At 69.8% G+C, this 108,506-nt stretch carries 92 protein-coding genes (1 of these 92 cut by a window edge); 40 read left to right on the plus strand and 52 right to left on the minus strand.

The window, feature by feature from the left end; genetic code table 11:
* The 5 genes from deoC to DNK54_RS07680 form a co-directional block, all read left to right on the plus strand.
* Positions 1–951 carry the 3' portion of a deoxyribose-phosphate aldolase gene (gene deoC, locus DNK54_RS07660; RefSeq protein WP_239459975.1) on the plus strand. Its footprint begins 48 nt before the window's first position, so only the last 951 of its 999 coding nucleotides appear in the window; its start codon lies beyond the left edge, outside the window; its stop codon occupies positions 949–951.
* 92 nt (positions 952–1,043) lie between these two features.
* Entirely contained in the window at positions 1,044–2,450 is a 1,407-nt protein-coding gene (locus DNK54_RS07665; RefSeq protein WP_239459976.1) for an aldehyde dehydrogenase family protein, read from the plus strand.
* Positions 2,450–3,319, plus strand: a complete 870-nt coding sequence (locus DNK54_RS07670; RefSeq protein WP_110206342.1) for an aldehyde dehydrogenase family protein — start codon at positions 2,450–2,452, stop codon at positions 3,317–3,319. Before DNK54_RS07665 ends, DNK54_RS07670 begins: the two co-directional genes overlap by 1 nt.
* Before the next feature lie 56 nt (positions 3,320–3,375).
* A complete protein-coding gene (locus DNK54_RS07675) occupies positions 3,376–3,816 on the plus strand; it encodes a hypothetical protein (protein ID WP_110206343.1) in 441 nt (146 codons plus the stop codon).
* A 142-nt stretch (positions 3,817–3,958) separates the two neighbouring features.
* The gene (locus tag DNK54_RS07680) at positions 3,959–4,558 is read left to right on the plus strand and encodes an ATP-binding protein (RefSeq protein ID WP_110206344.1); all 600 of its coding nucleotides are present in this window, start codon (positions 3,959–3,961) and stop codon (positions 4,556–4,558) included.
* Here the strand turns inward: DNK54_RS07680 and DNK54_RS07685 are convergent.
* Positions 4,548–5,618, minus strand: coding sequence for an adenosine deaminase (locus tag DNK54_RS07685; protein ID WP_110206345.1), 1,071 nt, complete (start codon positions 5,616–5,618; stop codon positions 4,548–4,550). The genes DNK54_RS07680 and DNK54_RS07685 overlap by 11 nt on opposite strands.
* A 130-nt stretch (positions 5,619–5,748) precedes the next feature.
* On the opposite strand from DNK54_RS07685, the gene DNK54_RS07690 reads away from it, so the two are divergent.
* On the plus strand, positions 5,749–6,201 hold the full coding sequence (locus tag DNK54_RS07690; RefSeq protein WP_110206346.1) for a MaoC family dehydratase: 453 nt from the start codon (positions 5,749–5,751) through the stop codon (positions 6,199–6,201).
* A gap of 5 nt (positions 6,202–6,206) precedes the next feature.
* Here the strand turns inward: DNK54_RS07690 and DNK54_RS07695 are convergent, their stop codons facing one another.
* From DNK54_RS07695 to DNK54_RS07745, 11 genes are all read right to left on the minus strand, one after another.
* Positions 6,207–7,493: a thymidine phosphorylase gene (locus tag DNK54_RS07695; protein WP_110206347.1), complete on the minus strand. Its 1,287-nt coding sequence runs from the start codon at positions 7,491–7,493 to the stop codon at positions 6,207–6,209.
* A 1-nt stretch (position 7,494) separates the two neighbouring features.
* Positions 7,495–7,926 (minus strand): cytidine deaminase, encoded by a 432-nt coding sequence (locus tag DNK54_RS07700; RefSeq protein WP_110206348.1) that lies wholly within the window; start codon positions 7,924–7,926, stop codon positions 7,495–7,497.
* 1 nt (position 7,927) lies between these two features.
* Positions 7,928–9,226: an ABC transporter permease gene (locus tag DNK54_RS07705; RefSeq protein ID WP_239459977.1), complete on the minus strand. Its 1,299-nt coding sequence runs from the start codon at positions 9,224–9,226 to the stop codon at positions 7,928–7,930.
* Positions 9,223–10,416: an ABC transporter permease gene (locus DNK54_RS07710; RefSeq protein ID WP_110206349.1), complete on the minus strand. Its 1,194-nt coding sequence runs from the start codon at positions 10,414–10,416 to the stop codon at positions 9,223–9,225. Before DNK54_RS07710 ends, DNK54_RS07705 begins: the two co-directional genes overlap by 4 nt.
* On the minus strand, positions 10,409–11,947 hold the full coding sequence (locus tag DNK54_RS07715) for an ABC transporter ATP-binding protein (RefSeq protein ID WP_110206350.1): 1,539 nt from the start codon (positions 11,945–11,947) through the stop codon (positions 10,409–10,411). The genes DNK54_RS07710 and DNK54_RS07715 overlap by 8 nt, the downstream gene beginning before the upstream one ends.
* 78 nt (positions 11,948–12,025) lie before the next feature.
* The gene (locus tag DNK54_RS07720; RefSeq protein WP_162602343.1) at positions 12,026–13,144 is read right to left on the minus strand and encodes a BMP family lipoprotein; all 1,119 of its coding nucleotides are present in this window, start codon (positions 13,142–13,144) and stop codon (positions 12,026–12,028) included.
* Positions 13,145–13,277: 133 nt separating this feature from the next.
* Positions 13,278–14,486, minus strand: coding sequence for an amidohydrolase (locus tag DNK54_RS07725; protein WP_110206351.1), 1,209 nt, complete (start codon positions 14,484–14,486; stop codon positions 13,278–13,280).
* Positions 14,487–14,506: 20 nt separating this feature from the next.
* A complete protein-coding gene (gene meaB / locus DNK54_RS07730; protein WP_110206352.1) occupies positions 14,507–15,508 on the minus strand; it encodes a methylmalonyl Co-A mutase-associated GTPase MeaB in 1,002 nt (333 codons plus the stop codon).
* Between the two features lie 2 nt (positions 15,509–15,510).
* Positions 15,511–17,673 carry a methylmalonyl-CoA mutase gene (gene scpA / locus DNK54_RS07735; protein ID WP_110206353.1) on the minus strand — a complete coding sequence of 721 codons (2,163 nt, stop codon included), beginning with the start codon at positions 17,671–17,673 and terminating at the stop codon, positions 15,511–15,513.
* Positions 17,670–19,490 (minus strand): methylmalonyl-CoA mutase family protein, encoded by a 1,821-nt coding sequence (locus DNK54_RS07740; protein WP_110206354.1) that lies wholly within the window; start codon positions 19,488–19,490, stop codon positions 17,670–17,672. Before DNK54_RS07740 ends, scpA begins: the two co-directional genes overlap by 4 nt.
* A 110-nt stretch (positions 19,491–19,600) precedes the next feature.
* Positions 19,601–21,682 (minus strand): serine/threonine-protein kinase, encoded by a 2,082-nt coding sequence (locus tag DNK54_RS07745; RefSeq protein ID WP_162602344.1) that lies wholly within the window; start codon positions 21,680–21,682, stop codon positions 19,601–19,603.
* A 106-nt stretch (positions 21,683–21,788) separates the two neighbouring features.
* On the opposite strand from DNK54_RS07745, the gene DNK54_RS07750 reads away from it, so the two are divergent.
* The 5 genes from DNK54_RS07750 to DNK54_RS07770 all read left to right on the plus strand — a co-directional run bounded on the left by DNK54_RS07750 (position 21,789) and on the right by DNK54_RS07770 (position 27,604).
* On the plus strand, positions 21,789–22,844 hold the full coding sequence (locus DNK54_RS07750; protein WP_110206356.1) for a glycosyltransferase: 1,056 nt from the start codon (positions 21,789–21,791) through the stop codon (positions 22,842–22,844).
* A 118-nt stretch (positions 22,845–22,962) separates the two neighbouring features.
* Complete coding sequence (locus tag DNK54_RS07755) at positions 22,963–23,664, plus strand: succinate dehydrogenase cytochrome b subunit (protein WP_110206357.1); 702 nt, start codon at positions 22,963–22,965, stop codon at positions 23,662–23,664.
* 15 nt (positions 23,665–23,679) lie between these two features.
* Positions 23,680–25,662 (plus strand): fumarate reductase/succinate dehydrogenase flavoprotein subunit, encoded by a 1,983-nt coding sequence (locus DNK54_RS07760; RefSeq protein WP_110206358.1) that lies wholly within the window; start codon positions 23,680–23,682, stop codon positions 25,660–25,662.
* On the plus strand, positions 25,659–26,402 hold the full coding sequence (locus DNK54_RS07765) for a succinate dehydrogenase/fumarate reductase iron-sulfur subunit (protein WP_110206359.1): 744 nt from the start codon (positions 25,659–25,661) through the stop codon (positions 26,400–26,402). The genes DNK54_RS07760 and DNK54_RS07765 overlap by 4 nt, the downstream gene beginning before the upstream one ends.
* Before the next feature lie 260 nt (positions 26,403–26,662).
* Positions 26,663–27,604, plus strand: coding sequence for a PDDEXK family nuclease (locus tag DNK54_RS07770; protein ID WP_110206360.1), 942 nt, complete (start codon positions 26,663–26,665; stop codon positions 27,602–27,604).
* A 120-nt stretch (positions 27,605–27,724) separates the two neighbouring features.
* Here the strand turns inward: DNK54_RS07770 and DNK54_RS07775 are convergent, their stop codons facing one another.
* The 7 genes from DNK54_RS07775 to DNK54_RS07805 all read right to left on the minus strand — a co-directional run bounded on the left by DNK54_RS07775 (position 27,725) and on the right by DNK54_RS07805 (position 37,923).
* Positions 27,725–27,973: an SCO4848 family membrane protein gene (locus tag DNK54_RS07775; protein ID WP_110206361.1), complete on the minus strand. Its 249-nt coding sequence runs from the start codon at positions 27,971–27,973 to the stop codon at positions 27,725–27,727.
* 71 nt (positions 27,974–28,044) lie between these two features.
* Positions 28,045–29,097: a YihY/virulence factor BrkB family protein gene (locus DNK54_RS07780; protein ID WP_162602345.1), complete on the minus strand. Its 1,053-nt coding sequence runs from the start codon at positions 29,095–29,097 to the stop codon at positions 28,045–28,047.
* Positions 29,097–29,603, minus strand: coding sequence for a 2'-5' RNA ligase family protein (locus DNK54_RS07785; RefSeq protein ID WP_110206363.1), 507 nt, complete (start codon positions 29,601–29,603; stop codon positions 29,097–29,099). Before DNK54_RS07785 ends, DNK54_RS07780 begins: the two co-directional genes overlap by 1 nt.
* Before the next feature lie 9 nt (positions 29,604–29,612).
* Positions 29,613–30,653 (minus strand): tryptophan--tRNA ligase, encoded by a 1,041-nt coding sequence (gene trpS / locus DNK54_RS07790; protein ID WP_204164459.1) that lies wholly within the window; start codon positions 30,651–30,653, stop codon positions 29,613–29,615.
* Between the two features lie 43 nt (positions 30,654–30,696).
* Complete coding sequence (locus DNK54_RS07795) at positions 30,697–31,932, minus strand: MFS transporter (RefSeq protein ID WP_110206365.1); 1,236 nt, start codon at positions 31,930–31,932, stop codon at positions 30,697–30,699.
* A 68-nt stretch (positions 31,933–32,000) separates the two neighbouring features.
* Positions 32,001–35,564 (minus strand): ATP-binding cassette domain-containing protein, encoded by a 3,564-nt coding sequence (locus tag DNK54_RS07800; RefSeq protein WP_110206366.1) that lies wholly within the window; start codon positions 35,562–35,564, stop codon positions 32,001–32,003.
* Positions 35,565–35,733: 169 nt separating this feature from the next.
* On the minus strand, positions 35,734–37,923 hold the full coding sequence (locus DNK54_RS07805) for an NADP-dependent isocitrate dehydrogenase (protein WP_110206367.1): 2,190 nt from the start codon (positions 37,921–37,923) through the stop codon (positions 35,734–35,736).
* Between the two features lie 229 nt (positions 37,924–38,152).
* Between DNK54_RS07805 and DNK54_RS21270 the strand changes: the two genes are divergently transcribed.
* Together DNK54_RS21270 and DNK54_RS07815 are read left to right on the plus strand one after the other, a co-directional pair.
* The gene (locus tag DNK54_RS21270; protein WP_204164460.1) at positions 38,153–39,274 is read left to right on the plus strand and encodes an MIP family channel protein; all 1,122 of its coding nucleotides are present in this window, start codon (positions 38,153–38,155) and stop codon (positions 39,272–39,274) included.
* Positions 39,275–39,419: 145 nt separating this feature from the next.
* Positions 39,420–40,403: a malate dehydrogenase gene (locus DNK54_RS07815; RefSeq protein WP_110206368.1), complete on the plus strand. Its 984-nt coding sequence runs from the start codon at positions 39,420–39,422 to the stop codon at positions 40,401–40,403.
* 213 nt (positions 40,404–40,616) lie between these two features.
* Here the strand turns inward: DNK54_RS07815 and DNK54_RS07820 are convergent, their stop codons facing one another.
* The 6 genes from DNK54_RS07820 to DNK54_RS07845 form a co-directional block, all read right to left on the minus strand.
* Positions 40,617–40,982 carry a DUF3017 domain-containing protein gene (locus DNK54_RS07820; protein WP_162602346.1) on the minus strand — a complete coding sequence of 122 codons (366 nt, stop codon included), beginning with the start codon at positions 40,980–40,982 and terminating at the stop codon, positions 40,617–40,619.
* Between the two features lie 2 nt (positions 40,983–40,984).
* Complete coding sequence (locus DNK54_RS07825) at positions 40,985–41,836, minus strand: bifunctional methylenetetrahydrofolate dehydrogenase/methenyltetrahydrofolate cyclohydrolase (protein ID WP_110206370.1); 852 nt, start codon at positions 41,834–41,836, stop codon at positions 40,985–40,987.
* 15 nt (positions 41,837–41,851) lie between these two features.
* The gene (locus DNK54_RS07830) at positions 41,852–43,099 is read right to left on the minus strand and encodes an MFS transporter (protein WP_110206371.1); all 1,248 of its coding nucleotides are present in this window, start codon (positions 43,097–43,099) and stop codon (positions 41,852–41,854) included.
* Positions 43,100–43,444: 345 nt separating this feature from the next.
* Complete coding sequence (purH, locus tag DNK54_RS07835) at positions 43,445–45,046, minus strand: bifunctional phosphoribosylaminoimidazolecarboxamide formyltransferase/IMP cyclohydrolase (protein WP_110206372.1); 1,602 nt, start codon at positions 45,044–45,046, stop codon at positions 43,445–43,447.
* Entirely contained in the window at positions 45,043–45,666 is a 624-nt protein-coding gene (gene purN / locus DNK54_RS07840) for a phosphoribosylglycinamide formyltransferase (RefSeq protein ID WP_110206373.1), read from the minus strand. Before purN ends, purH begins: the two co-directional genes overlap by 4 nt.
* A 55-nt stretch (positions 45,667–45,721) precedes the next feature.
* Complete coding sequence (locus tag DNK54_RS07845; RefSeq protein WP_110206374.1) at positions 45,722–46,984, minus strand: cell division protein PerM; 1,263 nt, start codon at positions 46,982–46,984, stop codon at positions 45,722–45,724.
* A 109-nt stretch (positions 46,985–47,093) separates the two neighbouring features.
* On the opposite strand from DNK54_RS07845, the gene DNK54_RS07850 reads away from it, so the two are divergent.
* From DNK54_RS07850 to DNK54_RS07860, 3 genes are all read left to right on the plus strand, one after another.
* The gene (locus DNK54_RS07850) at positions 47,094–48,917 is read left to right on the plus strand and encodes a SigE family RNA polymerase sigma factor (RefSeq protein ID WP_110206375.1); all 1,824 of its coding nucleotides are present in this window, start codon (positions 47,094–47,096) and stop codon (positions 48,915–48,917) included.
* A 73-nt stretch (positions 48,918–48,990) separates the two neighbouring features.
* Entirely contained in the window at positions 48,991–49,497 is a 507-nt protein-coding gene (locus DNK54_RS07855; protein ID WP_110206376.1) for a SigE family RNA polymerase sigma factor, read from the plus strand.
* Positions 49,490–51,283, plus strand: coding sequence for a hypothetical protein (locus tag DNK54_RS07860; protein WP_110206377.1), 1,794 nt, complete (start codon positions 49,490–49,492; stop codon positions 51,281–51,283). Before DNK54_RS07855 ends, DNK54_RS07860 begins: the two co-directional genes overlap by 8 nt.
* A gap of 96 nt (positions 51,284–51,379) precedes the next feature.
* On the opposite strand, the gene sucD is transcribed toward DNK54_RS07860, so the two are convergent.
* Entirely contained in the window at positions 51,380–52,261 is an 882-nt protein-coding gene (gene sucD / locus DNK54_RS07865) for a succinate--CoA ligase subunit alpha (protein ID WP_110206378.1), read from the minus strand.
* 17 nt (positions 52,262–52,278) lie between these two features.
* Positions 52,279–53,445, minus strand: coding sequence for an ADP-forming succinate--CoA ligase subunit beta (gene sucC / locus DNK54_RS07870; RefSeq protein ID WP_110206379.1), 1,167 nt, complete (start codon positions 53,443–53,445; stop codon positions 52,279–52,281).
* 260 nt (positions 53,446–53,705) lie between these two features.
* Between sucC and DNK54_RS21275 the strand changes: the two genes are divergently transcribed.
* Positions 53,706–54,599, plus strand: coding sequence for a M23 family metallopeptidase (locus DNK54_RS21275; protein ID WP_204164461.1), 894 nt, complete (start codon positions 53,706–53,708; stop codon positions 54,597–54,599).
* Positions 54,600–54,717: 118 nt separating this feature from the next.
* On the opposite strand, the gene pcrA is transcribed toward DNK54_RS21275, so the two are convergent.
* On the minus strand, positions 54,718–57,147 hold the full coding sequence (pcrA, locus tag DNK54_RS07880) for a DNA helicase PcrA (protein ID WP_110206380.1): 2,430 nt from the start codon (positions 57,145–57,147) through the stop codon (positions 54,718–54,720).
* A gap of 130 nt (positions 57,148–57,277) precedes the next feature.
* Complete coding sequence (locus DNK54_RS07885; protein ID WP_110206381.1) at positions 57,278–58,450, minus strand: GAF domain-containing protein; 1,173 nt, start codon at positions 58,448–58,450, stop codon at positions 57,278–57,280.
* 92 nt (positions 58,451–58,542) lie between these two features.
* Between DNK54_RS07885 and DNK54_RS07890 the strand changes: the two genes are divergently transcribed.
* Entirely contained in the window at positions 58,543–60,363 is a 1,821-nt protein-coding gene (locus DNK54_RS07890) for a flavin-containing monooxygenase (RefSeq protein WP_110206382.1), read from the plus strand.
* 208 nt (positions 60,364–60,571) lie between these two features.
* On the opposite strand, the gene DNK54_RS07895 is transcribed toward DNK54_RS07890, so the two are convergent.
* From DNK54_RS07895 to DNK54_RS07905, 3 genes are read right to left on the minus strand one after another with little or no spacing between them, the layout of a single operon-like run.
* Positions 60,572–60,928 (minus strand): hypothetical protein, encoded by a 357-nt coding sequence (locus tag DNK54_RS07895; RefSeq protein ID WP_110206383.1) that lies wholly within the window; start codon positions 60,926–60,928, stop codon positions 60,572–60,574.
* A 32-nt stretch (positions 60,929–60,960) separates the two neighbouring features.
* On the minus strand, positions 60,961–61,569 hold the full coding sequence (locus DNK54_RS07900; RefSeq protein ID WP_239459996.1) for a LuxR C-terminal-related transcriptional regulator: 609 nt from the start codon (positions 61,567–61,569) through the stop codon (positions 60,961–60,963).
* Positions 61,570–61,606: 37 nt separating this feature from the next.
* Positions 61,607–62,908: an ATP-binding protein gene (locus DNK54_RS07905; RefSeq protein WP_110206385.1), complete on the minus strand. Its 1,302-nt coding sequence runs from the start codon at positions 62,906–62,908 to the stop codon at positions 61,607–61,609.
* 143 nt (positions 62,909–63,051) lie between these two features.
* Here DNK54_RS07905 and DNK54_RS07910 point away from each other — a divergent pair, with 143 nt between their 5' ends.
* From DNK54_RS07910 to DNK54_RS07930, 5 genes are all read left to right on the plus strand, one after another.
* Positions 63,052–64,311 (plus strand): PspC domain-containing protein, encoded by a 1,260-nt coding sequence (locus DNK54_RS07910; protein WP_162602347.1) that lies wholly within the window; start codon positions 63,052–63,054, stop codon positions 64,309–64,311.
* Positions 64,308–64,655, plus strand: a complete 348-nt coding sequence (locus DNK54_RS07915; protein ID WP_110206387.1) for a hypothetical protein — start codon at positions 64,308–64,310, stop codon at positions 64,653–64,655. Before DNK54_RS07910 ends, DNK54_RS07915 begins: the two co-directional genes overlap by 4 nt.
* 240 nt (positions 64,656–64,895) lie before the next feature.
* Complete coding sequence (locus DNK54_RS07920; protein WP_110206388.1) at positions 64,896–65,846, plus strand: hypothetical protein; 951 nt, start codon at positions 64,896–64,898, stop codon at positions 65,844–65,846.
* Between the two features lie 195 nt (positions 65,847–66,041).
* Positions 66,042–66,572, plus strand: coding sequence for a YbaK/EbsC family protein (locus DNK54_RS07925; RefSeq protein WP_204164462.1), 531 nt, complete (start codon positions 66,042–66,044; stop codon positions 66,570–66,572).
* Between the two features lie 93 nt (positions 66,573–66,665).
* A complete protein-coding gene (locus DNK54_RS07930; protein ID WP_110206389.1) occupies positions 66,666–67,460 on the plus strand; it encodes an oxygenase MpaB family protein in 795 nt (264 codons plus the stop codon).
* A gap of 15 nt (positions 67,461–67,475) precedes the next feature.
* Here the strand turns inward: DNK54_RS07930 and DNK54_RS07935 are convergent, their stop codons facing one another.
* Entirely contained in the window at positions 67,476–68,198 is a 723-nt protein-coding gene (locus tag DNK54_RS07935) for a MerR family transcriptional regulator (protein ID WP_110206390.1), read from the minus strand.
* Positions 68,199–68,309: 111 nt separating this feature from the next.
* Here DNK54_RS07935 and DNK54_RS07940 point away from each other — a divergent pair, with 111 nt between their 5' ends.
* From DNK54_RS07940 to DNK54_RS07995, 12 genes are all read left to right on the plus strand, one after another.
* Positions 68,310–69,176, plus strand: a complete 867-nt coding sequence (locus DNK54_RS07940; RefSeq protein ID WP_162602348.1) for an ABC transporter permease — start codon at positions 68,310–68,312, stop codon at positions 69,174–69,176.
* The gene (locus tag DNK54_RS07945) at positions 69,173–69,988 is read left to right on the plus strand and encodes an MlaE family ABC transporter permease (RefSeq protein WP_110206392.1); all 816 of its coding nucleotides are present in this window, start codon (positions 69,173–69,175) and stop codon (positions 69,986–69,988) included. Before DNK54_RS07940 ends, DNK54_RS07945 begins: the two co-directional genes overlap by 4 nt.
* 5 nt (positions 69,989–69,993) lie before the next feature.
* Positions 69,994–71,040 carry an MlaD family protein gene (locus DNK54_RS07950; RefSeq protein WP_162602349.1) on the plus strand — a complete coding sequence of 349 codons (1,047 nt, stop codon included), beginning with the start codon at positions 69,994–69,996 and terminating at the stop codon, positions 71,038–71,040.
* Positions 71,037–72,059, plus strand: coding sequence for an MCE family protein (locus DNK54_RS07955; protein ID WP_110206394.1), 1,023 nt, complete (start codon positions 71,037–71,039; stop codon positions 72,057–72,059). The genes DNK54_RS07950 and DNK54_RS07955 overlap by 4 nt, the downstream gene beginning before the upstream one ends.
* On the plus strand, positions 72,056–73,012 hold the full coding sequence (locus DNK54_RS07960; RefSeq protein WP_110206395.1) for an MCE family protein: 957 nt from the start codon (positions 72,056–72,058) through the stop codon (positions 73,010–73,012). Before DNK54_RS07955 ends, DNK54_RS07960 begins: the two co-directional genes overlap by 4 nt.
* A complete protein-coding gene (locus DNK54_RS07965) occupies positions 73,009–74,100 on the plus strand; it encodes an MCE family protein (RefSeq protein ID WP_162602350.1) in 1,092 nt (363 codons plus the stop codon). Before DNK54_RS07960 ends, DNK54_RS07965 begins: the two co-directional genes overlap by 4 nt.
* Positions 74,097–75,092: an MCE family protein gene (locus tag DNK54_RS07970; protein ID WP_110206397.1), complete on the plus strand. Its 996-nt coding sequence runs from the start codon at positions 74,097–74,099 to the stop codon at positions 75,090–75,092. The genes DNK54_RS07965 and DNK54_RS07970 overlap by 4 nt, the downstream gene beginning before the upstream one ends.
* The gene (locus tag DNK54_RS07975) at positions 75,089–76,198 is read left to right on the plus strand and encodes an MCE family protein (protein ID WP_110206398.1); all 1,110 of its coding nucleotides are present in this window, start codon (positions 75,089–75,091) and stop codon (positions 76,196–76,198) included. Before DNK54_RS07970 ends, DNK54_RS07975 begins: the two co-directional genes overlap by 4 nt.
* A gap of 75 nt (positions 76,199–76,273) precedes the next feature.
* Positions 76,274–77,425 (plus strand): acyl-CoA dehydrogenase family protein, encoded by a 1,152-nt coding sequence (locus DNK54_RS07980; RefSeq protein WP_110206399.1) that lies wholly within the window; start codon positions 76,274–76,276, stop codon positions 77,423–77,425.
* A gap of 8 nt (positions 77,426–77,433) precedes the next feature.
* The gene (locus DNK54_RS07985) at positions 77,434–78,612 is read left to right on the plus strand and encodes an acyl-CoA dehydrogenase family protein (RefSeq protein ID WP_110206400.1); all 1,179 of its coding nucleotides are present in this window, start codon (positions 77,434–77,436) and stop codon (positions 78,610–78,612) included.
* 13 nt (positions 78,613–78,625) lie between these two features.
* Positions 78,626–80,470 (plus strand): AMP-dependent synthetase/ligase, encoded by a 1,845-nt coding sequence (locus DNK54_RS07990; protein WP_110206401.1) that lies wholly within the window; start codon positions 78,626–78,628, stop codon positions 80,468–80,470.
* A 46-nt stretch (positions 80,471–80,516) separates the two neighbouring features.
* On the plus strand, positions 80,517–81,560 hold the full coding sequence (locus tag DNK54_RS07995; RefSeq protein ID WP_110206402.1) for an LLM class F420-dependent oxidoreductase: 1,044 nt from the start codon (positions 80,517–80,519) through the stop codon (positions 81,558–81,560).
* Between the two features lie 106 nt (positions 81,561–81,666).
* Here the strand turns inward: DNK54_RS07995 and DNK54_RS08000 are convergent, their stop codons facing one another.
* Positions 81,667–82,332, minus strand: a complete 666-nt coding sequence (locus tag DNK54_RS08000) for a class I SAM-dependent methyltransferase (protein WP_110206403.1) — start codon at positions 82,330–82,332, stop codon at positions 81,667–81,669.
* A 262-nt stretch (positions 82,333–82,594) separates the two neighbouring features.
* Between DNK54_RS08000 and DNK54_RS08005 the strand changes: the two genes are divergently transcribed.
* Positions 82,595–83,605 (plus strand): TerC family protein, encoded by a 1,011-nt coding sequence (locus tag DNK54_RS08005; protein ID WP_110206488.1) that lies wholly within the window; start codon positions 82,595–82,597, stop codon positions 83,603–83,605.
* Positions 83,606–83,730: 125 nt separating this feature from the next.
* Here DNK54_RS08005 and DNK54_RS08010 read toward each other — a convergent pair whose 3' ends face one another.
* The 7 genes from DNK54_RS08010 to DNK54_RS08040 form a co-directional block, all read right to left on the minus strand.
* Entirely contained in the window at positions 83,731–83,958 is a 228-nt protein-coding gene (locus tag DNK54_RS08010) for a hypothetical protein (protein ID WP_110206404.1), read from the minus strand.
* A gap of 287 nt (positions 83,959–84,245) precedes the next feature.
* Positions 84,246–85,823, minus strand: a complete 1,578-nt coding sequence (gene guaA, locus DNK54_RS08015) for a glutamine-hydrolyzing GMP synthase (protein ID WP_110206405.1) — start codon at positions 85,821–85,823, stop codon at positions 84,246–84,248.
* Positions 85,824–86,085: 262 nt separating this feature from the next.
* Positions 86,086–87,819: a GMC oxidoreductase gene (locus tag DNK54_RS08020; protein ID WP_110206406.1), complete on the minus strand. Its 1,734-nt coding sequence runs from the start codon at positions 87,817–87,819 to the stop codon at positions 86,086–86,088.
* Positions 87,819–89,435: a succinic semialdehyde dehydrogenase gene (locus DNK54_RS08025; RefSeq protein WP_110206407.1), complete on the minus strand. Its 1,617-nt coding sequence runs from the start codon at positions 89,433–89,435 to the stop codon at positions 87,819–87,821. The genes DNK54_RS08020 and DNK54_RS08025 overlap by 1 nt, the downstream gene beginning before the upstream one ends.
* A 202-nt stretch (positions 89,436–89,637) precedes the next feature.
* Positions 89,638–91,092 (minus strand): aldehyde dehydrogenase, encoded by a 1,455-nt coding sequence (locus DNK54_RS08030; protein ID WP_110206408.1) that lies wholly within the window; start codon positions 91,090–91,092, stop codon positions 89,638–89,640.
* Positions 91,093–91,142: 50 nt separating this feature from the next.
* Positions 91,143–92,255: an Rv3169 family protein gene (locus tag DNK54_RS08035; RefSeq protein WP_110206409.1), complete on the minus strand. Its 1,113-nt coding sequence runs from the start codon at positions 92,253–92,255 to the stop codon at positions 91,143–91,145.
* Positions 92,252–93,352, minus strand: coding sequence for a phosphotransferase family protein (locus tag DNK54_RS08040; RefSeq protein WP_239459978.1), 1,101 nt, complete (start codon positions 93,350–93,352; stop codon positions 92,252–92,254). The genes DNK54_RS08035 and DNK54_RS08040 overlap by 4 nt, the downstream gene beginning before the upstream one ends.
* A gap of 61 nt (positions 93,353–93,413) precedes the next feature.
* On the opposite strand from DNK54_RS08040, the gene DNK54_RS08045 reads away from it, so the two are divergent.
* Positions 93,414–94,040, plus strand: a complete 627-nt coding sequence (locus tag DNK54_RS08045) for a TetR/AcrR family transcriptional regulator (protein WP_162602351.1) — start codon at positions 93,414–93,416, stop codon at positions 94,038–94,040.
* Positions 94,041–94,046: 6 nt separating this feature from the next.
* Here DNK54_RS08045 and DNK54_RS08050 read toward each other — a convergent pair whose 3' ends face one another.
* The 5 genes from DNK54_RS08050 to DNK54_RS08070 all read right to left on the minus strand — a co-directional run bounded on the left by DNK54_RS08050 (position 94,047) and on the right by DNK54_RS08070 (position 100,264).
* A complete protein-coding gene (locus tag DNK54_RS08050; protein ID WP_110206412.1) occupies positions 94,047–95,801 on the minus strand; it encodes a glycerol-3-phosphate dehydrogenase/oxidase in 1,755 nt (584 codons plus the stop codon).
* Positions 95,802–95,814: 13 nt separating this feature from the next.
* Positions 95,815–96,651, minus strand: coding sequence for a carbon-nitrogen hydrolase family protein (locus tag DNK54_RS08055; RefSeq protein WP_110206413.1), 837 nt, complete (start codon positions 96,649–96,651; stop codon positions 95,815–95,817).
* Positions 96,648–97,754 carry a GuaB3 family IMP dehydrogenase-related protein gene (locus DNK54_RS08060; RefSeq protein ID WP_110206414.1) on the minus strand — a complete coding sequence of 369 codons (1,107 nt, stop codon included), beginning with the start codon at positions 97,752–97,754 and terminating at the stop codon, positions 96,648–96,650. Before DNK54_RS08060 ends, DNK54_RS08055 begins: the two co-directional genes overlap by 4 nt.
* Positions 97,755–97,834: 80 nt before the next feature.
* Positions 97,835–99,337, minus strand: a complete 1,503-nt coding sequence (gene guaB / locus DNK54_RS08065; protein WP_110206415.1) for an IMP dehydrogenase — start codon at positions 99,335–99,337, stop codon at positions 97,835–97,837.
* Between the two features lie 9 nt (positions 99,338–99,346).
* Entirely contained in the window at positions 99,347–100,264 is a 918-nt protein-coding gene (locus DNK54_RS08070) for a sterol desaturase family protein (RefSeq protein ID WP_110206416.1), read from the minus strand.
* A 67-nt stretch (positions 100,265–100,331) separates the two neighbouring features.
* Here DNK54_RS08070 and DNK54_RS08075 point away from each other — a divergent pair, with 67 nt between their 5' ends.
* Entirely contained in the window at positions 100,332–100,970 is a 639-nt protein-coding gene (locus DNK54_RS08075) for a TetR/AcrR family transcriptional regulator (RefSeq protein ID WP_110206417.1), read from the plus strand.
* Between the two features lie 52 nt (positions 100,971–101,022).
* Here the strand turns inward: DNK54_RS08075 and DNK54_RS08080 are convergent, their stop codons facing one another.
* From DNK54_RS08080 to groES, 3 genes are all read right to left on the minus strand, one after another.
* The gene (locus tag DNK54_RS08080) at positions 101,023–102,201 is read right to left on the minus strand and encodes a multidrug effflux MFS transporter (protein ID WP_275426253.1); all 1,179 of its coding nucleotides are present in this window, start codon (positions 102,199–102,201) and stop codon (positions 101,023–101,025) included.
* 70 nt (positions 102,202–102,271) lie between these two features.
* Positions 102,272–103,897, minus strand: coding sequence for a chaperonin GroEL (groL, locus tag DNK54_RS08085; protein ID WP_110206419.1), 1,626 nt, complete (start codon positions 103,895–103,897; stop codon positions 102,272–102,274).
* A gap of 101 nt (positions 103,898–103,998) precedes the next feature.
* Positions 103,999–104,295 carry a co-chaperone GroES gene (gene groES / locus DNK54_RS08090; RefSeq protein ID WP_110206420.1) on the minus strand — a complete coding sequence of 99 codons (297 nt, stop codon included), beginning with the start codon at positions 104,293–104,295 and terminating at the stop codon, positions 103,999–104,001.
* Between the two features lie 206 nt (positions 104,296–104,501).
* On the opposite strand from groES, the gene DNK54_RS08095 reads away from it, so the two are divergent.
* Positions 104,502–105,704, plus strand: a complete 1,203-nt coding sequence (locus tag DNK54_RS08095; RefSeq protein ID WP_110206421.1) for a class I SAM-dependent methyltransferase — start codon at positions 104,502–104,504, stop codon at positions 105,702–105,704.
* A 120-nt stretch (positions 105,705–105,824) separates the two neighbouring features.
* Here DNK54_RS08095 and DNK54_RS08100 read toward each other — a convergent pair whose 3' ends face one another.
* Positions 105,825–106,697, minus strand: coding sequence for an oxygenase MpaB family protein (locus DNK54_RS08100; protein ID WP_110206422.1), 873 nt, complete (start codon positions 106,695–106,697; stop codon positions 105,825–105,827).
* Positions 106,698–106,792: 95 nt separating this feature from the next.
* Between DNK54_RS08100 and DNK54_RS08105 the strand changes: the two genes are divergently transcribed.
* A complete protein-coding gene (locus DNK54_RS08105; protein ID WP_110206423.1) occupies positions 106,793–107,437 on the plus strand; it encodes a LysE family translocator in 645 nt (214 codons plus the stop codon).
* Between the two features lie 6 nt (positions 107,438–107,443).
* Here the strand turns inward: DNK54_RS08105 and DNK54_RS08110 are convergent, their stop codons facing one another.
* Together DNK54_RS08110 and DNK54_RS08115 are read right to left on the minus strand one after the other, a co-directional pair.
* Positions 107,444–108,052 carry an MBL fold metallo-hydrolase gene (locus DNK54_RS08110; protein ID WP_110206424.1) on the minus strand — a complete coding sequence of 203 codons (609 nt, stop codon included), beginning with the start codon at positions 108,050–108,052 and terminating at the stop codon, positions 107,444–107,446.
* Positions 108,049–108,506 (minus strand): zinc-binding dehydrogenase (locus tag DNK54_RS08115; protein WP_162602352.1); only part of this gene is annotated, 458 nt, incomplete at its 5' end. The genes DNK54_RS08110 and DNK54_RS08115, both read right to left, overlap by 4 nt.

Raw genomic sequence — 108,506 nt, forward strand, 5'->3', positions numbered from 1 at the left:
ACCGCCTCCGACGCCACCCTGCGCCGGTTCCTGCACGGCCTGCCCGGTGTCGACCAGGTGGGTGCCGAGGCGCGTGCCGCGGGCCTCGGCACGCGCTCCATCAAGACGAGCGCCAAGGAGTTCGCCATCGACCTGGCGATCCGGATGGTCGACCTGACCACCTTGGAAGGCCAGGACACCCCGGGCAAGGTCCGCGCGCTGGCGAGCAAGGCGATGCGCCCGGACCCCGCCGACCCGACCTGCCCGCAGACCGCGGCGGTCTGCGTCTACCCCGACCTGGTGGCCACCGCCAAGGAGGTGCTGGGGGCCTCGGCAGACTCGACCACCGGCGCTCAGGTCAACGTGGCCGCCGTGGCGACGGCCTTTCCCAGCGGCCGGGCATCGCTGGCGATCAAATTGGCCGACACCCGCGACGCGGTGGCGGCCGGCGCTGACGAGATCGACATGGTCATCGACCGGGGCGCTTTCCTCTCCGGGCGCTACCTCCAGGTCTTCGAGGAGATCGTCGCCGTCCGCGAGGCCTGCGAGCGTCCCGATGGAAGCAGCGCGCACCTGAAGGTGATCTTCGAGACCGGCGAGCTCCAGACCTACGACAACGTACGCCGCGCCTCCTGGTTGGCGATGATGGCCGGAGGCCACTTCATCAAGACCTCCACCGGCAAGGTCCAGCCCGCGGCCACGCTGCCCGTCACACTGGTGATGCTCGAGGCGGTGCGCGACTTCCGCGCCGCAACCGGCCAGATGGTCGGCGTGAAGCCCGCCGGGGGCATCCGCACCACCAAGGATGCGATCAAGTACCTGGTGATGGTCAACGAGGTGGCCGGCCCCGACTGGCTCGACCCGGACTGGTTCCGCTTCGGTGCCTCGACGCTCCTCAACGACCTGCTGATGCAGCGCACCAAGATGCTCACCGGCCGCTACTCCGGTCCCGACTACTTCACCTTGGACTGATGATGGTTTCGACAGGCTCTACCCAGCGGGTTTCGACAGGCTCAATCACCGGCGGGTTCGACTACGCTCCCGCGCCCGAGTCCCGCGCGATCGTGGACATCAAGCCCAGCTACGGCCTCTTCGTCAACGGCGAGTTCGTCGACGGCGCCGGCGCCTCCTTCAAGACGATCAACCCGGCGACCGAGGAGGTGCTCGCCGAGATCGCCGAGGCGAACGCTGCCGACGTCGACGCCGCCGTACGCGCGGCCCGCCGGGCGTACGCCCGGGTCTGGTCGAAGATGCCGGGCAAGGAGCGCGCGAAGTACCTCTTCCGGATCGCCCGGATCCTCCAGGAACGGGCCCGGGAGCTGGCCGTGCTGGAGTCGATCGACAACGGCAAGCCGATCAAGGAGGCTCGCGATGTCGACGTACCGGTCGCCGCGGCGCACTTCTTCTACTACGCCGGCTGGGCCGACAAGCTCGAGTACGCACTGCCAGGAAATGCACACAGCGGCGTCAGGTCGCTGGGCGTCGCCGCCCAGGTGATCCCCTGGAACTTCCCGCTGCTCATGCTGGCCTGGAAGATCGCGCCGGCACTCGCCGCCGGCAACACCGTGGTGCTCAAGCCGGCCGAGACGACGCCGCTCACCGCTCTGCTCTTCGCCGAGATCTGCCAGCAGGCTGACCTCCCCGCCGGTGTGGTCAACATCGTCACCGGCGCCGGAGACACCGGCCAGGCACTCGTCGGGCATGCCGACGTCGACAAGGTCGCCTTCACCGGCTCGACCGAGGTCGGCAAGGCGATCGCACGCACCGTGGCGGGCACCGACAAGCGGGTCACGCTCGAGCTCGGCGGCAAGGCCGCCAACATCGTCTTCGACGACGCACCGCTCGACCAGGCGATCGAGGGCATCGTCAGCGGGATCTTCTTCAACCAGGGGCATGTCTGCTGCGCCGGCAGCCGCCTCCTGGTGCAGGAGTCGGTGGCCGACGAGGTGCTGGAGCGGCTCAAGTCCCGGATGGGCACGCTGCGTGTGGGCGATCCGCTCGACAAGAACACCGACATCGGCGCGATCAACTCTGCCGAGCAGCTGGCCCGGATCCGCGAGCTGTCGGCGATCGGCGAGCAGGAGGTGGCCGGCGAGCGTTGGTCACCGCCGTGCGAGCTGCCGGAACGGGGCTTCTGGTTCCCGCCGACGATCTTCACCGGTGTCACCCAGGCGCACCGGATCGCTCGTGAGGAGATCTTCGGGCCGGTCCTCTCCGTGCTGACCTTCCGCACCCCCGCCGAGGCGGTGGAGAAGGCCAACAACACGCCCTACGGCCTCTCGGCCGGCGTCTGGACGGAGAAGGGCTCCCGGATCCTCTGGATGGCCGACCAGTTGCGGGCCGGGGTGGTCTGGGCCAACACGTTCAACAAGTTCGACCCCACCAGTCCCTTCGGCGGCTACAAGGAGTCCGGCTACGGCCGCGAAGGGGGCCGCCACGGCCTCGAGGGCTACCTGAAGGGAACCGAGTGATGGCGCGCGTCGACGTCCGCAAGACCTACAAGCTCTACATCGGCGGGGCCTTCCCCCGTTCCGAGTCGGGCCACTCCTACGAGGTGACCGACAGCAAGGGAGCCTTCATGGCCAACGCGGCACTCGCCTCGCGCAAGGACGCCCGCGACGCGGTGGTGGCTGCCCGCAAGGCGTTCGGCGGCTGGGCCGCGCGCACGGCCTACAACCGCGCCCAGATCCTCTACCGGATCGCCGAGGTGATGGAGGACCGTCGACCGCAGTTCGTCGACGCGGTCTACCGCTGCGAGGGCGGCTCGACCGCACGGGCCAACAAGGTCGTCGACGAAGCGATCGACCGCCTGGTCTGGTACGCCGGCTGGGCCGACAAGATCGGCCAGGTCACCGGCAGCGCCAACCCGGTCGCGGGTCCCTTCTTCAACCTGTCGACCCCCGAGCCGACCGGTGTCGTCGCGGTGCTCGCCCCTCAGGCCTCCAGCCTGCTCGGGCTGGTCTCCGTGATCGCGCCCGCGATCACGACCGGCAATGTGGTCGTGGTCGTCTCCTCCCACCAGCGGCCGCTACCTGCGGTGACCTTCGCCGAGGTGCTGGCCACCTCCGACGTGCCCGGAGGGGTCGTCAACGTCCTCACCGGTGACGCGGCGACGGTCGGCCCGTGGCTGGCTGCGCATATGGATGTCAACGCGATCGACCTCACCGGTGTCGCGGGCGACGCGGAGCTGGCCCGCAACCTGGAGATCGCCGCTGCCGACAACCTCAAGCGGGTCCGCCGGGCTCCCGCGGCCGAGACGGACTGGTCGACCGAGCCGGGCCTGGAGCCGATGACCTGGCTGCTGGAGACCAAGACCGTCTGGCACCCAATCGGCATCTGACACTGCGCCAGCCCGATCCCTACAGCTGCGGCGCCTCGGTGGCCGTGGTTGCGCGCATGCTCGACGACCCTGGTTACGCCCAGCGCGTCGACGGGGCGTTCGCAAGCGAGGTACTGGCCACCCACCGGCGGCTGACCGGATGGCGTGACCCTCGGGGCGGCGTACAGCTGGCGTGGCCACGTGCTCTGGGCACTCCCCCATGGGCGCTGGCGCATGCGCTCGGCGCTCACTCCGGCCAGGTCCATCGGGTGCATCTCGTCCTGCCCTGGCAGCGGCCGCAGGCGCTCTCCCGGCTCCGACTCGCCGCAGCCACAAAGCCGGTGGCGCTCTACGTCGGCGACCGCTGGCTGCCCCGGCACGTGCTGCTCGTGCTCGACGCCACGCTGCGCGCCTACGATCCGGCGACCGGCGGCGGGCGCCTGCTCACGACGACCGACTTCGAGGAAGCGACCCTGCGCCCGGGCCGCTGGACCCATCCCTGGTTCTGGATCGGCTGACCCGCGTGCCCGCCGTTCCGCAGGACGTCCCCCGCAACGTCCTGCCCACCGGTCGCCCCAACAACCACCCCGCAGGACGTCCCCGCAGGAGCAGCCCGACGGACCGGGATAGTGGGGGCGGCGACGCCGTTAGAATCTCCCGGTGCGTGCACAGGTCATCGTCCTTGCTGGTCCCTCAGGTGCCGGCAAGTCCCGGCTCGCCGAGCGCACCGGCTTGCCGGTGCTACGGCTGGACGACTTCTACAAGGATGGAGATGACCCCTCCCTCCCCCGGATCGCCTCGGGCGCCAACAATGGGCTGGTCGACTGGGACCATCCGGACTCCTGGCTGCCTGCCGACGCGATCGCCACGATCGAGAAGCTCAGCCAGGACGGCTCCGCCGCTGTGCCGGTCTACGAGATCGCGCGCAACGGCCGCTGCGGCGAGCAGACCCTCGACCTCGGCGGCAGCCGCCTGTACATAGCGGAAGGGATCTTCGCTCAGGACGTCGTCGCCGCCTGCCGCGACCGCGGTCTGCTGGCGGCCGCGTTCTGCGTTCGCCAACGTCCGGTGGTCACCTTCTGGCGTCGCCTCACCCGCGACCTGCGCGAGCGTCGCAAACCGCCGCTGGTGCTGCTGCGTCGGGGGGTGGTGCTGATGCGCGCTCAGCGTGACGTCGTACGCGACGCCACGGCATTGGGATGCGCACCGGTCACGCCCGACCAGGCATATGCCCTGATCCGTCAGCTCCTCAGCGACTGAGCTCGGCGTAGCCGGGCTTGATCACCTCGTCGATGATCCGCAGCCGCTCGTCGAAGGGCAGGAAAGCGGACTTCATGGCGTTGATCGTGAACCACCGCAGGTCGTCGAAGCCATAGCCGAACGCCTCGGAGAGGGCATGCATCTCCGAGCTCATCGAGGTGCCGCTCATCAGCCGGTTGTCGGTGTTGACCGTCACCCGGAACCGAAGCTGCGTCAGCAGCCCGATCGGGTGCTCGGCGATCGAGGCGGCCGCCCCCGTCTGCACGTTGGAGGCCGGGCAGAGCTCCAGCGGGATCCGCTTGTCACGCACGTACGCCGCCAACCGGCCGAGCTGCACGCGCCCGTCGCCGTCGACCGTGATGTCGTCGACGATCCGCACCCCGTGGCCGAGGCGATCCGCACCGCACCACTGCAGCGCCTGCCAGATCGACGGCAGGCCGAACGCCTCGCCCGCGTGGATCGTGAAGTGGGCGTTCTCCCGCTGCAGGTACTCGAAGGCATCCAGGTGACGGGTGGGTGGGTAGCCGGCCTCGGCGCCGGCGATGTCGAAGCCGGCGACACCGCGGTCGCGCCAGGCGACGGCGAGCTCGGCGATCTCGCGCGAACGGGCCTGATGCCGCATCGCGGTGAGCAGCTGACGCATCACGATCCGCCCGCCACTGGCCGCCACCCCCTCGTCGAAGCCTCGCTGCACGGCAGCCACGACCTCGTCAAGGCTCAGGCCCTCGGCCACATGCTGCTCCGGGGCGTAGCGCACCTCGGCGTAGACCACGCCGTCAGCGACGAGATCCTCCACGCACTCCCGCGCCACCCGGGTCAGCGCCGCCTCTGTCTGCATCACGGCAACGGTGTGCTGGAACGTCTCGAGGTAGCGCTCCAGCGACCCGGAGTCGGCTGCCTCGGCGAACCAGCGCCCGAGACCGGCCGGGTCCTCGACCGGCAGCACATGGCCGCAGGTCGCAGCGAGCTCCGCGACCGTCTGGGGTCGCAGCCCACCGTCGAGGTGATCGTGCAACAGGACCTTGGGCGCCCGGCGGCACTCCTCACGCGTCAACGTCATAGCCCCATCATGGCGCAGTCGGGCGACCCGCGGGTCGCACTAGCCGCGCGTCGCCGTGCTGGGTAGGTTCTGCGTCATCGGAGCGCACGACGCGCCACGACTCTGCCGCCGTACGAGAGGGAGTCACACGATGAAGGTCTTCACCACGTTCGACGAGGTCGCCGCCGCTGCCGGCACGGAGCTCGGCACCTCCGAGTGGGTCACCATCGACCAGCGCCGGGTCAACCAGTTCGCCGACGCCACCGGCGACCACCAGTGGATCCATGTCGACCTCGAGCGCGCCAAGGAGGGTCCGTTCGGCGGCACCATCGCCCACGGCTACCTGACCCTCTCGCTGCTGCCGTGGCTGGGCAGCCAGGTCTTCACGCTGCAGACTCCGGGAGCCAAGCTCAACTACGGGGTCAACAAGGTGCGCTTCCCCAGCCCGGTCAAGGTCGGCTCGAAGGTCCGGGTCCGGGTCACCATGGGGCAGGTCGTCGACATCCCGAAGGGCAAGCAGCTCACCGTCAACCACGTCATCGAGATCGAGGGCGAGGAGAAGCCGGCGATGATCGCCGAGACCGTCGTCCTGCTACTGCCCTGAAGCTCCTAGGAGATCCGGTCGATCACCAGCGGGGACGGCTGGTACGTCGTCCCTGCTGGCGCGATCTCGTAGCCGCCCTCCAGCGCCTCGAGCGCACGGGGCAACCGCTCCGGCGTGTCCGTCTGCAGGGTGAAGAGCGGCGCACCGGCCACGACCTCGTCGCCGGGCCGTGCATGCCAGGTGACACCCGCAGCGGCCTGCACCGGGTCCTCCTTGCGCGCCCTGCCCGCACCGAGCCGCCACGCGGCGACGCCGACACTCAACGCGTCCAGCTCGGTGAGCACGCCGGAGCTCGGCGCCGTCACCACCTGCGTCTCCCGCGGGGTCGGCATCGCGGCGTCCGGGTCGCCGCCCTGGGCCCGAATCATCTGTCGCCACACGTCCATCGCCCGCCCCGAGGCAAGCACGTCCGCGGGGTCGACGTCGTCGCGTCCCGCGCCGGCGAGCATCTCGCGCGCCAGGGCCACGGTCAGCTCCACGACGTCGGCCGGGCCACCTCCGGCGAGCACCTCGACGGACTCGGCGACCTCGACGCCGTTGCCGGCCGTCAGACCGAGCGGGGTGGCCATGTCGGTGACCAGCGCGACCGTGGGGACACCTGCGTCGTGCCCCAGCGCGACCATCGTCGCTGCAAGCTCACGCGCGTCGTCGAGCTCCTTCATGAAGGCGCCGGAGCCGACCTTCACGTCAAGCACGAGGGAGCCGGTCCCCTCGGCGATCTTCTTCGACATGATCGAGGAGGCGATGAGCGGGATCGCCTCCACCGTGCCGGTGACGTCGCGTAGCGCGTAGAGCTTCTTGTCCGCGGGCGCTAGGCCGTCTCCGGCAGCGCAGATCACCGCACCGACCTCCTCGAGCTGACGAAGCATCTCGTCGTTGCTGAGCGCAGCCCGCCATCCCGGGATCGCCTCCAGCTTGTCGAGGGTGCCGCCGGTGTGGCCCAGGCCCCGCCCCGACAGCTGCGGTACGGCGACCCCACAGGCCGCGACCAGGGGCGCCAACGGCAGGGTGATCTTGTCGCCCACCCCGCCCGTCGAGTGCTTGTCGGCGGTCGGTCGGGAGAGCGCGGAGAAGTCCATCCGCTCGCCCGAGGCGATCATCGCCGTGGTCCACCGGGAGATCTCGGCGCGGTCCATGCCGTTGAGCAGGATCGCCATCGCCAGGGCGGCCATCTGCTCGTCGGCGACACCGCCGCGGGTGTAGGCGTCGATCACCCAGTCGATCTGCCCGGCGTCGAGCCGCCCCCCGTCGCGCTTGGTCCGGATCACGTCGACGACGTCGTGCTGCTCCATCTCACTCCCTCTCGGCCACGGCGGCCAGATCGTCGGGCCCGAACCCGTCGGGCAGTACCTCACGCATCGTGCGTACCCCGGAGACGGTCAGGCAGATCAGCTCGTTGCCGCCATGCTCGAAGAGCAGCTGACGACAGCGGCCACACGGCATGATCACGTCACCTCGGGCGTTGACGCACACGAAGTGGGTCAGCCGGCCGCCGCCGGTGGCATGGAGCGAGGAGACGAGTCCGCACTCAGCGCACAACGTGACGCCGTACCCGGCGTTCTCCACGTTGCAGCCGACCACGACCCGACCGTCGTCGACCCGCGCGGCCGCGCCGACCGGGTAGTGCGAGTAGGGCACGTAGGCCCGCCGGGCGACCTCGTCGGCAGCGGTGATCAGCGCCGGCCAGTCGTCGGCGGGGTCCCAGCTCTCCTGGTCCGGGTACACGTCAGCCCTTCACGTAGGGTTCGCCGTCGGCGGCCGGCGGGCGCACCCGGCCGACGAAGCCGGCGACGGCCACGATGGTGGCCAGGTAGGGCGCCGCTCCCAGCAGCTCGGTCGGCAGCTTGCCCGCGAAGCTCAACTGGTTCTGCAGGTTCCACATGAAGCCGAAGAAGACACCTGCGAACGTCGCGCCGACCGGATGCCAACGACCCATGATGACCGCCGCCAGCGCGATGAAGCCGGTGCCGGCAGACGCGTCGCGATCGAACGCACCGGTGGAGCCGACCGTGTAGAGCGCGCCGCCGAGACCGGCGAAGACACCGCCCAGGAGCACTGCCTGCCACCGCACCCGGTTGACGTTGATGCCGACAGTGTCGGCCGCCTTCGGGTGCTCGCCCACCGAACGCACCCGCAGACCCCAGCGCGTCTGGAAGAGCAGGAAGGTGACCAGCACGACCGATCCGTACATGACATAGATCAGCAGGTTCTGCTGGAAGAGCGCCGGCCCGATCACCGGGATATCGGCAAGGCCGGGGATCGAGATGGGCTTCAGGATCGGCGGGTCGTTGAAGTACTGCTTCACGGCCGGGTCGGTCGGGATCTGCCCGGCGAGGAAGGTGGTGAGACCGGTCGCCAGGGCAACGAGCACCACACCGAGCACGACCTGGTTCATCTGGTAGCGCAGTGCGAAGACACCCAGCAGGCTGGCCATCAAGACGCCGGCGACGATGCCGCCGACCAGTCCCATCTCGGCACTGTAGGCCAGGCTCGCAGCGACGGAGGCGAAGAAGGCACCCATCAGGAACTGGCCCTCGATCGCGATGTTGATGACACCGGCCCGCTCGCACAGGCAGCCGGCCAGCGCGCCCAGGACGATCGGCGCGGCGATGCGCACCGTGCCCGGCAGCGGGTTGGCGATCGAGGCGGCGAAGCCCTCCTGGTCGGCGTAGGCCCACATCAGGAAGCCCGCATAGAAGGAGAGACCCACCACCAGTGAGAGGATCCCGCCCAGCCAGCGGCGCGGATAGCGGTTGACCGCCGCCAGCACCAGCGCGACCGCGCTGATCGCGACCGTGATCCAGGAGACCCAGGTACCGTCCAACGGCTTGGGCGGCGAGTCCTTGCTGCGCTTCTCCGTCAGCAGGTAGGTGACGTTGGGGTCCTTGATGTCCAGCGTCATCCAGAGCAACAACACCAGGGCCAGCCCGAAGACGACGACCAGGCGGATCTGCCGGGCGACGTCGGCCCGGTCCCGCACCTGGGGTACGTCCTGCGTCGGGGGCGCCTCGACCAGCGCGCTCATCCGCCCCATCCCTTCGCCATCACGGTGCCACTAGCGTCACCACCACGCATCCGGGTGATGCCTCGGATCAAGGCCGGCGCGGCCACGAACAGCACGATCAGCGCCTGCAGGACCTGCGCCATCTCGGGTGGCACGCCCGCGCCGCTCTGCATCGCGAGCCCGCCCGAGGAGAGCGCCCCGAAGAGCAGGCCGGCCAGCACGGTGCCCAGCGGAGTCGCCCGGCCGAGCAGCGCGACGGTGATCGCCTCGAAGCCCACCTGCCCAGCGATGTTGTCGGTCACGGAGTCCTGCCGCCCCAACACGTTCATGGTGACCGCGAGCGCGGCCAGCATGCCGGCGATCATCATGCCCGCGACGTAGACCTTCGCCACGCTCATGCCCGCTGTGCGCGCCGCCTCGGGATTGGCGCCCACGGCACGCATCTCGAAGCCCAGGGTGCTGCGCTCGAGCAGCCACCACACGATGCCCGCGGCCACGATCGCCAGCAGCACGCCGAGGTGCAGCCCACCCACGGAGGGGAAGGTGGCGCTGTCCGCGACCGGCGGGCTCAGCAGGTTGTCGGAGTTGGGCCGCTGAAACGACTCCTTGGCCAGGAAGTAGAGGATCACGAACCCGGCCACGTGGTTGAGCATGATCGTCACGATCACCTCGTGAGCGCCGGTCTTCGCCTTCAGCAGGCCGGCGATGCCACCCCACAGCCCACCTGCCACCAAGGCGGCGAGCAGGGCGGCGGCCAGGTGGATACCGGGAGGCAGGTCGTAGTGGAAGCCGACGTAGCCACCGGCCAGCGCGCCGAGGAGCATCTGCCCCTGAGCACCGATGTTGAAGAGGCCCGCACGGAACGCGAGGCTCACGCCGAGGCCGGCACAGATGAGCGGCGCAGAGCGCTCGAGAGTACGCCGCAGCGCAGTGCCCGAGCCCACCGCACCGTCGACCAGGCTGCGGTAGGCGTCCCAGACCGCGGTGCCGGCGTACTTGAAGAAGTCCCACGGATAGCTGAAGAAGTACTTCAGCGAGTCGATGACGTCTTCGGTGGAGAAGATGATGAGGAGCGCGCCGACCAGCAGCGCGAGCACCACGGCGGCGATCGTGTCGACCACGGTCGGGAGCCACTGCGCGGGACCACGCGGTGGCGTCTCCTTGATCGGCTCGGGCGCCGGCGGCGCCTCCGTCTTGCCCTGTTCACTCATGGGTGGCCTCCTCCCCTGCCGGGGCTGCGACGCCGGGCCCGGCACCGGCCATCAGCAGACCGATCTCCTCGCGCGGGATGTCGGGCCCGACCACGCCGGCGATCCGGCCGTCGTACATGACCGCGATCCGGTCCGAGAGCGCGTAGATCTCGTCCAGCTCGGTCGAGACGATGATGACCGCGGTGCCCTGATCGCGCTCCGCGACGATGCGTTTGTGGATGAACTCGATCGACCCGACGTCGACTCCGCGCGTCGGCTGCGAGGCGATGAGGACCTTCAGCGGCCGGGAGAACTCCCGGGCGACGACGACCTTCTGCTGGTTGCCGCCCGACAGCGCGCTGACCGGCGTCTCGGCTGACTCCGTGCGGATGTCGAACTCGTCGATCCGATGGGTCGCGTTGCGGGCGATCGCCTCCAACGCCAGCGCACCACCGCGGGAGAACTCCGCGTTGCGGTAGAGGTCGAGGACGAGGTTCTCGCGCACGCTGAAGGTGCCGACGTACCCGTCGTGCGAGCGGTCCTCGGGGATGTAGCCGATGCCCGCGGCCAGCGACTTGCGCGGTCCCTGCTTGGTGATGTCGCGGCCGTCGAGCCGCACGGTGCCCGCGTCGGGCTTGACCAGGCCCATCAGCGCCTTGATCAGCTCGGTCTGGCCGTTGCCCTGGACGCCGGCGATGCCGAGCACCTCTCCGGCGTGCGCCTCGAAGGAGACGTCCTTGACGACCTGGTGGCCTCGCGGGTCGACGACCGTCATGCCCTCGACCGACAGCACCGCCTCGCCGACCTCGGCCTGGGGCTTGTCGACGCGCAGCTGGACCGAGCGACCGACCATCATCTCGGCGAGTTCGGCCTCGCTGGCGTCGGGACTCGCGGTGCCGACCACCTTGCCGCGGCGGATGACGCTGATCCGGTCGCCGACCGCCTTGACCTCGCGCAGCTTGTGGGTGATGAAGATGATCGAGGTGCCGCGCGCCTTGAGGTCGCGCATGATCCGCATGAGCTCGTCGATCTCCTGCGGGGTGAGCACCGCGGTCGGCTCGTCGAGGATCAGCACCTTGGCGTCGTTGGCGAGCGCCTTGAGGATCTCCACGCGTTGCTGCACACCGACCGGAAGGTCCTCGACGAGACGGTCCGGCTCGACTCGCAGACCGTGCTCCTGAGAGAGCTCGCGGACCCGGTCGGCAGCAGCCTTGCGGTTGAGCACGCCGGCGCCGCGGGTCTGCTCCCGGCCGAGCATCACGTTCTCGGCGACCGTGAAGACCGGCACGAGCATGAAGTGCTGGTGGACCATCCCGATCCCCGCGGCGATGGCGTCACTCGGGCTGGCGAAGGTGACCGGTTCCCCGTCGACCAGGATCTCGCCCTCCGTGGGGTCGAGCAGGCCGTAGAGCATGTTCATGAGCGTCGACTTGCCCGCCCCGTTCTCACCGAGCAGACAGTGGATCTCGCCGGGTTCGATGGCCAGGTCGATGCCATCGTTGGCGGTGAACGAGCCGAACCGCTTGGTGAGGCCCCGGATCTCGAGCTTCATCTCGCTCCTCTGCGTGGCGGTGGGACCCGAAAGGTCGGGGCGTGGTCACGCCCCGACCTCTCGGATCCGACTACAGGGTCAGCCGACGGTGATGGTGCCGTCGATGATCTGCTGGGTGAGCTCCTTGATCTTGGCGTCGAGCTCGGCGTCGATGTCGGCCTTCGGGCCGTACGGCGCCAGGCCCACGCCGCCGTTCTCCAGCGTGCCCTCGTAGGGCTCGTTGCTGAACTCGTCGTTGGCGGACTCGCGGATCGCCTCCAGCACGGAGACGTCCATGCCCTTGACCACCGAGGTCAGCAGGGAGTCGCAGTACTCGGCGGCCGACTTGCAGCCGTCGGTGTCGACCCAGATGCCCCACACGTCGTTGTCCTGGGCGGCCTGCAGGCCACCGAGACCGGCGGGACCGGCGACCGGGAAGATGACGTCGGCGCCCTGGCCGATCATCTCCTCGGCGAGGTTCTGGCCCTTGGTCTTGTCACCGAAGTCGTTGGTGAAGGAGCCGGTCTTCGGCTTGGCCGGGTCCCAGCCGATGACCTCGACGTTGGCGTCGTTGTCCTCGTTGTACTTCTGGACGCCCTTGTAGAAGCCGTCCATGAAGATGGTCACGGTCGGGATGTTGACCCCGCCGAAGGTGCCGACAACGCCGTTCTCGCTCTTGGCCGCGGCCAGGTAGCCGGCCAGGTAGGAGGGCTGCGCGGTGTCGTAGGTCAGTGCCTTGAGGTTCGCCGGCGCGGTGTTCTTGCCCGACTCGTCGAAGTAGGCGAAGTCGACGATCGAGTAGTCGATGTCCTTGTTCTTCTTCGCCGAGGCGAGGGTCGCGTCGCCGAGGAGGAAGCCGACGGTGGTGATGCTGTTGCAACCCGCCTGCACCATCTCGTTGATGTTGTCGGCGAACTCGGTCTGCGCGTGCGACTCGATCTCGCCGGTCTGGACGCCGAGCTGGTCCTTCGCCTGCACGAGGCCGTCGTGCGAGGTCTGGTTGAACGACTTGTCGTCGAAGCCGCCGTCGTCGGAGACCATGCAGGCCTTGAAGTCGGGGTGGCTCTCCGCGGGCGCCTCGGACGTGGTCTGGCTGGTCGGGGCGGTGGTCGGGTCGCCGCTGGCGTCCTTGTCCTTGTCGTTGTCCCGCTCGCCACACGCGGTGAGCGCGAGGGAGGTGACCAGAATGGCTGCAGCTACTCGTGCCGTCTTCTTCACGGCTGTCCTCCTGCTGGGGTTCGTAGGACGGCCGCGCCAGCGGCCACTCGGCAGCACATTAGGCCACCTGCCCCAGCACCGCGTCACGACACCGGAAATAGTTACCGTGCGGTGACCGAACGCCCCGAGGTGCTCACCGGCTGAGGGTCTGCACCGCGGCCTCGGCGAGCACCCGCGCCCCGATCGCGATCGCCCGCTCGTCGACCCGCAGGTCACCCTGATGCAGGTCGTAGGTAGGCCCTCCCGGCGTCCGGGTGCCCAGCCGGCCCATCGCCCCTGGGATCTTGTCCAGGTACCAGCCGAAGTCCTCGCCGCCCAGGCTCTGCCGGGTCGGCACGTGCCCGGCCTCGCCGAGCACCGACTCCACCGCACGCGCCAGCAGCCCAGTGGCAGCGTGCTCGTTGACCACCGGCGGGACGCCACGCTGGTAGGTGATATCGGCGGTGACGCCGTACGGCGCGACGATCTGGAGGACGAGCCCCCGCACCAGGTCCTCGGCGTCGGCCCAGGCCACCGCGTCGAGCATCCGGACGGTGGCGGCCACCTGGCCGGTCGCCGGGATGACGTTGTGCGCCGAGCCGGCCCGCACCATCCCCCAGACCAGACTCGCCCCCGCACGCGGGTCGAGCCGGCGGGAGAGGATGGCCGGGAGCTCCGTGAGCAGCTTCGCCAGGGCGAACGTGAGGTCTTCGGTGAGGTGCGGCCGGGAGGTGTGTCCGCCTCGCCCGCGCAGGGTCACGGTCAGCGCGTCGGCAGCCCCGGTGAGGGGCCCCTCCCGCAGGCCCACCTCGCCGACGTCGAGGCTCGGGTCGCAGTGCAGGCAGTAGACGTAGCCGACGTCGTCGAGGGCCCCGAGCGAGAGCATCTCGAGCGCTCCGCCCGGCATCACCTCCTCGGCGGGCTGGAAGAGCAGCCGGACCCGGCCGGGCAGCAGCCCCGCGGCATGCACCCGGGCGAGTGCCCAGCCGGCCGCCAGCAGTGCCGTCGTGTGCACGTCGTGACCGCAGGCATGGGCAACACCGGGCACCGTCGACTGCCAAGGGTCGCCGGTCAGGTCGTCGACCGGCAGGGCGTCGAGGTCGGCACGCAGCGCGACCAACGGACCGTTCTCGCCTACCTCCGCGATCAGCCCGCTGCGTGGCAGCCGGCGGACCCGCAGGCCCGCGCTCTCCAGCCGTGCCGCCACCCGCTCGGTGGTGCGCGCCTCCTGCCACGAGAGCTCGGGGTGCGCGTGCAGGTCGCGCCGGAACTCCAGCAGCTCCTGCTCCGACTCGGCGATGCAGCCGGCAATGAGGGCAGCCGCCGCGCTGGGAGCGTCGGGCTCGGTGGGTGAGGTGGACATCGGGGTCACTCTACGGCCGCTCAGGAGTCGTAGGCGGCGAGGATCAGGTCGGCCGCAGCGGGAGCCGACAGCGTTCCGGCCAGCACCTGGGCCGCGATCTCCTCGCGGACCGCGGCCACCGACTCCGAGCGACGCAGCCGGTCGAGCAGCTGGTCGCGCACCAGGCTCCAGGTGAAGTCGAGCTGCTGCTTGGCCCGCTTCCCCCGCAGGCCCTCGACGCCGAGGTGCTCGCGGTGCGCGAGGATCCGCTGCCAGACGTCGTCGACGCCGACGCCGGTCAGGCCGGAGCAGGTGATCACCGGCGGCGCCCACTCCTGCGGGCCGCGCACCATCCGCATCGCTCCGGCCAGCTCGCGGGCCGCAGCGCGGGCCTCACCGGCCCGGTCGACGCCCCCGCCGGACTCGGAGTCGGCCTTGTTGACGGCGATGACGTCGGCGATCTCCAAGATGCCCTTCTTGATGCCCTGCAGCTGATCGCCGGTGCGGGCCAGGGTGAGGAAGAGGAAGGTGTCGACCATCCCGGCGACGGTGATCTCCGACTGGCCGACGCCCACCGTCTCGACCAGCACGACGTCGTACCCGGCCCCTTCGAGGACGCTCATCGCCTGCGAGGTCGCCGCCGCCACACCGCCCAGGGTGCCGGCCGACGGCGAGGGTCGAATGAAGGCGTTCGGATCGACGGAGAGCCGCGCCATCCGGGTCTTGTCGCCGAGCACCGAGCCGCCGGTGCGCACGGACGAGGGATCGACAGCGAGGACGCCGACCCGGTGACCGGCCTCGGTCAGGTGCGTGCCCAGGGCCTCGATGAAGGTGGACTTGCCGACGCCGGGCACGCCCGAGATGCCGACCCGGATGCTCGGCTCGGCGGGCTGGTGCTCGGCCAGCGCGGCCAGCAGCTCGCGGGCGGCGACCCGGTGCCGGTGCGCGGTCGACTCCACCAGCGTGATCGCCCGGGAGACGGCGGCGCGGCGCCCGTCCCGGAGCTCCGGGACGAGCGCCGCGACATCGATGTCACGTGCCATCGTCAGCTGGCTGCGCGCAGTTGCTCGAGCAGGTCGAGCGCCGAGTCAGCGATCACAGTGCCGGGCAGGAACACCGCTGCCGCACCCATCTCCTTGAGCGTGGCGACGTCGTCGGGCGGAATCACCCCGCCGATGACGATCATGATGTCGTCGCGACCGAGGTCGGCCAGCGCCTGCTTGAGTGCCGGCAGCAAGGTCAGGTGACCGGCGGCCAGCGACGAGACCCCCACGATGTGCACGTCGGCGTCGACGGCCTGCTGGGCGACCTCCTCGGGCGTGGAGAAGAGCGGTCCGACGTCGACGGTGAAGCCCATGTCGGCGAAGGCGGAGACGACCACCTTCTGGCCCCGGTCGTGCCCGTCCTGGCCCATCTTGGCCACCAGGATCCGCGGCCGACGGCCCTCGGCCTCCTCGAACTCCGCGGTCGCGGCAAGAACCTGCTCGAGCTTGGCGTCGCCGGCTTCGGCGGAGGTGTCGCGGTACACACCGGAGATCGTACGGATCACCGCTTGGTGGCGGCCGTAGACCTTCTCGAGGGCGTCGGAGATCTCGCCGACCGTCGCCTTGGCCCGCGCCGCGTCGACCGCGAGGCCGAGCAGGTTGCCGTCGAGCGAACCCCCGCCCACCGGACCGCGCTCGGCGGAGTTGGTCAACGCCTCGAGTGCACGACGCACCTCGTCCTCGTCGCGCTCCGCGCGCAGCCGTTCCAGCTTCGCGATCTGCTGGCGGTACACCGAGTCGTTGTCGACCTTGAGGACGTCGAGTGGATCCTCGTCGGCCAGGCGGTAGGTGTTGACGCCGATCACCTGCTGGGCGCCCGAGTCGATCCGCGCCTGCGTACGTGCGGCCGCCTCCTCGATGCGCATCTTCGGGATGCCCTGCTCGATCGCCTTGGCCATGCCGCCCGCGGCCTCGGCCTCCTGGATGTGCGCCCAGGCGCGCTCTGCCAGGTCGTGGGTGAGCTTCTCCACGTAGTAGGAGCCCGCCCACGGGTCGATGATCTCGGTCGTACGCGACTCCTGCTGCAGCATCAGCTGGGTGTTGCGGGCGATACGGGCCGAGAAGTCGGTCGGTAGCGCGATCGCCTCATCGAGCGCGTTGGTGTGCAGTGACTGGGTGTGCCCCTGGGTCGCGGCCATCGCCTCGATCGCGGTGCGCTGCACGTTGTTGAAGACGTCCTGGGCAGTGAGCGACCAGCCGGAGGTCTGGCTGTGGGTGCGCAGGGAGAGCGACTTCGGGTTCTTGGGGTCGAACTCGCGCACCAGCCGGGCCCACAGGGCACGGGCGGCACGCATCTTGGCGACCTCCATGTAGAAGTTCATGCCGATCGCCCAGAAGAACGACAGGCGCGGCGCGAACTTATCGATGTCGATGCCGGCGTCCAGCCCTGCCCGGATGTACTCCACGCCGTCTGCCAGGGTGTAGGCCAGCTCCAGGTCCTGGGTCGCCCCGGCCTCCTGGATGTGGTAGCCGGAGATCGAGATCGAGTTGAACCGCGGCATCCGCTGAGAGGTGAACGCGAAGATGTCGGCGATGATCCGCATCGACGGCGCCGGCGGGTAGATGTAGGTGTTGCGGACCATGAACTCCTTGAGGATGTCGTTCTGGATGGTCCCGGCGAGCTGCTCGGGCGCGACGCCCTGCTCCTCAGCCGCGGCGATGTAGAGCGCCAGCACCGGCAGGACGGCGCCGTTCATCGTCATCGAGACGGACATCTGGTCCAGCGGGATGCCGTCGAAGAGCACCCGGGTGTCGTAGATCGAGTCGATCGCCACACCTGCCATGCCCACGTCGCCGCGCACCCGCGGGTGGTCGGAGTCGTAGCCGCGGTGCGTGGCCAGGTCGAAGGCGACCGAGAGGCCCTTCTGCCCCGCAGCCAGGTTGCGGCGGTAGAACGCGTTGGACTCCTCGGCAGTGGAGAAGCCGGCGTACTGGCGGATCGTCCACGGCTGCGTGGTGTACATCGTCGGGTACGGACCGCGCAGGAACGGGCTGAGCCCGGGCCAGGTGTCCAACGCGTCAAGGCCGTCGAGGTGCTCGGGCCCGTAGACCGGGAGCACCGGGATGCCCTCGGGAGAGGCCCACGCCTCACCCGAGGCGACGGGACCACTGGTAACCGTGCCGCCGTCGAGCGGCAGGCCGGCGAAGCTCTCGGGGATGCTCATGAGAGGGACTCCCTCGTGTTGGTGAGGAACTCGAGCGCGTTGACGCCCACCGCGCACGAGTCGTCGATCAGATCTGCGGCCACGGTGCTCTCCCCCGGCTTGCCGGCGAGGATGACCCGGCGGGCACCGGCAGCACGCAGTGCCTCGGCTGCCGCCGCACCCCACGCGGCGTAGGTCTTGTCGGCACCGGCCAGGCAGACCACGGCCTGCCCGTCGTACGCCGCCACGAGGGCGTCCACGTCGGCCGTGGCACCGGCCACGTCGACCGCGATCCCGCCCGCCGCGAACAGGTTCGAGGCGAAGGTGGCGCGGGCCGTGTGCGAGGCGACCGATCCCAGGGTGGCCAGGAAGACCCGGCCGTTGGCGGGCTCGTCACGCAGCGCCTCGAACGAGGCGCCGTAGCGGCGCACCTCGTCGGCGTCCGGGTTCACCGCGCGCTCGGGGAGCTCCTCGCTCAGGTTCGGGAACTCCGAGACACCGGTCAACGGACGCTTGCGGCGCGCGATCTCGGCCTCGCGGGCCTCGACCACCTTCTCCACCCGGGCCAGCAGCGAGCCGTCCTCAAGGGCCGCGACGATCCCGCCGGCGGCCTCGATCCGGCCGAACTCCTCCCAGCCCGCACGGGCCAGGTCGTCGGTCAGGCGCTCGACCGCGTAGGAGCCGCCAGCAGGGTCGGCGACCTTGGCGAGGTGGGATTCGGAGATCAGCAGCGAGGACGTGTTCCTGGCGTTGCGACGCCCCAGCACGCTCGGCTGGCCCAGCGGCTCGTCGAACGGAAGCACCGTGATCGCCTCGGCTCCGCCGACGCCGGCGGCGAAGGCCGCCACGGTGGTGCGCAGCATGTTCACGTAGGGGTCGTACTTGGCCATCATCGGCCGGCTGGTGACCGCGTGCTGGCGCTGCCCGCCGGCCGCCGCCGAGGCGCCCGACAGCTCGGCCACCCGCGCCCAGAGCCGACGGGCTGCGCGGAACTTCGCGATCGTCGGGAACTGCTCGGCCGTCGCGGCGTACCGGAACTCGATGAGGGCCAGCGCCTCGTCGATACCGGCTCCAGCGGCCACGAGCCGGCGCAGGTACGCCGCCCCGACGGCGAGGCTGTAGCCGAGCTCCTGTGCGTCCGAGGCGCCCTGATCGTGGAGGGCGCTGCCGTCGACGACCACGCCGAGTGTGCCTGCACGGCGGGCCAGCGCGGCGACGGCGTCGACGACGTCGAGACTGATCGCCCCTTCGCCGCGCACCTGCGCGCCGATCGGGTCGGCGCCGAGGTTGGTGCCCTCGGCCGGGGTGACGTCGAGCTCCGTCAGCAGCGCGACGTACGCCTCCGCTGCGGCGATCGGGTCCTCCGGTGCGTCGATCGTGACGGGGGCCAGATCGAGGAAGACCCCCTGCAGCGCAGCGCCGAGGTCGGCGGGCGCCAGGGTGCCACCGACCTGGAGCCACAGCGAGTTCACGCCGTTCTCGAGGTCGAGGAGCGCGGCTTCGTTGAGGGCCTTCGCGGCGAGCCCGGAGAAGTGGGCTCGGATGTCCCAGCCGATCTCGGGCTTCTCGGCCAGCCGGCCTCGGGTGAAGGGGGCGGCCCCCGGGACGCCGGTCGGTGCCGCCTCGGCAGCGCCAGCCGGCGTGCCGATCGGGGCCACGGCGATGCCGTCGAGCGTGGTGCGGGTGAGCTTGTCCCACACCGCGGTGTCAGGGTCGGCCTCGGTCATGCGGCCCGACTTGCGGAGGACGGCCGCAGTGGCCTTCTCCCAGTCGGCTGCGCTGTACGTGTCCCCAGCGGAGACGAGGGCGAGGCGATCCGATGCGGATCCAGAAGTCATGGGTCGCACAATAGGACGCCAACGGCGCCGAACGCCCATTGGCCTCGGATGCTGGAACGTGATCGTCCACACTCCGGAGGACGGCCGACGGACCTACTCGTCAGTAGCGATCAGCCGGCGTTGCGGACGAGGAAGCCCGCCTCTCGGCAGTCCGGCCGCAGACACTCGGGCGATGCGACGAGCACCGGTTCCTCGAACGCCGAACCGGTGGAACGGTGCCACACGATGCCGAGCGTGCCCGTCTTCTCATCGGGACCGTCCAACGACACGATGTCGTCCCGGCCGTCTCCGTCGACGTCGCTGGCCGCCAGTCTCGGGGAGATGTAGGACTCGAGGGCGACCGTGGGCTCGGCCCAGGTGCGCGGGGTGACGAAGGAGCCCTGCGCGAACTCGGTCACCGTCAGCCCGACGCCGAAGCCGTCGTCCATCTTCATGTGGATCATCGCGACCAGCTCGTCGGCGCCGTCACCGTCGACGTCCGCCGCGACGTAGTCGCTGAGCAAGGTGCCATAGACCTTGTCGTCGATGATCGTGCCCCGCTGCTTGGCGAACCCGTCACCGGTGGAGAGGAACGGCCGCACCAGGATCCCGTCCTTGTTGCGGTCCCGGATCGCGTAGACGTCGTCCAGTCCGTCGCCGTCGAGGTCGCCGATGCCGAGCAGGTCAGAAGTGTTGTCGCGCTTGCTGCCCCGCCAGGAGAACTCGACCGGGTCGGCGAAGGCGCCGTCGTCCCCGCTGCGGGCGACCGCCAGCACGAGGTAGTTGTCCTGCCGCTGCGTCGGCACCAGCAGGTCGTCGCGTCCGTCGCCGTCGAAGTCGCCGAGGCCGTAGCTGGCCGCGGTGAAGATCTCCGTGTTCACTGACAGCCGCTGGGTGCGCGGCTTCGCCGGGCCCTCGTCGGTCCCCAGCCAGGTCCGCACCTGCAGCGAGCGCTCGTCCTCGCTCTCCGTCACCTCCACGAGGTCCATGCGGCCATCGCCGTCGACGTCGCCCGACCAGGTGTTGCGTTCGCGCTGCCCCATGTCCTCGACCGGCCCCTCGAAGGAGGACGCGTCGGCGGCCGCGGTCCACAACTGCTGGGGAAGCCCTTTGATCTCTGCGCCGTCCGCCCAGATCCGGCTCAGCCGGACATCCCCGTGGCCGTCGTTGTCCCAGTCGCCCGTGACCGGGTTCTCGATCGCGGCGGGGCCGGACCGGTCGCCCGCGTCGTCCGCCTGGGTGAGGCCCCACCAGAGCCCGCCGCCGGCCAGAGCCAGCGCCAGCACGGCGATGCCCGCGACCAGCGCCTTGCGGCCGCGTCGAGGCGACCCGGGAGTGGACGCGACCGCCCGGAACGCCGTACCGGACACGCCGTGGTCACCGCCGCCACGGGCGAGTTCCATCAGGTCGCGCCGGAAGTCGGCAGCCGAGGCATAGCGCGCCTCGGGTTGCTTCGCCAACGCGCGGGCGAGCACGGCGTTGACCCGTGCGGTCGCCGGGCCCGGGCCCTCAAGCATCGGGATCGGTTGGCTGGAGTGCGCGATCGCGACCTCTACATCGGAGCCGGAGTACGGCGCGTGCCCGGTCAGGCAGGCATAGAAGAGACACCCGAGCGCATAGATGTCGCTCGCCTCCCCGGCCGGTTCCCCGCGGGTGCGCTCCGGGGAGAGGTACTCCCAGCTGCCGGCGACGTCGCCGGCACGGGTCATCGGATCCTGGCCGTCGCTCTTGGCGATGCCGAAGTCGCTCAGGTAGGCGAACGGCTCGCCGGCGGGATCGCGCAGCAGCACGTTGGCCGGCTTCACGTCCCGGTGCACGACGCCGGCCGCATGGGCAGCAGCCAGCGCCCCGGCGACCTGGGCACAGATCTCGGCGGCGACGGCAAGCGGGAGCGCCCCGTTCGCCAGCAGCGCGCCCAGATCCCCTGCCGGCACGTACTGCATCGCCAGGTAGGGCACGCCGTCGACCTCCCCGTGGTCGAAGATCGTGATGATGTGCGGCGAGTCCAGCTGCGTGAGGATCTCCGCCTCGCGGTGGAAGCGCCGGAGGAACTCCTCGTCGCCGGCGAGCCGGCCCGAGACGAGCTTCAGCGCGACCTTGCGCTGGAGCTGCGTGTCGGTCGCGAGGTGGACGACGCCCATCCCGCCGATGCCGAGTTGCCGCTCGATGCGATAGCGACCGAAGAGCCCGCCCGCTGTCGACGCATCCACCATCAGTCCCACTCTTCCTGTCCCAGGGTCGCCGAATCGTCTTGGGGTCGGCACTCCCCGTTGCTCGGGTTGTCACCCCATCGTCACCAAGACCCGGCACCTTGAAACCATGAGCAGGGTCGTGCTGGTCACCGAGGCGTTCCACCCGGCCGTCGACGAGTCGACGATCACCGTCCGCCACCTGGCGGACGAGCTGGTGAAGGTCGGCCACCAGGTCCTGCTGATCAGTGCCGCTCCCGGCATGGCCGTCTATCGGCGAAGCCGGGTCGTCCGGATCCGCCCCTGGGAGCCGGTGGGCTCCCAGGTCCGCGCCGGACTCAGCGAGTTCCGCCCCGACCTGGTCCTCGTCGCCTCCCCCGGGACGATCGGCCGCAAGGCGTTGAAGCACGCCCAGCGCCTCGGCGTACCTACGGTCAGCCTGGAGCACCGCGCTCCGAACGAGCTCTCAGTGGAGCCGTGGCAGACCAGGGTGCCCGGGCGCAGCGACCTCCTGCTCACGGTGAGCAGGTGGCAGCAGCTTCGCTTGACCGAGACCGGCCACGACTGCCTCGCCTGGCAGCCCGGGGTCGACCTCGACACCTTCACCCCGGAGGCTCGCGAGCCCCACCTGCATGCGCGGTGGGCCCGCACCCACCACCCGGAGGGGCCGCTCACGGCGGTCGGGTACGTCGGTCCGCTACGCCGGCGGGACGGCGTACGGCGGCTCCAGGAGCTCAACGCGCTTCCGGGGATACGGCCGGTGGTGATCGGCCATGGCCGTCAGCGCGAGTGGCTGCGCGACCGGATGCGCCGGATCACCTTCCTGCCGGACCTCAGCAGCGTCGAGCTGGCTCGGGCCATCGCCTCGCTCGACGTGCTCGTCCATCCGGGCGAGGAGCTCACCTCCGGCCATGCGGTGCGGGCCGCGACGGCGTGCGGCGTACCCGTCGTCGCCGCGCGAGCCGGCGCGGCGCCCGAGCTCGTGCGTCATCTCGAGACCGGGCTGCTCTTCGAGCCTCGCGCGGACGAGTTCGTCGACGAGGTCGCAGCCCTGGTGAGCGACCGTTCGCGGGCGGAGTTCGGCAGGCACGCGCGGGCCGAGGCGGAGCGGCGTACCTGGGCGGCGGCGACCGGCGAGCTGCTCGATCTCGTCGCCCCGCTCCTGGCGCCTGCGCGCGCCGCGTGAGTATGGGTTAGGCTAACCTAAAGTTCTGACGACTCGTCAGTAACCGGATCTTTCTCACACTCCTCGTTTGGCACCGCCCGGCACAATCGGGCCTTTGCTAGGGGTAGCCTGAGGTCTCGTGGCTACCCCGACTCTCATCAAAGGCGGCCGGTCGACGCGATCCACGATCGCTCTGAAGCTCCTGATGGCCGTCACCGGCCTGGTCTTCATCGGCTACGTGCTGCTGCACATGTACGGCAACCTCAAGGTCTTCGCAGGCCAGGATGCCTTCGACACCTACGCGCACCACCTGCGCACCTTCGGGGAGCCGATGCTCCCGCACAAGGGGCTGCTGTGGATCATCCGCGTGGTGCTCCTGCTCTCGATCATCGGACACGCCTACGCGGCGTTCACGCTCTGGGCCCGCGCCAACAGCGCCCGCACGAGCAAGTACGTCGTGAAGAAGGCCGTGGCTGCCACCCTCAGCTCGAAGATGATGCGGTGGGGCGGTGTCGCGCTGCTGCTCTTCGTGGTCTTCCACCTGCTGCACCTGACCACCCACACCATCAACGTCAACGGTGACCCGGAGTCGCCGTACGACCGGGTCGTCAGCTCCTTCCAGCCCGAGCAGTGGTGGGTCGCGGCGATCTACCTGCTCGCGATGGTCGCCCTGGCCATGCACCTGCGCCACGGCGTGTGGAGCGCCTGCCAGACGCTGGGTCTGACCAACAACGCCCGAAGCCGGATGCGCGCCAACAGCGTCGCGGTCTTCGTGGCCGTGCTGGTGGCCGGCGGCTTCGCGCTCGTGCCCCTGTCCATCCTCTTCGGCATCGTCGACTAAGGGCTGATTCCTGACATGACCACGAACACGAACACGAGCGACGCCGCGGGCTTCTTCACCCTCGGCGACCCGATCGCCGACACCAAGGCGCCTACTGGCGTGCCGGTCCCCCAGATCTGGGAGGAGCGCAAGGCGCACGCCAAGCTGGTCAACCCGGCCAACCGCCGCAAGATCAAGGTGATCCTGGTCGGCACCGGACTCGCCGGTGCCTCCGCGGGTGCCACGCTGGGCGAGGCCGGCTACCACGTGGAGAGCTTCTGCTACCAGGACTCCCCACGTCGCGCCCACTCGATCGCCGCCCAGGGCGGCATCAACGCGGCCAAGAACTACCGCAACGACGGTGACTCCGTCTACCGCCTCTTCTACGACACCGTGAAGGGCGGCGACTTCCGGTCGCGCGAGTCCAACTCCTACCGCCTGGCGGAGGTCTCGGCCAACATCATCGACCAGTGCGTCGCGCAGGGCGTTCCGTTCGCCCGCGAGTACGGCGGCCTGCTCGACAACCGCTCGTTCGGTGGCGTGCAGGTCTCCCGGACCTTCTACGCCCGCGGTCAGACGGGTCAGCAGCTGCTGATCGGCGCCTACCAGGCCCTGGAGCGTCAGGTCGCCGCCGGCAACGTGAACACCCACACCCGGCACGAGATGCTCGAGCTCATCGTCGTCGACGGTGTCGCCAAGGGCATCATCGTGCGCGACATGGTCAGCGGCGAGATCGAGACCCACCTCGGCGACGCGGTCGTGCTGGCCACCGGCGGCTACGGCAACGTCTACTTCCTCTCCACCAACGCCATGGGCTGCAACGTCACCGCCGCATGGCGCGCGCACCGCAAGGGCGCCTACATGGGCAACCCCTGCTACACGCAGATCCACCCGACGTGCATCCCCGTCTCCGGCGAGAACCAGTCGAAGCTGACCCTCATGTCGGAGTCGCTGCGCAACGACGGCCGGATCTGGGTGCCGAAGAAGAAGGAGGACTGCGGCAAGGACCCGCGGGAGATCCCCGAGGAGGACCGCGACTACTACCTGGAGCGGATCTACCCGGCCTTCGGCAACCTGGTCCCCCGCGACATCGCCTCCCGCCAGGCGAAGTACATGTGCGACGACGGTCGCGGCGTCGGTCCTGAGGTCGACGGCGTCCGCCGCGGTGTCTACCTCGACTTCGCCGACGCGATCGCTCGCATGGGCCGCGACGCCGTGGAGAAGAAGTACGGCAACCTCTTCGACATGTACAAGCAGATCACCGCGGAGAACCCCTACGAGGTGCCGATGCGGGTCTACCCCGCCGTGCACTACGTCATGGGCGGCCTGTGGGTCGACTACGACCTGGAGAGCAACGTCAAGGGTCTCTTCGTCGCCGGTGAGGCGAACTTCTCCGACCAGGGCGCGAACCGCCTCGGCGCCTCGGCCCTCATGCAGGGTCTGGCCGACGGCTACTTCGTGCTGCCCTACACGATCGCCAACTACCTGGCGGACGCTCCGGAGCGGATCGACGAGTCGCACCCGGCCGTGGTCGAGGCGCAGAACGCGGTGCAGGAGCGGATCAACCACTTCCTCACCGTGGGCGGCACCCGCTCGGTGGACAGCTACCACAAGGAGCTGGGCCACATCATGTGGGAGTACTGCGGCATGGAGCGCACCAAGGAAGGCCTGACCAAGGCGATCGGCCTGATCCGCGAGCTCAAGGCGGACTTCTGGAAGAACGTCAAGGTGCTCGGCACCGCCGACAGCCTCAACCAGAGCCTGGAGAAGGCCGGTCGCGTGGCCGACTTCTTCGAGCTCGGCGAGCTCATGTGCATCGACGCCCTCAACCGGCGCGAGTCGGCCGGCGGTCACTTCCGGGCCGAGTCGCAGACCCCCGACGGTGAGGCGGAGCGCATCGACTCCGAGTTCGCCTATGTGGCGGCCTGGGAATGGGGCGGCGAGGACGGCTCGCCGGTCCTGCACCAGGAAGCCCTCTCCTACGAAGCCATCGAGATGAAGGCCAGGTCCTACAAGTGAAGCTCACCCTCAACATCTGGCGTCAGGCCAACCAGCAGGCGCAGGGTGCGATGCGCACCTACGAGCTGGACGGCGTCTCGGAGGACATGTCGTTCCTCGAGATGCTCGACCACCTCAACGAGCAGCTGAACGAGAAGGGCGAGGACCCGGTCGCCTTCGACCACGACTGTCGCGAGGGCATCTGCGGCATGTGCTCGCTGATGATCAACGGTCAGGCGCACGGCCCGGAGGTCACCACGACCTGCCAGCTCCACATGCGCTCCTTCAAGGACGGCGACACGATCACCATCGAGCCGTGGCGCGCCGACCCCTTCCCGGTCCTCAAGGACCTGGTGGTCGACCGCTCCGCCTTCGACCGGATCATCCAGTCCGGTGGCTACATCTCCGTCAACACCGGTTCGGCCCCCGAGGCCAACAACCTGCCGGTGGCGAAGGAGAAGGCCGACCGCGCCTTCGACGTGGCCACCTGCATCGGTTGTGGCGCCTGCGTGGCGGCCTGCCCGAACGGCTCCGCCTCGCTCTTCCTGGGTGCCAAGATCACCCACCTGGGCGAGCTGCCGCAGGGCCAGCCGGAGCGCTGGACCCGCGTCGTCGACATGGTCGCCCAGCACGACCACGAGGGCTTCGGTGGCTGCACCAACATCGGTGAGTGCACCGCCGCCTGCCCCAAGGAGATCCCGCTCGACGTGATCTCCCAGCTCAACAAGGACCTGCGCACCGCCATGCGCCACGGTCTCTGAACCGACCCGACCCGAGTCGACTCAAAGCTGACCTGCCTGAGTCGAACTGCGCCGAGCCGAACTGAACTGCGCTAAGCCCGGGGTCCCACCAAGGGCCCCGGGCTTCGCCATTCCCCTCCCCGTCGAAACGCCAGCTTCAGCACGTCGAGACGCCAGTTTCAACACATTGAGACGCCAGCTTCAACCGTGCGCGCTCCGACTTATCCACAAGTAGAGGCGCCCGCACTTTCGTCTCGCCCCGAAATCGCCAGACTCGGGATATGCGTACCCCGCCTAGCGAGCCCTTCTGGCGTAGCGACGCCCTGTCCTGCGGCATCACCGATCACGACATCAAGGCATGGGTCGTGTCAGGTCAGATCCGCCGAGTCTTCCGAGGCGTCTATGCGCCCTCACGGTTGAGCGACTCCCTTGAGCTTCGCGTCGCGTGTGCTCGCCTGGTCCTTCCCGAGCACTGCGTCGTCGTGGAACGTTCCGCCGCGTGGCTCTACGGAATCGACCTGCACTCCCCCGACGAGCGATTCGTCGTGCCAGAACTCGAGGTCGTTGCGCTGCGCGGCCACAATCGGCTCCGCCGCTCGGGCGTCTACGGAGCCACCCGGGACCTCGAGCCGGAAGACCTCACGTGCGTAGGCGACGTACCAGTGACGACGCCGCTGCGTACGGCCATGGATCTCGCCTGTCTTCGCGGCGTACCTCCGGCGCTCACTGCACTCGACCGCTTCATGCGCACGTACGGCGTCACTCACGACCAATGGGCGGCGCAACTCCCTCGCTATCGCCGTCGGCGCGGTGTGGTGCAACTGCGCAGGCTGATTCCCCTGGCCTCACCGTTGGCCGAATCTCCCGGCGAGTCCTGGACGCGGGCGCTGCTGATCGAAGCCGGCTTCCCGCCGCCCACGCTGCAGATCGAGTTCACCAGGCACGGACGCCTCGTTGCCAAAGCCGACATGGGCTACCCGCACTTGCGCATCGCGATCGAGTATTTCGGCGAGGAGTTCCACGGTCCTCGAGAAGAGAGCGACGATCGTGCGCGCATCGCGTGGTTGGAGAGCCAGGGCTGGCACGTGATCGTCGTTCGCAAGGAGGACCTGCGAGGACCGGCATTGGAGGCCTGGCTAGCCGAACTCGCTCAGGTCGTCGCGGAGCGCACCCTTCCTCGCGGCAAACGTGCGTTTCCCCGCGGTCAGGCCTTCATCCGCTAAAGCTGGCGTTTCGACGTGTTGAAGCTGGCGACTCAACGTGTTGAAGCTGGCGTTTCGACGTGCTGAAGCTGGCGACTCAACGTGCTGAAGTTGGCGTTTCGACGTGTTGAAGCTGGCGACTCAACGTGTTGAAGCTGGCGTGTCGGCGGATTTGGTGGCGCGCAGCGCCTTCCAGCCGAGGGAGCCGAGGAGGCCCGCGATGACGAAGTTCACGACGATCAGGATCGTGTGGGCGACCCAGTAGCCGGTCGCCCGCTGCTCGCCGTCGGAGTAGGCGTTGGCGAGGTTACGCGCGAAGTTGCCGAAGGAGAAGACATTCCAGGCCGCGACCGCCAGGAGCAGGACGGCGTGCTTGCGTTCGAACTTCATGAACGAATCATCTCACCGAGAACATCAGCCAGGACAACCTGCCTCCGCGGACGCTCTGAGAACGAGCGGGCTCAGGCTCGGTCGCGCCGCCGCACCAGGCGAGCCAACAGCACGCCCAGCACGGAGCCCGCACCCACCAGCACCGCCGGTGGATAGCCGGCGTGCTCCGGGCGAGTGGTGAGCGGACCGACCGCCGGCCCCAACGGCACATCCTCACGCGCTTCGGCAGCCAGCGCCGCACGGACCGCGATGGCGGCCGACGATGTGTGCGCCCACGCGGCGGCGTACATCACCACCCGCGAGAAGTAGTAGATCCAGACCAGCAGGATCAGCGCGATCCCGAACGCCTGGAAGGCGGGCTGCGACTTCGTCGAGTCGATGAGGAGAGCAGAGAGCTGCTTGAGCACCTCGAAGAAGATCGCTCCCAGCAGTGCGCCGGACCACAGCGAGCGACGTGGCACGTTGGGACGCGCGAGCAGCAGGAAGAGCGTGAAGAACAGCAACGTGCCGGCGAGCATCCCCACCCCCACGCCGAACGCCCAGACCAGTGGCCCCAGCCCGACACCGAGACCGAGCCAGTCGAGGACCGTGTCCGACATCCGCACCAGCCCGCTGGAGAGACCGATGCTCAACACCATCACGGCACCGATGAGGCCCAGCGACGCCAGGTCGCGGAGCTTGCCGAGCACGAAGCCGGGCTGCTCGTGGGTCGGCTCCTCGAACATGGCCAGCAACGCCTGCCGCATCGCGGAGAGCCAACCGAGCCCCGCATAGGCGACGCCGACCAGACCGATGACACCGACAGTGTTGGCAGAGCTGCTGATCTCGTCCAGGGAGATCTGGTTGCTGCCCTCGCCCACCAGTCCGGGCAGCACCTGGCCGATCGCCTCCGTCATGGTGTCCTGGATGTCGGGCACCACCCGGGCGAGGATGCCCACCACGAAGAAGGCAAGCGCGAGCACCGGGAAGAAGGAGAGGAACGCGAAGTAGGTCATCGCCCCGGAGAGCAGGTTGCCGTCGACGCTGCTGTAGTGCTCCTGTGTACGCAGGGCGTGGTCGAGCCAGGGTCGCCGCCTCCTGGCGTCGGCGACCCTCGCCTTCATGCGGTCCGCAAGACCTGCCATCACTCCCCCAACGGGTAGCTGTCGGTCACCTGCCATCCGACGTCATCGGTATGTACGTAGAGATGGAACTCCCGTACCCGGAACTGGCAATCGAAGTCGGCCAACTCCGAGAAGGCCCGATCGAGTACGTCGTCGGGAAGGTGGTGGGCGATCGTGACGTGCGGGTGGTACGGGAACTCCAGCTCCTGCTGGAGCGGACCGCTCCGGACATCGGAGGCGAGCCTCTCGCAGTTGGAGATGCCCTGAACCACCCCGACGAAGACCACCGGCGAGACCGGGCGGAACGTGCCGGTGCCACGCAGGTGCAGTGTGAATGGCTGATGCCTGCGCGCCACTCCCGCCAGGTGTGCGCCGAGCACCACCGGGTCGGCATGCTCCGTCGGCGGCACCAGCGTTACGTGCGTCGGGATCTTGGCCGCCGTCTCGTCACCGATGGACAACCGGTAGTCCTGAAGGCGGGTAGCCCAGGGCTCCGGGATCGCGACGGCGACTCCAACGGTTGGCACGCGTCGACCTTAGCGGCTGGGAACCACGAAGCCGACACGGTCGTACACGTCGGCGAGCGTGCGCTCCGCCACCTCGGCGGCGCGTGCCGCGCCGCGGTCGAGGACGGCGTCGAGGGCGGTCGGGTCGGCGAGCAACTCCAAGGTGCGGTTGCGGAAGGGGGTGACGAAGTCGACCACCACCTCCGCGAGATCGCCCTTGAAGTCGCCGTAGCCACGGCCGGCGTACTTCTCCTCCAATGCCTCGATCGCCTCGCCCGTCAGCGCCGAGTAGATGGTGAGCAGGTTCGAGACGCCCGGCTTCTGCTCGACGTCGAAGCGCACCTCGGAACCGGAGTCGGTCACCGCCGAGCGGATCTTCTTCGCCGAGACCAGCGGGTCGTCGAGCAGGTCGATGATCCCGGCCGGCGAGGAGGCCGACTTCGACATCTTGGCGGTCGGCTCCTGCAGGTCGGTGATCCGGGCCGTCTCCTTGAGGATGTAGGGCTCCGGCAGCCGGAAGGTCTTCTTGAAGCGATGGTTGAACCGCTGGGCGAGGTCTCGGGTGAGTTCGAGGTGCTGACGCTGGTCCTCTCCGACCGGCACGAAGTGCGGCCGGTAGAGCAGGATGTCGGCCGCCTGCAGGATCGGGTAGGTGAAGAGACCGACGCTGGCGGCGCCCTCGCCGCCCTTGGCCGACTTGTCCTTGAACTGCGTCATCCGCCTTGCTTCACCGAAGCCGGTCAGACACTGCAGCACCCACGCCAACTGTGCATGCGCAGGCACCTGGCTCTGGATGAAGATCGCCGAGGTCTCCGGGTCGATGCCCATCGCCACCAGCTGGGCGGCCGAACGACGGCAGCGTTCCCGGAGCAGCTTGGGGTCGTGCTCCACGGTGATCGCATGCTGGTCGGCGATGAAGAAGAAGGGCTCATGCTCCTCCTGGAGGTCCACCCACTGCCGCAACGCACCCAGGTAGTTGCCGAAGTGGAACGAATCGGCGGTGGGCTGGATGCCGGACAGCACGCGAGGCTTGGCAGCACCCGCAGTCGTGGTGGAGGACATGGGACGCATTCTCCCATCCGCGGCACGGCGGTTCGGCCAGGGGCCGGTCAGCTCATGCGGCGTCGACGGAGGCGGGCGCGCGCCGGTGCAGCCGGAGCGAGACCAACAGCACGCCGAAGCCCAGCAACGACAGCCCGGCACCCACCCAGGCGGGTGCGCGGTAGCCCCAGCCAGCAGCGATCACCAGGCCGCCGAGCCAGGCGCCGAGCGCATTGGCGACGTTCAGCGAGGCATGGTTCATCGCGGCTCCCAGCGTCTGCGCCTCCCCGGCGACGGTCATCAGGCGCAGTTGCAGGTTGACCACCAGCACCGACCCGATCGCGGTGATCGCGAAGAGCACCGGCAGCGCCCACCAGCCGGCCGGTGCGACCACGCCGAAGAGCGCCAGGACGAGAGCCATGCCCAGCGCCGCGCCAAGCAGCGAGCCGAAGACCGACCAGTCCGCCAGCTCGCCGGCCAGCCAGGTGCCGAAGGTCATCCCCAGCCCGAAGGCCAGCAGGAACCACGGCACGGTGGAGGCGGCCAACCCACCGACCTCGGTGATCGTGGGCGAGATGTAGGAGTAGACAGCGAAGAGTCCGCCGAACCCGACCGCACCTGCCAGAAGGGTCAGCCAGACCTGGACGTGGGTGAACGCGCGCAGTTCACGACGTCCGCTGCTGCCCTGCTCGGCCGGCACCGACGGCACGTACGCCGCCACCAGGCTGAGGGTCAGCACACCCAGCGCCGCGACCACCCAGTAAGCGGCCCGCCAGCCGAGGTTCTGGCCGAGCCAGGTGGCTGCCGGAACGCCGACCACGTTGGCGATGCTCAACCCGAGCATCACCAGAGCGACGGCCCGTCCCTTGCGTCCGGCGGGGGCAAGCGACGCGGCGACGAGCGAGGCGACCCCGAAGTAGGCGCCGTGGGGAAGGCCGGCCAGGAAGCGGGCGACGGTCAGGCTGGTGTAGGTCGGAGCGACGGCGCTGAGCAGATTGCCGACCGCGAAGGCGGCCATCAGTGCGATCAAGAGGGCACGGCGCGGCAGCTTGGCTCCGACGTAGGCCAGCACCGGAGCACCGACGACCACGCCGACCGCATAGGCGGAGATGACATGGCCGGCGGTGGGGATGCTGACGTCGATGCCGTCGGCGATCTCCGGCAGCAGGCCCATCGTCACGAACTCCGTGGTGCCGATCGCGAAGCCACCCATCGCCAGCGCCAGCACCGCCCACCCGAAGTGAACGGTGCGCGCCGCAGGGCGGTCGGCCCGGTCGGAGCCGGGCGGGGAGGCGTCGAGGCAGGTCATCGGTTGCTCAACCCGCTCCGCGCGACCGGCATTCCCGACGTGGTGCGGCTCACGGCCGGTGCGCGGCGTCACCCGGCGAGATGTCCCCAGCGCCCGGCCAGCTCATGCCAGGGGCCTGTTGCCGCAACCTCGCCGTCGACCAGCACCACGACCCGGTCGGCGCGCGCGAGCGCCGCCTGCTTGGCGGTGGCGCCGATCACCGTGGCGCCTCGCTCCCGCAGTGCCTGCCACAGCTCGATCTCGGTGGTCGCGTCGAGCGCACTCGAGACGTCGTCGGCCAGGAGCAGCTCGGCCTCGGTGGCCAGGGCCCGGGCCAGGGCCAGGCGCTGCACCTGCCCACCCGACAGCCGTACGCCGCGGTGCCCGACAAGGGAGTCCGGCCCACCGGCCTCGGCGATGTCGGTCTCCAAGCGGGCGTCGTGCACGGGCTGCTCGAACGCCCGGTCGTGCCCCAGCAACACGTTGTCGGCGAAGGTACCGGAGAGGACCCGCGGCACCTGGGCGACGTGGGCGACCTGAGCCGGACGCATGAACTCCTGGGCGTCGTCGATCGGCGTATCGTTCCAACGGATCGCGCCCTCGTGCTCGATGAGCCCGGCGAGCGCCGCCAGCAGGCTGGACTTACCCGCGCCGACCTGGCCCACCAGCAGCACCAGCTCCCCCGCCTCGACCCGCAGGTCGACGCCGCTGACCCCGATCGTGCCGTCGTCGTGGATCGCCGAGAAGTCGTCGAGCACCAGGCTCCGCAGTGCGGTCCGCTCGGGACGCTCCGGCTCGGGCGCGTGGCCCGCCACCAGGTCGACCCCCGACGGTAGATGCATCAGGTCCGAGCCAGCCGCGTAGCGGGCAGTCTCGCGCTGCCATGCCCGGCACCCCGGCGCCTCGGTCACCACCATGCCGGCGACGCGGCCGAACCAGTCGAACCCGGCAACGGCGTTGGCGACCAGCAGCGCGGTGGCGATGCCCCAGCCGTCGAGGACGTACACCGCCCAGGCAGCCACGATCCCGCACTGCACCATGACCATGGGCACGCCGTCGAGGAACGCCTGCACGCGGTGCTCCTTGATCGCGGCGTTGACCCGACCACCGTCGACCTCCAGCAGGTGGGCATGCACCTCCGGCGTCGCGGCAGCGAGCTTGACGGTGCGCACCGACTCCATCGCAGAGACCAGGGCTCTGCCGAAACGGGCACGTGCGGTCGAGGCGGCCGCCGCCGAGCGGCCCGCGATCGGGCGGCCGACAGCCGAGGCGAGTGCCGAGGTCACCATGACCACGAGCAGGACCAGGCCGGCCAACCAGGTGCCGGCCACCGCCGCAGTGAAAGCGGCCACGATCATGCCGTTGATGAAGTCGATCCAGCGGTCGGCGTAGCGCGGATAGCGATCACCGTCGAGCGCCCGGCCGACCACCTCCCCGGGCGGGGTCCGGGTCAGCCGGTGCTGACGCGTCTGACCGTGCAGCACCACCATCCGGGTGCGCAGCAGGATCTCGACCCACCAGCGCGGATAGCGGTAGAAGGCGTCGGCCAGCATCAGCGGGGCCGCGAGCAACGACACGACCAGCGCAGCGGTGAGCAGCGACGGCGTCTGACCCGCCTGCAGCTCTTCGACGATGTGACCCCACAGGAGTCCGGTGACCGCACCCTGCGCACCGACGAGGGAGGCGAGGAGGAACAGCGCAGCGCCGTACAGGCCCCACCAGGGCCGCACGGCGAGCACGCTCAGCATGCCCCGCGTCAGCGAGGGTCCGTCACCGGGATCGGGAAGGGCGGGCGCGGGACCGGAGCGCCGCCGGCCACCTACCGCGCCGAGATCGCCTTGATCCAGGGTGGCGTGGGGGGTCGGCTGCGGCTCACCCGACTCGGGCGCGTCGATCGCCTCGGCGTGGGACGCCCGACTGTCACGGAGCAGGTCACGGAAGGGCCCCGGGCGCACAGCGAGCACGGGCCGGGCGCCGTACTGCACGACCCGGCCGTGGTCGAGCACCGCGACCAGCGGCGCGCGCTCGATGGTGGTGAGCCGGTGGGCGATGAGCACACCGGTGCGACCGGCAAGGAGCCGATCGGCTGCCGCGACCACGCGCGCCTCGGTGAGCGGGTCCATGCGCGCGGTGGCCTCGTCGAGGACGACGACCCGGACGTCGCGGACCAGCAGCCGGGCGAACGCCACCAGTTGCTCCTCGCCCGCCGAGAGGGAGGTGCCGCCCGGACCGAGCAGCGTGTCCAGTCCGTCGGGCAGGCCGGCGACCCAGCTGGTCAGACCGAGCTCGGCGACGGCGGCCTCAACCTCCGCACGTGGGTGGTCGCCGAAGAGCGTGATGTTGTCAGCGACGGTGCCGGCCAGGATCTCGGTGCGCTGCGTGACCACGCCGACCGCGGCCCGGAGCTGCTGGAGATCGAGATCGCGGACGTCGGTGTCGCCGAGGAAGACCGCGCCACGCGGGGGCTCGACCGCGCGGCTGAGCAAGGAGGCGAGTGTCGACTTGCCGGAGCCGCTGCGACCGACCAGGGCGATGGTCTCGCCGGCCGGGACGAGGAGGTCGACGCCGCGCAGCGCGAAGCTGCCCTCGGCATAGGCGAAGTCGAGGTCGCGGATCTCCAGGCCCAGGACCCCCTCCCCCGGGACCGGCTGACCACCGGTCGGCTCCGGCGGCACGGCGAGCATCTGGCGCAGTCGGATCACCGCACCGAGGCCGGCCTGCAGGTCGGGCAGGTGGTTGGCCAGCATGGCGATCTGCCCGACGAAGGTCGAGGTCACCAGGAAGAGGGTGATGAGGCGGGCCACCGAGATGCCGTCGCCCACCGCGAGCGCGACACCCGCCACGCCGACGCCCGCCAGCAACCCGTGCAGAAGGAGCCCGGCGCGGCGGCCGAGCTTGGCCTCCACGAACACGACCTCGCGGAATCGGGCATGCACGCGGGCAGACAGGCCTGCGAGCCGACGCACGACGTGGGGCTGCCCCAGGCTGGTGCGCAGATCGTCGCGGCCGGCGATGCCCTCCTCGAACGCGGCCGCGTGGTCGGTCCAGGCCATCTCCTCGACGACCTTGCGCCGGGCGATCTCTCCCAGCAGCGGGCGCACCACCCAGGCGGTGACCGCAGCGAGGGCCGGGAACAGGAACCAGGCGGGCCACCAGGTCAGCCCGGCGACGATCCACATGGGCAGCGCCCCGAAGGCGGTCCGAGCCACCATCCAGAACTGCCAGCGCATCAGGTTGCCGACCTCGTGCGTGTCATCGTCGACCCGGTCGAGGATCTCGCCCACCGCCTGCTCCCCGAGCGCAGCCAGGGGCTGGCTCATCGCCGCGTCGAGCAGGTCCTCGCGCAGGCCGCCCTCCACACGGTCGGAGAGCCCCACCCAGGCGATCTTGCCGGCCGTGTCGATCAGCGACGCGCCCACGACACAGAGCGCCAGGAGCGCGACGAGCGCTCGACTGGGGTCCTCCGCCAGACGGCCCGCGACCACGGTGCCGAGGGTCGTGCCGAGCGCCGCGATCGCCGCACAGGTGAGCGCGGCTGCGGCCACCGGGCTGCGCAGTCGGCGCCAGTCGACGGAACGGGAGGGATCGGCTGGGACAGGCTTGGCCGGGGTCTCCGGCGGCCCTCCCGTGCTCTGGGTGAGGGTGTCAGTCATCGCCGTCCGACACTACGCCGCCCCTCCGACACCGCTCCTCCCATTTTCCTCCCGCTCAGGCGGGGCGGTGACCGGGTCGACAGTCACGATTCGGCAACGCCGGGAGAACGGCAGCGGGCCGTACGACGCGAGGTGCGTCGTACGGCCCGCTTTCGGGTGCCGCCCGGGGTCAGAAGGAGGCGAGGGCCTCGTTGAAGGCAGCGCTGGGGCGCATCACCGCAGCGGTCTTCTCAGCGTCCGGGTAGTAGTAGCCGCCGATGTCGGCCGGGCTGCCCTGGACCGCGATCAGCTCCTCGGCGATCTTCGCCTCGTTGGCCCGCAGGCTCTCGGCCAGCGGCTTGAACGCCTCGGCGAGAGCGGGGTCCTCGGTCTGAGCCGCCAGCTCCTCGGCCCAGTAGAGCGCGAGGTAGAAGTGCGAACCACGGTTGTCGGTGGTCCCCAGCTTGCGCCCCGGCGAGCGGTCCTCGTTGAGGAACGTGCCGGTGGCGCGATCGAGGGTGTCGGCCAGCACCTGCGCGCCCGCCTTGCCGGACTGCTCGGCGTACTTCTCCAGCGACGGGACCAGGGCGAAGAACTCGCCGAGGCTGTCCCAACGCAGGTAGTTCTCCTCGACCAGCTGCTGCACGTGCTTGGGCGCGGAGCCACCGGCGCCGGTCTCGAAGAGGCCACCGCCAGCGATCAGCGGGACCACCGAGAGCATCTTGGCCGAGGTGCCGAGCTCGAGGATCGGGAACAGGTCGGTGTTGTAGTCGCGGAGCACGTTGCCCGTCACCGAGATGGTGTCCTCGCCCTTGCGCATCCGCTCCAGCGAGTAGCGCGTGGCCAAGTCCGGGCTGAGGATCTGGATCTCCAGCCCCTCGGTGTCGTGCTCGGGCAGGTAGGCGTTGACCTTCTTGATCAGCTCGGCGTCGTGAGCGCGGCTCTCGTTGAGCCAGAAGATCGCCGGCGTCTGGGAGGCGCGGGCCCGGGTGACCGCGAGCTTCACCCAGTCCTGGACCGGGATGTCCTTCGTCTGGCAGGCGCGCCAGATGTCGCCGGCCTCCACGTCGTGCTCGATGAGCACGTCGCCGTTCGAGCCGACAACGCGCACGGTGCCGGCCTCCGCGATCTCGAAGGTCTTGTCGTGCGAGCCGTACTCCTCGGCGGCCTGCGCCATCAGGCCCACGTTGGGGACCGTGCCGATGGTGGCCGGGTCGAGCGGACCGTTGGCCTTCACGTCGTCGATGACGGCCTGGTAGACGCCGGCGTACGACGAGTCGGGGATGACCGCAAGGGTGTCGTCCTCCCCACCGTCGGCGCCCCACAGCTTGCCGCCGTTGCGGACCAGCGCCGGCATCGACGCGTCGACGATGACGTCCGAGGGGACGTGCAGGTTGGTGATGCCCTTGTCGGAGTTGACGTAGGAGAGACGCGGACCCGCTGCCAGCGCCGCCTCGAAGGCGGCCTTGATCTCCGCGCCGTTCTCCAGCGCGTCGAGACCGGACAGGATGGCGCCGAGACCGTCGTTGGCCGAGAGTCCGGCCGCGGCCAGCTGCTCGCCGTACTGGGCGAAGACGTCGGAGAAGTAGGCCTTGACGACGTGGCCGAAGATGATCGGGTCGGAGACCTTCATCATGGTTGCCTTGAGGTGCACCGAGAAGAGCACGTCCTGAGCCTTGGCCTCGGCCAGCGCGTTGGCCAGGAAGGACTGAAGGCTCGCGGCGTCCATCTTGGTGGCGTCGATGATCTCGCCCGCGAGGACCTTGAGGCCCTCCTTGAGCACGACGCTCTGACCGGCCGCGGTCTCGAGGACGATCGAGAGCGTGTCGTCCGACGCAAGGGTCACGGACTCCTCGTTGCTCGCGAAGTCGTGGGCACCCATGGTGGCGACGTTGGTCTTGGACCCCGCCGCGAAGGGCTTGTTGGTGTGCGGGTGGGTCTTCGCGTAGTTCTTCACCGAGGCTGGCGCGCGTCGGTCGGAGTTGCCCTCGCGCAGCACCGGGTTGACCGCCGAGCCCTTGACCTTGTCGAACTTCGCCCGGATCTCCTGCTCCTCGGGCGTCGCGGGAGCGTCCGGGTAGTCGGGGACGGCGAAGCCCTGCTCCTGCAGCTCCTTGACCGCGGCCTTGAGCTGCGGGATGGAGGCGGAGATGTTGGGCAGCTTGATGATGTTGGCCTCGGGCTTCTTGGCGAGCTCACCAAGCTCTGCCAGCGCGTCGTCGGCCAAGCCGAACGCGGCCAGGATGCGGGCGGCCACCGAGATGTCGCGGGTCTCGATCTCGACCCCCGCCTTCGCGGCGTAGGCCTCCACCACGGGGAGGAAGGAGTACGTCGCCAGCAGCGGCGCCTCGTCGGTGTGGGTGTAGATGATCTTGGCCATCTGCTTGGCAACTCCTGATCGTCGCTGGGCGAAAAATTGCTTGACGTCAAGATACCTGACGTCGCCGTGTCCGAACCACTCGCAAGCGTGCCACCCGCGCCGTCGGGGGTCCACCCACCGGGCGCGGACGCGGGAGGGGCAGCCATTCCCCGTCCCTACCCCTTGTGCTGGGCCGAGGTCCTGGGGTCCGATGGAATCCGGAAATCCGGGATCCGAAAGGAAGCAGCTGATGACGGCGGAATCTCTCGACCCCCCTGCACTTCCACGCAAGCTTGCCGCGGAGGTGCTCGGCACCTTCGTCCTCGTCCTCTTCGGCTGTGGCGCCGCCCTGGGCTCCGGTGCCGCGTTCGGCAGCGGACCCGACATCGTCGCGACAGCGCTCGCCTTCGGCATCTCGGTGCTGGTGATGGCCTACGCCGTCGGGCATATCTCCGGTGGGCACTTCAACCCGGCCGTCTCCGTCGGCGCAGCGGTCGCCGGGCGGATCGCGTGGATCGAGGTGCTCTACTACATCGTCTCCCAGCTGGTGGGCGCCCTGCTCGCCGGCTTGGTGCTCTTCGTGACCTACCAGGGCTTCGACGGTTTCGAGGCCGAGGGGCACATGGCCCAGAACGCCTTCGGCGATGACGGCAGCGGCCTCGCCCTCTGGGCGGCGCTGCTCGTCGAGATCATCGGCACCGCGGTCTTCCTGTGGGTGATCCTCGCCGCCACCGACAAGCGGAACAAGGCGATCGCCGGAGCCGCGCCCGTGGCGATCGGCCTGACGCTGACCGGCCTCCACCTGGTGATGATCCCGCTGACAGGCACGTCGGTGAACCCGGCGCGCTCGATCGGCGTCGGCGTCTTCGCCGGAAGCGACGCGATCGTCCAGCTCTGGCTCTTCATCGTGGCCCCGATCGTGGGTGCCGCCATCGCGGGCTTCACCTACATGTTCCTCTTCGGCCGAGACGGCATGGCCGTCCCCGGTGCCGGCTTCGACTTCGGTGGTGGCAGGCCCGGCGGCCAGTACGCCCAGCCGGTCTGGGATCCCTCCTCCGGTCAGTGGGTGCAGCCCGGTCCGCCCGGTCCCCCGGCCGGCGGTTGGGCGCCCCAGGTGCCGCAGCAGCTGAACCCGGGCGTGGCAGGCCCGCCCAGTAGCCCCGGCCAACCGCCTGCTCCGCCCCCGCAAGGCCCGCCTCCCGGCCCACACGGAGCCCCGCCCGCACCGCCGCAGGCGCCCCCGCCGGCTCCGCCCGCCTCGGGTGGTCCGGCCGGGCCGCCACCCGGCCATGCCGGTCAGCCGCCCCAAGCTCCGCCTCCGGGCTGGACCCCACCCGGAACCCAGGTCCGGCCTCCGGACGGGCCGGCCTGAGCCGCCCCTGCCGAGGTACGACGAACCCCCGGTGACGCGCTCGCCGGGGGTTCGTCGTACCTCAGGGCGACCCGGGGGCGACCGGTGCCGCCGTGCGCTGCTAGTTTCGACGGCAGATCACCGTCTCATCGCCCTAGGAGTCCTCGTGAGCGACACCCCGCTCAAGGTGGCCGTGACCGGCGCCGCCGGCCAGATTGGCTACAGCCTGCTCTTCCGTCTCGCCTCCGGCGCGCTCGGCGACCGTCCGATCGAGCTGCGCCTGCTCGAGATCACCCCCGCTCTCAAGGCGCTCGAGGGTGTCGTCATGGAGCTCGACGACTGCGCCTTCCCCGGCCTGGCCGGCATCGAGATCGGTGACGACCCGGAGAAGATCTTCGACGGCGTCAACCTGGCCCTGCTCGTCGGCGCGCGCCCGCGCGGCCCCGGCATGGAGCGCAGCGACCTGCTGTCGGCCAACGGCGCGATCTTCACCGGCCAGGGCAAGGCGCTCAACAAGGTGGCCGCTGACGACGTGCGCATCGGCGTGACGGGCAACCCGGCCAACACCAACGCACTCATCGCGATGACGAACGCCCCCGACATCCCCCGGGAGCGGTTCTCCGCACTGACCCGCCTCGACCACAACCGCGCCATCTCGCAGCTCGCCGCCAAGACGGGCGCGAAGGTCACCGACATCAAGAAGATGACGATCTGGGGCAACCACTCCGCGACCCAGTACCCCGACGTCTTCCACGCCGAGATCGGCGGCAAGAACGCGGCCGAGGTCGTGAACGACCAGGCCTGGGTGGAGAACGACTTCATCCCGACCGTCGCCAAGCGCGGCGCGGCGATCATCGACGCGCGGGGCGCCTCCTCCGCCGCATCGGCCGCGTCGGCCACCTGCGACGCCGCGCGCGACTGGCTGAACGGCACGCCCGAGGGTGACTGGGTCTCCATGGCAGTCGTCTCCGACGGCTCCTACGGCACCCCGGAGGGCCTGATCACCTCCTTCCCGGTCACCACGAAGGACGGCGACTGGAGCATCGTGCAGGGCCTGGAGATCGACGACTTCTCCCGCGCCAAGATCGACGCGACCAACGCCGAGCTCGCCGAGGAGCGCGCCGCGGTCACCGAGCTCGGTCTGATCTGAGCTAGCCAGCACGCACGAGGTGCCCCGAACCGTCACGGTTCGGGGCACCTCGCATTTCGCCGAGCGCGAGCGCCAGGCACGGGCGCCAGGCACGGGCGGCGGGCGGCGGGTGACGCCGTACGCCCAGGGCATTGGTGCGGTGCAGTGGTCGACCATCCGCGACCGCCTTGGTGATGCGATCACAGCCCCGCGTTACGGCAGGAGGGCAGGAGGTCAGGTCGGGGGCTGGTCCGGGATGGTGGCGGCGAGGAAGAGCAACGAGACGCCGAGCACCACGAGGATCGCGACGTCGAGTGACTTGCGGCGTACCTCCAGCATGCCGGCCACCTCGGTGCTCAAGGCGATGCGCGCGGCGGCGCCGCCGAGCAGGGAGAGCCCGAGCCAGCTGACCCCGCTGCGCCAGGCGCCCGTCGCTGCGATCACGACGCCGACGAGGGCTGCCGCCAGCACGAAGAGGTAGCAGACGCCGCCGACGGTCGACGGCTTCCTGAGCTCGGTGACCGGCTTCCGGGGTTGGTGGAGCGGGAGGTCGTCATCCGACTCCTCCCCGATCGGCCGGCCCGGGTGCGGCTCCGACACGATCAGCGCAACCGGCTCTCGGCGATGGAGACGACGTTGGCCAGCAGCATTGCGCGGGTCATCGGGCCGACCCCGCCGGGGTTGGGCGAGACCCACCCGGCGACGTCCCAGACGTCCTCGGCAACGTCACCGGCGATCTTGCCGTCGACGCGCGAGACGCCGACGTCGAGCACCGCGGCTCCGGGCTTGACCATCTCCCCCGTGATGATGCCCGGTACACCGGCAGCAGCCACGACGATGTCGGCGTTGCGCACGTGCTGGGCCAGGTCGACGGTGCCGGTGTGGCACAGCGTCACGGTGGCGTTCTCCGACCGGCGGGTGAGCAGCAGCCCGAGCGGGCGACCGACGGTCACGCCGCGCCCCACCACGACCACCTCGGCCCCGGCGATCGGCACGTCGTGGCGGCGCAGCAGCTCGACGATGCCGTACGGCGTGCACGGCAGCGGCGCCTCGTTGCCGAGCACCAGCCAACCCAGGTTGGTGGGGTGCAGGCCGTCGGCGTCCTTGGCCGGGTCGATCAGGCCGAGCACCCTGTTCTCGTCACGGCCGCGCGGCAGCGGGAGCTGCACGATGTAGCCGGTGCAGGCCGGGTTCTCGTTGAGGCTGCGCACAGCCTCCTCGATCTCCTCCTGGGTCGCCACCTCGGGCAGGTCGATGCGGATCGACTCGATGCCGACCTCGGCGCAGTCCTTGTGCTTGCCGCCGACGTACCACCGGGAGCCCGGGTCGTCGCCGACCAGGATCGTGCCCAGGCCGGGTACGACGCCCCGGTCGCGCAGCGCCGCGATGCGCGTCTTGAGCTCGTCCTTGATCGCCGCTGCGGTGGCGCTGCCGTCGAGTTTGCGTGCCGTCACGCGGCTCAGTCTATTTCAAGCCTGCTGGACATCGACGGCGGAGTGCTTGGCGAGGTGTCGCTCGGCGGCGCGAGCCGCCGGATGCGCCACCACGCTGGCCGCGACCGCGATGCCAGCGATGACCGCCCACCCCGGCGTGCCCCAGGTCAGCGCCAGGAACGTGAAGAGGGCCGGTCCGACGATGCTCTCCACCTGGTAGCCCAGGTTCCAGACGCCCTGGTACTCCCCCAGCCGTCGTGGATCGCTGAGCTCGGCGAGGAAGCCCCAGTGCGCAGCCGACGACCACAGCTCGGCACCGGTGATGGTCACGTGACCGATCCAGATCAGCGCGATCGAGACCCAGCCGACGGTGTCGTGGGTGATGGCGATGACGGCACAGGAGGCGACAAAGGAGAGGGCGCACAGGCGGACGGCTCGGAGCGAGCCCGCGACGGTGTCGGCACCGCGCGCGGCGGGCACCTGCAGCAGTACGGCCATCACGGTGTTGGTGCCGAAGAGCCAGGCCAGCAGCACCTCGGGCGCGTCGGTCCGCTCCACCAGCCACAGCGGCACCACCACGTTGAGCAGGACCTGATTGGTGCCGAGCACGCCGTTGCAGACGCCCAGCACGACGAAGCCCACGTTGCGCAGGCCGGCCGGACTTGCGAGCGCAGCCACCTCCACGTGGTCGGGAACGTCGACGTCGGGCAGGGCCCGCACCATGACGGCGTTCACCACCAACAGCGCGCCGGTGAGGATCGGGACCGCAGTGATCGCCGTCGTCGAACCGATCCCGAGCGCGACCCCGCCCGCGCCCGCGCCCAAGGTGTAGCCGACGTTCCGTGCCGACCTCATGTAGGCCATCGAGCGCACCCGGGTCTCGCGCGGGAAGATCTCGATGGTGTAGGCGCCCCGCCCGGCCCGCGCGCCGGTCTCCACCGCGGCCAGCACCGAGAGCATCAGCGCGAAGAGCCAGAACCCGGAGAGCCAGGGCCAGACGAAGTAGAGCATCGCCTCGAGGGCGGAGCCGATCACCCACATCCGCTTGGCACCGACCCGGTCGACGACCTTCCCGAGCGGCACCGAGAGCGCTAGCACCACGACGCCGCTGATCGACATGCCGAGGCCGACCTGTGCTGCCGAGAGCCCGACGATGCGGGTGAAGAAGACCGCGGTGCCGGTGAGGAACGAGCCTGTCGCGAAGGCCGAGAGGATCGACTGCACCGTGAGCCGGCGCTCCAACGCGGTCGGCGGGACGATGGCCGAGATGCTCCCCCAGTTCATGACCCGGGGATCATCTCGCGCAGACCGCCTCGTGACCCAATCGTTTTCCTGGATCGGGATCGGTCGAGTTCGCGCTCGAGCGCACCGGGCGCCCGCACGAACAGGACGCTGGCCCCCGCCTCCCGATCCACGCGTACGCCGGCTTCTGCGGCGCGAGCGTCCTGTTCGGATGGACGGGGTCAGCGATCGTGAGCGCGGCCGCTGGCACGGCTGCGCTCACTCACCTTGCAGCACCACGTCACCGAGGTTTCGGTCACCGAGGTTTCGATGCGCGGACCGCGACTTCGTTCCTCAGTCGCGCCGCTTGCTCAACCTGCGCACTGGACGCATCGGCTCCGCCGATGCTCAGTGCGCGAAGTGGCGGGTTCCGGTGAAGTAGAGGGTCACGCCGGCGGCCTGGGCTGCGGCGATGACCTCCTCGTCACGGATCGAGCCGCCGGGCGCGACGACCGCCGTCACGCCAGCGTCGAGCAGCACCTGGAGACCGTCGGCAAACGGGAAGAAGGCGTCCGAGGAGGCAACGGCGCCGCGGGCCCGGTCACCCGCCCGGTTGACCGCCAGGTGGCAGGAGTCGACCCGGTTGACCTGCCCCATGCCCACCCCGACCGAGGCCCCGTCCTTGGCCAGCAGGATCGCGTTCGACTTCACTGCACGAACCGCACGCCAGGCGAAGGTGAGATCAGCCAGCACGGCGTCGGTGGCCGCCTCCCCCGCCACCAGCCGCCAGTGCATCGGGCTGTCGCCGTAGGCCTGGCCCTTGCCGTCGACGCCCTCGGCGTCGATGAGGTCGCGGGTCTGCACCAGCATGCCGCCCGTGATCGGACGCGACTCGATCGCCAAACCCTGGGGCGGGTCGACGACGAGGAGCCGGAGGTTCTTCTTCGCGGTCAGCACGTCGAGGGCCGGGCCGTCGAAGCCAGGGGCCACGATCACCTCGGTGAAGATGTCCTTCACCGTCTCGGCCATCTCCAGCGTCACGGGGCGGTTGGTCGCGATGATGCCGCCGTACGCCGACACCGGGTCGCACTCATGCGCCTTGCGGTGGGCTTCCGCGATCGTGTCGGCGACCGCGATGCCGCACGGGTTGGCATGCTTGATGATCGCCACCGTGGGCTGGTCACCGTGGTCGTACGCCGCCCGGTAGGCCGCGTCCGCGTCGATGTAGTTGTTGTACGACATCTCCTTGCCGTGCAGCTGGCTGCCCTGCGCAAGGCCCTGCGCCGCACCGTGGCCGTTGCGGTAGAGCGCCGCCGCCTGGTGCGGGTTCTCGCCGTAGCGGAGCACGTCGGCCCGGCTCCAGGAGGCACCGACCCATGCCGGGAAGCCGCTGGTCTCCCCCTCGGCGGGGAAGACCCCGCCCATCCAGGTCGCCACATTGACGTCGTAGGTGGCCGTGTGCACGAAGGCCGCCGCAGCCAGGCGCTGGCGCTCGGCCGCGGTGAACCCACCCGCCTCCACGGCGGCCAGCACGTCGGCGTAGTCCGCCGGCGAGGTCACGATGGCCACCGAGGGGTGGTTCTTGGCTGCTGCCCGCACCATCGACGGTCCGCCGATGTCGATCTGCTCAACGCACTCGTCGACCGACGCTCCCGATGCCACGGTCTGGCTGAACGGGTAGAGGTTCGAGACGACCAGGTCGAAGGGCTCGACCTCAAGCTCCTCCAGCTGGGCGACATGGCTCTCGAGCCGACGGTCGGCCAGGATGCCGGCGTGCACACGCGGGTGCAGCGTCTTGACGCGCCCGTCGAGGCACTCGGGGAAGCCGGTCAGCTCCTCGACCCGCACGACGGGGACGGCCAGGCTGGCGATGAGCTCCGCGGAACCGCCGGTCGACACGATGGTCACTCCGGCCTTGTGCAGCCCGCGGGCCAGCTCCTCGAGACCATCCTTGTCGTAGACGGAGACCAGAGCGCGGCGGATCGGGATGCGACCCTCGGACGTAGTCATCGGTTGAACCGGACCTTCCTGTCGGTGATGGTGAATCCTTCGCGGGCCATCCGGCCCACGTTCTCGGTGAGCATGGCGCGCTCGGCGACCTTGATCCGCTCGTGCAGGGAGTCGACGTCGTCGTCGTCCAGCACCGGGACCGCGGTCTGGGCCACGATCGGCCCGGTGTCGACACCCTCGTCGACCACGAAGAGGGTGCAGCCGCTCACCTTGACGCCGTACGCCAGCGCATCGGCCGGGCCGGACATCCCTGGGAACGACGGAGAGAGAGCAGGATGGGTGTTGACGGTCCGACCACCGAACTCGGCCATGAAGGCCGGCCCGACCAGCTTCATGAAGCCCGCAAGCACCACGATGTCGGGCTCAAACGCGGCGACGCTGCGGGTCAGGACGCGGTCCCAGTCGTCGCGGTTGGCGTAGTCGCCGACCCGCTTCACGAAGGTCGGTACGCCGGCCCGGTCGGCGCGCCGCAGTCCCTCGATGTCGGAGCGGTCGGCTCCGACGGCCACCACGCGTGCGCCGTACGCCTCGTCGGCACAGGCGTCGAGGAGAGCCTGCAGGTTGGTCCCCGAGCCGGAGACGAGCACCACCAGGCGGGCGGGGCGGGAGCGGGAGGGCACGGCCGGAGTTTATCGGCCCCCGGCGGTCTCGGACGCATCGCCTCCGAGGCGCCGGTCAGTCCTCCGTCGCGCTGTGGTCGGATTCCGCGACGAGTGCCTCGTGTCCGCGCCGGAAGAGCCACGTGGCGAGCAGGCCGCCAAGCAGCCCGCCGAGTCCGAGGGAGACCACTCCGGTGAGCAGGACCTCGCCCACCACGGGTCCGACGTCGGCCATCCGACCCGGCCCCACAGCACCCCCGGAGAGCGCCGCCAGCAGCCCGAAGGCCGCCCCGGCGAGGGCGCCGGCGACCAGCCCGTGGAGCGCGCCTCGGTCCCAGGCCAGGTAGGGGCGTCGGCGCTGGACGCGGAAGACCACGATGGCCGCGACGAGCGCCGGCAATGCCATCAGGGCGGGTGCCCAGGCGGGAGTCGGCCCGTTGTCGGGCAACGCCGCCAGCAAGGGCAGCATCGGCACCGGGCCGACCGCCACGACGGTCGGCGACACCAGGGTTCCGGTACCCACCAGGAAGCCGGGGCCGAGCAGGTAGCTGCCTGCGAAGAGCACCGCGTTGGGCACGATCGTCAGCATCAGGGCTCCGAAGAGCAGCGCGTCGCCGGCGTCGGTGTGCATCTGCGACAGCACGTTGGCCGCGGTGTCGAGGTCCGCGACCAACGCCGCCACGAAGACGAGGGCGGAGACGCCGAGGAGCCAGAGCAGGATGCGGGCCGACGTACCCACAGTGGCCCGGACCTCCTCGGGGAGCACAGGAAGCCAGACGGCAGCCCGGCCCGAGCCGACCGCGATCCCGATCCCGCCGAGCACCAGCGTCAACAGCAGCGACCAGCCGATCACCGCACCCAGCGAGGGCTCCGCCGCACCGGTCGAGGCGAGCACGCCGGTGAGCGTGATGATCACCAGATAGGAGCAGGCGAAGAGACCGGTTGCGACGGGCACCGTCCAGTCGCGGTCACCGTCGGCCAGCGCCTCGGCGTCGGGACCGTGTCCCGCGACGTTCTCCCCGAGCCGCAGCGCAGAGCGCCAGACCGACCAGACACAGAGCAGCGTCACGCCCAGCGGCACGGCGGTGATCCGGACGCCCTCGACCGTCAGCCCCGAGCCGTGGCCGGAGAGCCAGGCCAGCGCCCCCGCGCGGAGCGCGTCCCGAGGGACACCGTGGCTGCCGGCGTCGGTCACGAACCAGCCGATGACCGCGAGCGTAAGCGCGCCCAGCAGCGGCACACAGGCCGCCACGGCGCCCGCGAGAGGAGCGAGCACCGGCAGGGGACGAGGTGCGGGCGGGGCGGTCACCCCGCGCGGCGGCTGGATCGTGGTGGTCATCTCCCCAGCATCTTCGCCTGCCGCAGCGACGCGCCACGGCTGCACACGCCGCCGTCGGCCAAACACCCCACCGCTCCGGCCTGGGTCGAACAACTACAGTGTGCCTGTCATGCGAGACCCGGACGTGTTCGACGCCTTCTACGCCGAGGCCCGTGGGCGGCTGCTGCTGCAGACCTACGCGTTGACCGGCGACCTGCCTGCGTCCCGGGACGCCGTGCGCAGCGCGTTCGTGACCGCCTGGCACCACTGGCGCAAGGTCGGTGCGCTCGACGACCCCGAGTCGTGGGTGCGCCCGCAAGCCTGGCGAAGGGCTCAGCGCCGCCACCAGGCCCGCCCCTGGCACCGGGAGCGGCTGCTGGACGACGACTCACGCGCCACCCTCGACGCACTCGGCTCCTTGACGGTGCAGCAGCGCAAGACCCTGCTGCTCACCCAGCTGAGCTCGGCCACGACGAGCGGGATGGCGCGCGAGGTCGGGCTGACCGACGAGATCGCCGCTGCCGAGCTGCAGGCCGCGACCTCTCAGCTGTGCCTGACCCTCGGCATCGTTCCGGCAGAGATCCGACCGACCCTGGAGGCCCTTGCCGAGCGCCTCGCCGAGACCCGGTTCCCGCGGGCCAGCATCGTCCGGCGCACCGGTGCCGCGCGACGGCGCCTGCACACGACCGTCGGGGTCGCCGTCAGCATCGCCACGTTGCTGGGCACCGGCGCCCTGGTCTACGACGCCGACGAGCTGCCGCCCTTGCTCGGCAGCCAGAGCGACACCACCCAGACGGCGCCGAGGGAGCCCCGGCTGCAGCGTGCCGACCTGCTCAACTCCGACGAGCTCGACGCGGCGCTGGCACCGCGACGCACCAAGGGCAGCGGGTCGGTCGACAACAACACCGGCGGAACCGGTATCTACGCCCCCTGCCAAGCCCATCCCTTCGCCGTCTCCGGCGGCGAGGCCCAGGCGCTCGTACGCCGGATGAAGGTCGCCGGCAGCCCCAAGCAGAGCACCGTCCAATCCGTGGAGTCCGCGCCCGACACGGAGAGTGCGCACACCGGCTACCTGCGCATGCAACAGTGGTTCACCGAATGCCGTACGCCGCGGGTGCAGCTCCTCTCGGTCTATCGGCTCGACGGGGTCGGCGACGAGGGCATGGTGCTCACCCTCCGCTCCTGGGACGACCCCGTGACCACCCACCAGGCAGCCGTGGTCCGCTCCGGTCGGCTGCTCTCCTTGGTCCTGCTGCAGCGCCAGAACCGCGCCGACCCCAAGGTCGCGCCGATGCTCGATCTCGCCAGCTCCGCCGTACGCCGGCTGTGCGGCTCCGAGTTCGCCTCGCCCGACGCGGCGTGCGTGGTCGACCCCGAAGCGGTCCGGATCCCGCCTCCTCCGGCCCGGACGGCGATCGGCATGCTGCAGGTGATCGACCTCCCGCCGGTCCCTGGTGTGCCACTGCCCTGGGTGGGGGTGAAGCCGGTGAAGCCGGCAACCAACCCCGCAGCCACCCGCTGCGACAAGGCCAGCTTCACCGGCAAGGGCATCAAGAAGGGCCGGACCCGGACCTTCGTGATCCCCGGCGCCGACGTGCCCACGGAGTTCGGCCTCACCGAGACCATGGGCACCTTCCGCAGCCAGTCCGCCGCTCGCGCCTTCGTGGCGCAGATCCGCAAGCGGGTCAACGCCTGCGCCGAGGACGACCTCACCACCACCGTGCGTCAACTGGGCGAACACACGGCAGGACGCGAGGAGCTGACCTCCTGGCGTATCGACACCGAGGTCTCCGACACCCGCTCGCTGACCCAGCTGATGGCGGTGGTTCGGCGCGGGCGGGTGGTTGCCCAGGTGAGCTTCACCCCCGGCAGCGACAAGTCACTGGCCGCGGGCGGCTTCGATGCGCTCGCCATGCGTGCCCTCAAACGGATCACCAACCTGCCTGAAGGCTGATGCAACCCGACCCGGTCCCCAGGCGTATCCCCGGTGACACCGAGCACGATGGAACGGAAAGGGGGACCCGGCTGTGACTGAGGAGGAGTTCGACGACTTCTACTCGACGTCGTTCGGGCGGCTGACCAGCCAGCTCTACGCGATGATCGGGAATCGCGACGAGGCCCAGGAGTGCGTCCAGGAGGCGTTCGCCAAGGCCTGGTCCCACCGCAGGAAGCTGCAGCGGACCGAGCACCCGGAAGCGTGGGTGCGCACCACGGCCTATCGGCTGGCGGTGAGCCGCTGGCGGCGCACCAAGCTGTCGGGCCGGGTGCATGACCGGAGCGTCGCCGTACCGGTGACGACGGCCGGGCCGAACGAGAACCACGTGGCTCTCGTGGAGGCGCTCCGGCAGCTGCCGGAGGCACAGCGCCGGGCGCTGGTGCTGCACCACATGTGCGACCTGCCGGTCGAGGAGGTGGCCCGGGAGACCGGCGCCCCCGCCGGCACGGTGAAGGCGCGGCTCTCCCGCGGACGCACGGCGCTCCACGACCTGCTCAACCCAGACCATGACCTCACGGAAGGAGTGACCGGTGTCTGATCCGATCAAGGACCTCGAGGAGTTCCCGACCATGCCGACCACTCCCCTGCCCGCGCACCAGGTACGCCGCCGGGGGGACCAGATGCGACGTCGCCGTACCTTCATGGCCTCGGTCGCGAGCGTCGCCGCGGTCGCCGTCATCGCCACCGGTGGGTACGCCGTCACGCAACTCGGCGGTGATGACGACACCAGCTCGCAGATCGCGAATCGACCGACGGCCAACCGCGAGCTCTACGGCTCGTTGACGATGGCCAACCTGATGACCGACGACGACACGTTGCTTCCCGACGGCAGCAGCTGGCCCGAGGGCCTCCGCGCCGAGGGCGACGGACAGGCGGTCGCCAACATGTGCCAGCAGGAGTCCTACACCGGCCTGGGCGCCACCACCGTCTTCGTCGGACAGTGGAACTCCGAGGCGCTCTACCTCTCCCAGGCCGTCGCCCAGTTCAAGGACGCCGACGCCGCCCAGCAGGCGGCCACGACGATCAAGGGCTGGCTCGCCGACTGCACGCCGGACGAGCTCTCACGCGACTACCGAGCCGAAGAGCCGAAGAGCATCCAGGTCGCGGACGGCGTCGTGGCCGACACCGTGGTCTCCACCTGGACCTACACCGGCGAGGAGGGCGGCGAGGTCTACGCCGACCACCTGATGGTGACCGGAGTGCTGCTGACCGGCAACCGACTCTCCGTGATCACCCACGAGATGCCGGCCGCCCAGCAGGACCCGGCGTCCGCAGTCGAGCGGATGCTGCCGATCGCCGCGGGTCGCCTGGTCACCGAGGCCCCGGAGCAGTCACCGCCCGCTCAGGGCGGAGTAGGTGTGCTTCCCGACTCGATCGACCTGGCTCAGGGGTACCCGCGGACCAACGGAGACGGTTCACCGGTCGAGGTCGCCTCCAAGATCACGGAGCAGAGCGGCGTGATGGCATTCGACCTGTGCCGCTCACCGGCTTGGGACCCGAGCGAGGCGCTCGACCTGCGGGGCGTCACCTACACCGGGGAGGCGGAGGACCTGCGCTCCCGCGCACTCGCTCTCTATCCCGACGAGGCCGCGGCAGAAGCAGCCATCACCCGGATCCACGAGGCGGTCGACGCCTGCGCGGAGGAGGGGGCCGGCGACGGCGGCGTGACCACGCTGGTGCACGCCCCGACGCAGGTGCGGGCGGGCGACTCCGGATTCGGCTTCACCACCCGGTACCGGACCGAGGAGCAGGGGCTCGACCCGGGCCTGACCACCTACCAGTTCGCCCGGGTGGGCAACCTGGTGCTGGTCGCGATGGAGTACGGCGAGGGCGGCTTCCAGCTGGAGCAGCAGGTGCAGCAGCTGGACGAGGCCACGGAGCCGATCGTGGAGGAGATGCGTGCCGCTCTCAACCCCACCGCGGCGACCCTCGACGCTGACGGCTACGGTCCGCTCGTGCTGGGGCAGCCGGCACCGAAGACCGGAGCGGAGATCGTCGAGGGGAAGCTCGTCCGGGAGGGCTGTGGTCCGGTCGTCTGGGAGCTGCCCGCCGGTGAGCGGGTGAGCACATCCGTCTCGGCCAACCTCGGCGTCGCGGTGATCTTCCTCGGCCCCGACCAGCGCACCCCCGAGGGGGTGGGCCTCGGCAGCACCCGTGCGGAGGTGCTCGCCGCCTACCCCGACGCGACCTACAGCAAGGAGCACAACGCCTATGCCGTGTCGCCCGAGGGGCAGGCGGACCGGCGATGGGAGTTCTTCCTCGACGCCGACGACACGGTCACCGAGGCCGACCTGCAGCTGAACAACCAGGACTGCGTCGGCTGAGGCCACCGCGTCCGAGATGACGGAAGGCCGCCCCGGTTCACCGGGGCGGCCTTCTCGTTGCTCTCCGTGAGCCTGGTGGCCTCGGAGTGCGTTGGGTCACAGACCCTTCATGATCTCCCGCATGAGCTCAGCGGTCTCGGACGGCGTCTTGCCGACCTTGACGCCGGCGGCCTCGAGGGCCTCCTTCTTCGCCTGCGCGGTGCCCGAGGAGCCGGAGACGATGGCGCCGGCGTGGCCCATGGTCTTGCCCTCCGGGGCGGTGAAGCCCGCGACGTAGCCGACGACCGGCTTGGTCACGTTCTCCTTGATGTACGCCGCAGCCCGCTCCTCGGCGTCGCCGCCGATCTCGCCGATCATCACGATCGCCTTGGTCTCCGGGTCGTTCTCGAAGGCCTCGAGGGCGTCGATGTGCGTGGTGCCGATGATCGGGTCTCCACCGATGCCGATGGCGGTGGTGAAGCCGAAGTCACGCAGCTCGTACATCATCTGGTAGGTCAGGGTGCCCGACTTGGAGACCAGGCCGATGGGGCCCTTGCCCGCGATGGTGTGCGGGGTGATGCCGGCTAGCGACTCGCCGGGGCTGATGATGCCCGGGCAGTTGGGGCCGATCATCCGGGTCTTCTTGCCGTCGAGGTAGGCGAAGACCTCGGCCGTGTCCTGCACCGGGACGCCCTCGGTGATGACCACCAGGAGCGGGATCTCGGCGTCGATGGCCTCGATGCAGGCGGCCTTGGTGAAGGCCGGCGGCACGAAGGCGACGGACACGTTGGCGCCGGTCTCCTTCATGGCCTCTTCGACGGTGCCGAAGACCGGGAGGGTCTTGCCGTTGAGCTCAACGGTGGTGCCGGCCTTGCGAGCGTTGACGCCGCCCACGATGTCCGCGTCGGCCTGGAGCATCAGGTCGGTGTGCTTGGAACCCATGCCACCGGTGATGCCCTGGACGATGATCTTGGAGTCCTTGTTCAGGTAGATCGTCATTGTTCAAGTTCTCCGTTTCAGATGTTCGCGAGCTCGGCGGCCTTGTCGGCCGCTCCGTCCATGGTGTCGACCTGCGTCACGAGCGGGTGGTTCAGCTCGTCGAGGATCGCGCGACCCTGCTCGACGTTGTTGCCGTCGAGGCGGACGACGAGCGGCTTGGTGGCCTTGTCGCCGAGGATCTCGAGCGCGCCCTTGATGCCGTTGGCGACCTCGTCGCACGCGGTGATGCCACCGAAGACGTTGACGAAGACGCTCTTGACCTGCGGGTCGTTGAGGATCACGTCGAGCGAGTTGGCCATGACCTGCGCGTTGGCGCCGCCGCCGATGTCGAGGAAGTTGGCGGGCTTCACGCCGCCGTGGTTCTCACCGGCGTAGGCGACGACGTCGAGGGTCGACATGACCAGACCCGCGCCGTTGCCGCAGATGCCGACGGAGCCGTCGAGCTTGACGTAGTTGAGGCCGAAGTCCTTGGCCTTGGCCTCGAGCGGGTTCGCCTCCTCGCGGATCTCGAACTGCTCGTGGTCGGGGTGACGCACCTCGGAGGCGTTGTCGTCGAGCGACACCTTGCCGTCGAGGGCCTCCAGCTTGTCGCCCTCGAGGCGAGCCAGCGGGTTGACCTCGACGAGGGTGGCGTCCTCCTCGACGTACACCTTCCAGAGCTTCTGGACCATCTCGATGGCCTGGTCGCGCAGCGCGGCCGGGAACTTGGCCTCGTCGACGATCGCGGCGGCCTTCTCCGGGGTGACGCCCTCGAGCGCGTCGACCGGGATCTTCTTCACGGCGTCGGGGTTGGTCTTGGCGACCTCCTCGATCTCCACGCCGCCCTCGACCGAGGCGATGCACAGGTGCGAGCGGTTGGCGCGGTCGAGCAGGAACGAGAAGTAGTACTCCTCCACCGGCGGGGTCGCCGGCGTGACCAGGACCCGGTTGACGGTGAGGCCCTTGATCTCCATGCCCAAGATGTTGGACGCGTACTCGTACGCCTCGTCGGCGGTCTTCGCGAGCTTCACGCCACCCGCCTTGCCACGGCCACCGGCCTTGACCTGCGCCTTGACGACGGTGACGCCGCCGATCTGCTCGGCGGCCGCCTTGGCGTCCTCGGCGGTCTCGACGACCTTGCCGAGGGTGGTGGCCACACCGTGCTTGGCGAAGAGCTCCTTCGCCTGGTACTCCATCAAGTCCACGTGACTGATCCTTAAGGTTTGCTGTTCGCGACAGTTCGGGGGGAACTCCCGGACGGAAACTCCGCGCACCCGACCCTCAGGCACCTTAGACCCGGAGGCGGGTCAGCCACCAAAGCGGGCCGACCGTTGGGACGCGATGAAACGCAGATCACATCCGCCGTTCGCCTGCGGGGCACGTGGTGTTTCCTCCACAATCACTGGGACCACCGATTTCCCCCGAGCTTCGGCCTCCGCTACTCTCGCTGAGGCTCTGACCGCCGATGACCGACCAGGAACAGGGGCATAGCTGCATGGGCAACCACCGGGCACCACGTCGTGGGATCACCACCACCGTGCGCCGAGCGACCCCTGCTGCGACCTCCGGCGGCAAGCGCAAGGCGGTCAAGCATGCCGCCCCACGCAGCTTCGTTCTCCGCGGTGCCCCGTCGGCCTCGGTCCTCCTGGGGCTCGCCGCGCTGACCGTCTCCGCCACCGGCGCGGTGACCATGGGTGGCGCCGGAGTGGCCGCCGGTGACGACACCAAGCCGACCTTCACCCTGCAGGCCAATGCTCTCTCCGGATTGAGCGCGGTCTCCTCCACCACCGCCCGCGAGCAGCGTTCCCAGACGATCTCGCGCGACTCCCGACGCGACGCGCTCGAGGACGCCAGCTCCCAGGAGCTGGTCGCCGCCGCCGAGGCCCAGGTCGCCGAGCGCAACGGGGAGCTGGCCAAGCTCGCCGAGAGCGCCAACAAGCACGCCAGCAAGGTCGCGATGAACCTCTGGCACCTGCCGGTCGTGGGCTACCGCCTGACCGCGCGCTTCGGCCAGTCCAGCGGCCTGTGGGCGCACAACCACACCGGTCTCGACTTCGCCGCCCCGAGCGGCACTCCGGTCATGTCGGTGACCAACGGCACCGTGACCTCGGTCGGCTACGAGGGCGCCTACGGCAACCAGATCATCGTCACCACCGATGACGGCACCGAGCTGTGGTACTGCCACCTGAGCGCGTACGGCGTGCAGGTCGGCGACACCGTCACCTCCGGCCAGGTGATCGGCGCCGTCGGCTCCACCGGCAACAGCACCGGCCCGCACATGCACCTCGAGGTGCGCCCCGGCGCCGGTGACCCGATCGACCCCTACGCCGCGCTCCGCGCCAACGGCGTCCAGCCCTGATCCCGCGGCGGTCGAGCCTGTCGTCACCGGTGGTCGAGCCTGTCGAGACCCAGCCTCGTCTCACCGGGTCTCGACACGCTCGACCACCATCATTCGCACCGGCTGACGCCGGGGCGAATCACAGCTTCTCGACGGGTGCGTAGCGCAGCAGCAGGCGCTTGACGCCCTCCGAGCCGAAGTCGATCGAGGCGACTGCCTTGTCTCCGACCCCCTCGACACTGACGACCGTGCCCATCCCGAACGAGTCATGGACGACCCGGTCTGCGGGCTCCAGGGACGGGATCGGGCGTGACTTCTTCGCCTTGGTCGCCGCGTCCACGCGGGCGGCGGCAGCGCCGAAGTTCCGTCGCCCCGCGGCCGTGGGGGCACCGAAGTCGACCCTGGCGCCTCCGGAGAGATCCGGACGGCTCCAGCTGGTCTGAGCAGCCGCCGTACGCCGCCAGTCGACGAGGTCGAGCGGGAGCTCGCCGAGGAACCGGGAAGCAGGGTTGTGCGCCGGAGCGCCCCACGCAGAGCGCATCACGGCGTGGGAGACGTAGAGGCGCTCCCGGGCCCGGGTCAGGCCGACGTACGCCAGCCGCCGCTCCTCCTCCATCTCGGCCTGGTCGCCCAGGGTGCGCGCGTGCGGGAAGATTCCATCCTCCATCCCGGTCAGGAAGACCACCGGGAACTCCAGTCCCTTGGCCGTGTGCAGCGTCATCAGGGTGACGACACCCTGGTCGTGCTCGTCCGGCGTGGCCGGGATCTGGTCGCTGTCGGCGACGAGCGCCACCCGCTCCAGGAAGTCGGCGAGCCCCGGCGTCTCGGTTCCCGCCACGGTGTCGTCGGGGTCACTGGGGTCCGCCGACGGCCCGGCGACGGGGTCGTCGGAGAACTCCCGCGCCACCGCCACGAGCTCGGCGAGGTTCTCCAACCGGGTGGCGTCTTGCGGGTCTTCGGAGGCCTCGAGCTCGCTCAGGTAGCCGCTGTTGGCGAGCACCGACTCCAGGACGACGTCGGGACGCTCGCCGGCCTGCACCATCGACTGCAGCTCTTCGACCATGCCGACGAAGCCCTGGATCGACTTGAGCGACCGGGTGGCGATGCCTGGTGCCTGGTCGGCTCGGCGCAACGCCTCCCAGAAGGTGGTGCGCTCCCGTTCGGCGTACGCCGCGACACAGGCCTCGGCGCGATCCCCGATGCCACGCTTGGGCGTGTTGAGCACCCGGCGCAGCGAGATCTCGTCGGCGGGGTTGAGTAGCATCCGCAGGTAGGCGATCGCGTCCTTGACCTCCTTGCGCTCGTAGAAGCGGGTGCCACCGACCACCTTGTAGGGCTGGCCGGTGCGGATGAACACCTCTTCGAAGACCCGCGACTGGGCATTGGTCCGATAGAAGACTGCGACGTCGCCCGCGCGGGCATGGCCGTCGTCGGTGAGCTTGTCGATCTCGGAGGAGACGAACCGGGCCTCGTCACGCTCGTCGTCGGCGACGTACCCGACGATCTTGGCGCCGTCCCCCGCGTCGGACCAGAGCCGCTTCGGCTTGCGACCCCGGTTGTTGCCGATCACCGCGTTGGCGGCGTTGAGGATCGTCTGGGTGGAGCGGTAGTTCTGCTCCAGCAGGATGGTGCCGGCGTTGGGGAAGTCCTGCTCGAAGTCCAAGATGTTGCGGATGTTGGCACCGCGGAACGCATAGATCGACTGGTCGGCGTCGCCCACGACCATCAGCTCGGCCGGCGCGACGCGCTCTCCCCCGGAGGCCTCCACCTGTGCGTGCGCGTCGCCCTCGGGGTCTTCGGCGCAGAGCTGATGGATCAGTGCGTACTGCGCGTGGTTGGTGTCCTGGTACTCGTCGACGAGCACGTGCCGAAAGCGGCGCCGATAGGTCTCACGGACCTCGGGGAAGGCCTGGAAGAGGTGCACGGTCGTCATGATCAGGTCGTCGAAGTCGAGGGCGTTCGCGTCTCGCAGGCGGCGTTGGTAGAGCTTGTAGGCCGAGGCGTAGGCCTCCTCGAAGGAGTTGCTCGCATCCTTGGCGGCCTCGTCGGGGTCCTTGAGCTCGTTCTTGGCGTTGGAGACCCAGTTGAGCACCGCCTTGGGCTGGTAGCGCTTCGGGTCGAGCTCGAGATCCTGGCAGACCAGCGTCATCAGTCGCTTCGAGTCGGCCGCGTCGTAGATGGAGAAGCCCGACTTGAAGCCGAGCCGGTCGATCTCCTTGCGGAGGATCCGGACACAGGACGAGTGGAAGGTCGAGACCCACATGATCCGTGCCCGTCGCCCGACCAGCTCCTCGACCCGCTCCCGCATCTCTGCAGCGGCCTTGTTGGTGAAGGTGATGGCCAGGATCGATCCGGGATGGGCCTTGCGCTGGGAGATCAGCCAGGCGATCCGGCGGGTGAGCACCCGGGTCTTGCCCGACCCGGCACCGGCCACCACGAGCAACGGCGCGCCCTCGTGCACCACCGCCGCCCGTTGAGGCTCGTTGAGCCCGTCGAGGAGGGCCTCGGCCGAGGTGGTGTCGCGCGCCGTGGCGGCCGGACCTGACGGGATCGGAAACAGGGTGCTCATGCTCCCTTCACCCTATGTCGCCCTCCCGACTCCGCTGCCCTCCCCTTCCCGCTGCAACGCGGGGTTGTGGTCGTGACACCGCTCTCCGACAACACCACAGCGCCAGACCGTACGGCGGCCGCAGCTCGCGTCAGCGGGCGGGCACGACGGTGAGCTGCACGCCGTCGCCGAGGCGATAGGGATTGGTGGTCAGAAGAGCGCCGAGGGAGCGGCGCATCCGGGAGACCTCGGCTCGCACGGTCACCTGGTGCTCGGTGTCGCCGTACAGCAGATGGCTCAAGGCCGCGGCGGTGAGCCCGCGTGGGCCTGCGCCCGCGAGAGCAGTGAGCACCTCGGCGTGACGCGGCGAGAGCGGCACCCGCCAGGGTGCGTCGGCACCCCGGACCTCCAGGGTCGCCGGCGTGGCGCCGAGGTCGAGTGTCGCAATCAGCGCCGTGCCACTCCCGCGGGGCCGGATCAGCCAACCGACGCCCAGCCGCTCCGGGAGGCAGAGCCCGAGACCGGGTACGGCGACCGCGCGGTCGGCCCGGGGCGCCTCCACCCGACCGGAGACGGCGATCCCCTGACGGGCAGCCACCCAGCCGTGGTCGTCGACCACCAGCAGCGGGCCCGAGGCACTGGAGAGCAGCGGCTCTGCCGAGCGACGCAGCTGCTCCAGGCGCTCCTCGTGATGGCGCCACAGCCGTGCCTCGGCCAGGCGCACCGACGCGGTCACCAACGCCTCGATCGCCGGGTGCAGGGTCAGCGCCGGACCGCTCACGTCGACGATGCCGAGCAGGGAGCCGTCGATCGGGTCGTGGATCGGTGAGGCCGAGCAGTACCAGGGCACCTGCGCGTTCTCGAAGTGCTCGGCGGAGAAGAGCTGCACCGGCGCAGCCTCCTCCAAGGCGGTGCCGATCGCATTGGTCCCGACCGCGCCCTCCGTCCAGAGCGCACCCTCGCTGAAGCCGAGGAGGTCTGCCTGCCGCTTCACCCGGGGCGAGCCGCAGCGCCAGAGCACCACGCCGTCCGCGTCGGTGACGACGACCAGGTAGTTCGAGGCATCCGCCGCACTCAGCAGCAGCTCCCGGATCTCGTCGATCACCAGGGAGAGCCGGGACCGGCGGCGCCGGTCGTCGACCTCGGCGGGCGGCAACGGGTCGCGACGGTTGGGCCCGTCGGGATCGATGCCCAGCTCCAGCACCCGTACCCACGAGCGGGCCACCACCGCGCGAGGTCGCTGTGGAGGCGCGGCGCCGGAGAGCACCGCGTCATGGATCCGGACCAGATGGCGGGCCCGCGTCGCGAGGTCGAAGGAGACCATGAGCCCACCCTAGGTCGCCCATGTGACGGGGACCACATGCAACATCGTGCAACGGTTCCCCGCACCGCCCTCGCGGATGTGTCCTCATCGGCATGACCCAACTCGACGAACGCCCCGCGACTCACGCCGCCGACCCGGCCACCACCTGGTTCGCTGCCTTCGAGGACGCCCTCGCCGCCCGCGACATCGATCGCGCCGCCGGCCTCTTCGCCGCCACCAGCTTCTGGCGCGATCTGGTCGCCTTCTCCTGGAACCTGACGACCGTCGAGAACCCGGACGGGGTCGCGGACCTGCTGACCGCCACTCTCGACCGGGTCGCGCCGAGCGGCTTCCGGCTCAGCGAGCCGCCCGCGACGGAGGACGGTGTGACCACCGCCTGGTTCGAGTTCGAGACCAGCGTCGGCCGCGGCCGGGGCCTGGTCCGACTCCTCGACGACGACGGACCGAAGGCGTGGACCTTCCTCACCACGCTCTACGAGCTGAAGGGCCACGAGGAGGCCCGCGGCGTACGCCGCCCCCTGGGGGCCGAGCACGGGGCCAACAAGGAACGGGTCACGTGGCTGGAGAGACGCCAGGCCGAGGACCGCGCCCTGGGCGACACGACACAGCCGTACACGCTGGTGATCGGAGGCGGCCAGGGCGGTATCGCCCTCGGCGCCCGGCTACGCCAGCTCGGCGTGCCCGCACTGGTCATCGACCGCTACCCCCGCCCCGGTGACCAGTGGCGTGGCCGCTACAAGTCACTCTGCCTGCACGACCCGGTCTGGTACGACCACCTGCCCTACCTGAAGTTCCCCGACAACTGGCCGGTCTTCGCGCCGAAGGACAAGGTCGGCGACTGGCTGGAGTTCTACACGAAGGTGATGGAGGTGCCGTACTGGTCGAGCACCACTGCCACCAAGGCGGCGTACGACGACGCCGAAGGACGTTGGGAGGTGCAGATCGAGCGCGACGGAACGCCGATGACGTTGCGGCCCACCCAGCTCGTGCTGGCCACGGGGATGTCCGGGAAGCCCAACATCCCGAACTTCCCGGGCATGGACGTCTTCGCCGGCGAGCAGCACCACTCCTCGCAGCACCCCGGCCCCGATGCGTACGCCGGCAAGCGGGTGGTGGTGATCGGCTCCAACAACTCCGCCTTCGACATCTGCGGCGCGCTGTGGGAGCACGGCGCCGACGTGACGATGGTGCAACGCTCCTCGACCCATATCGTCAAGAGCGACACGTTGATGGACATCGGCCTCGGGGATCTCTACTCCGAGCGCGCCCTGGAGGCCGGCGTGACCACGGAGAAGGCCGACCTGATCTTCGCCTCGCTCCCCTACCGGATCATGCACGAGTTCCAGATCCCGCTCTACGACCAGATGCGCGAGCGTGACAAGGACTTCTACGACCGCATGGAGAGGGCGGGCTTCGACCTGGACTGGGGCGACGACGGTTCCGGTCTCTTCATGAAGTACCTGCGCCGCGGCTCCGGCTACTACATCGACGTAGGCGCGGCCGAGCTCGTCGCGGACGGCGAGGTGAAGCTCGCCCACGGACAGGTCGACCACCTGACCGAGCAAGAGGTGGTGCTGGCCGACGGCACCGTGCTCCCCGCGGATCTCGTCGTGTACGCGACCGGCTACGGCTCGATGAACGGCTGGGCCGCGGACCTGATCAGCCAGGAGGTCGCCGACCGGGTCGGCAAGGTCTGGGGCCTCGGCTCCGAGACCACCAAGGACCCCGGCCCCTGGGAGGGCGAGCAGCGCAACATGTGGAAGCCGACCCAGCAGGAGAACCTGTGGTTCCACGGCGGCAACCTGCACCAGTCGCGTCACTACTCGCTCTACCTGGCGCTCCAACTCAAGGCGCGCTACGAGGGGCTCGACACCCCGGTGCACGACCTCGCCCCGGTGCACCACCTGGGCTGACCGGGTGGCCGAGCGACCACCCGGTGGTCGAGCGATCACCCGGTGGTCGAGCGATCACCCGGTGGTCGAGCGATCACCCGGTGGTCGAGCAATCACCCGGTGGTCGAGCTTGTCGAGACCACTTCTCGCAGCCGGTCTCGACAAGCTCCACCCACGGGAGCCTGTCGCAGGGCTCCACCTACGACGGCGAAGCGCGACCTGCCCGGGCTCAGACGTGGGCGCCGGACCAGAAGATCGCGACGGCGACGTTGGCGACCGAGAGACCGAGGATGGTCCAGAAGAGCGAGTCGGAGATCCGCGGCTTCTTGAGGTTGGCCATCACCAGACCCAGCACGACCAGGCCGATCACCAGCTTGACGCCGATCTTGGCGTGGTTGACGTCGGCGTCGTCCGCCTCGAGGACGCCGACCAGGAACAGGCCGGCCAGGAAGGCGGTGCCGGCTCCATCGCGCATCGCGCCGTTGACGACCTTCTCGCTCGCCTTCGCTTGGGCGAGCAGCCCACCGATCAGGGCGGCGAAGCCAAGGATGTGCAGGAAGAGCAGGATGAGGCGCACGGTGTCCATGCCGGCAGCCTACCCGGCGTCCTGACAAGTTGTCAGAGCAGGCGTCGATCGGAGGCCCAGCGCGTCAGCTCGTGCCGCGAGGAGAGCTGGAGCTTGCGCAGGACCGCCGACATGTGGGTCTCCACCGTCTTCACCGAGATGAAGAGCTCCTTGGCCACCTCTTTGTAGGCGTAGCCGCGAGCGATCAGGCGCATCACCTCACGCTCCCGCTCCGTCAGCCGGTCCAGGTCCTCGTCGACAGCAGCGACCTCGATGGATCCGGCGAAAGCATCCAGCACGAACCCGGCCAGCCGAGGCGAGAAGACCGCGTCGCCGTCCGCAACCCGGGTGATGGCGTCGACCAGCTCAGGACCGGTGATCGTCTTCGTCACGTAGCCGCGGGCGCCGCCCCGGATCGTGCCGATCACGTCCTCGGCCGCATCGGAGACCGACAGGGCCAGGAACCGGACCTCGCTCGGCCCGACCTGGCGCATCACCTCCACCCCGCCGCCTCCGGGAAGGTGTACGTCGAGCAGCACCACCTCGGGCTGGTGCGTCCTGATCGCAGCGACGGCGGTGCTCACGTCCTCGGCCTCGCCGACGATGTCGACCGGTGAGCCGGGCTGCCCGAGGAGCTCGGCGCGCACACCGGCTCGGAACATCGCGTGGTCATCGACGATGACGACAGTGGTGGTCACGTCACCTCTCCTCTTCCTTCTGTGAGCGGGGCATCCCCAGCACCACCTCGGTGCCCTCCCCCGGCGTGGTCCGGACCTCCGCCGTACCGCCGTGCCGGGCCATTCGATCGATGATGCTGCCACGGACACCGTGCCGGTCGTCGGCGACGTCGGCCAGGTCGAATCCGCGACCGCGGTCCTTCACGAAGACCTCCACACGGGCCGGCGACACCTCGGCGTAGACGTCGACGCGCTCGGTGCCGGCGTGCTTGGCGGCGTTGGTCAGCGCCTCGCGGGCTGCCTGCACCACCGGCGCCAAGCCCTCGTCGAGCGGAGCGTCCCCTACGGTGACCACCTCGACGGTCACGTGGTGTCCGTCCTCCACCTCGACCGCGACCCGTCGCAACGCAGCAGCCAGCGACTCGCCTTCGGTCGACTGCTCCGCGAAGAGCCAGGAGCGCAGGTCGCGCTCCTGACTGCGGGCCAGCCGGGCGACCGCCACCGGGTCGGCGGCGTTCTTCTGGATCAGGGCGAGGGTCTGCAGCACCGAGTCGTGCAGGTGGGCGGCCATGTCGGCGCGCTCCTGGCTGCGCACCCGTTCGGCCCGCTCGTCGCCGAGGTCGGAGGCCAGTCGGATGACCCACGGACCCGCGGTCAGCGCCAGGCCGGCGACCCCGAGGAGACCTGCCACGACCACCTCACCGGCGATCGAGCCGCTGCCGCTGGTCCAGGCGAAGACCGCCAGGGCGCCCAGGATCATCAGACCGCCGACGATCAGCCGCGCCCAGGAGGCCCAACCGCCGCTGCCCACCAGCGCGCGGAACGGGTCGAGCCGCTGGGTGGTGTCCAGCCAACGCTCGCGTTGCACCTCGTCGGCCTGTCGCCAGATCAGGGCGACACCTCCGACACCGATCACCACGGGCCAGAAGAGCGCGCCGCGCCCGAACGCCGACTCGAACATGAGCACGATGCCGAGGGCGAGAGAGCCCAACGCGATGGTCGGCCCGAGGTCGCCGATCCGTCGTACCGGCCCGGGGCGCTTGCCCGCCCGGGTCGCGCCCGCAAGCCCCGGCGCCTCGTCGGAGAAGGTGTCGTCGGTGGGCAGCACCATCCAGAGGCCGGCGTAGAAGGCGATCCCGATCCCGCCGAGCACCGCGGCCACGATGAACCCGAGACGCACCCAGAGCACCGGCAGCCCGAGATGGCGGGCGAGGCCGGAGGCGACACCGGCCAGATAGGTGTCGTCGGTGTTACGGGTGGCTCGCCGGACCTCCGCCTCGCCGGTGGCGGTCTGCCCGGAGGCGCGGGACGCAGTGGCTGTCATGATGCCTTCATCGTCACACAGCGATCAGGGCCGGACCATGAGGAACGACCCCGAGGCGACCCTGGGATGAGCCCCGGTACCCCGGTGGTCGATCAGGGTCGTCCCCGATGGTTTCGACGGTCGACGGGGACGAAGGTGGAGACATGAACAACGAGAGCTACGGCGGCAGCACCCAGAGCCCGCCTCCCCCGCCCCCGGAGCCGGAGCACACCGGCCCCCGGGTCAGCCGCGACGACATCCGCGATCTGGGCCGGCTGCGTCGTACCCGCCATGACAAGTACGTTGCCGGCGTTGCCGGCGGTCTCGGTCGGCACCTCGACATCGACCCGGTCATCCTGCGGGTGGCGTTCGTGGTGCTCACCTTCTTCGGCGGCGCCGGCATCATCGTGTACGCCGCCTGCTGGCTGCTCGTTCCCGAGGACGGCAGCGACCGCGCCCAACTGGACCTCGACGTCCGCTCACGCACGGTGGCACTGGTCGGCGCGGGCGTGCTGGCGGCGCTGGCACTGGTCGGCGACGCCTTCGCCGAAGGCCCCGGAGGCTGGATCGCCTGGCCGCTGCTCGTCATCGGCCTGATCGCCTGGCTGGTGCTCTCCAACCGCGACCGTCGGCGCTCGATGCGAGCGGCGGGGCCGTACCCGGCGCCAGGCTTCGCGCCGCCGGGCGCCGGCTTCCCGCCGCCAGGGAGCGGTGGCCCCGCGACGGCGTACGAGGGCACGGCCTTCCAGCCCGGTCCGACGCCGACCACGCAGCCGAGCGCGACGCCACCGCCCGTCTTCCGCGCCGACCGGATGCGCGACCCACGCAAGCGCGGGCCCATCCTCTTCTGGTTCACCCTCTCGCTCATCGCACTCAGCCTGGGCACTCTGGGAATCGTCGACGGCGCCGGTGCGGCGATCACCGACTCGGCCTACCCGGCACTCGCCCTGGGGATCATCGCTGCGGCCCTGTTGGTCGGAGCCTTCCTCGGCCGGGCCGGCGGGTTGATCCCCCTGGGACTGGTGGCGACCGTGGTGCTCGTGGGCAGCACTGCTGCCACGCAGTACGACGGGAGCGTGATCCACGCGACGCCCGGGTCGAGTGCAGAGGTCGAGTCGAGCTACGACATGGCTGCCGGCGAGATCGTCCTCGACCTCACGGAGGTCCGCGACCTCGAGGGCCTGGATGGCCGCACCATCCGTCTCGACGGCGGTGCGGGCCGGATCGAGGTGCGCGTCCCCGAGCAGATCGATGTGATCGTCGACGCCAGCATCGACGCGGGAGGCGAGGTACGTGCCTTCGACCGCACCCGCAGCGGCTGGGACGTCAGCCTGAAGACCGAACACGACGGCGGCGTCGACGTGCCGACGCTGCGCTTGGACGCCGACCTTGTCTTCGGCGAGATCGAGGTGGTGACCCGATGAACGACCAGCAGCACACCCAGCCCATCGGTGCCGGCCAGGCGCCCGACAGCGAGCCGAACGAGAGCACCTACGTGCTGCCCGACCCCCAAGCCGCCGACACACTCCCCAGCGGCGACAGTGGACCGGACGACGACTCCTGGCGCCATCCGGTCAACACCGGCCACCTGGTGATGGGCGTCGCCTTCGCCGGCATCCTCCTTGTCTGGGCGCTGCTCGTCGGCGACGTCGTCGAGTGGAGCGACGTGCGTTGGCTGCTCCCGCTGCCCTGGGTCGTCGCCGGTGCCGTCGGTCTCGCCGCAGCCACCCACACCAGCCTCCGGAGCCGACGCCGATCACCTGCCTGAACCCGAGCCCCTGACGTCCTGCCTCCCGGCTGCCCCCGCGGCCCGGAGGCAGGACGTTGCGCGCAACGTCCTGCCTTCCGGCCGCCCCGCCAGCCACCCCGCAGGACGTCCGAGTGGCAGGCGACGGGCTGCGTCACGTCGGTAGCCCGCTCTTCGCGGTCCGGGAGGTAGGCGCACCACTCCATCCACAGCCGGAGACCAGCGCGGTTCGGGCGGTGGCCGGAGGTGAACGGGCTTCCCATGAACAGCACCGGACCCACCCCGCGTCGTACTCACGCACTGGAAGACCTCGCCAGCCGGCAGGGCGATGTCGTCTCGCGCAGCCAGCTGTACGGCCTCGGCTACAGCAGGGCAGAGCTACGCGCACAGTTGCATGCGCGACGGTGGCAGCGCGTCGGCCGCCAGAGCCTCGCGCTCCATACCGGCCCGATCGCGACCTTCGGGCTGCTGTGGGCGGCCGTCTTCGAAGCCGGGCCACGGGCCATGCTCGACGGCGCCAGCGCGCTGATCGCCCACGGTCTGACCGGCTTCACCTCCACGCAGATCCGCGTGTCGGTGCCCAAGGGCGCCAAGATCCAGCGCAGGCGTACGCCGCATCTGGACATCCGCGAGACGCGCCGGTTCGCGGCGAGCGATCGTTCCCTGTCCGGTGTCCCGCGCACCTCTCCGGCGACCGCGGCAGTCCGCGGCGCACTCTGGGCGCGTAGTGAGCGCGAGGCGAGCCTGCTCGTGACCATGACTGTGCAGCAGGGCCTGTGCACCCCGGAGGACCTGGCCACGGAGCTGCTCCGGATCCGACGAGACAAGCGTCGCGCGCTCCTGGCTGACCTCATCATCGATCTCGCGGGCGGAATCCGCAGCCTCTCCGAGCTCGACTTCGTCAAGGGGTGCCGCGAACGAGGGCTTCCCGTGCCCGACCGACAGGTGCTCAGGCGCGCTGGCGGCAACCGCTACTACCTCGACTTCTACTACGACCGCTACGGCGTCGTGGTGGAGATCGATGGCATCCAGCATGGCTGGGCCAGCAACGCCATCGCTGACGCGACGCGGCACAACGACGTGGCGCTCTCACGCGACATCGTGCTCCGGCTCCCGGTCCTGGGCCTTCGCGTCTGCCCCGACCTCTTCTATGCGCAGGTCCGCCAGGCCCTGATCGAGGCTGGCTGGCACGAGCAGGGCATCAGCGCCTGACGTCTCCCGGTCAGACGTCCTGCGCTCCGGTCGCCCGAGGCGCCACTTCGCAGGACACTGCTCACGACGTCCTGCCATGTGGTCGCGTTGGCAGCCCGGAGGCAGGACGTTGCGCGCAACGTCCTGCCGAACGGTCGCCCCGCCAACCACCCCGCAGGACGTCCGGCCGAGGCAGGCGGCCCGGAGCGTGCGAGCATGCCTGTCATGCAGCTCGACCTCTCCCCCGTCCTCGACCATCTCGACCTGGTGGCAGCCCCGGTGGCTGCGGCACTACGGGACTGGTCCGGCGCCACGCAGGTCACCGTCGCCCCGATCGACCCGGCGTACGCCGACACCGCAGCGATGTGCGAGGCCTACGACCTGCCGATGACCGGAGGCGTGAACTGCGTCCTGGTCGGCGGCAGGCGGGACGGTGAGGAGCGGATCGCCGCCTGCCTGGTACGCGCCGACACCCGGGCCGACGTCAACGGCGTGGTGAAGCGGACCCTCGACGTACGCAAGGCGTCGTTCCTCCCCATGGAGCGCGCCGTTGCCGACAGCGCGATGGAGTACGGCGGCATCACCCCTCTCGGCCTGCCGCAGGAATGGCGTCTCCTCCTCGACTCCCGCGTCCTCGACGTGGAGTCGGCCTGTATCGGGTCCGGTCTGCGCAGCTCCAAGCTCTTCCTCCCCGGACGCGCGCTCGCGGGCCTGCCCGGCGCGGAGGTGCTCGACCTCGCTTCCTGACCACGGAAGCCGCGCGTGATCACCTCGCCGGCGCTTGCCACGATGACAGTATTACTGTCACACTGATGATGGCATCGGTTGGACGGAGGAAGCATGGCACGGCAGCAGGAGATCCACCTCGCGGACATCGTGGGCGAGCAGGCCCTCCTGCTGGGCGCGGGGTCGGCGGTGATGTACCAGCTCGCCATGAAGGGCGTCGGCCTCGGCGTCGCCGAGCACAGCACCACGTTGACACGGCCCCTCGACCGACTGCGCACGACCCTCACGTACGTCTTCATCATGTCCTTCGGCTCCGACGCGGAGCGCGCGGCCCTGGTGCGCATGGTGAACAAGGCCCACGTGCCGATCCGCTCGGAGGGTCGCTACAACGCCTTCGATCCCGACCTCCAGCTCTGGGTCGCCGTGACGCTCGCCGAGAACGCCTGGATCTACGAGCGGATCTTCGGCGAGTTCGACGACGCCACCCGCGAGCGCCTGTACCGAGAGGGCCAGATCTTCGGCAACGCCCTGCAGGTCAAGCCGGACATGTGGCCCGCCGACGTCGCCGCCTACGAGGCCTACTGGGAGGAGACCATCGCCCAGCGGCTCGAAGCGGATCCGGCCATCCGGGCCTACGCACAGCGCCTGCTCTCCACGAAGGGCGCAGCCTGGACGGCGAAGCCCCTGATCCCACTGCAGAGCCTGATGACGCGCGGGAACCTCGACCCGAGGGTCCGCGAGATCCTGGGCTTCACCTGGTCGGCGCGCGACCAGCGGCTCTACGACCTCTTCTGGAAGATCTTCGTCCCGGTCTACCGCCTGGTGCCGCGCCCCCTCCGGCAGCTCCATGCACACCTCATCGTCCGCGACTTCCGGCGGCGGTTGCGCACCAACAAGCGCGTGATCTGACCCAGCGGCGGCAGATCAGTCCGAGCCGGTGCGGCTGAGCGAGGTGGTGATCACCTCGTTGGCAGCGCGCTGGAACTGGGTGACCAGCGCTTCCATCGTCAGCTGCCTCAAGGTCGCAACGGTCCCCTCGAAGGCGCGCACCTCCTCAGCGGAGTGCTCCTGCGCACGGAACGGCGCCACCACCTGGTGGCGCATGATGTCGGTGAGCTCCTCGGCGAGCGCGTCCATGTGGCGGGTGATCGCCTCCCCGGCGGCGCGCATGCTGTCCACAGGGATGTCGAGCTCGATCAGCTGCAGCGACACCCGGAGCGCAGGCATCGTCTCGAACTTGCGTCCGACCCTGACAACGCCTCCGAGCGCAACCAGCAGGTCGATCTGCGCCGCACTGAGCTTGCGACCCGCCACCTCCTCGAGCTCGGCGCGGGTGAGCACCTGCAACGCCTGCGCATCCCAGGGGATCAGCATCGAGCGCCGCAGCACCAGCTCCTCGACCGTCGCATCGGCGGGCAGCGACCGCATGTAGCCCTCGATCGCCTGCAGCGTGAAACCGTGGTCCTGCAGTGCGCGCACCATCTGCAGCCGCGACAGGTGCGCCTCGTCGTAGTAGGCCATCCGCCCCTGCCGGATCGGTGGAGGCAAGAGGCCGAGAGTGGCGTAGTACCGCGTCGTCCGCACGGTCATCCCGACCGCAGCGGCCAGCTCATCGATCGTGAGCATTCCCTCCGCCTCCCCTGCCATGACTGTCACAGTAACGCTGCAATCGGTCGAATGCCAACCAGGCTATTGACGTACGCCGACAGTGATGTGACGCTCGCTCTGTCACAGTTCTACTGTCAACGAGGGGGTTGCGTGGCGTCGCCGGGCTTGCTCACCGAGGTCGACCAGGAGTCACTCTCCCGGGGCTTTCGCGACGGGCTGCGCGACGGTTGGCGCGAGCGTCGCAGATGGCAGCCGCTGGCTGAGGCGTTCGCGATGCTTCGCCTCGGCGAGCAGATGGTCACCGGGCTCCTGCGCAGCCTGCTCCTGCGTCGCTTCCCGTGGGAGGAGCTCCTCCTGCAGACCTGGTTCACGATCCGCGTCTGCACCCTGCCGGCGCTGGCGGTCTCCCTCCCCTTCGGGGTGATCCTCGCCCTCCAGGTCGGCGTCCTGGCGCAGGAGGTGGGCGCCGTCGCCTTCACCGGCGCCGGCAACACGCTCGCCGTCGTACGCCAGGCGTCGCCGATGATCACCGCCCTCATGCTGGCCGGGGTGGCCGGGTCGGCGATCTGCGCCGACCTCGGCGCGCGCAAGATCCGCGAGGAGCTCGACGCACTCGAGGTCATGGGCATCTCCGTCGTGGAGCGACTGCTGGTGCCCCGCATGCTTGCGACCGTCTTCGTCGCGGTGCTCCTCAACGGCGTCGTCATGTTCTTCACGATCATCACCACCCTCCTGGTCAGCGTGGTCCTGCAGGATCTGCCACCGGGGGCCTACCTTGCCTCGGTCACCACGCTCGCCGACCTCTCCGACCTCTGGCTCTCGCTCGGCAAGGCAGCGATCTTCGCTGTGATGTGCACGGTGATCGCCGCCCACCGTGGTCTGCGGGTGACGAGTGGCCCCACCGCGGTCGGCGACGCGGTGACCGGCGCCGTGGTCATCAACTTCGTCGCGCTCTTCGCCGTCAACTTCGCGATCTCCCAGCTCTGGTCGCAGATAGCCGGGGGGCCGCTCGGATGAAGGCGTACACAGCGGCGACCAGACCTGCCGTCGAGATCGGCGAGCTCGTCCTACTCTCGTGGCAGGCACTGACCGGCATCCCGTTGGCGCTGCGGCGCTATCGCGGGGAGATCGGCCGAGTGCTGGCCGAGGTCACGCTCGGCTCCGGGATCTTCGTGGTGGGCGGCGGCGTGGTCGGCGTCGTCCTGCTGCTCTCGACGCTGACCGGCACCGAGGTCGGACTGGAGGGATACAACGGCCTCGACGTGATCGGACTGGCCCCGCTGACCGGCTTCATCTCGGGTTACGCCAACACCCGGGAGCTCGCGCCGATCGTCGCCTCCCTCGGCTTCGCGGCCCGCATCGGCTGCGGCTTCACCTCGCGCATCGGCGCGATGCGGATCAACGAGGAGATCGACGCGCTCGAGTCCATGGCGATACGCCCCGTTCCCTACCTGATCAGCACCCGCCTAGTGGCGTCCCTGCTGGTGATGCTGCCGCTCTTCCTCATCGGTCTCGTCGGCACCTACGTCGCGACCGACTTCATGGTCACCACCTTCTACGGGCAGTCAGCGGGCACGTACGAGCACTACTTCAGCACCTTCGTGGCGCCCATCGACGTCGTGTACGCCGGAGTGAAGGTCGTCGTGCTCACCCTCGTGGTGACACTGATCCACTGCTACTACGGCTTCACTGCCGAGGGCGGTCCCGAGGGTGTCGGCCGGGCGACCGGCATGGCGATCCGCACGAGCATCGTCGCCCTGACCGTGCTCGACATCCTGCTCACCCTGGCCCTGTGGGGGCCGGACCAACAGGTCCAGATCTCGGGGTGAGCGCCGTGGCCGATCACAGCTACCTCATCCCGGCGAGCCGGCGCCTCAAGCTGCTGGTCGGGCTGATCACGCTCGCCTGCATGGCCGGTGTGACCACGTGGCTCGGCGGCAGCTACCTCGGCTGGTTCACCCGGGACCTGACCGTCGACGCGCGGCTTCCGGTCAGCGGCGACTCCCTGGGGGTGAACTCCGACGTGAAGTACCGCGGCCTCCGAGTCGGCCGTGTGGTCTCCGTCGAGACCGGCACGGAGCCGGTGGCCCATCTGGTGCTGATGTCCGAGCATGCCGCGGCGATCCCTGCCGACGTCCGGGCCCGGGTCCTGCCCGGCACCCTCTTCGGCAACGAGTACGTCGACCTCGTACGACCGCGCCGCACCTCGGCGGCTCCCGGCTCCCTGAGCAAGGGCGACACCGTGCCGGCCGACACCTCTGCCGCCTCGGTGCGCCTGATGGACGCCTTCACCTCCACCCAGCGGCTGCTCGTCGCCCTCGACCCTGCCGCGCTCGATGCCGCCGTCTCTCAGCTCGCCGAGGCACTGAGCGGTCGCGGCGACAACCTGCGCCGCTTCCTCGTCGACGCCGACCGGATGCTCGGTCGGTGGGAGGCCCTCAGCCCGCTTCTGCACCGTGACGTGGCTCTGCTCACCGAGGTAGCCGAGACCCTCGCCGACACCGAGCCCGCCTTCGTCCGCACGCTGCGCGACTCGCTCCCGGTGGCGCGACTCTGGGCCGAGGAGCAGCAGGCGATCACCGGCGTACTGCGGGAGACGGCGCGGTGGTTCGACACCGTCGACGGCTTCCTCCAGGAGCAGCACCCGGTCCTGCGTCCCCTGCTGGCCCAGAGCGCGGCGATCCTCCAGGTGATGGCAGCCAACAGCGGCCTGTTCAGCCTGGCGCTCGGTGCCTTTCCGGGCGTGGTCGAGAACGGCGCGGCCGCGGTGCAGGGAAACCGCATCCAGATGGAAGGCGTGATCGGGCTGCAGCTGCCGAGGCCGTACGGACCCGAAGACTGCCCCCGCTACGGGAAGCACGCGGGGAGGAACTGCCGATGAGGATCCTCCGGGCCCACCCCGGCCCGCTGCTCGGCGTCGCCGCCTTCGCAGCCCTGGCACTGGTGCTCACCCTCATGGTCGCGGGCACTCTCGCCGGAGACAGCGGCACGGACCGAACCCGACTGCGCGCCCAGTTCCGCGACGCGACCGGCCTAGCCGTCGGCGACGACGTACGCATCGCGGGAGTGCGGGTCGGCCGAGTAGTCGACACCGAGCTCGTCGACGGCCTTGCCCTGGTGACCTTCGAGGTCGACGGGCGGCACGTGGTCGACACCGGCACCACGGCGACGATCGGCTATCTCAACCTGATGGGTGAGCGCTACGTCGACCTGGCCCAAGGCACCACCGCAGAGCCGCGGCCGCTGCGCGCCGGGGAGACGATCCCGGTCGCCCGTACCCGTCCTGCCCTCGACCTCGGCGCGATGTTCAACGCCTTCCGACCGCTCTTCGACGCACTCGCCCCCGAAGACCTGAACGAGCTGGCCGGCTCGGTCGTCCAGGCGCTGCAAGGTCAGGGAGCAACCGTCGGCGAGCTCACCCACCAGGTCGCCGCACTGACCCAGCACCTGGCCGGACGCGACGAGGTGATCGGGCGGGTGCTCGACAACCTGACCCTCGTGCTCACGACGGCGGACGAGCACCGTACGGAGATCACCGATCTCATCGGCGACCTGGGTGGTCTGGCCCGGGGCCTCGCCCAGGACCGGCGTCGGCTCGGGTTCGCCCTGACCGACGCCTCGACCCTGGCGGTGCTCGTCGAGGACCTCGCTGACCGGGCCGACGACCCGCTCGTCAACGACCTGGTCGAGCTCCGGAGGCTGACCGAGAACCTTGCCGCCGAGGCTCCGCTGCTGGGCAGGTTCCTCACCGCGGTCCCGATGCAGTTCGCGGTCTATCTGCGCACCTTGGGCTACGGCAGCCACCTCAACGTCTACGTGTGCACGCTGCGCGGGCAGCTGCCCGGCCTGCCCGCGGTCGACTCCTTCCCCGGCAACCGGCACACGGAGCGCTGCCGATGAGCCTGCGTCCAACCCTCCGTCTCTGCCTGGCCCTGGCCCTCCTCGGCCTCGTGGTGGTGCTGCTCCGCGTCACCGCCGACCCGGAGCTGTATCGCGCCGACCTTCCTCACGCTGGCGGCATCCGCGCCGGCGACACGGTCCGGATCGCCGGGCTGGATGCCGGCAAGGTGCGCCGCGTCTGGGCCGACCGCGACACCGTGCACGTGGAGTTCAGCCTCACCGAAGGACGACTCACCGACGACACCGTGGTCGAGGTGAAGCTCGAGTCGCTGCTCGGCAAGCGCTACCTCTCCCTGACACCGGGAAAGGGCAAGCCTCTCTCCTCCGGTGCGACCCTGGCCAGGAGCCAGGCCCGCGATCCCTTCACCGTCGAGGAGTTCTGGCTCGAAGCGGCACCCACGGTGCAGGGGCTGGACCTGCCGGTGATGGAGCGCGCACTCGACGTGCTGACCGAGGACCTGGCGACGGCGCCGGCGGACGTGCGCGCGGCGCTCACCGGTCTCTCCGACCTCGCCGATCTGGCGGACCGCCGTGACGAGCAGGTCACCCGGCTGGTCGCCACCACCCGCTCGGTCACCGCGACCGTGCTCGACCAGCAGGACGAGATCGAGGACCTGATGGACGACGCGTCTTTGGTGCTGCGGATGGTGCACGAGCGTCGTGAGGCGCTGCGTCTCCTCCTGCGCGACAGCCGCAGGCTCTCCGGCCGGCTGACCGCCCTCGCTCGGCGGACCCGACCCGAGATCGAGCCAGCGCTGCGCCAACTGCGGACCGTCTTCGGCGTGCTCCGCAAGCACGAGCGAGAGCTCTCCGAGGTGCTGCGCCTGGCCGGCCCGACGATGCGCGTCTACACCAACGCCGCCGGCGACGGTCCCTGGCTCGGCGTCAACGCTCCGTGGTTCGTGCTGCCCGACGACTTCTGGTGCACCCTCACCCCGAAGGGATGCCGATGAGCACCCGCATGATGCAGGCCACCGCGGCGGGCCTCGCCGTGCTCCTGGTCGTCGCCGGCTTCTGGTGGTGGCAGGCGCGCGACGCGGAGCCGCTCGTCATCACCGCCGACTTCGGCGACACCACCGGCCTCTACGTCGGCAACGACGTGGAGTACCTCGGCGTGCCGGTAGGCACGGTGGTCGCCATCGAGCCGCGCGGCACGGTCATGCGGGTGCGGATGGAGGTAGCCGCAGAAACCACGGTGCCGCGCGATGCCAGCGCGATGATCCTCCAGTCGTCCCTGGTCACCGACCGCTACGTCGAGGTAGGCCCCGCCTGGACGCAAGGGCCGACCCTGACCAGCGGCTCTCACATCCCTGCCGACCGCACGCGCAGCCCTGCCGGCGTCGACGAGATCACCAGGTCCATCGACGACCTGGTGCGTGCCCTCGACCAGACCACCCCCGGCGGCCACGACCTCGGCGACCTCCTGCGTACGACGGCCCGCACCTGGGCCGGCAACGGCGACCTGCTCCGCGAGACCCTCGGCAAGGGCGAGCAGGCGCTGGGCCAGGTGAATGCCCACGGTGACGAGCTCACCGCTCTCGCCGCCGACCTCGCCACCCTCGTGGACGCGCTGGCCGACCGTGACACCGCGATCCGTCAGTTTGCCGACGACGTGGATCGCACCAGCGCGGTCGTCGCCGAGCAGCGCCACGGGATCAGTGGCACCCTCGCCTCCCTCGAGGAGCTGACCCGCGTGGTCTCGCGCTTCGTCCGCCACAACAAGGACGTGATCGGCGACGATCTCACCGGTGCGCTGCGGGTGGCACGGCAGCTGCGGGACCACCAGGCGTCGCTCGCCGAGGCGTTCGACACCATGCCGACGCTGGCCGAGAACCTCGCGCGCGCCTATGACTGGAAGCAGCAACGGCTGCGGGTGCAGTTCAACACCGAGACCGGGCCCTTCTCGGCGGCGTTCCGCGCGCACATGTGCCAGGCGTTCGCCGGGCCGCTCTGCCCCGCTCTCTTCGCAGTGGACGGCAGCGGACTGCTGGACCCCCTCCTCGACGGGTTGCACGACGTGCTCCCGGGGGACCTGCCATGATCGCCCGCTCGGTGACCCTGGTGCTGACCGTGGCCCTGCTGCTCTGCGGATGCGGCCTCGACCTTCACGACGTGCCCATGCCGCGCCTGGTGGACGGGCCTACCCGGACGCTGACCGCGGAGTTCGAGAGCGCGCTCAACCTTCCGGTCGAGTCTCCGGTGAAGCTCGACGGCAGGATCGTCGGCCAGGTCGAGGCGATCGACGTCGTCGACTATCGCGCGCGAGTGCGCATGGCGGTGAGCACCGCGGTCACCCTCCATGAGGGCACCCGCGCGGAGATCCGCCTCACCTCGCCGATGGGGACGGCGTTCGTCGAACTGGTCGACGGCAGGCGGTCGGCACTGCTCGCCACCGATGCTGTGCTCGGGCCTGACGCGACCACGAGGGCACCCGATGTGGCCGACCTGTTGAGCTCGCTCTCGGTCGTGGTGACCGGGGGCAGCTTCGCCGACGTCAAGACGATCGTCGACGAGCTCAACGTGGCACTCGGCGGCAACGCCCCGGTCGTGCGCTCCCTGATGGGGCGACTGAACCGCGTGGTGACCGATCTCAACGCCCACACCGCGAGCTTCGACGCCGCCCTCGACGCGGTCGACCGGCTCTCCGGCAGGCTGGCCGCCGACGCACCCGTGCTCGTCGAAGCGATCCGGGCCATCGATCCGGCGGTGCGCGCCCTGGGTGATCAGCGTGCGGACCTGATGCGACTCCTCGACACCGTGCACCGGCTCGCGGGCACCGGCAAGGAGGTGATCCCGGCCCTCCGAGACGACCTGGTGGCCACGTTGGAACACACCGGCCCCGTGCTTGCCGCGCTGACGCGCAACCGGGAGAACCTGAACCGGACCATGCGCGGCCTGATCGAGTTCGGGCGGCGTACGGACGCCGCCTCTCCGGGCGACTTCTCCAACTTCGACCTCACCCTGCTCCTCGACCCGCAGGGACTCGACCCGGCGCCGGGGCAGCCGGAGCAGCCCCGGGGAGGTGGCCGATGAAGCACGCCGACCCCGCCGCCGGACACGCGGCCACCCGCAGGCGGGTACGGATCGCCCAGATCCTGCTGCTGGCAGTCGTGGTCTCGGGCACTGTCTGGGTCGCCGACACCGTGGTGGGAGGCGGGCTCTTCGCCCGCACCTGGACCATCAAGGTGGAACTGGCCGAAGCCGGCGGACTGCATGCGCGTTCGACGGTCACCTATCGGGGTCAGCAGGTGGGGGTCGTGACCGACGTGCGGCTCCGCCCGGACGGCATCGAGGCGACCGCCCGGATCGAGGGCGGCGTGCGGATCCCCCGTGACAGCGACTTCTCGGTGCGCAACCTGTCAGCGGTAGGCGAGCAGCACCTCTACGTGGAGCCCCGCAGCGACACCGGTCCGTGGCTCGCCGACGGCGACGTGGTCGCCCGTGAACGGACCAGCGTCCCGATGCCGATGCCGCAGGTGCTGGCCGACACGCAGCGGCTGATGAAGCGCATCGACGTCGCCGACCTGCGCACCATCGCCGACGAGCTCGACCGGGCGTTCGGCGACGGCTCGCTCGACCTGCGCGGTGCGAGCATCGAGTTGGAACGCGCCTTCGCCCTCCTCCAACAGCTCGAGCCCGACCTCGTGCGCCTGCTGCGTCGCGGCCAGGTGCCGCTACGCACGGTCGCCGAGCGCGGCGAGCAACTCCGGCGCACCACCCGCAACGCAGCGCTCATCGCCACCGAGCTCAACGCGAGCACCGCCGTGCTCCGAGCACTCCTGCGCAACGCCTCGGACGTGAGTGCCGACGTACGGGCGCTGTGGGAGGCGCAGGAACCGACGGTGCGGGCGATCTTCGCGCAGACCGCTCCCCTGATGGCGATGGCAGCCCGGCACCTGCCCGGCCTCGAGCACTGGCTCGCCTGGCTGCCGGCTCAGCTCAAGGCGATGGCCGGGAGCACGCGGGACGGCAGCGGCCGGGTGCTCCTGGTGCCGAAGGTGCTCAAGAACTGCTCGTACGACGTCACGCGCCGCAGCGCCCATGACCTGGCGCCGCGCCGTACCGACACCACGGTGCGGTGCGACGACGCTGTGCCCGGCACCCAGCAGCGCGGGTCGGTGAACGTGCCTCGGCCCTGACCCGCACCGCTATTGACAGTGTCACTGTCACTGTTAGAGTTCGAACGACCACGAACGACCGGAAGGGATCGCCCCATGACCGAGACCACCCGCCCCCTCTTCGAGGCCGAGCACGAGGACTTCCGCAAGACGGTGCGGACCTTCTTCGAGCGCGAGGTCGCCCCCCACCACGACCAGTGGGAGAAGGACGGCATCGTCCCCCGCGACCTGTGGCTCAAGGCCGGTGAGGCCGGACTGCTCTGCTTCGACGTCGACGAGGCGTACGGGGGCGCGGGCGTCCAGGACTTCCGCTACAACGTGGTCCTCTCGGAGGAGCAGACGCGGGCGGGGTGCAGCGGCCCCGGCTTCTCGGTGCACTCCGACATCATCGTCCCCTACCTCAGCAGCCTCGGCACGGAGGAGCAGAAGCGGAAGTGGCTCCCCGGTTGCGTGAGCGGCGAGGTCATCACCGCGATCGCCATGACCGAGCCCGGCGCCGGCAGCGACCTGCAGGGCGTGCGGACCACGGCCATCGACCAGGGTGATCACTACCTGCTCAACGGCTCGAAGACCTTCATCTCCAACGGCATCAACGCCGACATCGTCATCGTCGTCTGCCGCACCGATCCCGACGCCGGCCACCAGGGCATCAGCCTGCTGGTGGTCGAGCGCGGCATGGAGGGCTTCGAGCGGGGTCGCAACCTCGAGAAGGTCGGGCTGCACGCCCAGGACACCGCCGAGCTCTCCTTCACCGACGTCCGGGTGCCGAAGGAGAACCTGCTCGGCGCCGAGGGCAGCGGCTTCATCTCCCTGATGATGAACCTGCAGCAGGAGCGGCTGATCATCGCCGCGCAGGCTGCTGCCGCCTGCGACCTGATGGTCGAGATCTGCCTCGACTACGCACAGACCCGGCAGGCGTTCGGCAAGCCGATCGGCAAGTTCCAGCACAACCGCTTCCTGATCGCCGAGATGGCTACCGAGGCCGAGGTGACACGCGTCTTCGTCGACGACTGCATCCGCAAACACCTCACCGGCAGCCTGGACCCCAAGGGCGCCTCGATGGCGAAGTGGTGGGCCACCGAACTGCAGAACAAGCTGGTCAACCAGGCCGTGCAACTGCACGGCGGCTACGGCTACATGCTCGAGTACCCGGTCGCGAAGGCGTTCCTCGACAGCCGGATCTCCACCATCTACGGCGGCACGACCGAGATCCAGAAGGAGATCATCGGTCGCTCGCTGGGACTGTGAGGGCAGACATGGACTTCGAGCTTCCCGAGACCGCGCAGGCCGTTCGAGACGGCGTGGCCGCCATCGGAGCGCGCTACGACCACGCCTACTGGACCCGCTGCGACGCCGAGGGCCGCTTCCCCCAGGAGGTCTGGGACGACCTCGCCGAGGGCGGCTGGCTCGGCCTCAACATCCCCGAGGAGTACGGCGGGGGCGGGCAGGGCCTGTTGGAGCTGGCGGTCGCCAACGAGGCACTGTGCGCCTCCGGCGGCACCGCTGGGACCTTCTTCTACGTCACCACCCCGGGCTTCGGCGCGACCACGATCGTCCGGCACGGCACACCCGCCCAGAAGGAGCTGGTGCTGCCCGGTCTCGCGGCAGGGAGGACACAGTTCTGCCTGGCCCTGACCGAGCCCGACGCGGGCAGCAACACGTTGGAGATCACCACCTCCGCACGCCGGGACGGCGACGACTTCCTGATCCGCGGCCAGAAGGTCTGGATCTCCAACGTGGAACGCGCCGACTGGATGATCGCGGTCACCCGCACCATCCCCGCCGAGGAGGCACGGCCGCGCACGGCCGGGTTCACGCTCTTCCTGGTCGACGTCAAGGAAGCCCTCGCCGCCGGCACGCTCTCCTACACACCGATCCCCAAGATGGGCAGCAACATCCTGCATTCCAGCCAGGTCTTCTTCGACGACGTGCGGGTGCCCGCTGATCGGGTCATCGGCCAGGTCGACGGCGGCTTCGCGGTGCTGTGGGACGTGCTCAACCCGGAGCGGATCCTGGCCGCCGCCGGCGGCACGGGGTCAGCCGACGCAGCCCTTGACGTCGCCGTCGGCTATGCACGCGAGCGGGAGGTCTTCGGCCGACCGATCGGCGCCAACCAGGCGATCCAGTTCCCCTTGGCCCAGATCAAGGCGAAGACCGAGCTCGCCCGGCTGATGACCTACAAGGCGGCCTGGCTCTTCGACCAGGGGCGCGACTGCGGCAACGAGGCGAGCATCGCCAAGCTGACCGGCTCACAGGTCGCCTGGGAGGCCGCCGACCAGGCCTTCCAGACGCTGGGCGGCATGGCCTACTCCAAGGAGTACCCGGTGGAGCGGCTCTTCCGCGACGCCCGCATCGCCAAGAACATCCCCGTCTCGGAGCAACTCGTGCTGGCCCACATCGGCACCGCCCAGCTCGGGCTGCCGAAGAGCTACTGATCCCGGAGGACAGATGAGCACCACCCTCGACCGCCGCGACGCCATCCTGGCGCGCATCGCCGGCCTCACCCTGCCCGCGGCCCTGGCCCGCACCGCCGAGAAGTACGGCGACCAGCCGGCCTACTCCGACAGGGTGGGGAGCGACGGCACCGACTGGCGCACCCTGACCTGGCACGAGGTGCGCGAGACCGCACTGGACGCGGCTGCCGGGCTCATCGCCCTCGGCCTCCAGCCCGGCGAGACCGTCGCGATCATGGCGAGCAGCCGGATCGAGCACGTGGTGGCGGACCTCGCCGCGGTCCACGCGGGCGGCGTGCCCAGCTCGGTCTACGGCACCCTCTCCCCCACCCAGGTGGAGCAGGTCGTCACCGAGGCGCGTCCGGCCGTGGTGATCCTCGAAGGCACCGAGCAGCTGGAGCGCTGGGCACCAGCCCTGGAGAGCGGTCACGGGATCCGTGCGGTCGTGGTCCTCGACCCCGCCGCGGCGGGCGACCACGCCACCTGGGAGACGGTCGTCGCCGAAGGGGCCCGAGCACGGAGCGAGCAGCCCGGCCTGGTCTCCGCACGTACGGCGGCGCTCGACCCCGACCAGCCGCTCACCATGCTCTTCACCTCGGGCACCACCGGAGCTCCCAAGGCCGTCGTGCTCACCCACACCAACGTGCTCTTCGAGGCCGACTCATCGGCCAGCGTGGCGGGCACGAGCGAACCCGGGATCACCATCTCCTACCTGCCGTTCGCCCACATCGCCGAACGGATCCTCGGCATGTACGTGCCACAGACCCAGGGCGGCCACGTCCACCTGATCGCCGACCCGTCGCTGTTGGTCGGCGCGCTCGGCGAGGTACGGCCCACCCGGTTCTTCGGCGTACCCCGGGTCTGGGAGAAGATCCGCACCGGCGTCTCGGCGCGCCTGGCAGCCGAGCCGGACGAGCAGAAGCGTGCGGCGATCGAGCAGGCGATGGCAGTCGGCCTGGCCTGGGTGGAGTCCCGCCAGTACGGCGCCACCACCGACCCCGAGCTGGAGGCGCGGTTCGCAGCCGTCGACGCTGCGGTCCTCGCTCCGCTGCGGTCACTGCTCGGGCTGGATCGGTGCGCGTGGGCAGCGAGCGCCGCCGCGCCGATGCCGGAGGAGGTGGCGCGGTTCTTCGCCGGTCTGGGCATGCGGATCTTCGACGTCTACGGCATGACCGAGACCAGCTCGGCGGTGACGGCGTGCGGCCCGGAGAGCTTCCGGCTCGGCACGGTCGGCCGGGCCCTCGACGGCATCGAAGTGCGGATCGCCGACGACGGTGAGATCCTCGCCCGCGGACCGGTCACCACACCCGGCTACCTCAACCGGCCCGAGGCGACCGCCGAGCTCGTCGACGCCGACGGCTGGGTGCACACCGGCGACATCGGCGTCCTCGATGAGGACGGCTTCCTCCGGGTGGTGGACCGCAAGAAGGAGATGATCATCACCTCCTCCGGCAAGAACATCGCGCCCTCGGCGATCGAGAACCTGCTCAAGGAGAGCCCGCTCGTGGGTCACGCCCTGGCGTACGGCGAAGGGCGGCCCTACGTGGTCGCCGTCCTCACGCTCGACCCGGAGATCGCCCCGTTGGTGGCCGCGAAGGTCGGCGTCGAGGCGGCCGACCTGGCCGCGCTGGCGGCCGACCCGACGATCCTCGCCCTCGTCGGACAGGCCGTGGAGGCGGCCAACGCGCAGCTCTCCCGACCCGAGCAGGTCAAGAAGTGGTCGCTGCTGCCGGCCGAGTGGACTGCCGAGTCGGCCGAGCTCACGCCTACGCTGAAGCTCAAGCGACGGGTCGTCCACGAGAACTATGCGGCGCAGATCGATGCGCTCTATGGTGAATGAACGCTAACCTCGTCTCTTGATGCCCCTGCCCTCACGAGAGGACCCCATGAAGATCTCCACCATGCTCATGTACGACGGCAACCCGCGTAGCGCCGCCGACCAGGTCGTCGCCCTGGAGAAGGGTGGCCTGGACACCGTCTGGGTGGCCGAGGCCTACGGCTTCGACTCCCCCACCCTGATGGGCTACCTCGCCGCCAAGACCGAGACCGTCGAGATCGGCTCGGCGATCCTCAACATCTACTCGCGCACGGCCGGCGCGCTGCTCCAGACGGCGACAGGGCTCGACAACGTCAGCGGCGGCCGCGCGCTGCTCGGCCTCGGCGCCTCCGGACCGCAGGTGATCGAGGGCTTCCACGGTGTGCCTTACAGCAAGCCGCTCGCCCGCACCGCCGAGGTCATCGACATCCTGCGCCGCGGGATGCAGCGGGAGCCGCTCACCAGCGACGGCCTCATCAAGCTGCCACTGGCGAAGGAGGACGGTGCGATCACCGGCCTGGGCAAGCCGCTCAAGCTGCTCACCAAGCCCGAGCGACCCAGCATTCCGATCTACATCGCCGCCCTCGGCCCCAAGAACGTCGAGCAGGCCGCGGAGCTCGCCGACGGCTGGCTGCCGCACCTCTTCTGGCCCGAGCGGTTCGGCGAGGTCTGGGGTGACGCGATCAAGGCGGGCTACGCTCGCCGCGACGCCGCCCTCGGCCCCGCCATGCAGATCGTCGCGGGCGGCATGGTCGCCATCGGTGAGGGCCCGGAGACGAAGGCGTTGCTCGACTTCGCGCGCCCGCTCTTCGCCCTCTACGTCGGCGGCATGGGCGCCAAGGGCAAGAACTTCTACAACGACGTCGCCCGTGCCTACGGCTACGAGCAGGAGGCAGCGGAGATCCAGGACCTCTACCTCTCCGGGCGCAAGGACGAGGCGGCCGCCAAGGTGCCTACCGAGTGGCTGGAGGCGGCAAACCTGGTAGGCCCTCCGTCGTACATCAAGGAGCGGATCGCCGCGTTCCAGGAGGCCGGTGTCACCAGCCTCAACGTCACTCCCGTCGGCGACGACCCCGTCGGGATCGTCTCCCAGCTCAAGGAATGGGCCTCCTGACCCTCTCCTCCCCTCTCCTCTCCCGATCGTCCCTAACAATTTCGTGGTCACAACGGCAATGGACCACGAAACTGTTAGGGACGATCTCAGGTTGAGGGGACCTCGGCTAGGGCGCGGTGCCGGTCACGTACTGAAGGACGCCGTGCACCTCGCGCTCGACCTCGGTGAAGCCGGCCGCGCTCAGGCGAGAGGTGAAGTCGGCCCGGTCGAAGACCCGGAGTCCGGTCGGGCCGGCGACGGCACCCTGGGCCCAGCCGAGCCCGGGCAGCCGCGAGGAGGCGCTGGCCATCAAGGCGACCCGCCCTCCCGGGCGTACCACCCGGACGATCTCGTCCACGACCCGGAACGGGTCCGGGATCAGGTAGAGAGCGCCGTAGCAGAGCACTCCGTCCAGGGTGGCGTCGGCGAACGGCAGCCGATGGCCACTGCCCAGCACGTACGACGCCCCGGTGTCGGCGTTGTCACGCAGCGCGTGTCCGAGCATCGGCTCCGACAGGTCCACACCGATCGCCCGACCGCGCGGCACGGCCTCGGCCAGGACCCGGGTGAAGGCGCCCGGACCGCAGGCCAGATCGAGCACCGTGGCGTCGTCGGCCAGCCGGAGCGCGGCGATCGCGGCCTGCTTCTCCTGCCGGTAGTGGTCGAGGTCGAAGCCCATCGCCGCCCAGAAGAGAGCCGGGCGCCAGGCCCGTTCATAGACCTGGGCGAGCACCGGGCTCTGCATGGCGCGCTGTGCGAGCGACCGGTCACCGGTCAGTCCGGGGATCAACACGCCCTCACCCTAGTGGCGATGCGGCTCCGAGGGGGTCGGCATGGGAAGATGACCGACGTCCAATGGAGGGGAGTATTCCCTCGCGGTGGCGTCGTCATCACGGTCGACCAGCTCGACCCGGCGCGCCGGTCCGGACCTCGTCAGGCGCGATCCCGACGAGCCCGGACGGAAGAGACCTCCGGAGTTCACGTCCGATCGGCGTAGCCTCAGGGTGCGCCGACCAAAGCCACTCCGGAGGAGACATCCACCAGTGAATGCCATCATGGGCGACTCTGTCGCCTCTCCCCTCGTCTGGGCCATCACCATCGTCGTGCTCGTCGGCGTCCTCATGGTCGACCTGCTGGTCATCGCCCGCCGCCCCCACGAGCCCACGATGGGCGAGGTGAGCCGACACCTCGCCGTCTTCGTCGGCCTGGCCGTGATCTTCGGGATCGCGCTGTGGATCTTCGCCGAGCCGCACGACCTCTCCCCCAAACCGGGGCCGGAGTTCTTCGCCGGCTGGCTGACCGAGTACTCGCTCTCGGTCGACAACCTCTTCATCTTCATCATCTTGATGACGAAGTTCGGCGTCCCCCGCGCCTACCAGCAGACCGCACTGATGATCGGCATCGTGCTGGCGCTCATCATGCGCGCAGCCTTCATCATCGTCGGAGCCGCGGCGATCAACCAGTTCTCGTGGGTCTTCTACATCTTCGGCCTCTTCCTCATCTACACCGCCGTGAAGCTCGCCGGGGAGGGGCAGCATGACGAGGAGGAGGAGTTCGACGAAAACAAGCTGGTGAAGTTCGCCGAGACCCACCTGCCGGCGACCAGCGAGTGGCACGGCACCAAGCTGACGATCAAGGAGGGCGGCAAGCGGCTGATCACGCCGATGTTTCTCGTGGTCCTCGCGCTCGGCACCACCGACCTGCTCTTCGCCCTCGACTCGATTCCCGCGATCTACGGGCTCACCCGCGACCCGTACCTGGTCTTCACCGCCAACATCTTCGCGCTCATGGGCCTGCGTCAGCTCTACTTCCTGATCGGCGGACTGCTGCAGCGCCTGATCTACCTCTCCTACGGCCTGGCCTTCCTGCTGGCCTTCATCGGCGTCAAGCTGGTGCTGCACGCCATGCACGAGAACGAGCTCCCGTTCATCAACGGCGGCGAGCACATCTCGTGGGCCCCCGACATCCCGATCTGGGTCTCCCTCACCGTGATCGTCGGGACACTGGCCGTCACCGCCATCGTCAGCCTGGCCGTCACCCGGCGCCAGGAGAACGCCGCGAACTGACTGGGGCGCTTGTGCCGCGCTCCGCTGTCACCAGGTGACAGCCGAGCGCGGCACGAGCATTCGGCACAGGTTGCCCGCCGTGGGAAACGGTGCCCAGGATCTTCTCAGCGGGCTCGACCGCCAGCTCAGTCAGCGACTCCCGAGATCGGGGCTCGGTTGGAGGCGCCGTCGGACCCGACCCCCGAGAACGCGAGGCACCCACCACACGCCAGCACTCCAAGGATGATGGCTGCGATGACGACGTTGCGCACGGTCGCCGATGTCGGCCGCACCGACGGCTGACCGACGTGCGGCGAGAACGACTCCCTCCGGGGCGGGAACTGGCCGGAGGGTGGCGGGACCTGGTCGCTCATGCCTGTCCTCTTCTGCTGCGGCGCCAGGACTCATCGAGCGTACGACGATCCTCGACTCCGGGCTGGAGAACTGGTCACGGCCGCATGGGTCAACGGCACTGCACGTCGAGCGGGCAGCTCGCTACGCTCACTCCCACTCGACGCCTCCGCTGCGCTCCGCCATCGAGCGTCAACGGCACTGCACTTCGAGCGGGCAGCTCGCTGCGCTCACTCCCACTCGACGCCTCCGCTGCGCTCCGACATCGAGCGTCAACGGCACTGCACTTCGAGCGGGCAGCTCGCTGCGCTCACTCCCACTCGATGGTGCCCGGCGGTTTGGAGGTGACGTCGACGACGACGCGGTTGACCTCGGCGACCTCGTTGGTGATGCGGGTGGAGATCCGCTCCATCACCTCGTAGGGCAGCCGGGCCCAGTCGGCGGTCATCGCATCCTCGGAGGTGACCGGTCGGATCACGACAGGGTGGCCGTAGGTGCGGCCGTCGCCCTGCACGCCCACGGAGCGCACGTCGGCCAGCAGCACCACAGGCATCTGCCAGATGTCGCGGTCCAGACCGGCGCGGGTGAGCTCCTCGCGGGCGATCGCGTCGGCCTCGCGCAGGATGTCGAGGCGGTCGCGGGTGACCTCGCCGATGATCCGGATGCCCAGACCGGGGCCCGGGAAGGGCTGGCGCCAGACGATCTCAGCCGGCAGGCCCAGCTGCTCGCCGACCAGGCGCACCTCGTCCTTGAAGAGGGTACGGAGCGGCTCGACGAGCTCGAACTCGAGGTCGTCGGGCAGCCCGCCGACGTTGTGGTGGGACTTGATGTTGGACGTTCCCGCGCCGCCACCGGACTCCACTACATCCGGATAGAGGGTGCCCTGCACCAGGAAGCCGACCTTGCTGCCGTCGGCCACGGCCTCGCCCAGCACGGCGGCCTCGGCGCCCTCGAAGGAGCGGATGAACTCGCGGCCGATGATCTTGCGCTTGGTCTCCGGATCTGTGACACCGGCCAGCGCGTCGAGAAAGGTCTCCTGGGCGTCCACGACGTGCAGCTTGACGCCCGTGGCGGCGACGAAGTCGCGCTCGACCTGCTCAGCCTCGCCCTTGCGCAGCAGACCGTGGTCGACGAAGACGCAGTCGAGCCGATCGCCGATGGCACGCTGCACCATCGCGGCCGCCACCGCGGAGTCGACGCCACCGGAGAGCCCGCAGATAGCGCGGCCGGTCTCGCCGACCTGCTCGCGGATCCGCTCGATCTGCTCCTCGACGATGTTGACCATCGTCCAGGTCTGCCGGCAGCCGGCGATGTCGTGCAGGAAGTGCTCGAGCACCTTCTGGCCATGCTCGGAGTGCAGCACCTCGGGGTGCCACTGCACCCCGGCGAGCTGGCGCTCGACGTGCTCGAAGGCGGCGACGGGCGTCACCTCGGTCGAGGCCAGCACCGTGAACCCTTCGGGAGCCGCCACGACCGAGTCGCCGTGCGACATCCAGACGTTGTGCTGCGCCGGGATCTCGGCCAACAACGTGCCCGAGGTGCCGACCGTGACCGGCGTACGTCCGTACTCGCGGGCGCCGGTCGGGGCGACCTCGCCGCCGAGGCCGGCCGCCATCAGCTGGAAGCCGTAGCACATGCCGAAGACCGGCACCGAGGCGTCGAAGAGCGCGGCGTCGATCCCCGGCGCGTCCTCGGCGTACACCGAGGAGGGTCCGCCGGAGAGGATGATCGCCTTGGGGTTGCGCGCCAGCATCTCCTCCACCGGCATCGAATGCGGCACGATCTCGGAGTACACCCGCGCCTCACGCACCCGCCGGGCGATCAGCTGCGCGTACTGCGCCCCGAAGTCGACGACCAGGACGAGGTCGTGCTCGGCGCTTGCGGTCATGGAGCTGCCTTTCGACGTACGGCGGGTGACCGGGCTGAGTCTATCGGCGTACGAGCGCGGTAAATGCACCAGGACCCGGCCGGGGAGGGAGGTTGGCCGGGTCCTGGTCGCCCACGCATCTGATGGACAGTGCCTGAGCTGCGGGCCCGTCGTGGGAGGGAGCATGACTGACGGACCCGAAGGCTCAACGAGCCCTCCCACAGTGGGTTACGGGAATTCCACGGCGTTCGTGCACCGTTCACCCGAAGGCCTCACACGGCGCTCAGCTGACCCCCACGATCGGCAGTCGCAGCGCTGCGGGAGCGTCCTCGGGAACCACCGGACGCTGCGGGCGCACGGCCTGGATCTGCTGGTAGCCGAGACCGACCGGGGGTCGTGAGTCGGGCTCGCCCTTGTTGGGCCAGAACGCCATCGCCCGCTCCGCCTGCGCGGTGATCGTCAGCGACGGGTTGACGCCCAGGTTGGCCGAGATCGTGGACCCGTCGGCGATGTGCAGGCCTTCGTAGCCGTAGACCCGCTGGTAGGGGTCGACCACGCCGCTCTCGGCCGAGTCGCCGATCGTGCAACCACCGATGAAGTGCGCAGTGAGCGGCATGTTGAAGGGCTCGCCGATCGTGCCACCGGCCTTGCCGCCGCCCATCACCTCGGCCATCCGGCGTACCGCCTCGTTGGCGACCGGGATCCAGGTGGGGTTGGGTGCTCCATGCCCCTGCTTCGAGGAGAGCCAGGAGATCCCGAACGGCCCGGTACGCCGGAACGTGGTGATCGAGTTGTCCAACGTCTGCATCACCAGGGCGATGACGGTCCGCTCCGACCAGTGCCGCAGGTCGTAGAGGTCGAGGACGTTGGCCTTCTCCTTCCACAGCTCCTTCAGCCAGGTCTGCCACCGCGGGCCGGGGCCGTCGCCGTCGGTGAGCACGGTCTGCATGAGCGCCATCGCGTTGCTGCCCTTGCCGTAGCGCACCGGCTCGATGTGCGTGACCTCGTCGGGGTGCCACGAGGAGGTGATCGCCACGCCCTGGGTGTAGTCGACGTCGTCGCCCGGCGAGATCGCCCCCAGGATCGCCTCGGAGTTGGTCCGCGTGAGCACGCCCAGCCGATCGGAGATGGCCGGCAGGTCGCCGGTCGCCTTCAGCTTGTGCAGCAGCTTCTGCGTGCCGATCGCCGCCGCGGCGAAGATCACCTGATCGGCGGTGAACTGCTTGACCGCGGTGCGCCGCGACAGTTTCGCCTTGGTCCACCGCGCGTCGATCACGTAGCCGCCCTCGGCCCGCGGCCGCACCCGGGTGACCGTGGTCAGCGGGTGCACGACGGCACCGTTCTGCTCAGCGAGGTAGAGGTAGTTCTTGACCAGCGTGTTCTTCGCGTTGTGTCGGCACCCCGTCATGCACTCCCCGCAGTTGCGGCACGGATTGCGGTCGGGCCCGGCGCCGCCGAAGTACGGGTCGGAGACGGTGTCGGAGGGCTGCTGCCCGGGGCCGCCGAAGAAGACGCCGACCGGGGTGGGGTGGAACGTGTCGGCCACCCCCATGTCGGTGGCCACCTTCTCCATCACTTCGTCGGACGGAGTACGGAGCGGGTAGGTGTTGACGCCCAACATCCGCTTGGCCTGGTCGTAGTACGGCGCCAGCTCCGCCTTCCAGTCCGTGATGTGCGCCCACGACTTGTCGCGGTAGAAGGCGTCCAACGGCTCGTAGAGCGTGTTGGCGTAGACCAGCGAGCCACCGCCGACTCCGGCACCGGCCAGGATCAGGCAATCCTTGACCATGTCGATGCGCTGGATGCCGTAGCAGCCGGCCTCGGGCCGGAAGAGGAACCGCTTGGCGTCGAAGGAGGTGCTCGCGAAATCCTCGTCGTTGAAGCGGGCGCCGGCCTCGAGCACACCCACCTTGTAGCCCTTCTCGGTCAGCCGCAGCGCGGAGACCGAACCGCCGAAGCCGGAGCCGATGATCAGGACGTCGTAGTGCGTCGGCCGGGCGCCACCCTGGGCGGCCATCAGGCCCTCCCCAGCTTCTTCATCAGCCTCTCGTTGAGCGTCAGCACCTTGGCGAAGGTCTCGTTGGACATGCCCGGCACCGGGCGGAAGCCCCACCCGCGCTGCGTACCGACCGCCTGCGTCTCGGTGTAGCGGTGGATGCCCTCGGCGCCCTGGCGGCGCCCCATGCCGGATTCGCGCATGCCACCCATCGGAGCGTCCAGCGAGGCGAACGTGGCGCCGTACCCCTCGTTGATGTTGACCGTGCCGCACTTGATCTCTCGGGCGATGGCGCGCGCACGCTTGCCGTCGCGGCTGTAGATGGAGGCGTTGAGGCCGTAGTTGCCCTCGTTGGCCTTGGCGATCGCCTTGGTCTCGTCATGGAAGCGGTAGAGGGAGATGACCGGGCCGAAGGTCTCGTTGCCGAAGCACGTCATCTCCTCGGTCACGCCCTCGAGGATCGTCGGCTCGAAGAAGAACGGACCGAGGTCGGGGCGGTGCTTGCCACCGGTGAGCACCTTGGCGCCCTTCGCCACCGCATCGGCGACATGCGCCTTGACCGTGTCGAGCTGGTCCTGGGAGATGAGCGAGCCCATGTCGGTCTCCCAGTTGTGGCCGGGGCCGAGCACCATGGCCTCGGTACGGGCGACGAAGCGCTCGACGAAACGGTCGTAGATCTCGTCGGCAACCATCATCCGCTCGGTGGAGACGCAGAGCTGGCCGGCGTTGGAGAAGGTGGCGCGCGTAGCACCCTCGGCCGCGGTCTCGATGTCGGCGTCGCGCAGGATCAGGATCGGATTCTTTCCGCCGAGCTCCAGCGAGCAGCCGATGAGCCGCTCGGCACAGCCCGCGGCGACCCGCTTGCCGGTCGCGGTCGAGCCGGTGAAGCAGACGTAGTCGGCGTTCTCGATGATCCGGGTGCCGACCCGCGATCCCGGACCCGCGACGACGGTCCACAGGTCCTTCGGGAAGCCGGCCTCCTCCAGGAGCTGCGCACCGAGGAGGGCGGTCAGCATCGTCTGGCTGTCGGGCTTGGCCACGACGGCGTTGCCCGCCATCAGCGCCGGCAGGCCGTCGCAGAGTGCCATCGTGAACGGGTAGTTCCACGGCGAGATGATGCCGACGACGCCCTTGGGCACCCGGTTGACGTCGATCCGGGTGGCCAGCGGCACCACGCCCGGGCGGCGCTGCGAGTCCATGTGGCGGTGGATGGTGCGCGCGTAGTACCGCGCGGTCAGCGCCACGTGGTAGGCCTCGAGGTAGGCGTCCTTGCGGGCCTTGCCGGACTCCCAGACTGCGACGTCGCAGATCTCCTCGGCCCGGTCGAGCACCAGCTTGTGGAGGCGCAGCATGATCTCGGCACGGTGGTCGAGGCTGGTCCGCGACCAGGCCGCCTGCGCCCGACGGGCACGCTCGAAGGCAGCCCGCACGTCGTCGTCACTGGACTGCGGAATCACCGCCAGGGGCTGCCCGTTGCACGGGCTGTGCGAGAGCGCGGTCTCCGCCACCGTCGAGACGATCCGCGAGGTGAGGGCAGCGGCGTACTCCGGCTCGAAGACGTACGACGCGCGCGGGTCGTGCTCGGGGTCGAACGGAGCGCCCACGTACGGGCCGGGCTGCGGGGTCTGCTGGCTCATGTACCGAGGGTATGCGAACGGCTACCCCGAAGTAACCCTTCCCTCGGATTTACATCCACCTTTCGTTTGTCAACCCACGCTGACTGCGGGCCCACACCCGGTCGCTTGCGCGAACTCGACCCGCCATTGGCGCGAACTCGACCCGCCATTTGCGCGAACTCGACCCGCCATTTGCGCGAACTCGACCGGGCGTTTGTGCCGCTCAGGACGAGGTCGCCTCCAGGTAGACCGACTTCAGCTCCGTGTACTGGGCCAGCCCCTCAGGCCCGAACTCTCGGCCGATGCCGGAGGCTTTGAAGCCGCCGAACGGCGCGGCGAAGTCCATCGTGTAGGTGTTGACGCCGTAGGTCCCGGCGCGCACCCGCCGGGCCACGTCGAGCCCCGCCTCGCGGTCCCCCGTCCACACGGTGCCGGCCAGGCCGTAGTCGGAGTCGTTGGCGATCCGGACCGCGTCGTCGACGTCCTCGTAGCCGATCACCGACAGCACGGGCCCGAAGATCTCCTCCTGGGCGATCCGCATCCCGTTGTCGACGTCGGCGAAGACGGTCGGGCGCACGTACCAACCGTGATCGAGTCCCACCGGTCGGTCGTCGCCGCCGAGCACCAGACGGGCGCCCTCGTCCTGACCGATCCGGATGTAGTCGGTGACCCGCTCCTGCTGACGGCGCGCGACCATCGGGCCGATCTCGGTGGCCGGATCCATCGGATCCCCCACCTGCATTCCCCCGACCGCCTCGACCAGCGCCTCCACGACCCGGTCGTAGTTGCGCCGGGAGGCCAGGATCCGGGTCTGCGCGACGCACGCCTGCCCGGAGTTCATCAGCGCGGTGAACTTCAGTCCCTCCATCGCCTTGTCGAGGTCGGCATCGTCGAGCACGATCGCCGCCGACTTGCCGCCGAGCTCCAGGCTGACCCGCTTCAGCTGCTCACCGCAGATCGACGCGATCCGACGACCGGCCGCGGTCGAGCCCGTGAAGGCCACCTTGTCGACGCCGGGATGCCGGACGAGATGCTCCCCCACCTCACGGCCCGCGGCCACGATGTTGACGACACCGGCAGGTACGCCGGCCTCCGCCAAGAGCTCCGCCAGCAGATAGCCGTCGAGCGGCGTCTCCGGCGCGGGCTTCACGACGATCGTGCAGCCGGCCAGCAGGGCGGGCACCAGCTTGGACATGATCGTGAACTGCGGGACGTTCCACGGCGGGATCGCCGCCACCACGCCGACCGGCTCGCGCCGTACCAGCACCGGTGCACCCAAGGCACCCGGGCGCTCCGCTTCCCAGTCGAACTCCCTCGCGATCGCCAGGAACGCTTCGATCTGCATCCACGGCGCCGGAGCCTGGGCCAGGTTGGCGAAGGAGGTCGGCGATCCCATCGAGACGGTGATGAGGTCGGCCATCTCCCCCATCCGGGCGGCGTACAGGCCGGAGAAGACCTCGAGCACGCCGATGCGTTCGGCCGGGCTCATCCGTGGCCACGGCCCGTGGTCGAAGGCCTCGCGCGCAGCGGCCACAGCGGCATCGATGTCGGCGACGGAGCCTTCCGGGACTCGGGCGACGACCTCCTCGCTGTGCGGCGAGACCACCTCGATGAGCGCATCGGTGGCCGGCGCGGCCCACTCGCCGTTGATGAAGAGGGTGCTGCGGTCGAGGGTCATGGGTCCTCCAGGAGTGACGGGCTGGGGTGCGCCGGGGCGCGGGGCTGGGATCAGGGGGCGAGGTCGAACCAGTCGGCGAAGCCGCTGGAATCGTGGCGGCCGAGGGCACCGTGCTCAAAGAGGCCCCAACCCTCGTGGACGGCATCGCCCTCGCGAAGGAGCGCGCGGCCGACGTGGTCGACGACGCCGAACATCTCCCGGCCGGCGACCTCGGGGGCGGCCATGTCGTAGGTGACGCGCTCGGCGAAGGCCTCACCCTTCCAGACGCCATGGGTCCAGTCCGGGTCGCCGCCGTAGCCACCGCCGACGTGCAGTGGAGCAGGCAGAAGCGACTCGACGTCGAGCACGACCGACGACCCGTTTGCGGCGGTGCACAGGATCCGGGCGCTCCGCGGACTGCGGCTACCCGGACGGTAGTCCATCGTGATCCGCGGCCAGCCGAGCTGCTCGACCCGTCCGTCCGGCCAGACACGCGTGCAGTCATTGAGGGTACGGAAGCCGTCGGGCGACTCCTGGATGATCAGCACCACCGCGAACTCCTCGAAGCGCAGCGGCACATAGAGCCACCACATCCCCTCGAACGGTGGGTCCGCGGGGCGACCGCCCGGCTCCGCCTCACCGACCGGACGGATCCCCCACGAGCGGTCTCGGGTGCCGACCCAGGTCTCGGGGTCGACCACGATCTCTGCGTCGTCGACCAGCAGGGTGCCCGACCAGGTGCCGACCTGCGCGAAGCGCTGGGCGTCGAGGGTGATGCGGCTGCCCTGCCTCATGACGTGCGGCTGCTCCTGGACCACGGGGAACGAGCCCTTCCAGGTGAGGTCGAGGGCCATGCCCTCGGTCTCCTCGAGTACGACGCGAAGCCGCTGCAGCGGCTCGGTGACCTCGATGCGGAAGCCCCTCACGTGCGGGTTCATCCGGTCGTGGTCGATGGCATCGCCGAGATGCACTGCCGTGGTGTGGCTCGGTGTCCGCCGCAGGAGGAACGCATCCTTCGTCCCCAGGTTGGCGTAGTAGCCGGCTCCGAAGATCCAGAACTGGTCGCCGGTGCGGTCATGGGCGTTGAAGTACCAGCGGTCGTAGAAGTTCCGGTCACTGCTTCCTACCCACGCCATCGGCAGGGGCGTCTGGTGCAGCGGGAACTCGTCGAGCGGGCCGATCATCGAGCGGCCCCTGCCTCGTCGAGGATGCGCTCCAGCAGAAGCTTGTGGTGGAAGAGGCTCTCGATGTCCTCGGGCCGCTCGATCTCACCGAAGTGGATCTGTCGGGCACCGGTCCGGAGGAAGACGCACGCCCACTGGACGCCGGCGAGCACCGAGAACCAGGTCAGGTCGCCGAGGCGCACGCCGGTGCGCTCTGCGTACGCCCCCACGACATCCTCCTCCCGCAGCACGTGCGGCATCCCCGGCATCGCGAGCACCTCGGTGATCGACTCGAAGACCCGGTGCGCGAAGACCAGCCACGCCACGTCGAACTCCCGCGGGCCGAGGGCGGCCATCTCCCAGTCGAGCACCGCCACGGGGCGGAAGTCGCGGAAGAGCACGTTGCCGATCCGCGCGTCGCCCCAGCACAGCACCGCCTCGCCGGGACGCGCCACCGTCGGCGGGTGCGCCGCCAGCCAGGCCAGTCCGCGCTCCACCAGGGGTGACCGACCGACGTCGGCGGCGGCGAACTCGTACCATTCCCGGACCCGCTGCAGGTGCTGCTCCGGCGAGCCGGCTCGCCCAGGCTGCCCCTCGGCCAGGAAGGCGAAGACCTGCTCGGCGTCAGGAATGTCGTGCAGGGCGGCAAGCACCCCCACCGTCTCCTCCTGCAGCCGTCGCTGCTCGTCGAGCGAGGCATCGGCGAACCAGTTGTCGCCGAAGTTGTAGGGCAGCACGTCGGGCGGCACCACGCCCTCGACATGCCGCATCAGGAAAAGCGGTGTGCCGAGGGCGGAACCCTCCAGGTCGGCGTACGGAATCTGCGGCACGGGCACCTCGGTGAGCTCGCCCACCAGCCGGATCACGTCGCGCTGATGCCCGAGGGCGTACGACGGGAAGACCGGCACGTCCTCGGCCGTCGGCGCCGCCCGCGTGACGAATCGCTCGCCTCCCCCTGCCCACGACGCGTCCAGCACCAGCGTGTCGGAGGAGAGCCCGTTGGAGTTGACGCCGCCGACGACCTCCACAGCGACGGACTCGCCGACCTCACGGCTCAGCCAGTCGGCGATCCGGGCGGCAACCTGCTCCGGGGACCGGCTGCTTCGCTGGATCTGCATCTCCGACGAGAGCTCCTGCGCTTCCATGTGACCTCGCTCACCCATTACGATGTTAGGCGTAATGAAACCAGAACCTGTTCCACCTGACCAGACCCGGATACCCGAGCCCGCCACAGGTCGGCCCCGTGACCGCCGCATCGACGAGGCCGTCCTCGACGCTGCGGGAGCGCTCCTGGTCGAGGTGGGCTATGCGCGCCTGACCCTGGGAGCGATCGCCAAGCGAGCAGGCACCACCACCCCAGCCATCTACCGACGGTGGCCGAGCAAGGCCCACCTCGTCCACGAGGTCGCCATCCCCTCGGACTACACGGCGCTTCCTCCGAGCACCGGCGACCTCCGCGCGGACCTGCGCACGCTCGCCGCCGGCGCCGCTGCGCTCTTCGGCACCCCCGTCGCCCGGGCGGCCTTCCCCGGCCTGCTGACCGAGATCGCCGGGCACCCCGAACTCCACGAGCGGTTGCTGGAGCGGTTCCAGAGCGGCATCTTCACGGGCCTTCGGCAACGCATCGCCGCCGCGGTCGACGCGGGCGAGCTCTCCCCGGCCGTCGACGCCGACCGGATCCTCGAGCTGATCGCCGGCGCTGCGGTGGTACGGCTGATGCTGCGTCCGCACCTGCCGATCGACGAGGGCTGGATCGACCAGATCGTCGACCTGGTCATGCACGGCGTCGGGCCGAACCCGGCGTAGCAGGCGTCAGGCGGGGTGCCGGGGACGCACCCGGGCCTCGTCGGCCTCCTGGTCGGTCGGCTTGGCCTGGCTGATCCGCTCCGCCTCCACGCGGCGCAGGTAGTGGTCGACCTCCTCCTCGACCCGCGCCGCCGTCCATCCGAGCTCACCGGCCATCAACTGAGCGGCGGGCCGTGCCGCAGCCACCCCCCGGTCGAACGACTCGATCGCCACCCTGGTGCGCCGCACCAGCACATCGTCGAGATGCTGCGCTCCCTCATGCGTGACCGCGTAGACGACCTCGGCAGCGAGGTAGTCATCGGCTCCAGACAGGGCGACGTTGAGGTCGGGGCGTCGCGCCAGCAGGTCGACGAAGTCGTCGACCAGCCCGCCGTACCTGCCCAGGAGGTGGTCGATCCGGCTGACGTGCACCCCCGCCCGCCGCGCGAGAGCCACCCGCTGGTTCGCCCGCGCCTCGTGCCCTTCGGCACCAAGCAAGGGCACTCGGTCGGTGATCGAGTCGGGCACCACAGCGTTGATCGTGGTGCGCAAGGAGTGCGCGGCGGCATCGACCGCGTCCTTGCCCATCACCCGATAGGTGGTGAGCTTGCCCCCCGCGATCATGACCAGCCCTGGCACCGGAGTGACGACGGTGTGCTCGCGGGAGATCTTCGAGGTGGGCTCGGACTCACCGGTGAGCAGCGGCCGCAGCCCGGCATAGACGCCCTCGACATCGTCGTGGTCGAGCGGCTCGCGCAGGATGGTGTTGACGTGCCCCAGCACGTAGTCGATGTCGGCGCGCGAAGCCGCGGGATGCGCCTTGTCGAAGCGCCAGGCGGTGTCGGTGGTGCCGATGATCCAGTGCCGGCCCCACGGGATCACGAAGAGCACCGACTTCTCCGTGCGGGTGATGAAGCCACACTCCGAGCGGATCCGGTCGCGCGGTACGACGAGGTGGATGCCCTTGCTGGCTTGGACGTTGAGCGCGCCCCGGCCGCCGACCATCTCCTGGATGTCGTCGGTCCACACCCCCGCCGCGTTGACCACGACACGCGCCCGCACGTCGAAGGTACGGCCCGTCTCGAGGTCGCGGGCGGTCACGCCCACCACGCGCTCCCCCTCGCGCAGGAAGCCGACGACCCGGGTCCGGGTGGCGACATGGGCACCGTGACGTGCCGCCGTACGCGCGATGGTGAGGACCAGGCGGGCGTCGTCGACCTGGGCGTCGTAGTACCTGATCGCTCCGGTGATCTCGTCGGTACGCAGGTCGGGCGCCAACCGCGCGACCTGCCTGCGGAAGAGGTGCCTGTGCCGCGGCAGGCCGACGTCGTACTTGCCGGCCCTTGCCATCGCGTCGTAGAGAGCCAGTCCCGCGCCGACGTAGGGGCGCTCGACGGCGCTGTGCAGCGGGTAGAGGAACGGCACCGGATGGACCAGGTGCGGCGCCAACCGGGTGAGCAGCAGCCCGCGCTCCTCCAACGCCTCACGGACCAGGCCGAAGTCGAACATCTCCAGGTAGCGCAGGCCACCGTGGATCAGCTTGCTGCTGCGGCTGGAGGTGCCGGAGGCGAGATCGCGCTGCTCGACCAACCCGGTGCTCAGGCCGCGCGTGACCGCGTCCAGGGCCGTGCCGGCGCCGACTACTCCCCCACCGACGACGAGGACATCGAGCTCCGCGCCAGGTCGCACCGTGTCGGCGAGCGAGACGAGCGCGTGCTCGCGAGCGCTCGGGCTCAGCACGCCAGGGACGAGATCGGGACTGTCGGGCTGCGTCGGCCTCATGAGGGCCAGTGTGTCAGGACAGTGGAGACGTCGAGCTCCGGTGCACCCGGCGAAGGCCGAGATCCACGCGCCGGTCCACCAGCATCGGGTGATCCACGCGGGTACGAGCGATCACATCGGGGTCGAGGTCGGCCACGACGACGCCTGGCTCCTCCTCGATCCGGGCGACCAGGCCACCGAGCGGGTCGTAGATGCCGGACCCGCCGATGAAACGCTCCGGACCACAGCTGCCGACCAGCCCGGCGAAGACGACGTACATGCCGTTGTCGAGGGCGCGCGCAGCGCAGTAGAGGTTGCGCCGCTCCGCGCCGCCGGGGAAGAACGCCGCCGAGACCAGATAGGCCTGCGCCCCGTCCAGCGCGGCGGCGCGGGCATGCTCCGGGAAGGAGGCGTCGTAGCAGATCCCGAGCGCCAGCTCCCAGCCCTCGACCACGATCGAGGCGCCGCCCTCGCCGGCGACGAAGTAGTCGCTCTCGTAACCGGAGAGGTGCTGCTTGTCATACAGCGGGCTGATCGCGCCATCGGGCGAGACCACCACGCTCGACAACGTACGCCGCTCCCCGCGCCTCAACGGCGTGCTCACCACGACGGTGCAACCGGTCTCCGCGGCGGCATGCGCCAGCGGGGCGAGGTCGTCGCCCAGCCGCTCGGCCTCCGGCACAGGACCCGTGAACGCCTCAGGACAGTAGCCGGTCAGGAACGCCTCCGGCAGCACCAGCAGCCGGGCTCCGCGTGCCGCAGCCGTGTGGGCGAGGCCCACCGCGGCCGCGACGTTGGCCGCGACATCCCCGCAGACCGTTGCGGCCTGGCCGGCAGCCACCCGCAGCGGTCGCAGGCCCTCAGCCGTCATTCGACGACGACACCGACCCGCTGGAACTCCTTGAGCTCCGTGTAGCCGGTGGTGGCCATCGAGCGGCGCAGCGCGCCGATCAGGTTCATCGTGCCGTCGGCGACGCGGGAGGGACCGAAGAGGATCTCCTCCAGCGAGCCGATGGTGCCGAACTCGACCCGCTCGCCCCGCGGAAGCTTGCCGTGCCACGCCTCGGCGCCCCAGTGGAAGCCACGTCCCGGAGCCTCGTAGGCACGTGCGAGCGGCGAGCCCACCATCACCGCGTCGGCGCCGCAGGCGACCGCCTTGGCGATGTCGCCCGAGCGGCCGATCGAGCCGTCCGCGATGACGTGGACGTAGCGACCACCGGACTCGTCGAGGTAGTCGCGGCGAGCAGCGGCGACATCGGCTACGGCCGAGGCCATCGGCACCGCGACACCGAGGACCGTGCGAGTCGTGTGGGCGGCGCCCCCGCCGAAGCCGACCAGCACGCCTGCCGCACCCGTCCGCATCAGGTGCAGCGCGGCCTGGTAGGTCGCACAGCCGCCGACGATGACCGGCACGTCGAGCTCGTAGATGAACTCCTTGAGGTTCAGCGGCTCGGCCTGGCTCGAGACGTGCTCGGCCGAGACCGTGGTGCCGCGGATGACGAACATGTCCACCCCGGCGTCGACGACCGTCTTGGCGAACTCCTTGGTGCGCTGCGGTGAGAGCGATCCAGCCACCGTGACCCCGGCCTCACGCATCTGTCGCAGGCGCTCGGTGATCAGCTCCGGCTTGATCGGCTCGGCGTAGATCTCCTGCATCCGCTGGGTGGCGGCGACGCCACGCAGCTCGGCCACCTCCTCGAAGAGGGGCGACGGGTCGTCGTACCGGGTCCACAGGCCCTCGAGGTCAAGGACGCCGAGACCCCCCATCCGGCCGAAGGCGATGGCGGTCTCCGGCGACATGACGGAGTCCATGGGCGCAGCCATGACGGGCAGCTCGAAGCGGTACGCATCGATCTGCCAGGCGGTGCTCACCTCCTCCGGGTCGCGGGTACGCCGCGACGGGACGATCGCGATGTCATCGAAGGAGTAGGCGCGGCGAGCGCGCTTGGCGCGGCCGATCTCGATCTCAGTCAACTTGCCTTCTTTCGGTGGTCGAGCCTGTCGAGACCCGGTGGTCGAGCCTGTCGAGACCCGGTGGTCGAGCCTGTCGAGACTCAGATCCCGCTGTAGTTCGGTGCTTCTACCGTCATCTGCACGCCGTGTGGGTGGCTCTCCTTCAAGGAGGCGGAGGTGATCCGGGTGAACCGGCCGTTCTCCTGGAGCTCGGGCACGGTGCGGGCGCCGACGTAGAACATCGACTGGTGCAGGCCGCCGACCAGCTGATGCACGACCTGGCCGAGCGGGCCCTGGTAGGCCACCTGGCCTTCGATTCCCTCAGGCACGATCATGTCGTCGCTGGTGACCTCTGCCTGGAAGTAGCGGTCCTTGGAGTAGGACTTCTTGCCCCGGCTCGACATCGCACCCAGGGAGCCCATCCCCCGGTAGGCCTTGAACTGCTTGCCGTTCACGAAGAGCAGCTCGCCGGGCGACTCCTCACATCCCGCGAGCAGCGAGCCGACCATGACGGAGTCGGCGCCCGCGACGATCGCCTTGGCGATCTCACCCGAGTGCTTCATGCCGCCGTCGGCGATCACCGGGACCCCGGCCGGCCTGCATGCCTGCGCGGCGGCGTACACCGCGGAGACCTGGGGGGCGCCGACGCCCGTGACGATGCGAGTAGTGCAGATGGAGCCCGGTCCGACACCGACCTTGACCGCGTCGGCGCCGGCCTCGACGAACGCCTGGGCGCCCTCGGTCGTGGCGACGTTGCCGCCGATCACCTGGACGTGCTTGGTGGCCGGGTCGCTCTTCAGTCGCTGCACCATCTCGAGCAGCATCCGCACGTGGCCGTGGGCGGTGTCGGCGACCAGCACGTCGACGCCCGCCTCGATCAGCGTCGTGGCCCGCGTCCAGGCGTCGCCGAAGTAGCCGATCGCCGCGCCGACCAGGAGCCGCCCGTCGGCGTCGTAGGACGCGTGCGGGAACTGCTCCCCCTTCACGAAGTCCTTGACGGTGATGAGCCCGGTCAACCGGTTCTGCTCGTCGATCAGCGGGAGCCGCTCGCGCTTGTGCTTGCGCAGCAGCGCGGTGGCCTCGTCGCGGCTGATGCCGGAGTACCCGGTGATCAGCGGCATCGGCGTCATCATCTCGTCGACCTTGGTCGTGGCCCACTCCGCGACCGGCGTGAACCGGAGGTCACGGTTGGTGATGATGCCGAGCAGCACGTTGCCGGAGTCGACGACCGGGAGTCCCGACACCCGGTACTCACCGCACAGCTTGTCGAGCTCCTCGAGCGTCGCATCGGGGCCGATGGTCAGCGGGTTGGAGATGATCCCGGTCTGGGTCCGCTTCACCAGGTCGACCTGGTAGGCCTGGTCCTCGATGGAGAGGTTGCGGTGCAGCACTCCCATGCCGCCCTCACGCGCCATGGCGATCGCCATCCGGGACTCGGTGACGGTGTCCATCGCGGCGCTCACCAGCGGGACACGCAGGGAGATCTCCCGGGTCAGCCGGCTGGTGGTGTCGATCTCGTCAGGGGCGAGGTCCGAGTAGCCCGGGAGGAGCAGGACGTCGTCGTAGGTCAGGCCGAGCGGTGCGAACTTCTCAGGGATCTCCACAGCTCCAGTCTAGGACCTGCCAGAAGCACTGATCCGAGCGCCCGCCCCCGCTTCCACGGAGGCATACGGCGTCCCTCCTTCGGGCTGCCAGCCAGGCGGCCCGAAGAGGTAGCCCGCCCGCTCCCGCCAGGAGCGCGCATGACGCACCTGGCGGCCGATGGCCACGTAGTCGCCGTACTGGAGCTTGAGCATGTTGTAGGTCTCCACCGGCTTGGTGAGCCCGTACGTCGGCCGCTGCCGTTCGGGGGTGAAGGTGCCGAACATCCGGTCCCAGACGATCAGCATCCCGCCGTAGTTGCGGTCGAGGTACTCCGGGTCGGAGCCGTGGTGCACCCGGTGGTGGGACGGGGTGTTGAAGACGAACTCGATCGGTCGCGGGAGCTTGTCGATCAACTCGGTGTGCACGAAGAACTGGTAGACGAGGTTGACCGAGAACGCCACGTAGATCGTCCACGGCGCGAATCCGAGCAGCGGCAGCGGCATCCAGAAGATCAGCTCGAACCACGGGTTCCACTTCTGGCGCAGCGCGGTGCCGAAGTTCATGTACTCGCTGGAGTGGTGCGCCTGGTGTGCGGCCCAGCCGACGTTGACCCGGTGCACGAAGCGATGACTCCAGTAGAAGGAGAGGTCGAGAGCAAGGATGAGCGACGGCCAATACCACCAGGCGCCCACGTCCAGATGCCAGGGCGCCCACCACAGGAAGACCGCGCTGAAGACGACGAAGCTGCCCAGCTTGAAGAGCGTCGAGAAGATCAGCGAGATGGCCCCCATCCCGATGCTGGTCCGCGAGTCCTTGAAGGCGTAGCCGGTGGCGTTGTCGTCATGGTCGAGCCACTTCAGGGCGGCGAGCTCGAGCACGATGGTGAGGACGAAGAACGGGATCGCGTAGGTCAGCGGGTTCTCGGCCGGATCGAGCAGTTCCTGCATGGCGCCTCCTTGATATGACTCTCGGGTAAATTACCACGCGTTCATATCGTCTGGATAGAGTGCGGCCATGACCTCACGCCCCCGCCCCAACGCGGGCTCCAAGGGCGTCCCCCGCGCGGTGCGGGAGGCAGAGATCCTGGAGAGCGCCTGCCGAGCGTTCGGCGAGCACGGCTATGCGGCGGTCTCCATGACGGACGTCGCCCACGACGCCGGCATCTCCAAGCCGCTGGTCTACAGCTACTTCGGCTCGAAGGAGGGACTCTTCGAGGCGTGCCTCCGCCACGCCGGGGACCTCATCGCCGACGACATCGACCGCACCGCCGCCAGCGGGCACGTCGGCCTCGAGCGCGCCCTGGTCACACTCGAGGGCATCTTCAAGACGCTTGAGGAACGCCGCTGGATCTGGCGGCTCTTCTTCGACGCCACCCGTCCGGCGACCCCGGCGCTCGATGCGATCGTCGAGCGCTACACCGCCCGGCTCACCGAGCGCGGCGCGGAGGGCACCGCCGAGATGCTCGCCCGCGGCGGCAACCGGGATCCCCTTGACGCGGACGCTCTCGCCGCGGTCTGGGCCTCGGTCTTCGACGCCCTGGTGGTCTGGTGGCTCAACCACCCCGAGGTCACTGCCGAGGAGATGACCGCGCGCAGCGTCCGGCTGCTGAGCGCCGTCACCGCCGACCCCAGCCCAGCCCCGTCGGCCGGCTGAGTCCCTGCGCTTCGCCGGCAGGACGCGACGCGAGCACCGCGCCGCTCGCCGGTCAGGGGCGTGCGGGCACCAACGGCGGAACTGTGCGCAGGTGCCAGATCCAGCAGGCCAGACCCCCGGTCACCATCACCAGGCCGGCCAGCGCCAGCTGCAGCACCGAACCGGTCACGTGTGGCACCAGCAAGGAGGCGACGAGTGCATTGAGCACCAGCGAGAAGAAGGTGAAGAGCGAGACGACCCCGCCCCGCGACTCGGGATGCAGGTCGAGCAGGGCCAGCTGCTGCGACGGATAGGCGGCACCGGAGCCGACGGCGATCAACGCCGGACCGATCACGGCCCAGGGCAGGTGCGCCTCGGTCGGTCCCAGCGCCAGGCCCACGTTGACGAGCGCGCCGACGAAGGAGAAGCAGAGAGCTCCGGTGATCAGCGCACGGCCGCTGATCCGGCCCGCGCTGCGGCCACTGATCCAGGCCCCGGTCACCATGCCGCCGATCATCGGAACGAAGAACATCCAGAAGTCCATCTCGCCGCGGCCGAGCAGGTCGACGACGAAGATCGCGGCCGCGCCGATGTAGAGGAACTGGCCGCCGAACGCGAGTGCGGCGGACCAGGCGATCCGGTGGAAGGAGAGGTCGCGCGCCGGACGGACGAGCCCCTGCAGCAGCGCACCCACCCGCAGCGGGATCCTGCGTTCGACCGGGTGGGTCTCCGGCAACAGGGCGAGGGTCGCCGTACTCAGCGCGAGGCCGACGGCGGCGAGGAACCAGAAGACGACGCTCCACGGACCGAGCTGGAGCAGGAGCCCGCCGATGATCGGGGCCAATGCGGGCGCGACACCGAAGATCATCATCGCGATGCTCATCAGACGCTGGGCCTCGGGACCGTCGAAGACGTCGCGGATCACCGTGCGGGAGACGATCACCCCTCCCCCGGCGGCCAGCCCTTGCAGGGCACGGAAGACCAACAGGGTCTCGAAGCTGGGCGCGAGGGCGCAGCCGATCGAAGCGACCGCGTAGACGGCGACGCCGCCGACCATCACCGGCTTGCGCCCGATGGCGTCCGAGAGCGGGCCGTGGAAGGGGCTCATCGCTGCGAACGCCAGCATGTAGGTGCTGACCACCCACTGCATCTCCGACGTGCCGACCCCGAACTCGCCGCGCATCTCGGCGAACGCCGGAAACGGTGTGTCGATGCTGAAGGGGCCGAGCATGCTCAGGCTCGCCAACAGCACGAGGAAAACCCAGACCCGCCCGGGGCCGATGGCCCCGGGCGGGTCCTGAGGTGTTTCGTGAGGACTCAGGTCAGTGCCCGTGCCCGTGACCGTGGCCGTGACCGGCTGCGGCCTCTTCCTCCTCCTCGGGCTTGTCCACCACCAGGGTCTCGGTGGTGAGCAGCATGCCCGCGATGGAGGTGGCGTTGACCAGCGCCGACCGGGTCACCTTGACCGGGTCGAGCACGCCCTGGGCGACCAGGTCGCCGTACTCACCAGTGGCAGCGTTGTAGCCCTGGCCGACGCCGAGCTCGCGCACCTTGGTGGTCACGACGTAGCCGTTCTCACCGCCGTTCTCGGCGATCCAGCGCAGCGGCTCGTCGGCGGCCCGGCGGACCACACGGACGCCGACCGCCTCGTCACCGGTCAGGCCGAGGTCACCGTCGAGGACGCTGACCGCGTGGATGAGCGCGGAGCCACCACCGGCGACGATGCCCTCCTCGATCGCGGCGCGCGTCGCGGAGACGGCGTCCTCGATCCGGTGCTTCTTCTCCTTGAGCTCGACCTCGGTGGCGGCGCCGACCTTGATCACGCAGACGCCGCCAGCAAGCTTGGCGAGGCGCTCCTGCAGCTTCTCGGTGTCCCAGTCGGAGTCCGAGGACTCGATCTCGGCCTTGATCTGGTTGACCCGGCCCTCGACCGCGGTGGCGTCACCGGCACCGTCGACGATGGTGGTGTTGTCCTTGGTGACCACGACGCGCCGGGCCTGACCCAGCACCTCGAGGCCAACCTGGTCGAGCTTGAGACCGACCTCGGGAGCAACGACCTGACCACCGGTCAGGACGGCGATGTCCTGCATCATGGCCTTACGGCGGTCGCCGAACGCAGGCGACTTCACGGCGACGGCCTTGAAGGTGCCCTTGATCTTGTTGACCACCAGGGTGGAGAGCGCCTCGCCCTCGACGTCCTCGGCGAGGATGAAGAGCGGGCGACCCGTCGCGATGACCTTCTCCAGGATCGGGACCAGCTCGGAGACCGAGGAGATCTTGCCCTGGTGCAGCAGGATGTAGGGGTCGTCGAGAACCGCCTCCATCGCCTCGGGGTCGGTCACGAAGTACGCCGAGATGTAGCCCTTGTCGAACTGCATGCCCTCGGTGAACTCGAGCTCGGTGCCCATGGTGTTGGACTCCTCGACGGTGATGACACCGTCCTTGCCCACCTTGTCGAAGGCATCGGCGAGCAGCTCGCCGATGTGGGCGTCGCGGCTGGAGATCGTGGCGACCGACGCCATGTCCTCCTTCGACTCCACCTCGCGGGCGGCGTCGCGCAGCGCGGCGCCGACGGCGTCGGCCGCGGCGTCCATACCCCGCTTGAGGCCCATCGGGTTCGCGCCGGCGGCCACGGCGCGCAGGCCCTCGTGGACCATCGCCTGGGCCAGCACGGTGGCGGTGGTGGTGCCGTCACCGGCGATGTCGTTGGTCTTGGTGGCGACCTCCTTGGTGAGCTGGGCACCCAGGTTCTCGAACGGGTCGTCCAGCTCCACCTCGCGGGCCACGGTCACACCGTCGTTGGTGATCGTGGGCGCGCCCCACTTCTTGTCCAGGACCACGTAGCGGCCCTTGGGACCGAGCGTCACCTTCACGGCGTTGGCGAGGGCGTCGACGCCCTTCTCCAGCGCCCGACGAGCGTTCTCGTCGAACTCGAGGATCTTCGGCATGTCTCTCCTTGCTCGAAAAGCTCAAAAAGGGAGATAGTCCCTGATGTTTCGCACCTCAGAACTGATTCTTCGGATGCGAAACGTCAGGGACTATCGGAAAATCAGGAAACGATCGCCAGCACGTCGCGGGCCGAGAGGATCAGGTACTCCTGGCCGGAGTACTTGACCTCGGTGCCGCCGTACTTGCTGTAGATGACCTTGTCACCGACCGAGATGTCCATCGGGATGCGCTCGTCGCCATCCTCGTTGAAACGGCCGGGACCCACCGCGACGACCTCGCCCTCCTGGGGCTTCTCCTTCGCGGTGTCAGGGATGACCAGGCCGGAAGCCGTGGTCTGCTCGGCGTCGAGCTGCTTGACGACGATGCGGTCCTCGAGGGGCTTGATGTTGACCGACACTTCGGATCAACCTCCACTTTCTCCACTGGAACTGACACGGTTGCGGAGACGAAGCTCCGCGCAACGTTCGAGCCTGCGCTGGGGTGTGCCGTCGCGGGGGTCATACCTTCGTGCAAGCGCTGGCACCCTCGGGGCGAGAGTGCCAGAACAGACGCTAGCACTCAGGCCAAGCGAGTGCCAGCGCTGGGGGTTGCAAGAATGTGCAGGTGGATCTGGAGACCTTTCGGTGGCTGCTGACCGAGCCCGGCCAACGCCTGCTGGACGCGGCCGCCGAGGCGCACGCCGCACACGCCGGCGATCCGGTCCGCACCGCCACCGAGGTACGCCGCACCGAGAGTGACGCCGCCCGGGCCGCGGCCGCGCTCACGCAGGTCCGGCTGCGGCTCGACGCCGCGGCGAAGTTCGGTGCCGACGCGGCGCGGATGTACTTCACCCCCGATGCCCTCGAGCAGGCGACCCGCGCCGCCGTGGCGGCGCACCGCGCCGGCCGACTGGCGGCTGCACAGCCGAGCAGCGTGATCGACCTCGGCTGCGGGATCGGCGGCGACCTGATCGCCTTCGCACGCGCGGGCCTGACCGTCGCGGGCGTCGATCTGGACCCGGTCCGGGCCGCGATCGCCGAGGCGAACCTCGCCGCACTGACCCTGGGCGGCGCGGTCGCCGCCACCGACGGCACTGCGCTCGACCTCCGCGGCTTCGGCGCGGTCTTCGCCGACCCCGCGCGCCGCGGCGGCCGCGGCCGGGTCTTCGATGTCGAGGGCTGGACGCCGCCCTGGTCCTTCGTGCAATCGCTCTTCGACCGGGCCGCCGTCGTGAAGGTCGCACCCGGGATCGGCCACGACCTCCTGCCCGACCGGCTCGAGGCGGAGTGGGTCAGCGACCGCGGCGAGGTGAAGGAGGCGGCGCTCTGGTGCGGCCCCCTGACCACCTGTCGCCGCCGCGCCACTGTCATCCCTGCCCATCCGGCCGGGCAGGCGGGCCTCGCGACGTTGACCGAGGAGGACGATCCCTACCAGGGCCAGCCGCGCCCGGTCCGCGACCTCGGCGACTTCCTCTACGAGCCGGACGGCGCTGTGATCCGAGCCGGGCTGGTGACCGCCGTCGCCGCCGGGGTGCGCGGCGGCCTCGTCGACGAGCACATCGCCTGGGTCACCTCCGACGACGAGTTCCGCACCCCCTTCGCTCGCGCCTACCGGGTCGTGGAGCGACTCCCCTACCGTGAGAAGCAGTTGAAGGCCGCGTTGCGTGCGCGTGGCGTCGGGAGCCTGACCATCAAGACGCGCGGCGTCGACGTCGTACCGGAGCAGTTGCGCAAGCGGCTCGCCCTCACCGGAGACCAGAGCGCCACCCTCGTCCTCACCCGGATCGCCGGCGCCGGCGCCGCCCTCCTCGTCGCCCCGCTCCCCTGACCGTCGAGTTCGCGCAAATCGCGCATTGAGTTCGCGCAAATGGTGCATTGAGTTCGCGCATATGGCAGCCGGGCTGCCATATGCGCGAACTCAACCTCTCATTTGCGCGAAGTCGGCGGGTCAGGCGGCGGGAAGCTCCATGGTGCGACCACCACGGGCGATGATCTTGCGCTCGGTGGCGCTGACGAGGTGGAAGAGCCCGGTGTTGCGGCCGAGCCGGAACCGCTCCGGTACGACCGCGTGGGAGGCCCGCACCGAGGCGGTGATGGCAGCGAAGGCAGCGGCGTGAGCAGGCGTCCAGCCGAAACCGAAGGCCTGGCGCACCCGCCCGGGCAGCATCCCCATCACCACCAGGTTGGTGCCGGCCACACCCAACCGCATCGAGAGCGGCACCGGCATGGCGGTGACGATGGCGCGTCCCACCACGCGTGCCTCCTCGGTGACGTGGAAACGAGATCCGCCGAGGTGCGCGCCCAACCACTCGTCGAACTCTCCGGCCGTAGCGGGAGCCACCGAGCGGGGCATGCCGAAGAGCTCACCGAAGCGGATCCACTCCTGCCACAACTCCTCGCGCTCCGCCGAAGACAGCGGGCGCACGAGCGTCTCGAAAGCGACGCGGGAGGAATCGGCCAGCATGCCCATCGTCCAGAGCATGAGCTCGGGGTCGAAGGCGTCGTACGGCGTCCCGGCCGGGAAGTCCCCCTCGTCACGGTCGAGGCTGCCATGGACCCGGGTGTGCATGTGATGGACCATCGCCAGCACGCGATCGGCCTCGGCTCGATCACCGAAGAAGATCGACTCGAACGCCTCGGCCGTTGCCGAGAGCCGCATGAACGGCCGCTCCTTGGCCTTCGTCGAGGAGCTGGTGCCGACGTAGGGCACCGGGTGGGTAGCTCCGACCACCAGCGCTCGCTGCCCGTAGGTCTGCCCGACGGCGCGGTGGGACTGCACGTGACGGAGCAGGGAGCCGTGCGGGAAGTAGCCATCGCCCATGGCGCCACTATGCCAGTAGAACTGTCACGGTTCCAGTGGCGCCATGCCTCGGCAATCCGGTCGCACCGATCCGTCGACACGCCTACCGTTGTCCCATGCTCCCCGTCACCACCAGCCAGCTCGTCGGCTTCGGCGTTGCCGCCTTCGTCCTGATCGCGATCCCCGGCCCCAGCGTGGTCTTCGTCGTGGGACGAGCACTCGCGCACGGCCGCGGAGTGGCGCTGGCCAGCGTGGTCGGCAACACGATCGGCCTGGCGGTGATCCTGCTGCTGGTCGCCTTCGGGCTGGGCGCCGTGGTCACCACGTCGGCCACCGTCTTCTTGGTGGTCAAGCTGGTTGGTGCCACCTACCTGATCTGGCTCGGCGTCCAGGCGATCAGGCACCGCAACGACGAGGTGGCCGTCACCGATGACACGGTGAGCCGTGGCCTGTCCTCACGGGTCGCGATCCGGCAAGGCTTCGTGGTCGGGATCAGCAACCCCAAGGCATTCCTGATCTTCGCGGCGCTGCTGCCGCCCTTCGTCCGTCCGGAGGCGGGCCAGGTGACGCTGCAACTGCTGACTCTGGGGCTGATGGCCGTGGTGATCGGCCTGCTCTCCGACTCCGTGTGGGCGATCACCGCGGCCGGGCTGCGGGACTGGTTCGCGGCCTCTCCCTCCCGCGGCGCGGCGATGGGGTGGGTCGGTGGCGGCTCGCTCGTCGCGCTGGGCGCCGGGCTCGCCGCCACCGGAAACCACTGATGCCGATCAGCCCAGCAGGGCCTTCTCCGCGCCGATGGTGGTGTCGTCACCGTGACCGGTGTGCACCACCGTCTCCTCCGGAAGCTGCCAGAGCGCTGCCCGGATCGAGGCCTCCAACGTGCCGCGGTCGCTGAAGGAGCGCCCCGTCGCGCCCGGCCCACCCTGGAAGAGGGTGTCGCCAGTGAAGATGCAGCCCAGCGACTCGGCGTACAGGCAGACCGCGCCGGGAGCGTGGCCGGGCGTGTGGATCACCCGCAGGTCGACGCCGCCGACTGAGATCACCTGGCCGTCGGCCAGGTCGACGTCCCACAGCTCATCGGTGTGGGTGAGCTCCCAGAGCGGCCGGTCATCGGGGTGCAAGAGGATCGGCGCGGTGACCGCCTGCCGCAACGCCGGAGCGACGCGGACATGGTCGTCGTGGGCGTGAGTGCACACGATTGCCTTGACCTTGCGCTCGCCGACGACCGCGAGGATGTCGTCGACCGAGTGCGGTGCGTCGATCACGATGCACTCGGTGTCGTCGCCCACCACCCAGATGTTGTTGTCGACGTCGAACGTCTCGCCGTCCAGGCTGAAGGTGCCCGTCGAGACGGCGTGGTCGACCCGCGCGGTCACAGGATCACGACCGAGCGGAGGACGTCGCCGTGGTGCATCTTCTCGAACGCGGCCTCGACCTCACCGATACCGATCTCCTCGGAGACGAAGGCGTCCAGGTCGAGTCGGCCCTGCTGATAGAGGTCCACCAACATCGGGAAGTCCCGCGACGGCAGACAGTCGCCGTACCAGCTCGACTTCAACGCACCACCGCGACCAAAGACGTCAATCAGCGGCAGGTCCGGCACCGACATGTCCGGAGTCGGGACGCCGACCAGCACCACGGTGCCGGCCAGATCACGCGCGTAAAAAGCCTGCTTCCAGGTCTCGGGCCGGCCGACCGCCTCCACCACTACATCGGCACCCTCGGCACCCTTGTAGGTCTCCGCACAGATCCGCTTGATCTCCTCGACCGGGTCGACCTGCGAGGAGTCCACCGTGTGCGTCGCACCCATCTCCTTGGCCTTCGCCAGCT

This window comes from Nocardioides daejeonensis (assembly GCF_003194585.1).
Classification (GTDB): Bacteria; Actinomycetota; Actinomycetes; order Propionibacteriales; family Nocardioidaceae; genus Nocardioides; species Nocardioides daejeonensis.

What these genes read in the sequence shown, in the direction of transcription:
- DNK54_RS07670 (WP_110206342.1), top strand. Translation starts at nt 2,450, where the DNA reads ATGGCGCGCGTCGACGTCCGCAAGACCTACAAGCTCTACATCGGCGGG.
- DNK54_RS07675 (WP_110206343.1), top strand. Translation starts at nt 3,376, where the DNA reads ATGCTCGACGACCCTGGTTACGCCCAGCGCGTCGACGGGGCGTTCGCA.
- DNK54_RS07685 (WP_110206345.1), bottom strand. Translation starts at nt 5,618, where the DNA reads ATGACGTTGACGCGTGAGGAGTGCCGCCGGGCGCCCAAGGTCCTGTTG.
- DNK54_RS07690 (WP_110206346.1), top strand. Translation starts at nt 5,749, where the DNA reads ATGAAGGTCTTCACCACGTTCGACGAGGTCGCCGCCGCTGCCGGCACG.
- DNK54_RS07695 (WP_110206347.1), bottom strand. Translation starts at nt 7,493, where the DNA reads ATGGAGCAGCACGACGTCGTCGACGTGATCCGGACCAAGCGCGACGGG.
- DNK54_RS07705 (WP_239459977.1), bottom strand. Translation starts at nt 9,226, where the DNA reads ATGAGCGCGCTGGTCGAGGCGCCCCCGACGCAGGACGTACCCCAGGTG.
- DNK54_RS07710 (WP_110206349.1), bottom strand. Translation starts at nt 10,416, where the DNA reads ATGAGTGAACAGGGCAAGACGGAGGCGCCGCCGGCGCCCGAGCCGATC.
- DNK54_RS07715 (WP_110206350.1), bottom strand. Translation starts at nt 11,947, where the DNA reads ATGAAGCTCGAGATCCGGGGCCTCACCAAGCGGTTCGGCTCGTTCACC.
- DNK54_RS07725 (WP_110206351.1), bottom strand. Translation starts at nt 14,486, where the DNA reads ATGTCCACCTCACCCACCGAGCCCGACGCTCCCAGCGCGGCGGCTGCC.
- meaB (WP_110206352.1), bottom strand. Translation starts at nt 15,508, where the DNA reads ATGGCACGTGACATCGATGTCGCGGCGCTCGTCCCGGAGCTCCGGGAC.
- scpA (WP_110206353.1), bottom strand. Translation starts at nt 17,673, where the DNA reads ATGAGCATCCCCGAGAGCTTCGCCGGCCTGCCGCTCGACGGCGGCACG.
- DNK54_RS07740 (WP_110206354.1), bottom strand. Translation starts at nt 19,490, where the DNA reads ATGACTTCTGGATCCGCATCGGATCGCCTCGCCCTCGTCTCCGCTGGG.
- DNK54_RS07745 (WP_162602344.1), bottom strand. Translation starts at nt 21,682, where the DNA reads ATGGTGGATGCGTCGACAGCGGGCGGGCTCTTCGGTCGCTATCGCATC.
- DNK54_RS07750 (WP_110206356.1), top strand. Translation starts at nt 21,789, where the DNA reads ATGAGCAGGGTCGTGCTGGTCACCGAGGCGTTCCACCCGGCCGTCGAC.
- DNK54_RS07760 (WP_110206358.1), top strand. Translation starts at nt 23,680, where the DNA reads ATGACCACGAACACGAACACGAGCGACGCCGCGGGCTTCTTCACCCTC.
- DNK54_RS07770 (WP_110206360.1), top strand. Translation starts at nt 26,663, where the DNA reads ATGCGTACCCCGCCTAGCGAGCCCTTCTGGCGTAGCGACGCCCTGTCC.
- DNK54_RS07775 (WP_110206361.1), bottom strand. Translation starts at nt 27,973, where the DNA reads ATGAAGTTCGAACGCAAGCACGCCGTCCTGCTCCTGGCGGTCGCGGCC.
- DNK54_RS07780 (WP_162602345.1), bottom strand. Translation starts at nt 29,097, where the DNA reads ATGGCAGGTCTTGCGGACCGCATGAAGGCGAGGGTCGCCGACGCCAGG.
- trpS (WP_204164459.1), bottom strand. Translation starts at nt 30,653, where the DNA reads ATGCGTCCCATGTCCTCCACCACGACTGCGGGTGCTGCCAAGCCTCGC.
- DNK54_RS07795 (WP_110206365.1), bottom strand. Translation starts at nt 31,932, where the DNA reads ATGACCTGCCTCGACGCCTCCCCGCCCGGCTCCGACCGGGCCGACCGC.
- DNK54_RS07800 (WP_110206366.1), bottom strand. Translation starts at nt 35,564, where the DNA reads ATGACTGACACCCTCACCCAGAGCACGGGAGGGCCGCCGGAGACCCCG.
- DNK54_RS07805 (WP_110206367.1), bottom strand. Translation starts at nt 37,923, where the DNA reads ATGGCCAAGATCATCTACACCCACACCGACGAGGCGCCGCTGCTGGCG.
- DNK54_RS21270 (WP_204164460.1), top strand. Translation starts at nt 38,153, where the DNA reads ATGACGGCGGAATCTCTCGACCCCCCTGCACTTCCACGCAAGCTTGCC.
- DNK54_RS07830 (WP_110206371.1), bottom strand. Translation starts at nt 43,099, where the DNA reads ATGAACTGGGGGAGCATCTCGGCCATCGTCCCGCCGACCGCGTTGGAG.
- purH (WP_110206372.1), bottom strand. Translation starts at nt 45,046, where the DNA reads ATGACTACGTCCGAGGGTCGCATCCCGATCCGCCGCGCTCTGGTCTCC.
- DNK54_RS07845 (WP_110206374.1), bottom strand. Translation starts at nt 46,984, where the DNA reads ATGACCACCACGATCCAGCCGCCGCGCGGGGTGACCGCCCCGCCCGCA.
- DNK54_RS07850 (WP_110206375.1), top strand. Translation starts at nt 47,094, where the DNA reads ATGCGAGACCCGGACGTGTTCGACGCCTTCTACGCCGAGGCCCGTGGG.
- sucD (WP_110206378.1), bottom strand. Translation starts at nt 52,261, where the DNA reads ATGACGATCTACCTGAACAAGGACTCCAAGATCATCGTCCAGGGCATC.
- DNK54_RS21275 (WP_204164461.1), top strand. Translation starts at nt 53,706, where the DNA reads ATGACCGACCAGGAACAGGGGCATAGCTGCATGGGCAACCACCGGGCA.
- pcrA (WP_110206380.1), bottom strand. Translation starts at nt 57,147, where the DNA reads ATGAGCACCCTGTTTCCGATCCCGTCAGGTCCGGCCGCCACGGCGCGC.
- DNK54_RS07885 (WP_110206381.1), bottom strand. Translation starts at nt 58,450, where the DNA reads ATGGTCTCCTTCGACCTCGCGACGCGGGCCCGCCATCTGGTCCGGATC.
- DNK54_RS07890 (WP_110206382.1), top strand. Translation starts at nt 58,543, where the DNA reads ATGACCCAACTCGACGAACGCCCCGCGACTCACGCCGCCGACCCGGCC.
- DNK54_RS07895 (WP_110206383.1), bottom strand. Translation starts at nt 60,928, where the DNA reads ATGGACACCGTGCGCCTCATCCTGCTCTTCCTGCACATCCTTGGCTTC.
- DNK54_RS07900 (WP_239459996.1), bottom strand. Translation starts at nt 61,569, where the DNA reads ATGTTCCGAGCCGGTGTGCGCGCCGAGCTCCTCGGGCAGCCCGGCTCA.
- DNK54_RS07905 (WP_110206385.1), bottom strand. Translation starts at nt 62,908, where the DNA reads ATGACAGCCACTGCGTCCCGCGCCTCCGGGCAGACCGCCACCGGCGAG.
- DNK54_RS07910 (WP_162602347.1), top strand. Translation starts at nt 63,052, where the DNA reads ATGAACAACGAGAGCTACGGCGGCAGCACCCAGAGCCCGCCTCCCCCG.
- DNK54_RS07915 (WP_110206387.1), top strand. Translation starts at nt 64,308, where the DNA reads ATGAACGACCAGCAGCACACCCAGCCCATCGGTGCCGGCCAGGCGCCC.
- DNK54_RS07920 (WP_110206388.1), top strand. Translation starts at nt 64,896, where the DNA reads ATGAACAGCACCGGACCCACCCCGCGTCGTACTCACGCACTGGAAGAC.
- DNK54_RS07925 (WP_204164462.1), top strand. Translation starts at nt 66,042, where the DNA reads ATGCCTGTCATGCAGCTCGACCTCTCCCCCGTCCTCGACCATCTCGAC.
- DNK54_RS07930 (WP_110206389.1), top strand. Translation starts at nt 66,666, where the DNA reads ATGGCACGGCAGCAGGAGATCCACCTCGCGGACATCGTGGGCGAGCAG.
- DNK54_RS07935 (WP_110206390.1), bottom strand. Translation starts at nt 68,198, where the DNA reads ATGGCAGGGGAGGCGGAGGGAATGCTCACGATCGATGAGCTGGCCGCT.
- DNK54_RS07945 (WP_110206392.1), top strand. Translation starts at nt 69,173, where the DNA reads ATGAAGGCGTACACAGCGGCGACCAGACCTGCCGTCGAGATCGGCGAG.
- DNK54_RS07955 (WP_110206394.1), top strand. Translation starts at nt 71,037, where the DNA reads ATGAGGATCCTCCGGGCCCACCCCGGCCCGCTGCTCGGCGTCGCCGCC.
- DNK54_RS07960 (WP_110206395.1), top strand. Translation starts at nt 72,056, where the DNA reads ATGAGCCTGCGTCCAACCCTCCGTCTCTGCCTGGCCCTGGCCCTCCTC.
- DNK54_RS07965 (WP_162602350.1), top strand. Translation starts at nt 73,009, where the DNA reads ATGAGCACCCGCATGATGCAGGCCACCGCGGCGGGCCTCGCCGTGCTC.
- DNK54_RS07970 (WP_110206397.1), top strand. Translation starts at nt 74,097, where the DNA reads ATGATCGCCCGCTCGGTGACCCTGGTGCTGACCGTGGCCCTGCTGCTC.
- DNK54_RS07975 (WP_110206398.1), top strand. Translation starts at nt 75,089, where the DNA reads ATGAAGCACGCCGACCCCGCCGCCGGACACGCGGCCACCCGCAGGCGG.
- DNK54_RS07980 (WP_110206399.1), top strand. Translation starts at nt 76,274, where the DNA reads ATGACCGAGACCACCCGCCCCCTCTTCGAGGCCGAGCACGAGGACTTC.
- DNK54_RS07985 (WP_110206400.1), top strand. Translation starts at nt 77,434, where the DNA reads ATGGACTTCGAGCTTCCCGAGACCGCGCAGGCCGTTCGAGACGGCGTG.
- DNK54_RS07990 (WP_110206401.1), top strand. Translation starts at nt 78,626, where the DNA reads ATGAGCACCACCCTCGACCGCCGCGACGCCATCCTGGCGCGCATCGCC.
- DNK54_RS07995 (WP_110206402.1), top strand. Translation starts at nt 80,517, where the DNA reads ATGAAGATCTCCACCATGCTCATGTACGACGGCAACCCGCGTAGCGCC.
- DNK54_RS08005 (WP_110206488.1), top strand. Translation starts at nt 82,595, where the DNA reads ATGGGCGACTCTGTCGCCTCTCCCCTCGTCTGGGCCATCACCATCGTC.
- DNK54_RS08010 (WP_110206404.1), bottom strand. Translation starts at nt 83,958, where the DNA reads ATGAGCGACCAGGTCCCGCCACCCTCCGGCCAGTTCCCGCCCCGGAGG.
- guaA (WP_110206405.1), bottom strand. Translation starts at nt 85,823, where the DNA reads ATGACCGCAAGCGCCGAGCACGACCTCGTCCTGGTCGTCGACTTCGGG.
- DNK54_RS08020 (WP_110206406.1), bottom strand. Translation starts at nt 87,819, where the DNA reads ATGGCCGCCCAGGGTGGCGCCCGGCCGACGCACTACGACGTCCTGATC.
- DNK54_RS08025 (WP_110206407.1), bottom strand. Translation starts at nt 89,435, where the DNA reads ATGAGCCAGCAGACCCCGCAGCCCGGCCCGTACGTGGGCGCTCCGTTC.
- DNK54_RS08030 (WP_110206408.1), bottom strand. Translation starts at nt 91,092, where the DNA reads ATGACCCTCGACCGCAGCACCCTCTTCATCAACGGCGAGTGGGCCGCG.
- DNK54_RS08035 (WP_110206409.1), bottom strand. Translation starts at nt 92,255, where the DNA reads ATGATCGGCCCGCTCGACGAGTTCCCGCTGCACCAGACGCCCCTGCCG.
- DNK54_RS08040 (WP_239459978.1), bottom strand. Translation starts at nt 93,352, where the DNA reads ATGCAGATCCAGCGAAGCAGCCGGTCCCCGGAGCAGGTTGCCGCCCGG.
- DNK54_RS08045 (WP_162602351.1), top strand. Translation starts at nt 93,414, where the DNA reads ATGAAACCAGAACCTGTTCCACCTGACCAGACCCGGATACCCGAGCCC.
- DNK54_RS08050 (WP_110206412.1), bottom strand. Translation starts at nt 95,801, where the DNA reads ATGAGGCCGACGCAGCCCGACAGTCCCGATCTCGTCCCTGGCGTGCTG.
- DNK54_RS08055 (WP_110206413.1), bottom strand. Translation starts at nt 96,651, where the DNA reads ATGACGGCTGAGGGCCTGCGACCGCTGCGGGTGGCTGCCGGCCAGGCC.
- DNK54_RS08070 (WP_110206416.1), bottom strand. Translation starts at nt 100,264, where the DNA reads ATGCAGGAACTGCTCGATCCGGCCGAGAACCCGCTGACCTACGCGATC.
- DNK54_RS08075 (WP_110206417.1), top strand. Translation starts at nt 100,332, where the DNA reads ATGACCTCACGCCCCCGCCCCAACGCGGGCTCCAAGGGCGTCCCCCGC.
- groL (WP_110206419.1), bottom strand. Translation starts at nt 103,897, where the DNA reads ATGCCGAAGATCCTCGAGTTCGACGAGAACGCTCGTCGGGCGCTGGAG.
- DNK54_RS08100 (WP_110206422.1), bottom strand. Translation starts at nt 106,697, where the DNA reads ATGGGCGATGGCTACTTCCCGCACGGCTCCCTGCTCCGTCACGTGCAG.
- DNK54_RS08105 (WP_110206423.1), top strand. Translation starts at nt 106,793, where the DNA reads ATGCTCCCCGTCACCACCAGCCAGCTCGTCGGCTTCGGCGTTGCCGCC.